The following is a 112,647-nucleotide window of genomic DNA, read 5'->3' as shown; positions in this document are numbered from 1 at the left end:
GGAGAGGCTGCGCTCCTCGCCCTTGGGCAGCCGGTAGGCGTCGGTCACCGCGGTGAACGCCGCCGCGTCGGCTTCCGCCAGGTCCAGCGCCCGCGCCCGCAGCTCGTCGGTCTCGCCGATCACGGCGTAGACGACGGCCGCGTGCTCGGCGTACTTCTCGCCGGTGGAGTAGCGGGCCACCATGCCCAGCAGCGCCGCGGCCTGCGCCGCGTGCAGGGCCGCGGTGGCGCCCCCGCCCGGCGCGGGCACCTTGCCGGCGAGCTCGGACAGGAAGGCGGCGATGGTGGTGTCACGCATGCCAGGCATTCTGCCAGCCCCGTGCCTCCGGCCGGTCAGTCGCGGCGCATCGGGCGGGTGGCGTCGTCCCCGCGCCACGGCTCACCGGCGTACGGGTCGCGCTCGGCGGCGGGCGGCGGGCCGGAAGGACCGGCGGGGCCGGAGTAGGCATGTGGACCGGGGGCGTAGTAGGGCGCCGGCGGGCCGTCCGTCCTGGGCCGCCCGCGCCACCGCGACGGGAACGCCGACGCCGCCAGCAGCAGCACGCCGAGGAGCAGCAGGAACCCCAGGTAGCCGGCGTTCATGTAGCCCCTGGCCAGGGGCAGCGGCAGCCAGTTCGTCGGCAGCAGGCGCGTGCCGCCCAGCTCCAGGATCGGCAGCAGGCCCAGCACCGTGTACTGCAGCCCGCCCAGCAGCGACGCGACGGGGGACAGCCGCGACCCCACCAGGAACGCCAGCCCGATCGCGGTGACCACCAGCACCCCGATCGCCGCCCAGGAGACGGCGAAGAACCGCTGGGCGGAGAGGGTGATCTCGCCCGTGCCGTACAGCAGGCCGACCAGAATCAACGACGGGAGGAACAGGCCGGCGACGAACCCGAGCACGTGACGAACACCGTTGGTCATGACATTCCCCGTTGTTCGGTTGGCCCCCCAAGCTACCGCGTCGATTCCCGCACGACGAGGTCGGGCTGGAACATGATCTGCTGGTGGGCGTGGGTGTCGGGGTTGTCGCACTCGTCGAGCAGCAGCTCGGTGGCCGCCCGCCCGAGCTGGTAGGTCGGCTGCCTGATCGAGCTGAGCGACACGGTCGAGGCCGAGGCGAAGTCGATGTCGTCGTACCCGATGAGCGACACCTCCTCCGGCACCCGCACCCCCGCCTGCAGCAGCCCGCGCAGCACGCCCAGCGCCAGCAGGTCGTTGGCGCAGAACAGCGCGTCCGGCAGCACGTCCTGGGCCAGCAGCTTCTCGGCGGCCTGCTGCCCGGCGGCGGCGGTCATCGCCGGCATGGCCACCTCGCGCAGGTCGCGCGGGTCGCGCCCGGCGGCGGCCAGCGCCCGCTCGGCGCCGCGCCGCCGGTCCTGGCACTGGCGCATGGCGGCCGGCCCGGTGACGTAGGCGACCCGGTCGGCGCCGCCCGCCAGCAGGTGCTCGACGGCCATGGCCCCGCCCGTCACGTCGTTGACCGCGACCGCGCACTGGTCGGGCCGCTCGGCCGGGTGGTCGACGAGCACCACGCTGATGCCGCGCTCGCGCAGCCGGTCGAGCCGGATCGGGTCCTGGTCGGAAGGGGTGATGAGCACCCCGCGCACCCGCTGCTCGGCGAAGACGAGCAGGTTGCGCTCCTCCTTGACCCGGCTGCCCGAGGAGTTGCCCAGGATGACGGCGTAGCCGCGCTCGCTGGCCAGGTCCTCGACCCCGGCGGCCACGTCGGTGAAGAACGGGTTGCCGATGTCGATCACGGACAGGCCGATGGTGCGGCTGTGGCCGGCGCGCAGCGTGGACGCCGAGCCGTGGCGGACGAAGCCCAGCTCCCTGATCGCGCTCTCCACCCGGTCGCGGGTGGCCCCGGCGACCTTCTCGGGCCGGTTGAGCACGTTGGAGACGGTGCCGGGCGACACCCCCGCCAGGGCCGCGACATCCTTGATGGACGGGCTCGGCCGGGTTGCCCCGGCCGGCGCCTCGTCCCAACCGTCGATACTCATCCGCGTTCCCGTGGTTCGTAGGTGCGCACGCCCGCGCTGCGCCGGACCAGCTCCCGCATCTCGGCCAGGCCGCCGACCAGGCCGCGCGCGCGAGCCTGCACCAGCGCGTTGCCGAGCGCGGCCGCCTCGACGGGACCGGCCACGACCGGCAGCCCGGTCGCGTCGGCGGTGAGCCGGCACAGCAGCGTGTTCAGCGACCCGCCGCCCACCAGGTGGACGACCTCGACCGGCCGGCCGCTGAGCCGGACGGCGTCGGCGATCGCCCGCTGGTAGGCGAGGGCGAGGCTCTGCAGGATGCATCGTACGACCTGCGCGCGCCCCTCCGGCGCCGGCTGCCCCGTGCGGGCGCAGTAGGCGGCGATCCTGGCCGGCATGTCGCCCGGCGGCAGGAACGACGGATCGTCCGGGTCGACGACCGTGTCCGTGCGCGCGGTCTCCGCCTCGGCCAGCAGCGGCTCCAGGGGCGGGCCGCCCCAGGCGCGCAGGCACTCCTGGAGGATCCACAGGCCCATGACGTTGCGCAGGTAGCGGGTGGTGCCGTCGATCCCGGCCTCGTTGGTGAAGTTGGCCAGGCGGCTCTCCTCGGTGAGCACGGGCGCGGGCAGCTCGACGCCGACCAGCGACCAGGTGCCGCAGGAGACGTAGGCGAAGCGGTCGGTCCCGGCGGGCACGGCCACCACGGCCGAGGCGGTGTCGTGGGAGGCGACCTTGACCACCTCCGTGCGGTAGCCGACCTCTTCCGCCACGTCCTCCCGCAGTGGGGAAGCGCTTTCCAGGAAGTCCGGGAAAATCCGCCGGGGCAGCCCCAGCTTGTCGATCAGCTCCCAGGCCCACTCCCGCCCGCTCACGTCGTACAGGGCGGTGGTGGAGGCGTTGGTCCGCTCGGCCCCGATGGTCCCGGTCAGCCAGTAGCCGAGCAGGTCCGGAATCAGCAGCATGGTCTCGGCCCGGTCGAGCGGCTCGCAGAGCAGCTGGTTGACGGTGTTGAAGGGCAGGAACTGCATCCCCGTCACCTCGTACGGGTCCACCCGCTCGGTGAAGCGGGCGGTGCGCGCGTCGCGGTAGTGCACCGGGTTGCCGATCAGCCTGCCGTCGCCGTCGAGCAGCCCGTAGTCCACCGCCCACGAGTCGACGCCGACGGACTCGGCCGGGCCGGCCTCGCGCAGCCCGTCGAGCACCCCCTGGTAGAGGGAGAGGATGTCCCAGTGCAGGGTTCCCCCCACCCGTACGGGCCGGTTGGGGAAACGGTGCACCTCCTCCAGCTCGATCCGTCCGCCGGACACGCCGGCGCTCATCACCCGCCCGCTGGAGGCGCCCAGATCAACAGCTGTGAATCGCACGACCTTGATTAAAACGTAGCAACTTCATCTGCGCCAGACATCGGCTGAAGGCATTGACGGCCACGGGTGCAGCACCTAGATTCCGGAAACATCCAGTTAAAACGTTTGTCGTCCGGAGGACGCATGAGTGGTCCCCCCGCCCTCGCGCTCGCCAACGTCAGCAAGTCGTTCGGCGCCGTGCGGGCCCTGCGCGAGGTGTCGCTGGAACTGTTCGCAGGGGAGGCGCACGCGCTCGCGGGGGAGAACGGCGCCGGCAAGTCCACCCTCGTCAAGACGCTCGCCGGGGTCCACCGCCCGGACAGCGGCCAGGTGCTGCTGAACGGCGAGCCCGTCGTCTTCCACAACCCGGCCGACGCCCAGCGGGCCGGTGTGGCCGTCATCTACCAGGAGCCGACGCTCTTCCCCGACCTGTCCGTGGCCGAGAACATCTTCATGGGCCGCCAGCCCCGCACCTCGCTGCGCCGCATCGACCGCCGCGCCATGCGGGCCCGGTCCGCTGAGCTGTTCGCCCGGCTCGGCGTCACCGTCGACCCCGAACAGCCGGCCCGCGGCCTGTCCATCGCCGACCAGCAGCTCGTCGAGATCGCCAAGGCCATCTCCAGGGACGCCCGGGTCCTGATCATGGACGAGCCGACGGCCGCGCTGTCGGGCAACGAGGTCGCCCGGCTGTTCTCGGTCGTGGAGGCGCTGCGCGGGCAGGGGTGCGCCGTCCTGTTCATCTCGCACCGGCTGGACGAGATCTTCTCCCTCTGCCAGCGGGTCACGACCCTGCGCGACGGCGCCTGGATCGCCAGCGAGCCCGTCGGCGGGCTCACCCACGACGACCTCATCCGCCGGATGGTCGGCCGCGAGCTCGGCGCCCTCTACCCCAAGCAGGACACCGAGGCGGGTGCGGTGGCGCTCCGGGTCGAGCGGCTGACCAGGGAGGGCGTCTTCACCGACGTCTCGTTCGAGGTGCGGCGCGGCGAGATCGTCGCGCTCGCCGGCCTGGTCGGGGCCGGCCGCAGCGAGGTGGCCAGGGCGGTCTTCGGCATCGACCGGTGGGATGCCGGAGCCGTGCACGTGGACGGCCGGCCGCTGCCCGCCGCCAGCCCGACCGCCGCCATGGCCGCCGGGCTCGCCCTGGTGCCGGAGGACCGGCGGCAGCAGGGCCTGGTCATGGAGCTGTCCATCGAGCGCAACATCGGCCTGACCGGGCTGCGCTCGCTGCGCCGCGGCCTCACCATCTCCCGCGCCGCCGAACGCGACCGGGCCAGGGACTGGGCGGTCCGGCTCCGGCTGAAGTTCGCCGGTCTCGGCGACGGCGTCGGCGTGCTGTCCGGCGGCAACCAGCAGAAGGTCGTGCTCGCCAAGTGGCTGGCCACCGGCCCGTCGGTGCTCATCGTCGACGAGCCCACCCGCGGCATCGACGTCGGCACCAAGGCCGAGGTGCACCGGCTGCTGTCGGAGCTGGCCGGGCAGGGCATCGCGGTGCTGATGATCTCCTCCGACCTGCCGGAGGTGCTCGGCATGGCCGACCGGGTGCTGGTCATGCACGAGGGCCGGATCACCGCCGAGATCCCGCGCGCCGAGGCCACCGAGGAGAGCGTCATGTCCGCCGCCACCGGGAGGGCCGCGTGACCGCCACCACCACCCGGCCCGAACCCGCGGCCCGCGACCGCAGCGCCCGCAACCTGGTCGACCTGGTGTTCAGGGCCCGCGAGCTGAGCCTGGTCCTCGCGCTGGCCGCGCTCGTCGGCGGCACCGCCGCCGTCAACCCGAACTTCCTGTCCGGGCAGGGCGTCGAGGACATCCTGCTCAACACCGCGATCCTGGCGCTGCTGGCCGTCGGCCAGTCGATGGTGGTCATCACCCGCAACCTCGACCTGTCCGTCGGCTCCGTGGTCGGGCTGGTCGCGTTCGTGGTGGGCGACGCGCTCGCGAGCGGCTGGGGGGTCGTGCCGGGCGTCGTGCTCGGCATCGCCATCGGCGCCGCCTGCGGCCTGCTCAACGGGCTGCTGGTCAGCTTCTGCCGGGTGCCGGCCCTGGTCGTGACGCTCGGCACGCTCTACGTCTTCCAGGGCGTGTGCCACTACGTCGCGGCCGGTCGCCAGATCAACGCGGTCAACCTGCCGCCCGCGCTGCTGTCGCTGGGCAACGGGGCCGTGCTCGGCGTGCCGTACCTGCCGCTCATCACCGTGGTGATCATGTTCGCGATCGGCTACTACCTGCGGGCCTACCCGAGCGGGCGGGAGTTCTACGCGATCGGGTCCAGCCCGGAGGCCGCCCGGCTGGCCGGCGTCCCGGTCCGCCGCCGCGTCCTGGCCGCCTACCTGGTCAGCGGCTGCCTGGCCGGGCTCGCCGGGGTGCTCTGGCTGGCCCGCTTCGGCACCGTCGTCGCCGACTCCGCCAACGGCTGGGAACTGCTGGTGATCAGCGCGGTCGTGGTCGGCGGCGTGGCCATCACCGGCGGCGTGGGGAGCGTGTACGGGGCGGCGCTCGGCGCGCTGCTGCTCACCGTGATCGGCGGCGCCCTGGTCGTGCTCCGGGTCAACCCGTTCTGGCAGCAGGCCATCACCGGCGCGCTGCTCCTGATCGCCATCAGCGTCGACCGGGTGCTGGCCCTGCGGGTCGCCCGGCTGCTCAGAAGGAGGAGCCGCCATGGCTAGAGTGCTCCGCTGGGACGTGATCATCGGGCTGCTGCTGGTCGCGGTGTTCGCGGGCGGCGCCCTCGGCTCGCCCTCGTTCGCCACCGCGGGCAACCTGTCGTTCGCGCTCGGCGACCTCGGCGAGATCGCGCTCATCGCGCTCGCCATGACCATGCTCGTGGTGGCCGCCGAGGTCGACCTGTCGGTCGCGTCCGTGCTGGGCCTGTCGAGCGCGCTGGTCGGCGCGCTGTGGGACGGCGGCATGGCGATCGAGACCATCATCCCGCTCGTGGTGCTCACCGGCGCGCTCTGCGGGCTGGTCAACGGGCTGCTCGTCACCCGGCTCGGGCTGCCGTCGCTGGCCGTCACGATCGGCACCCTCGCCCTCTACCGGGGGCTGGCGTACGTGGTGCTCGGCGACAAGGCGGTGGCCCAGTTCCCGCCCCAGTACACGGCGCTGGCCGTCGACGACGTGCCCGGCACGTTCGTCCCGTACCCGGTCGCGCTGTTCGTCCTGCTGGCCGTGGTCGTCGCGGTGGTGCTGCACGCCACCGGCTTCGGCCGGGCGCTGTTCGCGATCGGCGCGCAGGAGCAGGCCGCGTTCTTCAGCGGCATCCGGGTCAAGCGGATCAAGCTGCTGCTGTTCGTGTTCTCCGGCACGGTCGCCGCCTTCGCCGGGGTCGTCTTCACCCTGCGGTACGGGTCCGCGCGCGCCGACAACGGGCTCGGCATCGAGCTGGCGGTGATCGCGGCCGTGCTGCTGGGCGGCGTCGACTTCGACGGCGGCAAGGGCACGCTCGGCGGCGTCATCGCCGGCGTGCTGCTCATCGGGCTGCTGCGCAACCTGCTCATGCTCAACGACGTCTCGACCGAGATCCAGTCGATCGTCACCGGTCTCCTGCTCATCGTCTCGGTGCTCACCCCCCGTCTCATCTCCCTGCTCAGACCGGTCAGATCCGGCACGTCGGCACTGAAAGGAACCCCATGAGACCGATGCGCCTCGCCGCACTCACGGCAGTGCTCGCCCTCGGCGTCGCGGCCTGCGGCGGCACCACCAAGTCGAGCGTCACGTCCGCGCCCGCGCAGCCGCCCGCCTCGTCCGCGGCGGCCGCCGCCGACCCGGACGCGCCGATCAAGCAGGGCCTGAAGCTGGCCTTCCTGCCCAAGCAGATCAACAACCCCTACATGACGATCGTCGCCGAGGCGGGGGCCGAGGCCGCCGGGGAGTTCCAGGGCGAGGCCAAGGAGGTCGGCCCGTCCGACGCGTCCGCGTCCTCGCAGATCTCCTACATCAACACGCTCACGCAGCAGGGCCACGACGCCATCCTCATCTCGGCCAACGACCCCAACGCCGTGTGCGGCCCGCTCCAGCAGGCGAGGGACAAGGGCATCAAGATCGTCTCGTACGACTCGGACGCCGCGCCCGAGTGCCGTGACCTGTTCATCAACCAGGCCAGCTCCCAGGAGGTCGGCCGCAGCCAGGTCCAGCTGCTCGCCGGGATGATCGGCCACAAGGGCGAGATCGCGATCCTGTCGGCCACGGCCAACGCCACGAACCAGAACACCTGGATCGAGTTCATGAAGGACGAGCTGACCAAGGCCGAGTACAAGGACATGGAGCTGGTCAAGGTCGCCTACGGGGACGACGACGACCAGAAGTCGTTCACCGAGACGCAGGGCCTGCTGCAGGCCTACCCCGACCTGAAGGGCATCATCTCGCCCACCACCGTCGGCGTCGCGGCGGCGGCCCGCTACATCTCCGGCTCCAAGTACAAGGGCGAGGTCGTGCTCACCGGCCTCGGCACGCCGAACCAGATGCGCCAGTTCGTCAAGGACGGCACCGTCGAGAAGTTCGCCCTGTGGAACCCGAAGGACCTCGGCTACCTGGCCTCCTACGCGGCAGCCGCGCTGGTGTCCGGCCAGATCACCGGCGCCGAGGGCGAGACGTTCAAGGCGGGCAAGCTCGGCGAGCGGACCATCGGCGCGAAGGGCGAGGTCATCCTCGGCCCGCCGTTCACCTTCGAGGCGTCCAACATCGACGACTTCGACTTCTGACCCTCACGAATCGACACACAGTGCGCGCGTCCCGGGACCGGCCCGGGGCGCGCGTGCGCGGGAAGGAGAGATCTGTGGAGCGGGTGTGCTTCCTGCTGAAGGTCCGGCCGGACCGGCTCGACGAGTACCGCGAGCGGCACCGGCACGTGTGGCCGGAGATGCTCGACGCGCTGCGCGGGGCCGGATGGCGCAACTACTCGCTCTTCCTGAGCGACGACGGCCTGCTCGTCGGCTACCTGGAGACCGACGACTTCGAGGCGGCGCAGCGGGCGATGGCGGCCACCGGGGTGAGCACCCGGTGGGAGACCGACATGGCGCCGTTCTTCGAGTCGGGCCGGGCCGACCAGGGCCGGGTCCTGCTCGGAGAAGTCTTCCATCTGGATTGAATCGGGGATATGAGAATGATCAAGGAATCGCTCCGCGCCCAGCGGATCGAGACGCCGTCGTGGGCGTACGGCAACTCCGGCACGCGCTTCAAGGTGTTCGCCCAGCGGGGGGTGCCGCGCGACCCGTACGAGAAGATCGCCGACGCCGCCCAGGTGCACGCGTTCACCGGGGTGGCGCCGACGGTGGCGCTGCACATCCCGTGGGACAAGGTCGACGACTACGCCGACCTGGCAAGTCACGCCGCCGGGCTGGGGGTGGGCATCGGCGCGATCAACTCCAACGTGTTCCAGGACGACGACTACAAGCTGGGCAGCGTCACCCACCCGGACCCGAAGGTGCGGGCCAAGGCGCTGGCGCACCTGCTCGAATGCGTCGACATCATGGACGCCACCGGGTCCGACACGCTCAAGCTGTGGTTCTCCGACGGCACCAACTACCCGGGGCAGGACGACATCAGGGCCAGGCAGGACCGGCTGGCCGAGGCGCTGGCCGCCGTCTACGAGCGGCTCGGCGACGACCAGCGGTTCCTGCTGGAGTACAAGCTGTTCGAGCCCGCCTTCTACATGACCGACCTGCCCGACTGGGGCACCGCGTACGCGCACTGCGTCAAGCTCGGCCCGAAGGCGCAGGTCGTGGTCGACACCGGCCACCACGCGCCGGGCACCAACATCGAGTTCATCGTGGCGTTCCTGCTGCGCGAGGGGAAGCTCGGCGGCTTCGACTTCAACTCCCGCTTCTACGCCGACGACGACCTCATGGTGGGCGCCGCCGACCCGTTCCAGCTCTTCCGGATCATGTACGAGGTGATCGGCGGCGGCGGGTTCACCGAGCGGACCGCCTTCATGCTCGACCAGTGCCACAACATCGAGCCGAAGATCGCCGGGCAGATCCGGTCGGTGATGAACGTGCAGGAGGCCACCGCCAAGGCGCTGCTCGTGGACCGGGAGGCGCTGGCCGCGGCCCAGCGGGCCGGTGACGTGCTCGGCGCGAACGCCGTGCTGATGGACGCCTACAACACCGACGTGCGGCCGTTGCTGGCGGAGCTGCGGGAGGAGTCGGGGCTGGCGCCGGACCCGATGGCCGCGTACGCCAAGTCCGGATATTTCGAGAAAATCGCCGCCGACCGGGTGGGCGGCGCCCAGGCCGGGTGGGGCGCCTGATGACCACGCCCGACGAACTCCTGGCCCGCTCCCACCGGCTCGGCGCCGACCCCCGCAACACCAACTACGCCGGCGGCAACACCTCCGCCAAGGGCTCCGCGACCGACCCGGTCACCGGCGGCGACGTCGAGCTCATGTGGGTCAAGGGCTCCGGCGGCGACCTCGGCACGCTCAAGGCCGCCGGCCTCGCCGTGCTCCGGCTGGACCGGGTCCGCGCCCTGGTGGACGTCTACCCGGGCGTCGAGCGCGAGGACGAGATGGTCGCCGCGTTCGACTACTGCCTGCACGGCAGGGGCGGCGCCGCCCCGTCGATCGACACCGCCATGCACGCCCTGGTCGACGCCGCCCACGTGGACCACCTGCACCCCGACTCCGGCATCGCGATCGCCACCGCCGCCGACGGCCCCGAGCTGACCGAGCGGATCTTCGGCGACCGCGTGGTGTGGGTGCCGTGGCGGCGGCCCGGCTTCCAGCTCGGCCTGGACATCGCCGCCATCAAGAAGGACCACCCGCGGGCCATCGGCTGCGTGCTCGGCGGCCACGGCATCACCGCCTGGGGCGCCACCAGCGAGGAGTGCGAGCGCAACTCGCTCGACATCATCCGCACCGCCGAGGCCTACATCGCCGCGCACGGCCGTCCCGACCCGTTCGGGCCGGTGGTCCACGAGCCGCTGCCGGAGGAGGCCAGGCGCCGCCGCGCCGCCGAGCTGTTCCCCGTCGTCCGGGGCCTGGCCGGCACGGACGCCCGGCAGGTCGGCCACTACACCGCCACCCCCGAGGTGCTCGACTTCCTGTCGCGCGCCGAACACCCCCGGCTGGCGGCGCTCGGCACCTCCTGCCCGGACCACTTCCTGCGCACCAAGGTCGCCCCGCTCGTGCTGGACCTGCCGCCGGACGCCCCCTTGGCCGACGCGGTGACCCGGCTGCGCGAGCTGCACGCCCGCTACCGCGACGACTACGCCGCCTACTACCGGCGGCACGCCACCCCGGACTCGCCGCCGATGCGCGGCGCCGACCCGGCCATCGTGCTCGTGCCCGGCGTCGGCATGTTCAGTTTCGGCAAGGACAAGCAGACCGCCCGGGTGGCCGGCGAGTTCTACGTCAACGCGATCAACGTGATGCGCGGCGCGGAGGCGCTGTCCAGCTACCGGCCCATCGACGAGGCGGAGAAGTTCCGCATCGAGTACTGGGAGCTGGAGGAGGCCAAGCTCCGGCGGATGCCGAAGCCCAGACCGCTGGCCGGGCGGGTCGCCCTGGTGACCGGCGGCGGGTCCGGCATCGGCGCCGCCACCGCCCGCCGGCTGGCCGCAGAGGGCGCCTGCGTGGTGGTCGCCGACCGCGACCTGGCCGCCGCCGAGAAGGTCGCCGCCGAGCTGGGGGCCGCCGCCCACCTGCGGCGGGACGTGGCGATCGCGGCCGGCGTGGACGTGACCTCCGAAGATCAGGTCCAGGAGGCGATCCGGCAGGCCGTGCTCGCCTTCGGCGGCGTCGACCTCGTCGTCAACAACGCCGGGCTGTCGCTGTCGCGGTCGCTGCTGGAGACCACGCTCGACGACTGGGACCTCCAGCACGACGTGATGGCGCGCGGCTCGTTCCTCGTCTCCCGTGAGACCGCCCGCGTGCTGATCGACCAGGACCTGGGCGGCGACATCGTCTACATCTCCTCCAAGAACAGCGTCTTCGCCGGGCCGAACAACGTCGCCTACGGCGCCGCCAAGGCCGACCAGGCCCACCAGGTACGGCTCCTCGCCGCCGAACTGGGCGCCCACGGCATCCGGGTGAACGGCGTCAACCCCGACGGCGTGGTCCGCGGCTCCGGCATCTTCGCCTCCGGCTGGGGCGCCAACCGGGCGGCCGTGTACGGGGTCGAGGAGGAGAAGCTCGGCGAGTTCTACGCCCAGCGGACGCTGCTGAAGAAGGAGGTGCTGCCGGAGCACGTGGCCGCGGCCGTGTTCGCGCTCACCAGCGGCGACCTGTCGCACACCACCGGCCTGCACGTCCCCGTCGACGCCGGGGTGGCCGCCGCGTTCCTGCGCTGATCCGTACCGGAACCCGCCCCCGGCAGGACAGCCGGGGGCGGCGTCTTTGTCGGTGCCGTCGGGCATGATCGGCGCCATGCTGGAATGGCTTGACAAGCTCGAGACGCTCGACCGCGCCATGGACGACCTCCACATCACCGCCCACGACGAGCGGGAGCGGATCCGCGCGAAGGCGCACACCGTGCTGGAGGTGGTCCACCGCCACCTGGCGAAGGCGGACCGGGCCACCTGCCGCGAGGCCGCCGTCCGCCTCGCCCGGCTGCGGGCCGACGCATACGGCCGCGAGCTGTCGCTGGCCGTCCACCGCGGCGGGGCGTGGACCCCGGCCGAGATGACCGAGCTGTTCGCCGCCGCCAGGAAGCGCCGGCTCGACCACGGCGACGTCGGCTGGATCAGCCATCTGGCCGGCGAGAGCGCCGCGCTCCCCGCGGAGGCGCGGCACGAGCCGTGGAAGGCGGTCGAGCCGCTGTTCGACGCGATCGAGGAGTGCCCGCTCAGCCCCGACGAGCGCAAGGGCATGCAGCGCGCGCTCGCCCGGGTCAATCCCAGCCCGCTCGCCCTGCCCCTGGGCAGAGACGGCTGGGGCGCTGCCGTACGCGACCATCTGGGCGAGCCGCCCGCCCCGCACCTCGTCGCCCTCGTCGACCACCTGAGCGTGGCCGGCGGCCCGCGCCCGGCCAAGGCGTGGCGCGCCCGCTGCCTGGAGCTGCTGGCGGGCGAGGGCGCCGGCGAGCTGGTCGCGGCCGGTCTGCGCGCCTTCGACGGCGCCCGCTACGAGGGCGGCCGTCACGGGGGCCCGGCCCGCCTGCTCATGACCGACGTCAACACCGACGTCGCCCGCGGCTTCGCCTGGGCCGCGGCCCTGGCCGGGGCCGGCGGCGCGGCGCCCGCCCTCACCCGGCTGGTCCTCGCGGCGGGCGGCCACGGCAGCGGCACGGAGCCCGACCTCAAACTGGCGAGCGGCGTCGTCCACGCCCTGGCCGAGTGCGAGGGCGCCGTCGACGCGCTGCGCCGCCTCCAGCAGGACGTCAGGAGCAGATCCCTGCTCAAGCAGATCGGCGCCGCCCTGGCCACGGCCGCCGCCCGTCACGGCGTCACCGCCGCCCAGCTCGTCGAGCGCGGCGTCCCCGGCCACGGGCTGTCCGCCGACGGCAGCCGCGACTGGGCCGACGGCGCGTGGACCGTCACCGTCACCGTCGAGGACGCCAGGACGGTGCGCGTCACCGCCCGCGACGCCGGCGGGCGCACCAGGCGCGGCCTGCCCTCCGGCCTCGCCGCCGCCGGCGAGATCAAGGCCCTGGTCAAGGAGGTGCGGCACACCCTGTCGGCCGAGCGTGACCGGCTGGAGGCCCTGTTCGGCGTCGAACGGTCCTGGCCGCCGGGGGAGTGGGCCCGCCTCTACCGCGACCACCCCGTCACCGGCGCCGTCGCCCGCGCCCTCATCTGGCACGACGGCGCCCCGTTCCTGCCCGGCGACCGCGAGCCCGGAGGCGAGGTCACCCTCTGGCACCCCGCCCGCGCCCCGATGGAGGAGATCCGCGCCTGGCGCGAGACCGTCGCCGAGCGGCGGCTGCGCCAGCCGTTCAAGCAGGCCTACCGCGAGGTCTACGCGCTCACCCCGGCCGAGGAGCACGCCGCCTCCTCCGGCAGGTTCGCCGCCCGCCTCGTCGGCCACGACCGCCTCTACGCGCTCGCCAAGCAGCGCGGCTGGCAGCCCGCCTGGCTGCGCCACCACGGCGAGCCGGGCGAGGCATGGAAGGAGCTGGCCGAGGGCGCGTGGCGGGTCCGGTTCGGCTACGAGCTGACCGGCGACGCCGCGTACGCGAGCACCGGCCAGGTCCGCTTCGACCGGCGCGACGGCCGCCAGTGGCGGGAGACGCCCCTGGCCGGGGTGCCGCCGTTGGTCTTCAGCGAGGCCATGCGCGACGTCGACCTGTTCGTCGCCGGCCCCGCCCTGGACGGCGACCGCCACGCGCGCTCCGCCGAGGCGTACGAGCTGCCGGCGTCGGCGCGGGTGCGCCGCGACGCGCTGGAGCGCATCCTGCCCGGCACCGCCATCGCCGGCCGGTGCACGCTCACCGACCGCCACCTGGTCGTCCGCGGCGACCTGCGCACCTACAAGATCCACCTGGGCGGCGCGGGCGTCCTCATGGAGCCCGGCGACGTCCCCCTGTCCATCGCCGGCGCACGCAAGCCCGGCGGGCGGATCTTCCTGCCCTTCGAGGAGGACGGCACGCTCGCGCTCATCCTCGCCAAGGCGTTCCTGCTGGCCGCCGACACCGGGATCACGGACGAGAGCGCCAGATCTCTTGGGAGCGCTCCCAATCAGGGCTAGAGTGAGGGCGGACCGGTCGCGTGACGACTCTGGAGGAAGACGCCTGATGGCTGCCGTATCCCTGCCCGCGTTCCCCGCCCCGCTGCGCTGGCTGAACGAGCCCGAAGGGTGGCGCGCCGACGGCGACGACACGCTCGTCATCACCGCGGCGGCGGGCACCGACCTGTTCTCCGACCCCGGCGAGCCGAACCGCTACGCCAACGCACCCGCCCTGGTGGGACGGCTCGACGGCGACTTCACCCTCAGCGCCCGGGTCAGGCTCGACCTCCGCTCCACCTTCGACGCGGGCGTCCTGCTGCTGTACGCCGACGGCGACCGGTGGGCCAAGCTCTGCCTCGAACTCTCCCCGCAGGGCACGCCCACCGTCGTCTCGGTGGTCACCCGGGGCGTCTCCGACGACTGCAACTCCGTGCCCATGACCGGCGAGGACATCAGGCTCCGCGTCTCCCGCGTCGGCGCCGCCTTCGCCTTCCACGTCGCCGAAGGGGCCGGCGCCTGGAGCCTCATCAGATACTTCGCGCTCGACGGCGACCCCGAGGCCGGCTTCCTCGCCCAGAGCCCCACCGGACAGGGCGCCACGGTCCGCTTCGAGGACATCCGGTACGCGTCCAAACGGCTGACCGATCTGCGCAACGGGGAGTGAACAATCCTCAGAGGTCGCTGTGAAGCCCGCTCCTGGGCCTTTGCGGCGGCCCGCGGCAGGGGGATCGTGGGCCGCATGAGATCAGCGATCCTCAAGACCGCACTCTGCGCGGCGCTCGCGGGCGCGCTCCTGGCGCCGCCCGCCCAGGCGGCCGCCCCGCCCGCCACCTTCCCGCTGCCGGCGGGGTTCCAGCCGGAGGGCATCGAGATCGGCCCCGGCCCGCACGCCTACTTCGGATCGCGGGCGACCGGCGACATCTACCGCGCCGACCTGCGCACCGGCCAGGGGAAGATCATCAGCAAGGGCCCGGGCACCCAGTCGCTCGGCCTCAAGTCCGACGACCGCGGGCGGCTGTTCGTCGCCGGGGGCAACGCCGGCGACGCACGCGTCATCGACCTGCGCACCGGCGCGGTGATCAGGTCGTACCAGCTCGCCACCGGCACCGCGTTCGTCAACGACGTGCTGCTCTTCCGCGATGCCGCCTGGATCACGGACTCGGCCAACCCGGTGCTCTACAAGCTCCCGCTCGGCCGCCACGGCGGGCTCCCGCGGGAGGCGGTGACCATCCCGCTCACCGGCGCGATCCAGTTCGCCACCGGCACCAACGCCAACGGCATCGCCCCCACGCCCGACCACAGGAACCTGCTCGTCGTGCAGTCCAACACCGGCAAGCTGTTCAAGGCCGACCCGCGCAGCGGCGTCACCACCGAGGTCGACCTGGGCGGCGAGTCGCTCGCCAACGGCGACGGCCTGCTGCTGCGCGGCCGCACCCTGTACGTGGTGCAGAACCGGCTGAACACGGTGGCCGTGGTCCGCATGAGCGCCGACGGCTCGTCGGGACGGGTCGTCGACCGGCTGACCGACGACCGGTTCGACGTGCCGACCACGGTGGCGGCCTTCGGCGGGCGCCTCTACCTGCCGAACGCCCGCTTCACCACCCCGCCGGCCCCCGACACCGCCTACGACGTGGTGTCCGTCAAGGCCAGGCGCTGACCGTCAGGACGGGGGCCGGATCGAGGCCAGATACTCCTCGAACGGGACGACGTCCTCGGCCTCCGCGCCGCCGGCCCGCTTCCCGTTCCCGTTCACCGGCGGCGCGGCGTGCGGAACCCGGCGGCCCATGAGGTCGGCCAGCTCCGACGCCGCGCGGGCGATCCGGTCGGACAGCCCGTCGGTGAAGGCGTCGTCGCCGCCGCCCCAGTCCTCGGAGGCCGCGTACACGGCGGTCGGCGTCACCACGGCGCGCAGGTACGCGAAGAGCGGACGCATGGCGTGCTCCAGCACCAGCGAGTGCCGGGGCGTGCCGCCGGTGGCGGCGATCAGGACCGGCTTGCCCGCCAGCGCCTGCGGGTCGAGCACGTCGAAGAACGACTTGAACAGCCCGCTGTAGGAGGCGGTGAACACCGGGGTCACCGCGATCAGGCCGTCGGCCCCGGTGACGGCGTCGATCGCCTGCCGCAGGCGGGCGTTCGGGAAGCCGGTGACGAAGTTGTTGGCGATGTCCACCGCCAGGTCGCGCAGCTCGACGACGGTCGTCTCGGCCGCGCCGCCGAGCCGCTCGCCGGCGGCCCGCGCGAGGCGGTCGGCGAGCAGGCGGGTGGAGGACGGCTGGGTCAGCCCGGCCGTCACGACGACGAGCTTCATGCGTTGACCTCCTTGACGTTCTCGGCTTCCCGGGCGGCGACCAGAGAGGCGTGGGTGGGGGCGTCGGGGACGCCGGCCGGCCGGCCGATCGCGAACTCCCGGCGCAGCACCGGCACGACCTCCTCGCCGAGGATGTCGAGCTGCTCCAGCACCGTCTTCAGCGGCAGCCCGGCGTGGTCCATGAGGAACAGCTGCCGCTGGTAGTCGCCGAAGTACTCGCGGAACCGCAGCGTACGGTCGATGACCTGCTGCGGGCTGCCGACCGTCAGCGGCGTCTCGGCCATGAAGTCCTCCAGCGACGGCCCGTGGCCGTACACCGGGGCGTTGTCGAAGTACGGGCGGAACTCGCGGATCGCGTCCTGGGAGTTCTTGCGCATGAACACCTGCCCGCCGAGCCCGACGATGGCCTGCTCCGGCGTGCCGTGCCCGTAGTGGGCGTACCGCTGCCGGTAGAGGCTGATCAGCCGGATGAAGTGCTCCTTCGGCCAGAAGATGTTGTTGGCGAAGAACCCGTCGCCGTAGTAGGCGGCCTGCTCGGCGATCTCCGGAGTGCGGATGGAGCCGTGCCACACGAACGGCGGCACCCCGTCCAGCGGGCGCGGCGTCGAGGTGAAGCCCTGCAGCGGGGTCCGGAAGCGGCCCTCCCAGTCGACCACGTCCTCGCGCCACAGCTTGTGCAGCAGCGCGTAGTTCTCGACCGCCAGTGGGATGCCCTGCCTGATGTCCTGCCCGAACCACGGGTAGACCGGCCCGGTGTTGCCGCGCCCCATCATCAGGTCCACCCGGCCGTCGGCCAGGTGCTGCAGCATCGCGTAGTCTTCCGCGATCTTGACCGGGTCGTTCGTGGTGATCAGGGTGGTGGCGGTGGACAGCACCAGCCGCTCGGTCCTGGCGGCGATGTAGCCGAGCATGGTCGTCGGCGAGGACGGCACGAACGGCGGGTTGTGGTGCTCCCCGGTGGCGAACACGTCCAGGCCCACCTCCTCGGCCTTGAGCGCGATCCGCATGATCGCCTTGATGCGCTCGCCCTCGGTGGGGGTACGCCCCGTGGTCGGATCCGTGGTCACGTCGCCGACGCTGAAGATCCCAAACTGCATTTTAGTCACCCACCTGTACTGTTGAAGTTTCAACAGCTATGTAAGCGTCCGGGCATACCGCGTTATTCCAGGGTGTCACAGAGCGTTGATCGCGGCCGCGTCGAGAACCCGGACGGGCGCACCGTGCGCGGCCACCGCGATCATAGCCCGCCCGATCTGCTCCGTCGTGGTCACCGACGACGGGAACACCCGCCGCAGGATCGGATAGAACGGCGCCGCCACCACGTACGCCAGCCGGTAGAGCCGGGTCCTGGACGTGGCCCCGTGCAGCGGCTGGATGTATCCGGGGCGGAACACGAAGGCCTCCAGCGGCAGCGCCAGCAGCGCGTTCTCCGTCTCGCCCTTCACCCTGGCCCACATCGTGCGGCTCCGGGCGTCGGCGCCGATCCCCGACACGTACACGAACGTCGAGCCCGGGCTGAGGCCGGCCAGCGTGCCCGCCGCCGACAGCGTGAAGTCGTACGTGACGCGCCGGTACTCCCGCTCGCCCATCCCCGCCGAGGACACCCCCAGGCAGTAGAAGCAGGCGTCGTACCCGGCCAGCTCACCCGCGACGGGCGCCAGGTCCAGCAGGTCGGCGTGGCGGATCTCGCGGAGCTTGGGATGCGCAAGGCCGGTAGGGGAGCGGCCGACGGTCAGCACCGCCTCCACCCGGTCGTCGGCCAGGCACTCGCGCAGCACGCCCTGCCCGAGCATGCCGGTGGCGCCGAACATGACGACCCTCATGACCGCAGCCTAACCCCCCAGGTCGGCGGCCGCCTCGCGCAGCCTGCGGCGGACCCACGGCGGGATGTCCAGCCCTCGCGTCGAGATCGCGAGGGCCCAGCGCGGGTCCGCGGTCGCCCCCGCCACCGCGACGCCGGCGCACGCCACCTCCTCGCGGAACTGCCCGTGCTCCTCCACCACCTGGTCCTCGCGCATCCCGCCCAGCTCCGCCTCCAGCTCCTCCGGCCGGACGGGCGTCGCGGGCGTGAACCGCCGCATCCCGGTCTCGGCGAGCAGCGCCCGCCGCGCCTCCCGGGGGAGCGTCAGCATCAGCGCCTTGCCGAGCGCGGTCGCGTGCGGCGCCGCCTCCAGCCCCGTCTGCAGATCCTCCAGGTACGGCGACGCCGGCCCTTCCGCCACCCCCGCGACCACCAGCCGGCTGTCGGCCAGCCGCGCCAGATAGGCGGTGTGCCCGGTGGTCGCCGCCAGGTGGGTGAGCACCGCCCACGCCTCAGGAGGCCGGCGGAAGGCGTCCAGCATGTCGTGGAAGCGCTCGGCCACCTGAGGCCCGAGCAGGTAGTCCCCGGTGGGCCGCCGATGCAGGTAACCCTCGTAACAGAGCGTGCGCACCAGATGGTAGGACGTCGACAGATTCAGCCCGCACCGGCGCGCGATCACCTTGACCGTGAGCGGCCGGTCGGACTGGGAGACCTCCTCCAGCACGCGCAGCGCGCGGGACACGCTACGGATGAGATCGCTGGGTTCCTCGCCATTCATGCACACCAGCATCCGCCGGACCTCCGGTGTGCGCCATCTGAAAACCGGCAGGCTACCCCCGGCGACACCCCGCCGACCCCTCACCGGCCGAGTGTCAATCCAGTGATCACGGCCGCGGCCATGATCGCGAACAGCACCCCCGCTCCTGTCTTCATCGCCCTGGACCTCATCAGGAGGCCGAGGCAGAACAGCAGTATGGCCGGTGTGAGCAGGACGACGCTCATCACCGGGACGGCCCTCCACACGCCTCGGGCCCCGGTGGGGAGGGCCTGGTCTCCCTGCGGGCCGATCGCGGCCGGGAACGTCTCGCCCACCTCCACGTCCGCCACGGTTTTGATGACGATCGGCGCTCTGGCCGGGTCCTCGAACACGAACCGGGCCTCGCAGTCGTAGCGGGTGCTGCGTCTGACCCGGTACGCCCTGCAGGACAGGACGGTCGCGGTCCCGGGCGTCCCTCTTATCCCGAGCGCCGTCTGCACCTCGGGCACGGTCGAGTCGAGGATGAGGAACGGAATCCCCACCAGTGCGAAGACCAGCATGAGCACCCCCAACCCGGCGAACACTTTCGCGCTGGCCTCACCCGCCGGAGAGGAGCCGTCCGCGGTGAGCCGCTGCTCCCGCGCCCGCGCGCCGGCGGCCTTCCGCCGCTCCCGCGCTCCGGCGTAAGCTCGGGCCGCCTCCCACCGTTGCCGCCTGTTACGGCGCTCCCGCGTCCTCTTCCCCATGATCAGATCGTGGACGGCGGCACTTGAGGACTGGTTGTGATCGACTAGTGCGCCCGGGCGGCCTCCAGGATGTCGACCAGGCGTCGGGCTTCGCCGTAGGCAAAAAGAAGGACTCGTGGCCCGGCGGTCAGGTAGAAGACGAGCTCCCGGCCGCGATCCGCGCCGCTGACCCGGCGACGCATCCGCACGAGAAAAGCCCTCGGCGGAGGGCCGAGGGCTGGTGGTGGACGATACTGGGATTGAACCAGTGACCTCTTCCGTGTCAGGGAAGCGCTCTCCCGCTGAGCTAATCGTCCGCGTGGGGAAACCGAGCGGAAGACGGGATTCGAACCCGCGACCCTCACCTTGGCAAGGTGATGCTCTACCACTGAGCCACTTCCGCGCCCGCCCGGATGAACACCGGGTGACGAGAGAACCATAGCGAATACTCGCCGACTCCCCAAACCGGATTGTCCGTCAGACGGGGATCGACGTGTGCCCGCCGTTGACGGTGACGCGCTGCCCGGTCAGGTACGCGGCCTCGTCGGAGGCCACGAACGCCACCGCCGCCGCGACGTCCCTCGGCGTGCCGATCCGCCCCACCGGCACCTCCGCGACGTAGTCGCCGGCCTCCAGACCTGCGTGCCGCTCGACCGGGATCCAGCCGGGCGCGACCACGTTCACGGTGATCCCGTACGGGCCGAGCTCGCGCGCCCAGCAGCGGGTCATCGCGTGCTGCGACGCCTTGGCGGCGGTGTAGGCGGAGGTACGCGGCAGCGACCGGTCCACGATGTCGGAGCCGATCTGGATCACCCGGCCCCGGGCGCGCTCCCGCATCGCGGGCAGGCAGGCCTGGACGAGCAGCGTGGGGCTCTTGACGAAGAACGTGAGCTGGTCGAGCTGCGCCTGCCAGGTGAGCTCCTCGACGCCGACCTCAGGCTGCGGGCCGGTGGCGTTGAGCACCAGCGCCTCGACCGGCCCGAGCGCCCGCGCGACCCGGGCCACCAGGCCGGTGACGGCGGCCTCGTCCGTCACGTCCGCCTGGAACGCCTCCGCGTGCCCGCCGGCCGCCCTGATCTCACCGGCCACCACCTCGGCCCCCGCCGTGTCGGAACGGTAGTTGACCGCGACGGCCCACCCGTCGGCGCCCAGCCGGCGCGCGATCGCGGCGCCCAGGCCGCGCGATGCGCCGGTGACCAGCGCGACTCTTCCCTGCTCATGCACGTCCGCCACCCTATCGAGGCGCATGCGGCGCGCATCGCGGGGTAGCGGTGTGGGAGCCGGAAACCCGTACGAGGGGGAAGGGTCTCATGGTCACCCCGAAGTCTCACGCCGGTACCACGCGCTCGCCCGTACAGAAGGCGGCGCTGCTCGTGGGGGTGGCGTTCCTGATCGTCGGCCTGCTCGGGTTCGTGCCGGGCGTCACCACGAACTACGACACCATGCAGTTCGCCGGGCACCACTCCGACGCGCGGTTGCTCGGCCTGTTCCAGGTGTCGGTCCTGCACAACATCGTGCACCTGGTGTTCGGGGTCGCCGGTCTGCTCATGGCGCGCACGGCGGCCGCGGCCAAGGCGTTCCTCATCGGCGGCGGGGTCATCTACCTGCTGCTGTGGGTCTACGGGCTGCTCGTCGACAAGGAGAGCGCGGCCAACTTCGTGCCGCTGAACACCGCGGACGACTGGCTGCACTTCGTGCTGGGCGTCGGCATGATCGTGCTCGGCGGGCTGCTCGGCCGCCGCACCCTAGGGACCCGGCACCGGTGACGCTTCGACCAGTGTCGAAGGGTACCTGGGCTACGGTCACGGTATGGGTAACCCATCCGATGCGGACATCGCGCCGGTCGCGGCGCTCATCGCCGACCCGACCAGGGCCGCGATCCTTACGGCGCTGCTCGGCGGGCGCGCGCTGGCGGCCGGCGAGCTGGCCCGGGTGGCCGGGGTGAGCGCGGCCACCGCCAGCGCCCACCTGGCCCGGCTGCTCGACGGCGGGCTGGTCGGCGTGGTGCGGCAGGGCCGTCACCGCTACTACCGGCTGGCCGGGCACGAGGTCGCGGAGGTGCTGGAGGTGCTGGCCAGGGTGAGCGCGCGGCCGCCCGTGCGGTCGCTGCGGCAGTCGCGGCAGGCCCGGCTGCTGGAGGAGGCGCGCACCTGCTACGACCACCTGGCCGGGCGGGCCGGCGTGGCGCTGCTGGACGCGCTGCGCGGGCAGGGTTGCCTGGACGGCGAGCGGGTCACCCCGGAGGGGGAGCGGCTGCTGGCGGAGCTGGGCGTGGACGTCGCGCGGGCGCGCCGGGCCAAGCGCAGGTTCGCGCCCGAGTGCCTCGACTGGACCGAGCGCCGCGCCCACCTCGGCGGCGCGCTCGGCGCGGCCGTCACCGCGGTGCTGCTGGAGCGCGGCTGGTACCGCAGGGGCAGCCTGCCGCGCGCGGTCGTGCTCACCGGGGAGGGACGGGAGGGGCTGGCCGCGTTGTTCTCCGGTAAGGAGCTAACATCGCATTCGCCGGTTACCTAAGCGGGAGAAGCACATCATGCGCGACAACGAGGTCGTGAACGTCGGTCCCGATCCGCTCACCTTCGACGACGTCATCCGGGTGGCCAGACACGGCGCCCCCGTCCGGCTCACCGACGACGCGGTCGCCGCGGTCGCCGCCGCCCGTCAGCGGGTGGACGACCTGGCCGAGGCCCCCGTCCCCGCGTACGGGATCTCGACCGGGTTCGGCGCGCTGGCCACCCGCCACATCGACCCCGCGCTCCGCGCGCAGCTGCAGCGCTCGCTGGTGCGCTCGCACGCCGCCGGCAACGGCCCCGAGGTGGAGACCGAGGTGGTGCGCGCGCTCATGCTGCTGCGCCTGCACACGCTCGCCACCGGCCACACCGGCATCCGCCCGACCACGGCCAAGACCCTCGCCGCGCTGCTCAGCGCGGGCATCACGCCGGTGGTGCACGAGTACGGCAGTCTCGGCTGCTCGGGCGACCTCGCGCCGCTCGCGCACGTCGCCCTCACGCTCATGGGCGAGGGCGTCGTACGCGACAAAACCGGAAATGTCACCCCGGCGGCCGAGGCGCTCAAGCAGGCCGGCATCGAGCCGGTCGAGCTCGCTGCCAAGGAGGGCCTGGCCCTCATCAACGGCACCGACGGCATGCTCGGCATGCTCATCCTCGCCATCGACGACCTGACCCGCCTGGCCAGGACCGCCGACGTCAGCGCCGCGATGAGCGTCGAGGCGCTGCTCGGCACCGACCGCGTGTTCGCCCCCGAGCTCCAGGCCCTGCGCCCGCACCCCGGCCAGGCCGCGGCCGCCGCCAACATGGTCAGGATCCTGGCCGGCTCCGGCATCATGGCCAGCCACCGCGACCCCGAGGCGTGCACCCGCGTCCAGGACGCCTACTCGCTGCGCTGCGCCCCGCAGGTCGCCGGCGCCGCCCGCGACACGATCGCGCACGCCGCCACCGTCGCCGCGCGCGAGCTGGCCAGCGCCGTCGACAACCCGGCCGTGCTCGACGACGGCCGGGTCGAGTCCAACGGCAACTTCCACGGCGCGCCGCTCGCGTACGTGCTGGACTTCCTCGCCATCGTGGCCGCCGACCTGGCCTCGATGTCCGAGCGGCGCACCGACCGCTTCCTGGACGTGGCGCGTAACCACGGCCTGCCCGCGTTCCTGGCCGACGACCCCGGGGTCGACTCCGGCCACATGATCGCCCAGTACACGCAGGCCGCCATCGTCTCGGAGCTGAAGCGGCTGGCCGTGCCCGCCAGCGTCGACTCCATCCCCAGCAGCGCCATGCAGGAGGACCACGTCTCGATGGGCTGGTCGGCGGCCCGCAAGCTGCGCCGCTCCGTCGACGGCCTCACCCGGGTGCTGGCCGTCGAGGTGCTCACCGCCGCCCGCGCGCTCGACCTGCGCCGCCCGCTCACGCCCGCCCCGGCGACCGCCGCCGTGGTCGGGGCGCTGCGCGAGACCGTGCCGGGGCCGGGTCCCGACCGGTTCCTCGCCCCGGAGATCGACGCGGCGGTGCGGCTGGTGGCCGAGGGCGGCGTGGTCGCGGCGGCCGAGTCCGTCACCGGCCCGCTGGGTTAGGACGGCAGCGCGACGATCGCGTCCACCTCCAGCAGCAGCCCCGGCATGAACAGCTTCGACACCTCCACGGTCGTGCTGGCCGGGGGAGTGCCGGTGATGTACTTCCTGCGCACCTGCCCGTACTCGACACGGTCGTCCATGTCGGTCAGGTACGTGCGCAGGAACGCGATGTCGCCGAACCCCGCGCCCTGGTCGGCGAGGATCTCGCCCAGGCACCTGAAGACGTGCTCGGCCTGCTCGGTCATCGACCCCTCGCCGACCAGCCGGCCCCGCTCGTCGAAGGCCGCCTGGCCGGACACGTAGAGCATGTCGCCCACGCGCACCGCGTGCGAGTACATCCCGTTCGTGGCCGGCACCGTCGCGGGGTTGAGCGGCACCGCCCGCCGTTCTCCCGCGACCGGGTCACGCCCGCCCTCGACGTGCCCGGCGACGGCGGTCAGGTCCCGCTCGCCCAGGCCCGCCGCCTCGGCCTCCCGCAGCCGCCGGTGGGCCGCGGTCGCCAGCGTCGCCCCCGGCCACGCGGCCAGGCCCAGGTCCTTGGCCGCCAGCCCGAGCGCGTAGCGGGTCTCCCGCGCGGGCTCGCGCAACCGCTCCGCCACCGGTCCGAGCGGGGTGCCCGCCAGCACCTCCAGCAGCGCCGCACGATCCACCCCGTGCGCGGTCCCGTACGCGAGCGTCTCCGCGACCAGCACCTGGGCGGGCACGAGAGCGCTCATGACGGCGAGCTTCATGGCCGCGCCCGCGCCGAGCGGGCCGCACTCGCGCACCGTGCCGAACACCTCCAGCACCTTGCGGCAGCCGGACACGTCACCGCCGGCCAGCACCGTCAGCGCGCCCTCGGCGGCCGGGCCGACGCTCCCCAGCACCGGCGCGTCCACCAGGCGCACCTCCGGCGGCAGCAGCGAGCGCAGCACGCGCACCTCCTCCGGGCCGATCGTGGACATCTCCACCACCGTCGTCCCGGGCCGCAGCCCCGGCAGCGCCGCCGCCAGCACCTCACGCACCGCGGCCGGGTCCCGCAGCATCGTGATGACGAGGCCGGCGCCCTCGACGGCCGAGGCGGCCGTCACCCCGGTCCCGCGCCGCCACGTGGTCACCTTGTGCCCGGCGCGCTCCAGCCGCCGGGCCATGGGGACGCCCATGCGTCCCTGTCCGAGAAATGCGATCACGTCCCACAGTGAAGCCGAACGCGTGGTATTCCACCAGCGACTAGATTGCATGGCAGCCATGCCTGACACGAATGCCTTCGACACCGCCACGCTCCGCCTGTTCGACGAGGTCGCCAGGAGCGGATCGTTCACCGCCGCCGCCGAGCTGCTCGGCTACACCCAGTCCGCCGTCTCCCGCCGCGTCGCCGCGCTCGAACGCGCCGCCGGCGGGCCGCTCTTCGAACGGCTGCCCAGAGGCGTCCGGCTGACCCCCGCCGGTCACCTGCTGCACCGGCACGCCGCCGGGGTCCTCGACCGGCTCGAACGGGCGGGGGAGGAGCTGGCCGCGCTGCACCGCGGCAGCGGCGGCACGCTGCGCGTGGGCTCGTTCGCCACCGCGAACGCCGACCTGGTGCCCGCCACCCTCAAACGGTTCGCCGACCGCCGGCCGGCCGTCGACCTGCGGCTCGCCGAAGCGCTCAGCCCTCGCCTGATCGAGCGCCTGCACGCAGGGGCGCTGGACGTGGCCGTGATCAGCGACTACCTAATCACGCCGCCCGGCGGGCTCCGCCTGGTCCCGCTGCTGGAGGACCGCCTGCTGGTCGCGCTGCCCCGGGACCACCCGCTGGCCGGTCAGGACGACGTCGACCTGCGCGACCTGGCCGGGGAGTCGTGGATCGAGGCCGCCCCGCGCGGCCAGCCCACCCTGCTCCTGGCCGCCTGCGCCGCCGCCGGCTTCACCCCGCGCGGCGGGCTGCGGGTCGCCGAGTGGTCCGGCAAGTTCGGCTTCGTCGCCGCGGGGCTCGGCGTCACGCTCGTGCCGGAGCTGGCCGCCCGCGCCGTGCCGGCCTCGCTCGTCCTGCGCCGCCTGCGCGGGCAGCTGCCCGCGCGGACCGTGTACGCGGCCCTGCCCGACCCGGCGCTCCCGGCGGCGACGGAGCTCGCCGGAATGCTGGGAGAATGGAAGGCGTGTACGACGGATACGCGCACTTAGGAGATCGGTTCGCCTCCGGGCTGCGCGACGTGACGACCGACCTCGCCGCGCTCGACGGCGAGGGCTGGTGGGCCGTCGTGGTCGACTACGAGGGCAAGGTCACCTGCGCCCGCTTTGACCGGGTGCGCCGGGCCCCGCTGCCCCCGCCGCGCGGCCCCTGGCACGGCCCGCGCCCCGGCGAGTGGCACAGCTCCCTCGACCGGGCCGCCTACGAGGCCGGCGTGCGCGCCATCCGCGACCACATCGAGCAGGGCGAGGTCTACCAGGCCAACCTCTGCCGCGTCCTCACCGCCCCGCTGCCCGCCGGGTCCGACCCGCTGGCGCTGGCCGCCCGGCTCGCCGCCGGCAACCCCGCCCCGCACGCCGCCGTCATCCACCTGCCCGGCCTCGACGTGGTCTCCGCCTCGCCCGAGCTCTACCTGTCGCGCGACGGCGACGTGGTCGAGTCCCGCCCCATCAAGGGCACCGGCGTCACCGCCGGCGACCTGCTGGAGAAGGACCACGCCGAGAACGTCATGATCGTCGACCTGGTCCGCAACGACCTCGGCCGGGTCGCCGTCCCCGGCAGCGTCGAGGTGCCCGAGCTGTGCGCCGTCGAGGAGCACCCGGGCCTCGTCCACCTCGTCTCCACCGTCCGCGCCCGGCTGGAGCCGGGAGTGGGCTGGGCCGAGCTGTTCGCCGCCACGTTCCCGCCCGGCTCGGTCACCGGCGCGCCCAAATCCTCGGCCCTGCGCATCATCAATCAACTCGAACCCGAGCCGCGCGGGCCCTACTGTGGGGCCGTGGGCTGGGTCGACGCCGACCGGCGCACCGCGGCGCTGGCCGTCGGCATCCGCACGTTCTGGATCCGCGCCGGCCAGATCCGCTTCGGCACCGGAGCGGGCATCACCTGGGGCAGCGACCCCGGGCGGGAGTGGCTCGAAACCGAGCTCAAGGCGTCCAGGCTGATCACACTGGCATCCTCAGGAGGAAAGCGATGAACGTCCCGGTCTGGGTCAACGGCGAACTGCACGACCCCGCGCGGGCCACCGTCTCGGTCTTCGACCACGGCCTCATGGTCGGCGACGGCGTGTTCGAGACGATCAAGATCGTCAACGGCAGGTCCTTCGCCCTCACCCGCCACCTCGACCGGCTCAGGCTCTCGGCCCGGCGCATGGACCTGCCCGAGCCCGACCTGGATGCCATCGCCGGCGGCATCGAGCAGTGCCTGGCCGCCGCCCCCGCCTGGCCGCTCGGCCGCATCCGCGTCACCTACACCAGCGGCCCCGGCCCGCTCGGCTCCGACCGCGGCAACCAGGGCGCCACCTCGGTGGTGATCGTCGACGAGCAGAAGCCGTTCCCCGCCGCCGCGGACGTCACCGTCGTGCCCTGGCCGCGCAACGAGCGCGGCGCCCTGTCCGGCGTCAAGAGCACCTCCTACGGCGACAACGCCAAGGCCCTGGCCTACGCCAAGGCCCGCGGCGGCGGCGAGGCGATCTTCGGCAACCTGGCCGGCAACCTGTGCGAGGGCACCGGCTCCAACATCTTCATCGTCCGCGACGGGCGGCTGCTCACCCCGACGCTGGAGGCGGGCTGCCTGGCGGGCGTCACCCGCGCGCTGGTCGTCGAGTGGTCCGGGGCCGAGGAGGCCGACGTGCCGCTGTCCGCCCTCTACTCCGCGGAGGAGGCGTTCCTCACCTCCACCACCCGCGACGTCCAGCCGATCGCCCGCGTCGACGACACCGTGCTGCCCGTCGCCCCCGGCCCGATCACCGCCAAGGCCATGCGGGTGTTCGCCGAGCGCGCCGCCGCCGACCTCGACCCCTGAGCCCCGCGCCGGGCCGCCCCGCCGGGGCGGCCCGCTCAGGTCAGTAGCTCTTCTGGGTCTGGACGTTGAAGTCGTCCATCTTGACGTCCTTGGCCGGATCCGTCAGCGGGTCGTCGATCTTCAGGACGTCCAGGCCCATCTGGATGTCGGCCGAGTACACGTACCCGTTGTAGTAGTACGCCGACCACGACCCGGCGATGCCCTCCTCCGGGTACGGGCCGCGCTCGAAGAAGCCGATCTCCTTGATGGCGTTGGAGTCGGTGAAGTCGAGGAAGGACACGCCACCCTGATACCAGGCCTGGACCATGATGTCCTTGCCCGGGATCGGCAGCAGCGAGCCGTTGTGGGCGACGCAGTTCTCGGTCTCCTGCTGCTCACGCGGGATCTTGAAGTAGCCGCGCTTCTCCAGCTTGCCGCCGACGATGTCGTACACCGCGTTCGCGCCCTTGGTGGCGGGGATCTCCGAGGTGCAGGTCGGGGACGAGCCGCCGCCCAGCTCGTCGGTGAACAGCACCTTGGTCGCGTCGTTGTTGAAGGTGGCCGAGTGCCAGATCTGGAAGTTCTCCTGGTCGGTGACCTGCTGGATCAGCTTGGGGCTCACCGGGTCGGTGATGTCGAGCAGGAAGCCGTCGCCGAAGCAGGCGGCCGCGGCCAGGTTCTTCTCCGGGTAGGCGGTGATGTCGTGGCAGCCGGTGCCCTCACCCTGGTTCTCGATCGGGATCTCCGGGGTCGCCAGCACCTTCGCGGAGGCCGGGTCGTCCATCGGGATCTCCACGATCTGCAGCAGCTGGTGAGGCGGCGGGCAGGTGTCGGAGGAGGGCTCGGGCCCGGGGGAGGAGACGTAGACGAGCAGCTTGTCGTCCGTGGGCACCATCGTGTGCGTGTGCGAGCCGCACTCGGTGGCGACGGCTCCCACGTACTTCGGGTTCTTCTTGTCGCTGACGTCGAAGATGCGCAGGCCCTCCCACGCGCCCCGGTCCTCCGTCGAGTCGCAGCCCTCGCCGCTGCGCGGCGCGTCGATCGACAGGATCACCAGGTTCTCGTGCACCGACACGTCGTTCTGCTGCGCCGGGCAGGTGACCTGGCTGACGATCTTCGGGGCGGTGGGGTCGCTGATGTCGAAGATCGAGAACCCGCCGAAGTTCCCCATGTAGAGGTAGTCACCCTGGAAGGCCAGGTCGGTGTTCCAGTCCATCGGGCCGTTGAGCGGGGCGGTGCGCGGCACGTTCGCCACGTGCGTGACGTTCTCGCTCGTCATCACCTCACCCGGCGAGGCCTCGCTCTGCGACGACTGAGGCCGCTGGCTGGCGGGCGGCGCCTCCGCCTCCGGCTCTGGGCTCCCCGCGCATGCGGTGACCAGCAGAAAGGCCGCCCCCAGCGCGGCCCATCGAACCTTGGCGAAGATCACGCCTGTCCCCCTCGTCTCATAGCTCAGTATGGAAGCTATGCCAGAGAGGTCCGGAATGCGCGCGCTATTGGTCACAGTTCTGCTGACATCGTCGGCCCTCGCGGCCTGCGGTGCGGAGGCGCCGCAGCCGTCACCGGTCGGCACCGAGGCGCCGGTGATCGTGCCGCAGAGCCCCGGCGCGACGGCCCGCACCGCGACCCCCGGCGAACGGATCGGGCAGGTGCCGGCCACCCCCACGGCGGCGGACGTGCGCTTCGCCGAAGGCATGATCCCCCACCACCGGCAGGCGCTGGAGATGACCGCCCTGGCGGCGAACCGCACCACCACGGCCTCCGTGCTCGGCTTCGCCGAGCAGATCGCGCTCAGCCAGCAGCCCGAGATCACCATCATGTCGGACTGGCTGGCCGCCCTGGGCCGCCGCGTCCCGTCCGGTCACGACCATCGGGGCATGGAGGGCTACGGCATGGCGACGGAGGAGCAGCTCAAGGCGCTACGCGCGGCCGAGGGCGGCGTCTTCGACCGCATGTTCCTGCAGCTCATGATCAGGCACCACGAGGGCGCGCTCAAGATGGCGGAGGAGGAGCTGGCCGGGGGCAGGGACCAGCGGATGCGTCTCATGGCCAGGGACATGTACGCGGGCCAGGGCATCGAGATCGCCAGGATGCGCAAGATCCTGGACAAGCTGCCCGCCCGTTGACCCGCTCAGCTGGACCAGAGCATGTTGGACAGCTCGGAGTCCAGATCCATGTAGTCGGTCTCCCGCCCGGCCGGCACCTTCTCGTAGGTGCGGTGCAGGAACTCCGTCAGCGGGGCCAGCGGCACCTCGAACAGCGCCTGCCCGAAGGGGGAGGTCAGACTGATGTGCAGCGTGCGCTCGCCGTCGGCGCGCGCCGGCCACACCTGCACGTCGCCGTCGCCGACCCGCCGGACGATGCCGACGGTCAGCAGCTCACGGGCGAAGATCCACTCGACCGGCTCGTCGTTCCCCACGTGGAAGGCCATGCGGATGGCGTACGGGTCGTCGGCTGTGTAGCTGAGCCCGGCGAGAAGGGGGACGGTAGTACGGTCGGGGACCACAAGCCGAAGGCCAAGCTCGGCGGAGACGGTGGTGCTGTTCATCGTCAGCCAAACCTTTTCGTCGTAGGTCCCCTCTACGGGGCTTTCACTGCTCGGGCGTACTTCGTCCTCGTCCGAGCTATGACGGCGGAACGAAGAAACCCGTTGGAAAGATTCCGCTCCGAGGGCCTTCTGTAACGCAACTCACAGCTGGACATTTAGGCATCTACCTGGCTAAACGGGATCAGTTGGGCCGTATTTGCAAGGGTTTTGCGTGCAGTGGATCTCGTTCAGGGAGCCGCCGACGACCGTTCTCGATAGTGAGCACGTCGGGCGTCTACCCGGGACACGACGATGGTATGCCACGAGCCTGCCACGGCGGTGGGCAACCGCCGCGTTTCACCCCGAATCCTCACCCTGCCGTCTATCGTTTCGCCAGCGGGTGCCGGAGTGCGGTATGGTTTTCCCCGTCGGGCCCCACGGGGGCCAGGCGGGGCGGGCGATTAGCTCAGCGGGAGAGCGCTTCGTTCACACCGAAGAGGTCACTGGTTCGATCCCAGTATCGCCCACCACATCGCAGCAGGTCAGAGGCCGGTTCTCCAATGGAGCGACCGGCCTTTTCGCTGTCTGGACCGTCGTTGGACCGTGGCCCGGGCCGTCACCCGCCCGGGTGGACCGTCACGGGACGGCAGGTCCCGGCACCCTCGCCGCGGTCCAGACGGTTCGCGATGTTCAACTGACCGGTCGTCGCTCGGGGCCTCTATCCGTGAGCGTGGGCTATCAGCGGGGGACCCGCTCATAGGGATCTACAGCGTAAAGTAGCGGCTATACTCAACGCCAGCGAGCAAGATCAGAAACTTGGTGAAGGTGTGGAGATGGCTCGCAACCTCATCGGTAACCCGCTGTGTCTGCCCGCCCAGGTCGGCGGCTCGCGAGTCACTTCGCCCGGAATCGGGCGTTTCCGCGTCGGGCTCCTGGCCCGCTTTGCTGAGCTACTGACCGGGCCGCAGATCGGGACCTGGCGACAAGCGCCCTTGCAGGATCCGAACCTGATGACTCCGTACGTCCCCGAGTGTCGCCGACTTGGGCACTCGCCCCGGAAGCCTCGATGTGAATCGAAACTGGACTCCTGACCGCAGGCCGTACGAATGGGGCGAGGCCCTGGCGGTCGGCGGTGGGCGGGCCCGAGTGAACGCCTGAGTCGATTCTGGATTTGGAGTCCTGGCTGAGGCCGTGCACCTTGGTCCCTCTCGACCGCCACCCGTCAGTTGCTCCTCTTCGCCAAGATCGTGGCGTGAGCCGGCTGGAGGGTAGAGGCGGCTGCGTCACCAGCTTCACGGTCTGGTCGACCTGACCGGTGTCTGGGTGCTCGCCGTGTTTGGCGGCGGCCGCTTCCGCTTGGCCGACTCCCGCGACTTGAAGGCGTATGCAGGGTCGGCGCCCATCACCCGCGTCTCGGATAAGAGCGTGGGAGTCTGGATGTGTGACGATTGAGTGGTCTCGGCAGGAGGTCTTCGAAGCGGTCAGGAAGCGATGGCTGCGTCCGGGCGCTGTGACGAAGGGGTACTTCGCCGTGGCTGTCGTGGCGGAGCCCGACGCCATGTTGGTGATCTTCCGCTGGCGGCGAGACCCGAACGTCTACGCCCTCAAGGTCGAGTTTCCGGCAAGTCGGAGAGCCCGTGGACTGGCCTGCCGGCGACCTCAATCGATGGATGGGCCGCAGACGTTGAGTATCTCCTCACGGAGGAACTCGATACCGGGCTGGTCCGTCGAAGCCGCCGGACGGTCCGGGAGGGTTACGTCCTGTTGGACACCCGTGATGCTCCTGACCTCTGGCCTGCGGGGTTCTTCATCAGTGCGGTCCCCTATGGTGAGGACGTCGTGCTTCCCATCTGGCAGGTGAAGGACGACTGGGAGAGCGTCCGCGCCATCCGGAGGTCGCCGCCGGCGTCGGTTGCCCCGCATGGGTCCAAGCCGGGCCGCTGGTTGGCCGAGGCGGGTATGGATGTCACCGTTCCCCGGCGGCTGATCGTCGAGGCCAGGCTTGCCTGCTGGCTTCAGGCCTACGTCGACGACGCCCGCGGGAGACTTTTTGTCGGTCATGCAGCCGCATCCTGGCAGGACAAGCGGCACGCCATCGCCCGTCTCGACGTGGTGCACGTCCAGCCCGGCATGCCATTAGAGGTAGGCGAGGCGCTGGTGCGTGTTGCGGTCCGCGAGGTCGCCGAGGTTGGTGCCCTGTGCGTGGTCACGGCGATCGACGGTCCCGAGCTCCGCGGACTGGGGTTTCGGCCCGCGAACGATGGCGGCCTCACGCTCCACACCAGGGAGTGCTGAACCGCAGATCAGATGTCTGCGGCCATCGGGTTAGAAGCAAGATCCTTTAGTGTCGCCAGTGCCGTTGGGCGTTGGTTTGTGCCGTCTCGGCGCTTTTTGCATGTCCGGCAGTACCGAATGCTGACGGCGCGTTACGGGACGTACGAGCACGCAGCGAGCACGGCGGCATCCGGCGCCCCACCCGGCGCGACCCCGACTAGCTGTAGGCGCATTCCCGGATTCGATTAGATCGCTTGAACTGCATGAACGTAGTAGGCAGGCGCAGTGATCGCTGACTCGGCCTCGGTGGCGGAGTGTGCCCTACCCGATGCTGAAAAGGATCTTTACTTTTAGTTCTGCCTTATGTGATGATCAGCCTGTTTTGCAACATCCGTTCGAAAGGCACGAATGAACCCATTACGAACAGCGTCTGGCTTATCCCGCCGGACGCGCCGCAGCGCTGCCCTGATCGCGGCTCTGACCTTGCCGCTCTCGCTGATGAGCGCACCCGCGATCGCCCAGGTCCCCACGCCACCCCCCACCGGCACTCCCACCCCCACACCCAAGACGCCACCCACCGCCCCCGACACGCCAACCAGCAAAGCGCTGGCGCAGGCCAAGAAGGACAACCGCCGCATCGAGATCGAGTCGCTGCGCTCGGAGAACGCCACCTACTACGCCAACCCCGACGGCAAGACCCTGCGGATGGAACAGCACCAGCACCCCATCCGGGTCAAGAACGCCAAGGGCGACGGTCTCACACCCGTCGACACCACACTGGTCGAGGCCGACGGTGTCATCAAGCCGAAAGCCGTCAAGGGCGAGCTGACCCTGTCGGCCGGTGACGACGCCTTCGTGCTGAAGAGCAAGGGCAGCAAGGGCTCGGCCACCATCGGCAGCCCCGGCAAACTCCCCAAGCCCACCATCGACGGCAGCACCGCCACCTACCCCTCGGTCTACGGCAACGGGATAGACCTGGTCGTCACCGCCACGGCGGCCGGCTTCAAGCAGGAGATCGTCCTGCGGGAGCGGATCAATGCCCCGGTCAGCTTCCGCATCCCTGCAACGGTGCCCAAGAACATGGCCCTCGACAAGGACACCGCGGGCAGACCGGCGCTGCTGTCCCAGGGCAAGAAGATCGCCGATCTGCCCCCGGCGCTGCTTCTCGACTCGGTCGCGGCCGACCTCGACAGCGATATCGACGCGGGCAAGGTGGGCCAGGCCACCGTCACCCTGGACGAGGGCGCTTCGGCGTTGGTCTATACCCCCGACCCGGCCTACCTCGCCGACCCTGCGGTCGCCTACCCGGTCACGCTGGCCGCGTTCGACGACGATTGGTGGGAGCCCGAGCTGGGCAACGACACTTTCGTCAACAACGCCGACTACCCCAACGGCTACGCCAACAGCGGCCTGGACCGGATCCTGGTCGGCAAGTCCAATGACGGCGCCGTCCGCTGGCGCAGCTACATCCGCTTCGACGAGTTCCCGGCCGACCACCCCATCCGGGGAGCAACGGTCCAGAACGCCGACCTGGTCTTGTGGAACCACCTGTCCAGCGACTGCGGCGAGTTCGTCGGATCCGGCATCACCGCCTACCAGGTGACCGAACGCTGGGACGTCTCCACGTTGACGTGGTCGTCCCAGCCGCGCATCACGACCACCGGAGCTGACACCGAGTACGCCGGCTACGCCGGTGAGAACTGCTCCGGCGCCATGAGCTACCCCTGGGACCTCATCCACTCCGTGGACGACATCGTCCAGGCTTGGGCGGACGGCGAGCCGAACTACGGCTTCCAACTCACCGCTGGCAACGAGTCCGACCTCAGGAATTGGCGACGCTACCGGACCAACGAGGCCGGCGGTTGCACCACAACCCCGCGGCAAGACTGCCTGGGCACTCTCCACCCGCCCATCCTCACCGTGGACTTCGAACCGCCTCCGATGGAGACGGAAGCCGTCTACTACTCTTACGAGGGGCCGGAGCTCACCGAACCGCCCACGTACGAGGAAGCCGTGGCAATGCGGGCGCAGACACATCCTGACGGGCCAAACCCCTCACCGGTGACATATGAGGAACTCCAGACCCTCGGCGAGAATCGCAGCTCCGTACCTACATACGTGAATGCGGACCACCTCCCGGATGACAATCCGCAACCCGAACCAGACACGACAGCTCCCAGGCTGGGGACGACGACGCCACCCTCTGATGCTACGGACGTCCCTACAAACGTCCAGATAGCTGCGCACTTCACCGAAGTGGTAAGCGATGCCGCCATCACTGTTGAGGATGCGCATGGCGTTGCGGTGGCTGGAAACGCCAGTATGAACTCGGAAAATGTCAAGCTTACCTTCTCTGCGAACACACCTTTGGCCGCTGGAAGTGTCTATACTGTCGAAGTCACTGATGCCAAGGACCGTACCGGCAATGTAATGACTCCCTACACTTGGTCGTTCACAACCGGCGGTGGCACCGATATTAGCCTCCCAACTGTGACCGGGACCGTCCCGGCACGAGACGCTGTGGACGTCCCGGCAGAAACCACCGTAAGGGTAACGTTCAGCGAGGCAGTGACTGATGTGCAGCTCACCGTCAGGGACTCTACTAACACGCCCGTGCAAGGCACGGTAATCCCTCTCAATAACTACGCCGAATGGCTTTTCACACCAAATTCCGACCTCATCGCTGAGACTACGTACCAGATCGACGTCTCCAACGCCAAAGACGCAACGGGTACTTCTATGGCGCCCTATATTTGGTCGTTTACCACAGGTGCAGGCGCGCCGCCTCCGACGCCGGGACTCGTAGCGGCCTATGGCATGAACGAAGGCTCCGGCATAAGCGTGGCCGACTCCTCCAGCCAGAACAATAACGGCACAGGCAGCAGCACCAGTTGGGCGAACGGCAAGTTTGGCAAGGCCCTGTCATTCAACGGCACTTCCAGTTGGGTCACTGTTCAGGACGCCGCGTCGCTGCGGCTGACGACCGGGATGACGTTGTCGGCCTGGGTCAACCCGTCCACGGTGGCCGACTGGAGCAGTGTGGTGGGCAAGGAACTGGACGAGGGCCTCTCGTACACCCTGTACGCCGCAACGGACTTCTCGGCTCCGGGCGGCTGGGTGCAGACCTCTCCCGACGATTCCTCGTACGTCGACGCGCTCACGCCGTTGCCGGTGAACACCTGGAGCCATCTGGCACTCACCTATGACAACACTGTGCTTCGGCTGTTCGTCGATGGCCAGCAGGTCGACGAGACCCCGCTCAGTGGCAGTCTCTTCGATGACGGCAGTCCGCTGCGCATCGGCGGTAACGCCGCTTACAGCGAGTACTTCAGCGGTCTGATCGACGAGGTGCGCGTTTACAACCGCGCCCAGAGTACAGCTGAGATCCAGGCCGATATGAATACCCCCGTCGGCTCCACCACACCGGACCCCGATCCCACACCCACCCCGACGCCCACGCCGGACCCCACGCCCGACCCGGTGCCGGGGTTGGTGGCGGCCTATGGCATGGAAGACGGCTCCGGCACGACGGTGGGCGACTCTTCCGGCTACGACAACACCGGGGCTGCCCGGGACACCACTTGGGCGACAGGCAAGCACGGCAAGGCGTTGTCGTTCAACGGCTCCTCGAGTTGGGTCACCGTCCAGCATGCCGCGTCGCTGCGTCTGCGAAACGCCCTGACTCTCTCGGCCTGGGTGCGGCCCTCGGCGTTGGATGGCTGGAGGACCGTGCTCTTGAAAGAGCACAGTTGGGGCGGGTCCTACGGCTTGTACGCCTCCACCGGCACTGGCCCGGCGGGCTGGCTGGAGACCGACGACGATGCCGGCGGAAGCGCGAGCAGCAATTTGTTGCCACTCAATCAGTGGAGCCATCTTGCGGTCACGTACAACGGCAATGCGGTCCGCCTGTACGTCAACGGCACCCAAGTCTCGCAGGCACCGCTGACCGGCGAACTCATCGACGATGGTGGCAGACTCCGGATCGGAGGCAACGCCGCCTTGGGCGAGTTCTACCGAGGCCTGATCGACGAGGTGCGCGTCTACAATCGCGCCCAGACCGCCACCGAGATCCAGACCGACATGAACATCCCCATCGGCGCTGCGGCCGCGAGCACGGCAGCGCAGCGGCTGCGGCAGAGCCTCGCCCCCCAGATTCAGAAGCTCGTGGTCGACGACGGCCAACGCGTGGACGGCGTCACCTTCACCTCCGACCTCACGCCGAACTTGACCGCCTGGCTGCGCGCCGGGCGCGACGGCGAGGCGAAGGTGGAAGTGGAGGTCGCCGGCAAGCCCACCAAGTCCGTCAAGGCGGGCAAGGGGGGCAAGGCAACCACGGACAAGCGGCTGATCTGGTCAGGGGAGGTCACGGCCAAGCCTGACGATACCCGGATATCTCTACAGGTCCCCAAGGGCAAGCTCCGGGACGGCGAGAAGGTGAGATGGCGAGCCCGGGTAATTACTGGCGATGCTCATGGCGCTTGGTCTACCTGGTACAGCCTTACCGTTAGTAAGTCCCAACAAGAAGGCGAGACACGTAAGGCCACCGCTCCAGCGGCGTCCAGCGAGCCGCCGGAGTTCTCGGTCGGTCATCTCACAGCAGAGGAATGCGAAGGCGACAGAGGGCCGGGTGGCGTGTACATATGGAAAAACGTCTACCTTCCCTTCACATGGTGCTACACCCACTGGTACGGCGTCACTCTCTATGCCATGGTCTGGGACGTTGCATTACAAAAATACGTCAAAGCTCCCGTCGGCTGGGTGCAGTTCCGCGGGTCGACGGTTATCAACACGCGTATCGGCCGGCAGAACAACGATCAAGCATGGGATGATCCCAATCGCAAGAGCCGCGACATCGACGTATGGTTCAAGATCAACCATATGCGTAAAACGGGGGTAACCCAAACCGCGACGATTCGCACCTATGTCAAGCTCGCCGGGTCTCCTTCGGGCTCACAGTGTCAGCCCATCACTGGAACCGGGCGACAGGCTTCACTGCCGGAGTGGGAGGGCGACAAGTATGCACAGTTCATCATCCGGTCGAATAAGGGAAATATAGGGCCGAACTTTCTGGGAACATGTACCATCAGTCCGTATATCGAGGTCGCCACCCCGCTTGGAGATGAGGACTTCGATCAGTTTAGAGATCCGGTACGCATCGCTTGCGATACGGAACGTGCAAACTTCAACTACGAAGGTGGTTGCATCTTCCAGGAGGCGAACAGAATTCTGCAATACGAAACAACTAGCCTTGCGCATGGACCGGTCGCTCGGCATATCAAGGATGCGTTCTACAATCCAACGGCCCCAGGCACTGCACCCGTCAAAAGCGACAAAGTCGTGCCAGGCAACTATGTGGCACCTCGCGGTAGCGGCCAAGGCCTACCGCTCCACAGGACCACTGACGCAGGCTTGCGCGCCGAAACCACGACCCAAAGGCAAAAGGGCTGCAACACACTCACCTTCTTCGTGCTCCACGAATGCGACGAATATCCCTTCAATTCCACCTGGGAAGGTGGTGGCCGTAAATGGAAAATGCGGCAGCCTCTGTCAGACAACTATTCGGTCCGATACGTATATCACTCGCCGAATGAAGCCGCCGGCACTCGCCTGACGTGGTTCTATTGGCGATATCGGATTATGGATGGCTCTCCATTCTGGGTCATGATCACCACGAACGATAACGCCGTGTATAAGTAACTCGACAGGACGGGGAAGGGAGTACCGTCTCCTCCCTTCCCGTCAACCTAAGCACAAATACATAACGAGAAGGATCTGCAGTCGGTGTTCGATATTACCTGGATTGATCTAATCTGCCTCGCTGCGGTGAAAGGCCGTGATATAGAGTCGGTCCGCCAGGTCATTGGAGCGGAAAACGAGCCCAGCTCTGGCGACGACGCGCGCTTCAACAGTGTTACCCCTCCTGAAGGCGCAATGTTGTCCGAATGGGGTGACGGCGTCCTGGTCTGCCAACTCGGCTCCGGAACTCGATGCGCTAAGCCCCAGACGTTGGCGGCCCTGGCAACAGCAAGAGGTACGGTCATGGCCACCTGCTGGCATGACCGGGGCATCAGTCCCGCGTATCCCGGATGGCATAACCTCCTTGCGCTGGCCGCAAATGGCCGTCTGCTGTCCGCGCTCGACCCTTCGAACCACCAACAGCAGCGGCTCGGTTACGACACTTCGGCTCTCGACCCCTATCTCGCCGGAGCTCGCTTCGACTACGAGACTATCCCCGTGTGGAGCCCGGCGGGCGAGACGATTGGATATGGTGCTGGCGGTTCGATTGTTGTGGCCCACTGGCGGTATGCCTGCCTTCTAGCCATAGAGAGATTCATGCAGGCTGAACTTCGTGAAAGTGTAGTGAGGTCCGTCGTCCCGGGCCGCAGCTTTTTTCTAAGCGGTTCTCTGCCGGAGTCGCCGGTACCTATCCCAGAATTCCTTAACTACTCCCCGGGAGGTGATTGATAGAGTAAAGTTTTTTCGTGCGCCCAGCAGAGCAGGAGGTGAAGCCGTGACGTAGCGGTGGATCTTGTTGTTCGTAAGCTCGTCGTCGCTTGCCGGTGGAAGTCCGGCCCGGGTAGCTGCCAGGAGGCCCGGTAGCAGGCTGGCGGCTTCGTCTGGAAACGGGTAGGGGCGAAGCCCAGCGTCAAAAGCCTTGATAGGGGAGCGACGGTGCGGGCCGTAGCATGAAGCGAAGCCTGCGGCGTCGTTACTCAGCCCTCCTTCGGGGCGGGACAGGGAGAGCCGAGCCTTTTCCGCAAGCTGGGCATCACCTCCCGCCGGCAGCTCAGAGAACTGCCGCTTCCCTGATCAGACAGGCAGACGGGCTTACCCGGCGGGCGTACGCCTATGGCCAGCCAGACCAGCGCGATACCAAGGCCCATGAATCGGCCCTCCTTCCTGGCGGGCAGGGCGGGGCGGGGGCGGCGGCGAGTACGCCAACCTCCCCTGCACCGGGTCACGAGCGCCCGAAGGCGGCGAAGCCCGCCATGACGTGCCGCATCCCCCAGGCGGTCATAGTGGCCCGGAGACACATCCGGGGGAGACACCGGCTTCGCCGCCAGTCTGGATAGCCGCCGCTCACCGCGCTACCTCCTGGGCAGCGCCGATTGTCGACGGGGCTGCCCAGCGCCCGGTACAGCGCTGACCTGCCGACGCCGAACTCGCGGGCGATCTGTGTGACGGACTGGCCGCGCGCCCGGCGGGCCCGGGCGGCGGCGAGGCCGGGCCACCCGACGGATTCTTCACTATTCCCGGCCCCTTCCTGCGCTACCTCACTATCGACGGCCTCGACCGCGTAACCGACCAGCGCAAGCTCATCCGGCTCCGGGGCCGGATCCACGCCGCGGCTCGGGTCGCCGCCGAAGGATGCCACACCACCTACTACGCCACCGACTCAGCCCTCACCATCGGCATCCAGGGCCTCGACGCCCAAGAACGCATCAACCAGCTCCGCAATGCGCTTCCAAGCTCATCACCAAACATGGCTGGACTACCAGGGACGAGCCCCGCTGACCAGCGCCTCATTGGTTAGCGGAATGTCCGGCCGGATACGACAGGACCCCGTTCTGATACCTGAATCCTATATGCCCCACTGGTATAGTGGGTTTATGGTACCTTCGGTCATCATCGTCGGGGGCGGCGCGAGCGGCGCCCTGACCGCGATCCACCTGCTAAGACTCGCCCGCGCCACCGGCACCCCGGTGGCGGTCACGCTGATCGACCAAGGCGGCCGGCACGCGCTCGGCCAGGCCTATTCCACCACCGACCCGCACCACCTGCTCAACACCCGCGTCGAGCGGATGAGCGCCCTCGACGACGAACCGGATCACCTGCTGGCCTGGGCGCGCACCACGGGCGTGCACGCCTACGACTACCTGCCACGCGCGATCTACGGCCGCTACCTGCGCGAGGTGCTGGCCGTCGCCGAAGATCTACCCGCGCGCCCGCTTCACCGCGTCACCGCCGCGGCCGTCGCTCTGGACGCCGACCACGCGGTACTGCTGGCCGACGGCCGCCGCATGGCCGCCGACGCGGTCGTTCTGGCCCTCGGCAACGGCAGCCCCGCCCCGCTGCCGGGCGTGGCCGCGCACCCCCGTCACATCGCCGACCCATGGGCGCCGGGCGCCCTGACCGGCATCGACGACGGCGCACCCGTGCTGGTCCTCGGCACCGGCCTGACGATGGTGGACGTGGCCCTCACCGTGACCCGGGCGCACCCGGACACCGTGGTGTACGCGCTGTCCCGGCGTGCCCTCCTCCCTCGCCCGCACCTGGTACGCCCGGCCCTGCCCCTCCCGGTGACCATCCCCGACGGCCCGCTGCGCGTCACGGACCTGCTGGCCGCCACCCGAAAGGCCGTACGGGCGAGCGGCGACTGGCAGGGCGTGCTGGAAGGGCTGCGACCGCACGTCCAGGAGTTGTGGCAGCGGCTCGGGCCGGACGAGCGGCGGCTGTTCCTGCGCAGGGTGGCCCGCTACTGGGAGATCCACCGGCACCGCATCCCGCCCCACTCGGCGACCGCCATCGACGACCTGCGCGCCGGCGGACGGCTGCGCCTGCTGCGCGGCAGCCTGCTCACCGCCGAGCCCGCCACGGACGGGCTGCGCATCCGCGCCGACCTGGACGGAGCCATGACCGGCCTCGACGTCGGCTGGCTGGTCAACGCCACCGGGCCGGGTACCGATGTCACCACCAGCCCTTTCCTCGCGAGCCTCATCGCCACCGGAGTCGCCCGGCAGGACTCGCTCCGGCTCGGGCTCGACGCCGATCCGGATGGCGCGGTGCTGGACGCGGGCGGACGCCGGAGTGACCGCCTGTTCGCCCTGGGTCCGCTGCTGCGCGGCACCTTGTACGAGACGACCGCGGTGCCGGAGATCCGCGCCCAGGCGGCGGCCCTCGCCCCGCGCCTCCTCCAGGCTGCCGTGTCACGCTCCGCTCAGGCACAACCTGTGGCGTAAGCCGATCAGGCGGAGGGTGGACGCGACGGGCACGTACGCGACACCCTGTGACGTGCTGTTGCGCCAGTTGGAATATCCCTGGCCAAGGGAGCGGCATTTCTCCCTCGGATGACCTTCCCTCGCCGAGGCGCTCATCGACAACGGCAGGTCCCGTCTCTCGGCTGGACCCGATGTTGCCGAGGTCACTCTAGTTTTCCTAATAACCTTCCTGGACAGTAGGAATTGTTGGGATTATCGTCAGAGGCATGAGCTGCCCCCTTTCCGCGGCCTCCTGTCACCTCACCCAGCCGCACGCGACCGCCTGTCGCTGACGGCCGTTCACCGGCGACCTCGGCCGAGGCGCCGGTGTGAACCCCGGGCGCGTGCCCGTGCACGCCCCTGAGCCCCCATGCCCGGGACATCGCCGTCCCGGGAGCCACGGCATGCAACCGATCCGCCCCCACATGCGTGACGAACGCCTGGGCGGCCCCCTTCCGCCGCTCCTCCGTCCATCCTGACGCGCATGCCCGGAATCGGGCACGTCCCTTCCCAAGGAGCCGTTTCGATGTCATCATCCGCCGTCCCCTCCGGCAGCGTGCCCGCGGACATGATCCGCGGGGCTCCGCCGACATTCGTCCCCCGGCTGCTGACAGCCGTCGCCACGCGGGGCCGCCGCCTGATCGGCCTGGCCGTCCTGCTGGTCGCCTGGCAGGTCGGCGCCTCCCGCGGGCTGCTCGGCACGGCCACCCCGCCGCCCACCCAGGTGCTGGAGGCCGGCGCCGAGCTGATCCGCTCCGGTGAGCTGCCGGTGCACCTGCTGGCATCCCTGGAGCGGGTGGCCAAGGGACTGTCGCTCGGGCTCACCGTCGGCCTGGTGCTCGGCCTCGCCGCCGGACTGTTCAGGATCGCCGAGGACATCATCGACGCGCCCCTTCAGGCTCTGCGGATGCTGCCGCACCTCGCCCTCGTCCCGGTCTTCATCATCTGGTTCGGCATCGGCGAGACCGCCAAGGTCGCCCTCATCACGATCGGGCCGATCTTCCCGCTGTACATCAACGTCTTCCACGGCATCCGCAGCGTGGACGAGCGGATCGTGGAGTCCGCCCGCTCGTGCGGGGTGCGCGGGCTCGCGCTGATCCGCAAGGTGATCCTGCCCGGCGCGCTGCCGCAGATCCTGGTCGGCCTGCGGCAGTCCCTCGGCATCGGCTGGCTCAGCCTAGTGGTCGCCGAGATGACGGCCACCACCTCCGGCATCGGCTTCCTCGTCACCGACGCCAAGGAATTCCTGCGCACCGACGTGGTCTTCGTTGTGCTCGTCGTGTACGCCCTGCTCGGTCTCACCACCGACCTGGCCGTACGGGCGATCGAACGCAGGGCCTTGGCCTGGCGACGAGGACTGGTGGCGCGATGAGCATCACCGATGTCTCGAAAGTCGACAGCGGCACGGACGCCGGGCGTGGGGTGCGGGTGCGCGGCCTGAGGCGCGGCTTCGCCGGGCGGGAGATCCTGTCTGGCGCCGACCTCGACCTTGCTCCCGGCGAGTTCGTCGCGCTGCTGGGCGCCAGCGGCTCGGGGAAGAGCACGCTGCTGCGCGCCGTCGCCGGGCTGGACACGCAGGCCACGGGCGAACTCGACGTGCCCGAGCGGCGGGCCGTCGTCTTCCAGGAACATCGCCTGCTGCCCTGGACGAACGTGTGGCGGAACGTCACGCTCGGCCTCTCCGGCCGAGGGCTGCGCGCGCGGGCCCTGCAGGCTCTGGACGAGGTCGGGCTGGCGGCCCGGGCGGACGCCTGGCCGGTCACCCTGTCCGGTGGCGAGTCGCAGCGGGTGGCCCTGGCCCGGGCCCTTGTCCGCACGCCCGACCTGCTCCTGCTCGATGAGCCGTTCGGCGCGCTCGACGCGCTCACCCGGATCAAGGTGCAGGCCCTGGTCGCCCGCCTGTGGAGCCGGCACCGGCCCGCGATCCTGCTGGTCACCCACGACGTGGACGAGGCGCTGCTACTCGCCGACCGGGCGCTGGTGCTCGCCGACGGGCGCATCGCCGAGGAGTTCGTCGTCGACATCCCGCGGCCCCGGCCGGTCGACCACCCGCGGTTCGCGGCCCTGCGCCGCCGCCTGCTCTCGGCCCTCGGCGTCGATCCCGACCTGGGCGGCCCCGACCCCGAATCCGACCCCGAATCCGGACAACTCGTGGCACAACAGGAGGCACGATGAGGGACACGCTCGAACTCACCACCGATGTCCTCGTGATCGGCGGCGGGCCCGCCGCCACGTGGGCCGCGTTGAAGGCCGCACAGGCGGGGGCGGACGTCGTCCTCGCCGACAAGGGCTACTGCGGCACCAGCGGCGCGGCCGCCTCCGCCGGAACCGGCATCTGGTACGTGCAGCCGGACCCGGACGCGCGGGAGAAGGCCATGGCCTCCCGCGAGGCCATGGGCGGCTACCTGGCCGACCGCCGCTGGATGACGCGGGTGCTCGACCAGACCTACGACGGCGTCGACGAGCTGGCCACCATCGGGCGCTACCCCTTCCCGGTGGTGGACGGACAGCCGCTGCGGCGGGGTGTCCAAGGGCCCGAGTACATGCGCCGGATGCGGATCATGGTGCGGCGGGCGGGGGTGCGCATCCTCGACCACAGCCCGGTGACCGAGCTGCTGACCGACGCCGCCGGGGCGGTCGCCGGCGCGGCCGGGCACCGCCTGCAGATGGACGAGCCGTACCGGGTGCGGGCCGCGTCCGTGGTGCTCGCCACCGGCGGATGCGCGTTCCTCAGCGGAACCCTGGGCTGCCACGTCAACACCGGCGACGGCCACCTCATGGCCGCCGAGCTCGGAGCCGAGCTGTCCGGCATGGAGTTCTCCAACGCCTACGCCATCGCCCCCGAGTCCACCTCGCTCACCAAGACCGCCTACTACTCCTACGCCAGCTTCTACCGCGAGGACGGCTCGGTGCTCGAAGGCGCGGGCAGCACCCGCGGCCGCTCGGTCATCGCCCGCACGCTGCTGCACGAGAAGGTGTACTGCGTGCTGGACCGGGCCGACGCCGAGGCGCGCGCCCGGATGCGGCTCGGCCAGCCCAACTTCTTCCTCACCTTCGACCGGATGGGCATCGACCCGTTCACCCAGCGCTTCCCCGTCACGATGCTGCTGGAAGGCACGGTGCGCGGCACCGGCGGCATCCACGTCGTCGCCGACGACTGCGCCACCTCCGTCCCCGGTCTGTACGTCGCCGGTGACGCGGCCACCCGCGAGCTGATCTGCGGCGGGTTCACCGGAGGCGGCAGCCACAACGCCGCCTGGGCGATCTCATCGGGCACCTGGGCGGGACAGGGAGCGGCCCGGCACGCCGCCGAGCTGGGCCCGGCCGCCAACCGGCGGTCCGTGACCGGTGCGGGCACGGCGGGGCTGCGGCCCACCGGCACGGCGGGCCCCCCGGGGGAGCACCGCGACGTGGTGGCCGCCGTGCAGGCCGAGGTCCTCCCGTACGACAAGAACCTCCTGCGGCACGCGGACCGGCTCACCCCCGCGCTCGCCGCGCTGCACGACCTCTGGCGCGGGGTGCGCGCCGGGCTGCACGGCACGGGGGCCGAGGCCGTACGCACCCGCCAGGCGGCGGCGATGACCGTGCACGCCCGGTGGATGTACACCGCGGCGCTGGCCCGCCCGGAGACGCGCGGCATGCACAAGCGCGAGGACTACCCTGCGCAGGACCCGGCGTGGCGGCACCGGCTGCTCATCGGCGGGCTCGACGAGATCCGGACTCGTCCGGACGAGGTCGCCCCGGTCGGCCCGGAGGAGTTCGCCGCGCTCGGACCGGCGGCGGGCGCGTACCTGCGGGCGGCGTCGTGATCGAGATCGTGTCCCGGGAGCGGTGCATCACCTGCGACCGCTGCGTCGAGGTCTGCCCGAGGAACGTGTTCGACACGGGCGAGGACGGCGTGCCGGTGATCGCCCGCCAGTCGGACTGCCAGACCTGCTTCATGTGCGAGGCCTACTGCCCGGCCGACGCCCTGTTCGTCGCACCCCTCTCGCATCCCGTGCGGCCGGACTCCCCGCTGCGCGACGAGGCCCACCTCGCCGCCACCGGACTGCTGGGCAGCTACCGCAGCCAGCTCGGCTGGGGAAGCGGCCGCACCCCCGGCGCCGCCGTGGCGGTCGGCCCCGAGTTGCCGGCCGCCCAGCCACCGATCGTCAATCGTACCGACATCACCGAAAGGACATCCAGATGAGGCTCCGCCGATCTCCCGCCGCGCTTGTGGCGGCTATCGCCGCCGTGGTGATCGCGCTGACCGGGTGCGGCGCGGACTCGCAGGCCGCCGCCGGCGAACCCGGCGAGAAGTTCACGCTGCGGATCGGCGTGATCGGCAGCGGCAACCGGCTCACCGGCCCGGTCGGCTATCTCCACGACAAGAGCGCGCTGGTGCCGCTGCTGGCCGACGCCGGTGTCGGCGGCGTCGAGGTGTTCTCGTTCCCCAACGGCCCCGACCTCAACCAGGCGCTCGTCGCCGGTGAGCTCGACCTCGCCACCTACGGCGACACGCCCGCGCTCGTCGCCAGGGGAGCGGGGCAGCCCACCCGGCTCATCGCCCAGGCCGCCGTCGGGCTCGACGCGGCGATCGTCACCAAGAAGGGAGGCCCCGGCTCCCTCCAGGAGCTGGCCGGCAGGAAGATCGCCACTCAGACCGGCTCCTACATGCACCGCTACCTGCTCGGCGCGCTCACCGACGCCAAGATCGAGCCGAAGGAGATCGTGCACATCTACGCCTCCGACATCGAGGCCGCGCTGGAGCGCGGCGACGTGGACGCCGCCGCCGTCCCGGCCGCCAATGTCGAGGCGCTGCGGTACAAGAGCTATCCGGTGATCGACACGCTGGCGGTCGACCATCCCCAGTACCGCGGCACCTCGGCCACCGTGGTGACGGAGACGTTCCTCGGCGAGCACGCCGGTTTCGTCAAGACCTGGCAGGCGGCCCAGGTCGAGGCCACCCGGCAGGCCAAGGCGAGCTGGGACGAGTACCTGTCGTTCGCCGTCGACGTTGGCGGCTTCGCGTCCGACATCGTACGGAAGACCACCCTGGAGGAGCAGCTCCCCGACACGCCGTTCACCGACGAGGGCCTCACCCTGCTGGAGGGCACCAAGCGATTCCTGGTGCAGCAGGGCTTCGTCAGGAAGGACTTCGCCGTCGACGACTGGATCGCCCCCGAAGCCCGCGGTTAGCTTCCGCTCTGGTACCGAACGGGACACCGGCCCACCGCCAGGTGTCGACGGCGAAGACGACCTCGGCCAGTGTGTCGGTCCTGCGGGCGGCGTCTATGCCCGCCTCGTCGACGTACGACGGAAGCGGGCGGCCGTCGATCGTGCCGGCGGTATAGCGGGCGCGACGACTGAACCTCTCGGGACGGCCGCCCCAGACGTGGGTCGCCCGCAGCACTTCAGCCTTGGCGTCCCGTACGTCGAGCTGTTCCAGCGTGCTGGGCGGACTCATCGCCGCGAACGTCAGCACCTGGAGCAGATGGCTCTGGATCATGTCGCGCAGGGCGCCCGTCTCGTCGTAGAAGCCGGCGCGGCCCTCGAGTCCGAGCGTCTCGTCGAACACGATGTCGACCGCTTCGACGTGTTCCGCGGTGAGCAGCGGTTCGATCACCCGGTTGGCGAAGCGGACGCCCAGGATGTTGAGCACCGTAGACATGCCGAGGAAGTGGTCGACGCGGTGCACGTGGCTTTCCGGTACGAGAGCGTGCAGAAGCTCGTTCAGCGCGGCGGCGCTGGCCGCGTCGGTGCCGAAGGGCTTCTCCAGCACCATGCGGGTGCCGTCCGGTACGCCGATCCGCGTCAGCGCCCGGCAGGACTCGACCGTGACCGCCGGCGGCAGTGCGAAGTAGAGCGTGAGGCGACCACGACGGCACGCCAGCAGACGGCGCAAGTCGCCGTCGTCGGTGACGTCCGCGGCCACGTAGCACGCGTTGCGGACGACGGCGTCGGCGGCGGTCCTCTCGCCTCGCCCGTCGAGAACGTCCCGGCGACGACCGCCCGCCACTCCTCGTCGTTCCCTTCGCCCTTGTCGCTGCCTACAAGGAGAGGTCGGCGAGCGAAGACGCGACAACCAAGCCGCCCAGGCCCGGCAGGAGCAGCCGTGCTGTCAGGTCGCCCCGCGCGCCGAGGACGACCAGCGTCTGGGTCCGCTCATCCGGCGGATCCTCGCACGGCCGCATACCAAACATGACGCCACCCCTGGCGGCATGGGTGGACTGCGGCGGCCATGGTGTTCATGCGCCGCCGCGGCGCGGTTTCGTCCCAGACGAACGACGGCACATCACCCGCCGGCAGGTCCGGCCCGCGGAGACCGCCCCGCGCATCGGACCGGACCACCCCCTCACTGTGGTGCGTAAGCGACCCGGTGACGTGCTCGACTCTCACCGTTCGAATCTCGTTCGGACGCGGGCACGGCCCGCTGCCGCCCCGGCACCGGATGGGCATGGCTGAGTGGCATGATGCGAAAGTGAGCGCGCCGCGGTTGCCCACACGGTGATGCATGGCTCGGCAGCCGGCTTCTCGTCCGTCGGCTGCCAAGCGGCTCCGGACGTGTGGCCGCCGCTCCTGGAGAGAGCGCCGGTATCACACCGGCGTGGCTGGTAGCGGCTTGATCCCTTTTCAACCGCGCCGCCCCGTACCTCCCTCCCACCTCGGCGGTGATCGCGCATCGCGGGCTCGAACCGCCGGTAGGCGATCTGACGGCCGTGATCGCCTTGCTGACCCATCAGTTCGGCGATCGCGATACCCGTCAGCGGGCTCCGGAACGCTCGCTGGAGCTCGCGACCGCGGCCGACGTCATCGCGTTCGCCGGCGTCGATGTCGCCGATGCGATCGGGGCCTTCCGCACGGGAGCGCTGGACCAGCGTGTCTCGCCCGGCACACCGCCGCCCGGCCGGTCTCTGGGCTGGTCCAGACGGCTCCGGGGCAGAACTCGCCGGAAGCCCACCCGGCGTGGAGCATCCTGACGACGAGTGCTGGATCGGGACGTCGCTGGCAGGGAACATGGCACCCCTCCATCCGACCTGACGAGCTGGCAGACGAGGGGACCCTGACCCGGATACCCGGTTTCGCCCTGTCACTAACGAACCCGTCACGAAGCACATACGGGGCCCCGGTCAGCCGGACTTATCTTGGTTGACGAGCGAAATGGCTGGTCAGATGCTTTCAGGCGTGTCAGGCACGTAAGGCAGGAGTCAGGCGTGGCGGGCCATCTTGACGCTGAGATCAGCAAGACGATGGCCGGGCAGGGATGAGGACCAGGGCCGGGTGACGCCAAGCAGCCGGCGGCCGTCTCTGGTCAAGCCGCGAGCCGCAGGTACTGCCGAGCCCATTCCTCGAAGCTGGTGAGCGAGAGACCGAGGTCCCTGGCGTACTGCGGGCGGGCCGGCTGGCCGGCTATGTTCATCCACTCGTGTGAGGCGCCCATCGCCGGCATTCCGACGGCTAGTGCCTGCTCCTCGGTCATGTCCGGCGCGGACAGGTGCGTGCCGAGCGCGCGGGAGAGAACCTCGGCGATCTCCGTCATCGACAGGTAGTCACTCGCCAGCTCCAGCTCGACCCCGTGGAACCGCTCCGGCTCGGCGATGGCTGCGGCGGCTGCCCTGCCGATATCGTCCACCGCGGCGAGGGAGAGCCGGGTGTCCGGCTTCACGACGCTCACCAGACCGCCTTCAACGCCCCGCGGGAACAGGAAAGCCATGGACGGCAGGAAGTTCTCCATGAAGAAGCCCGGCTTGAGGATCGTCCAGCGGGAGAAGCCGGCCGCGCGAACCCGGTCCTGGATCGTGCTCTTGGCTCCCAGGCTGGCGTCCAGGGAGCCCCACTGGCCTGCGATCCAGCCAGGAGCCTCGGTGTGCTGACCGGCGCCGCTGGTGGACGTGTGTACGAACTGCGGCACTCCCGCAGCTTGCGCGCCCTGGATGAGGTTGACGGCCTGGGCCACCTCTCCGTCGAAATCGAAACCTTCGGCAGCCAGGGCGGGCATCTGAACAGAGAAGACGGCGCGGACACCCGTGGCGGCCCGCACCACCGCATCGCGATCGTGGAGGTCACCGGTAACCAGATCGGCGCCCAGCGCCTCGACGGCCTTGGCTCGCTCGGTGTCGGGGTAACGCACCAGAGCGCGTACGGGAACGCCTGCAGCGAGCAGGGCGCGGGCGGTGGCGCCGCCCTGCCTGCCGGTGGCGCCGGTGACCAGGACAGGTGCGGAATCTGCAGGCATAGTGCTCCCCAGGGCCATAAACGGCGGGGGTCGCCGTTTTCTGTGCGATACGATATGGCGGGCCCCGCCATTTAGCAACTCTGGAGATGACGCCCATGCCCGACCGACAGCGCGCGGACGCCCGGCGCAACTACGCGCGCATCCTCGCCGTGGCCGAGGAGGAGGTCGCCGCGTACGGGGCCGGCGCCTCCCTGGAACAGATCGCGCGCATCGCGGGGGTCGGCTCGGCCACCGTGCGCCGCCACTTCCCGACCCGCCGGGCGCTGCTGGAGGCGGTCTCCCATCAACGCATCGAGGCCCTGGCCACCCGCGCCCGTGAGCTAACAGGCAAAGGTGACAGCCGTGACGCGCTCCTGGAATGGCTCAGTGACGTCGTGGCCTACTGCGTCGCGGCCCGAGGGCTGGCGGCAGCACTGGCCTACGACGGGGCCGAGCCCGACCCCGTACACGAGAACACCTGCTCGGCGAGGATGACAGAGGCGGGGAATCCCCTGCTGCAGCGCGCCGTGCAGGACGGGACGGTGGCGGAAGGCGTCACCGTCGCCGACCTGATCGCGCTGATCGTCGGCATCGTCCTCGCGACGGAGCACCACACTGACCCGGCGGCCCGTGCGGACCGGCTGTTCCGGCTGGCCGTGGCGGGCCTGAGCCCGCGGGGCTGAGAAGCCTGCTCGAAAAGACCGTCCCTCGTCCTGCCTGCTTGATACGGGCCGTCAGGCGGCGAAGCGGCGGCGGGCGAACTCGAGACGCCTCTGAACCGTCCCGTGAACGACCGTTTCCGGGACGGCCCGTTTCGGGGACGGGCACCGCGTCGGCGGACCCGGGCGAGGCGGCCGCTGCCGTGCTGGCGCTGGCCCTGGCGGCGGTGGTCAGGCGGGTTGTCGTCGCCATCGGGCTGACCGTCGCGCTGGTCGTCGTGCCCTACCTGCTGGCGACCTCGGGTCCGGCGCCCTGGCTGCTGATGGGCACCCCGGCCGCCGGGTTCGCGATCACGCAGAGCGTCCCCACGTTCGCGCATGTGGACGTGGACCTGTCGCCGATCAGCGGCTACCACCCGCTTCCGCCATGGGCGGGTCTGGCGGTGACTTGCGGATACGCCGTTCTCGCCCTCGGCGCGGCGGCGCACCGCCCCCCTCGGGAAGGCCGGAGGAGGCGTCCGGCCACGGCACCATGACACGAGGCTGGGTCGTCGATGATGCGCCCCTGTGCCTCCGCGCCCGGTTGGGCGTGTGGCACGCTCTCGCGTCCAAGGTCAGAGCGGCCTGTGCCGAGGAGGCCGCCCGTGCGGTGGTGTGTCCGCACGCCACCCGCCGAGCGTGCACCTGTCCTGCTGGGCACGGGTCGACGCGCTCGACATCGATAGGACAGCTCGGTCGGGTGCCTGCGCGAGGACGATCTCGCCCGGTCGTCGCCGCCGGGGACTTGTCGTCATAGCCAGCGCCGTCGTTTGTGGAACTCACGCTATCTGTCGGCGATCGAAGACCAGTTACGCGCCGAGGGCGTGCTGCTGTCGTGGATGAGGACGGCGTCTCAAGCGTGAACCGTTCGCATCGCCGACGCCCGCGGGCAAGGACCTCACCACGAATGTGTGCCGTCCTCCGGCTGTCACGCACGTGCGGAATTGCGAAGACGTTAGGAGGTTCGGAACAGCGCGACGGCTCGGGTACCGATTTTGAAGGACGCCTGGGGCCGCGGCCCGCGGTCCATGGGAACCTTGCGGCCCCGCACCGTCACCGCGATCACGCTGTCGTGCGGGAGCACGGCCGATAGAGCCTCGACCATGCCGCTGACCCCTGCCGCCGCGCTGGGACCGCGCCAATGGGTCTGTTCGCCGTAGGGGACGTCGGTCATCACGATGTCGGGTGCGTGCCGGCCGAGTGTCCGCTGGAGCTGGGCAGGGTCGAACACGTCGGCTTGGCGCAAGGCCGAAGCGCTGGACCTGCGGCTGGGTGATGCGGCGATGGCGGACGAGTACGCCGCGCTGCCCGTGGCGGTCCGTGCGGGCGACCTGGAGATCCTCAGGGACGACCTGGTGGCCGGCGCTGACGGGCTGTATTCGGGGGACCCGCTCGCTGGTCTTCGGGCCGCCCGAGCGCTTTGTCCGGCACCTGGGCCTCTGCACGGCGGTCTTCGGCCTGCCCGGCCATTGCGGCGCCGAAGACGGCGGCCGGGTCCACCGCGTACCGGGCACGGCGACCGCGGTGCTCGGCACCCGCGACGGCGCCCGAGCCCGGGCGGCGCTGCACGTCGCCTCCGGGCCGCTGGCCTACGACCGCGATGACGCCGGGCAGCACAAGCGCATCGTGGCCGGGCGGTTCGCCGACGAAGGCCGGCTGGTCCGGCGCCTGCTGGAGGAGATGCGGGGGGCGAAGGACCTCTTCTTCGAGGCGAACGCCCAGGTGGAGATGCACCGCTGGTTCCCGGGCCGGGTGGTGCTGCTCGGGGACGCCGGGTACCGTGCGGCGCCGGCGTCGGGTCGCGGCGGCTCCCAGGCGTTGATCGGCGCCTACATCCTGGCCGGCGAGCTGGCCGCCGGCGGCGGCCACGCGCGGGCGTTCGCCGCCTACGAGCGGGAGACGCGCGGCTTCGTCGCCGAGCACCGGCACCTGGGGCGCGAAGGCGCCGACCAGTTCTTCCTGGGCACGCCTCCGCAGGAAGGGCTCGATCGCACGACGGCGGCCCGCCCGCACCTGATGCGGCTCAAGGACTATGTTCCCGGCTTCGCCGCGGAGCGGCCTTCACCCGGCCGGGCCGCCCGCTGACCTGGCCCTGCCGTGTCAGCGGCGGCGTCAGGGCGGCGACGGCCCGATGTCAGGCCCATTCGCGAGGGTGAACGCACGAACGCCGGATCGGAACGGAACCGGCGGACCAATCATGACGACAAGGAGACAAGGATCATGGCAATCGGCGGAAACGGCTTCTCTGAGCAAGGGCTGCGCAGGCTGCGTGAGGTGCTGGCACGGCATGTCGACTCGGGGAAGATCCCCGGCCTGGTGGCCCTGGTCAGCCGCGGCGGCCAGACCCACGTGGAGACGCTGGGCACGATGCGGCACGACGGCGGCGCGCCGATGCGCCGCGACACGATCTTCCGGATGGCCTCCACCTCCAAGCCGGTCTCGATCGCGGCGGCGATGGTGCTGCTGGACGAGTGCCGGCTGCGGCTGGACGACGTGGTCGACCCGTGGCTGCCCGAGCTGTCCGGCCGGCAGGTGCTCAAGAGCATCGACGCCGAGCTGGACGCCATCGTGCCGGCCCGCCGCCCGATCACCGTCCGCGACGTGCTGACCTCCACCTTCGGCCTGGGCATGGACATGACCGCGCTGGGCACCCCGATCCTGAACGCCATCTTCGAGCGAGGGCTGACCCCGAACCTGCCGACCGAGGTTCCGGAGCAGGACGAGTGGATGCGCCGCCTGGGCGAGCTGCCCCTGATGCACCAGCCCGGCGAGCAGTGGCAGTACCAGATCAGCAGCGACCTGGTCGGCGTGCTGGTGTCCCGGGTGACCGGCCAGAGCTTCGAGGACTTCCTGCGCGAGCGCATCTTCGAGCCCCTGGGCATGAAGGACACCGGCTTCCACGTGCCCGCCGACCAGATCGACCGGCTGCCCACCCTGTACGCCCCCGACCCCGTCACGGGCGAGTTCCTCGCGTGGGACGAACCCGAGGGCGGCAGGTGGAGCAAGCCCCCGGCGTTCCAGGGCGGCGGTGGCGGCCTGGTCTCCACCGCCGACGACTACCACGCCTACTTCCGGATGCTGCTCAACGGTGGGGTTCACGAGGGCCGGCGGATCCTGTCGCGGCCGGCGGTGGAGCTGATGACCACCAACCGGCTCACCCCGGAGCAGAACGCCGCCCGTACCAAGCTGGCCCGCAACGCCGTGCACATCTCCTTCGGCCAGGGCCAGCAGGACGGCTGGGGCCTGGGCATGGCGGTGCGCACCTACCGCGGCGACTACGCCCCGATCGGCCAGTTCGGCTGGGACGGCGGCAGCGGCACCTCCGCCTACGCCGACCCGGCCAACCAGCTCACCGGCATCCTGCTCTGCCAGCTCGGCTACAGCGTGCCCGACCCCGCCCACCTGATGAGCGACTTCTGGACCACCCTCTACCAGGCTCTCGAAGACTGATGCAAGGAGTGAGTGTCATGCGTGTCTGGTTCATTACGGGCGCGTCCAGAGGGCTGGGCAGGGCGTTCGCGGAGGCCGCGCTGAGCAGGGGAGATCGCGTCGTGGCCGCGGCCCGCGACATGGCGCCGCTGGAGGGCCTGCGGGCCCGCCATCCCGACACCCTGGCGTGCGTTCCGCTCGACGTCTCCAACCGCGCCGCGGTGCGCGAGGGTGTGGATCGGGCGGTGGCCGCGTTCGGCAGGCTCGACATCGTGGTCGACAACGCCGGCGCGATGTTGTACGGCATGGTTGAAGAGGCCACGGAGACCCAGATCCGAGCCCACTTCGACGTCAACGTCCTCGGGCCGATCTGGGTCACCCAGGCCGTGCTGCCCCACCTGCGCGCCCAGGGCTCGGGCCACATCCTCCTGGTGACGACGATGGGCACGGGCGGCGGGATGGCCTCGGCCGGCCTGTACGCGGCCGGCAAACCGGCCATCGACTCCCTCGGCCAGGCGCTGGCCATGGAGGTCGAACCCTTCGGCGTCAAGGTCACCATCGTCCAGCCGGGCGGCTACGACACCGGCCTGTTCACGATCGGCACGACGGCCACCATGCCCGACCCGGCGTACGACCCGCTGCGGGCGAAGCTGACCGAGATGTGGGGCGACGAAGCGGGTTCCGGCCCGAGCACGGCCGCGCCGGTCGTCATGCGGCTCGTGGACCTGCCCGACCCGCCCCTGCGGCTGATCGTCGGCAGCCGGTCCTTCGATCTGGTTCAGCAGATGAACCAGGCCAGGGCCGAAGAGTACCGCGCCTGGGAACACCTCAGCCGCCTGGCACCCGGCTGACAGCTCCGTCCCGATTCGCGCGTTCCGACGCGACGAACGACACGATCGAAAGGTCATAGATGGTGAAGCACCACGATGCCGCCCGGCCCGCGGAAGAAGACCTGCGAGAAGAGCGGCCGGCGGGGGACGCCGACGTGATCGTCGTGGGAGCCGGTCCGACGGGTTTCATGCTGGCCGCCGAGTTGTGCCTGGCCGGAGTGCGGCCGCTGGTGCTGGAACGACAGCCGCGTCCCCGCGACACCCCCAAGGCCGGGGGCCTGGGCGGGCAGATCCTGGAGCTGCTCCGCTACCGGGGCTTGCTGGAACGCTTCGAAGCGGCCTGCACCGGCCCTGCGCCGGCTCCCCCGTTCCCGTTCGGCGGCGTGCACCTGGATTTCACCCAGCTGCCGGATCCCCCGATGCACGCCCTGCCGCTGCCGCAGCAACTGCTCGAGCGGCTGCTCGGCGAACGAGCAGGCGAACTCGGCGTCGACCTCCGCCGAGGACACGAGGTGACCGGGGTAAGCCAGGACGACGACGCGGTCACCGTGGACGTGCGCGGCCCGGACGGCCCTTACCGGACGAGCACGCGGTACCTCGTGGGGTGCGACGGCGCGCGCAGCCGCATCCGTGGCTGGGCCGGCATTCCGTTCCCCGGCACCACCTATCCCGAGGTCAACCGCCTGGCCCAGGTCACCCTGCCCCACACGGTCACCGTTCTGGGCAACGGCGATCTCGACATCCCCGGCTTCGGCACGATCCGCGCCGGTTTCACCCGCACGAACCATGGCCTGCTCGGCGTCGGCTCCTCACCCGGCACCCAGTCCGTTTCCCTCTACACCGTCGAGGACGAGACCACCGAATACGACGACGACGTCCCCATGACCCTGGCCGAATTGCAGGACAGCGTCCACCGCGTGCTCGGCGCACACCTGCCCCTGGCCGGATCGACCCGGTTGTCCCGGTTCACCTTCAAAGCCCACCAGGCCGAGCGATACCGTGCCGGTCGCATCCTGCTCGCCGGCGACGCGGCACACCTGTTCCCCGCCACCGGAGTGGCGCTCAACGCCGGCATGCTGGACGCGGTCAACCTGGCCTGGAAGCTGGCCGCCGACCTCCACGGCACGGCCCCGGCCGGCCTGCTGGACACCTACCACACCGAACGTCACCTGGCCGGCGCCCGCACCCTGCTCCATACCCGAGCGCAGGTAGCGCTGCGGCGCGGGCACGACGCGGCCGCCGAAGCACTCCGCGACGTCTTCACCGAACTGCTCACCGACGAGCAGCCGCTACGCCGGATGGGAGCCCTCGTCGCCGGAACCGACATCCGCTACCCGATGCCCGGCTCCCACCACCACCCGCTGACCGGCACCTTCGCCCCCGACCTCACCCTGCACACCGACCAGGGCGTCACCAGCGTCGCCGACCTCCTGCACACTGCCCGGCCCGTCCTCCTCGACCTGGCCGACCGCCCAGAGCTCCGCCAGATCGCCCGGGACTGTCGGCATCTCCTCGACGTCCACACCGCCAAGACCGACGATCGGCCGGCTGACGCGCTGCTGATCCGCCCGGACGGCCACGTCGCCTGGGCCGCCGGCCTCGACGAATCCACGGACAGCGCCATGCCCCCGCTGCGCGAGGCACTCTCCGCATGGTTCGGAACGCCGTGAAACAGAGGGAATTGAGACATGACCAGTAGATTCACCGAGCTGGCCGTCGACTGCCACGATCCGGAGAGACTCGCGGCCTTCTGGTGCGCGGTCCTGGACTTCAAGGTGATCGACCGGAACGAGGGCAAGGTCGAGATAGGCTCCTGGGAGCCGACCATCGAGGAAGTCCGGGCCCGTCAGATGCCGCCCACCCTGGTGTTCATTCAGGTGCCCGAGGGCAAGACCGTGAAGAACCGGCTCCACCTCGACATCAGCCCCATTGACGGCAGCACCGACGACGAGGTGACCAGACTGCTGGGCCTCGGCGCCACCAAGAGAGACGTGGGCCAAGGCCCAGACCGAAGCTGGGTGGTCATGGCCGACCCCGAGGGCAACGAGTTCTGCGTCCTGCGCACCCTGGCGGTGACGCGCCACGGTTAGCGTCGCTGCTCCTGCCAGATGCCCGGGCCTCGTGATCATGTCTCTTCGACACAGCCGGCGGCGATGTCGTCGGGTGGAGTGGTTTACAGGCTCCGGGGCCTGGCGTGCGCTCGGCAGGGTCCCAGGTGGTGTCGTGGCCCAGGCTGATCAACGACACCAGCAGGTCCAGGCAGTACATGAAGGGATCCAGGCCGCTACTCGTCGGCCTGCACCGGGCACACGCCCGCACGTCGCGCAGGAGAAGAGGCTGTGCCAGCCAGTAGCAGGCTAGTGATCCAGGTCCCGGGCGATCTTGGCGGTGACCTCCGCCGAACGCACCCCGCGCACGGCCAGATCGAGGCAGCGCTCGATCCACTCACCGAGGCTGTCGTCGGCCCCGGCGAGGGCGTCGGGCAGGTCGACGACCTTTCGTGAAGTGATTTTGCGGCGATCCTGCCCTTGGGCCGGAACGGCCGAGCTGGGCTTCTGCGAAGGCACCAGGCCGGGTTACCTCACGGAAGAGAGGGCTCCCGAAGAGAAACGGCATGTGCGCCCGTGACTGTTGTCCGGTGGGCCAAGACGCGGACGGGTCCTTCATGATATTAATAAACCGGCAGCCGGTTTGTTAATGGAGTGGGAGGACCGAGTGGCGCGAACAGTTGATCAGGCTGCGCATGCCGGACGGCGGACGCAGTTCTTGGACGCGGCAGAGATCCTGCTGCGCACCAAGGGCTACGAACGGATGAGCGTGCAGGACGTGTGGTCCCAGGTGGGCGCCTCCAAGGGCGCCTTCTACCACTACTTCGACTCCAAGCAGGCGCTCGTCGAAGCGGTGATGGAACGCATGGCCGACCAGATCGCCGCCGCCTTGGCGCCACGGGCCACCGACCCGGACGCACCGGCGCTGCAGAAGCTGCAGAGCTTCCTCATCGGGCTGGGCCGCTGGAAGGACCAGCGGCGCGACCTGCTCGTCGCGCTGCTACGCGTCTGGCAGTCCGACGACAACGCCGTCGTCCGGCAAAAGCTGCGCCCGACCATCGCCGACCGCATCGCGCCGCTGCTGGCCGGCATCCTTGAGCAAGGCGCGCGAGAGAACACGCTCGCCGTCACGCATCCGGAGGCCACCGGCCGCGTCCTCGTCGCGCTGATCCAGGACCTCAACGACCGGCTGGCCGAGTTGGTCCTTTCCTTCGACGCCACCGGCCGGCCGGACCTGTCCGGCGCCCAGGATACGGTCGCTGCCCACACCCAGGCCCTGGAGCGGATCCTCGGCCTGGCCGAGGACTCCGTCGTGCTGGTCGAGCCCGCCGTGCTGAGCCCGTGGTTCACCGCCGCCCCCACCGGCGGCGACGACATCCCGACCTCATGAAAGGACACCGACCATGACCATCGCGCTGGGTATCGTGATCGCGCTGTTCTATCTGCAGGCATTGGCCAAGTTCGGCCTGTGGCTGTTGGTCCCCTATGACGTCCGGATCAAGCGGATCGCCGCCTACTACGCGCGCTCGCAGCGCCTCATCGGCATCTACGACACCCTCACGCTGCTGTGCGTCGTGGCCATCATCGCCCTGCAGTTCGCCGCCGGGTTGAGCGCGCTGAGCTTCGCGGCGGGGCTGGTTGCCGGCATGAACCTCATCCAGATCTTCATCCACCGCTTCAACGAGCCCCTGGCCGAGAACCGGCGCCCGCCCGCGCCGGCGGCGCCCAACATCACCATGTCGTACGCCATCCAGGCCAGGCCCGCCCTCGGCTGGCGCGAGATCGTCATCATGGCAGGGTTGTCGCTGTGGGCGCTGTACGTCGTCGTCACCGAGATCCTGGCCGGTTGAAGGTCGAGTATCGACACCTAGATAGTGATCTTGGAACGGGCACCTTCGGGAAGCTGATCATCTGGAAGTGGCGTCAGGGATGGGCATGCGCAGCAGGTGGGTGGCGACGGCGATGATCCAGCAGAAGCCGGTCAGCAGGGACAGGTGTTCGAGCAGGCCGGCGGGGGCGGGCTGCCATCGGCCGAGGGTGTCGAGCCGGTAGGCGATGCCGGCGGCGAACGCGAAGGCGATGATCAGGAGACCGGACAGGCGCGAGTAGCGCGCCCAGCCGCGGCTGTGCTCGCGCAGCCGTCGGGCCAGGACAAAGGCGGCGGCGCTGAGCCCGGCGAACAGCGCGAAGCCGGCCGCCTGGTGGATGAGGCCGCTCGTGGTGACGCCGGTGGGCTGCCCGGGCGGATAACCGAGCGCGGGGTCGGTCGGCACCAGCCCGGCCACCACCAGGCCGACCGCGGCGGTGGCGAGCAGGGTCGGCCCCCAGATGGCGCCGCGACCGGCGCGCAGCACTTGGCGCAGCCCGAGTGCGAAGGCCGCCAGAAGCAGCCCGCCGAGGGTGAAGTTGATCGTCTGCAGCCAGGCGCGCTCGCCGGTGCCGAGCTGGCTGGCGCCGTGGTGCCACAGGCTGTAGCCCGGGCGGGTGGCGCCGTCGGCCCACAGCAGCGCCGGCATCAGCACACCGGCGACGACCCCGCTGCCGAGCAGCGCGTTGAGGGTGCGGGTGGTCATGCGGGAAGTCCTCCTGTTTCTCCGCGACGGCGTCGCGGGCCGACCAGACTTCCCGGCTCACCACAGCACCCCCAGTCGGGCGCATCCTTGATCAATGCAGGTATTTTAGCTCATACTGAAATAGCTGCAAGAGAGGAGGATGCATGACCAGCCGACGGGATCAGCAGGTGGAGTGGGCGGAACGGATCGCCATGTATCTCGCGCGTGACGGCGTGCCGCCGATCGCCGGCCGAGTGCTGGGCTGGCTGATGATCTGCGATCCGGCCGAGCAGTCAGCGGGGCAGATCAGCGAGGCCATCGGCGCCAGCCGCGCCTCCCTGACCTCCAACCTGCGGCTGCTGACCAGCATGGGATTCCTCGCCTGGCGAACCCGGCCGGGTGAGCGGACCGTCTACTACCGGATGGCCGAGGACGCCTGGTCGATCGTGGTGCAACGGCAGATCGCCTCGATCGCCGCGTTCTTGGACATCACCCGGGACGGACTGGCGCTGGCCGGCCAGGAGGAGGGCCCGGAGGAGCGGTCCGCCCGGGTGCGACAGGCGCACGCCATGTTCGAGTGGATGGCCAAGGTGTTCGACGACGCCCCGCCGCCACCCTCGCAACCGGACCGTTCAGAGGGCTTGCGGAGGGATGACGCATGACACGACGGCCCGCAGCGGCGCAGACGGCGCTCGGCCCCATGGTGATCGCCGCCGTCGAGCAGTACGAGCCGCCCGGCCGGCGGCTGATCGAGGACGGGCTGGCGGCCGGGCTCCTGCCGGTGGCCGCGCGCGCTGCCGTGCGGGCGTGCCGGTGGAAGGCCGTGCGCGCGTGGATGGCCGGCGCGTCCGACCGGCGCGCGCCGGGGGTGTGGGGCGGCGTGCTGTGCCGCAAGCGGTACGCCGATGACAAGGTCGCCGAAGCCTTCGGCGCCGGGATCGAGCAGTTGGTGGTGCTCGGGGCCGGGTTGGACACCCGGGCCTGCCGGCTGACGCCGCCGGGCGGGCGGGCCTATGAGCTGGACCTGCCGGTGAACGTGGCCGGCAAGCGGCAGGGGCTGCGGGCGCTGCCCGGCGGCGTGCCGGAACGGGTGCGGCTCATCGAGGTCGACTTCGAGACCGCCGAACTGGCCGACGTACTGACCACGGCGCTGGCCGTGCACGGCTTTGAGGCCGACCGGCCGGCGGTGTTCGTGTGGGAGGCGGTCACGCAGTACCTGAGCGACGAGGCCGTGCACGCCGCCTTGGCGTTTCTGTCCCGGGCGGCCCCGGGAAGCCGTCTGCTGTTCACCTACGTGCTGGCCGACTTCCTGCACAGCGGCGGCCACGGGGCGGCGGCGCTGCATGAGGAGTTCGTGACGAAGCGGCGGGTGTGGCGGTTCGGCCTGGCTCCGGACGAGGTGGGCGCTCTGCTGGGACGCTATGGCTGGATCGAGCGGGAGCAGGTCGGCAGCGCCGAATACCGGCACCGCTACCTGGCGCCGGCCGGGGAGCTGGCCGGGCGGGAGCTGACGGTGTCGGATCTCGAGCGCTTCGTCGAGGCCGTGAAGCCGTAGCCGCCGCCCCCAGCCGGTGGTCAGGAAGTCGCGGATTCGCGCGGCGACGCGCGGGTAGTCGGGGCCGAACCAGATCATGTGGCTGTCGGCTCGGCTGTCCACCAGTTCGGCGTTCGGCATCGCCGCGACCGAGCGGTCGTTGCGGGTGGCGATGACCAGGGCGGGCTGGCCGACCTGGGCGGCGCAGTCCGGTACGGGGAGCAGGTCGGCGACGAAGCCGCTCCCGGAGCGCATCACCGTGGACAAGCCGGCCAGGGTGGCCCGCTCGGTCGCGGACAGGCCCGCCAGGACCTGGCGGGCGGGCAGGACGGACAGGTCACGCAGCAGCAGGCGCAACCCCAGGGACGGCGCGAGCTGGATCAGCGTTCGTAAGACCGCCCCCGGACCGGTTCAGTCTCGGCCGGCCGCCCCTCGATGAGCGTCGCCGATGCGGGCCTGGCTCTCTTTCATGCGCTGGGCCGCCTTCTCCGCGCGCAGCAGGCTGGCGGTCACCTCGGGCACCCCGTCGTCGGCTGGGCGCGGGGCCGCGCGGCCGGGCGGGTCATGAGAGGGATGCGAACCATCGCCCCGCCGCGTTCCAGCGTTCGACGGTGGGGAACCCGGATCGCCCGGCAAGGGTGGCGATATCGTCGATCGAGACGGTCGCCCAGGTGAACCAGTCGCCCGTACGCCCGGCCTGGCGCAGCCGTACGGTCTGGACCTTGCTCTGTGACCTCGGTGGTGAGAGCTCGGCGATCACTGTGCCTCCTGGCCTGACCAGCTCGCGCATGCGCCGGAGGAGGGCTGCCGGGTCGCCGCCGATGCCGATGTTGCCGTCGGCCAGGAGCGCCTCGGCCCACCGCCCGGTTCCTGGAAGGGGCTCGAAGACGCACGTGCGCAGCGCCAGACCGCCGGCGCGGCGGGTCAGCTCCACGGCCAACGGCGCGATGTCGATGCCCATGGCGGGAATCCCCATCCGGGTGAGCGCAACGGTCAGTCTTCCGGGTCCCGAACCGACATCGAGCGTGGGGCCGCCGCATCGGGCCAGAATGTGCTCGTCGCCCTCGTTGTACCGGAGCCAGCGCTCGGCGGAGAGCGGTCGTATCAGGCCGTCGGAATATTCGATTTCTACGTCTCCGCCTTTGAGACAGTCTTCATAGAAAGCGCCGATCACGCGGCTTTTCCCCAGTGGAGGACGACGTTCGCACGGCTACCGATGATCACGCTGCAGACACTACCCCGACGGGTCGGAGCCGATCCTTACGAGGCTGTTACGGGCACGAGGCCACGACCGTCGGGCAAAAGTGCGTCCAACATGCCCTCGGTGGAAAGCCAAAATATGACAGATTAGGACACGTCGCATGTCCTGCCAGGGCACGGGGCCCAGCGGCCCAAACCACGAGGCCGACCATGAAACTGTTTTTCCGCGGACCCGAGCCGGTCATTTCTCGGAACGACGTCATCCTTTCGTAAGAAGAACGGCGCTGTCGCCGCGTTAGCGTCGGCCCATGGAGATCGACGTGGTTCTGCCCTGTCTGAATGAGGAGGCGGCCCTGCCCTGGGTGCTCGGGCGGATGCCGCCCGGCTTCCGCCCGATCGTGGTCGACAACGGTTCGACCGACGGATCCGCGAGAGTCGCGACGGAGTTCGGCGCGATGGTGGTGGCCGAGCCCCGGCCCGGATTCGGCGCCGCGTGCCACGCGGGGCTGACGGCCGCGACGGCGGACGTGGTGTGCTTCATGGACGCCGATGCGTCCCTCGATCCTGGACAGTTGCCGCGCGTCGCCGGCCCGGTCCGGGCGGGTGAGGCCGATCTTGTCCTCGGTCGCCGCGTCCTTGGACCGGGCGCCTCCTGGCCGGTGCACGCCCGGCTCGGCAACGCCGTGCTGGCTCGCGAGCTGCGCCGCCGTACCGGCGCAGACCTGCACGACCTGGGGCCGATGCGGGCGTGCGGACGTGCCGCCCTGTCGGCCCTGGAACTGGTGGACCGGCGGTTCGGCTACCCCCTGGAGATGGTGCTGCGCGCCGGTGCGGCCGGCTGGCGGATCGCCGAGGTCGAGGTGGACTATCTGGCCCGTACGGGGAGGTCGAAGGTGACCGGTACGGTGCGCGGCACGCTACGGACGATCGGTGACATGCGCCGGGTCATGGCAGACAGGGCGGTATGACGTGAGTTCGCACCATGCCGACGGCGCGCAACTCCTGGTGATCGCCAAGGAGCCCGTACCCGGGAGAGTGAAGACCCGCCTGACCCCGCCCTGCACGCCGCGCGAGGCCGCGGCACTGGCCGGCGCCGCCCTGGAGGATACGCTGCGGACGGTCGCCCGGGTTCCGGTGGCCCGCCGCGTGATCGCTCTCGACGGGGCTCCCGGGGCGTGGCTGCCCACTGGGTTCACGGTCGTCCCGCAGCGCGGCGACGGCCTGGACGAACGGCTCGCCGCCGCGTTCGACGACGCCCACCGGCTCTCGCCCACCCCGATCGTGCTCATCGGCATGGATACCCCGCAGGTGACCGCCGGCCTGCTGGCCGACGCCGTGTCGTTGCTCGGCGCCCACGACGCGGTGTTCGGCCCCGCGACGGACGGCGGGTTCTGGTTGCTCGGGCTGCGCGCCCCCGTCCCCGATCTGCTGCTCGGTGTGCCGATGTCCGAGCCGATCACGGGAGAGATCCAGTTGAACAGACTGGCCGAGGCAGGGATGAGCGTCGCCTGCCTGCCCTGCCTGACCGACGTGGACACCATGGCGGACGCGATCGAGGTGGCGGCGCTGGCTCCCCACTCCCGCTTCGCCGCCGCGCTCGCCGGGACGGCGGTGTCGTGATGATCCCTTCTCGCGAGACGAAGGTGCTGGTCACCGGCGCGGCCGGGTTCATCGGAAGCCATGTGACGGAGGCGCTGGAAGCGGCCGGGCACGAGGTGATCCGTCTCGACCTCAGGACCGGCGACGACGTGCGCGACGGCGCCGCGCTCGACCGGTCGATGACAGGCGCCGACGTCGTCGTGCACCAGGCGGCCAAGGTCGGGCTCGGCGTGAACGTGGCCGACCTGCCGGACTACGCCTCGGTCAACGTGTACGGCACGGCCGTGCTGCTCGCCGCGATGGCCCGGCACGAGATCGGGCGGCTGGTACTGGCCTCCTCGATGGTGGTCTACGGCGAGGGCGCCTACGACTGCCCGGGTCATGGCAGGGTACGGCCCGCGCCGCGTTCCGCCGCCGCTCTGGCACGCGGGCACTTCGAACCTCGTTGCCCCCGGTGCGACTCGGAGGTGGTCCACGCCACCATCGATGAGAACGCGCCGACGGATCCCCGCAACGCGTACGCCACCAGCAAACTGGCGCAGGAGCATCTGGCCGCCAACTGGGCGCGCGAGACCGGCGGCACGGCCGTCGCGTTGCGGTACCACAACGTGTACGGGCCGCGGATGCCACGGGACACGCCGTACTCCGGGGTGGCGGCGATCTTCAGATCCGCGTTGGAGGCCGGTCGAGCACCCAGGGTGTTCGAGGACGGCGGGCAACTGCGGGATTTCGTCCACGTCCGCGATGTCGCCCGCGCGAACGTCGCCGCGCTCTCCGGCGGCCGGCCCGGCCTGCTGGACGCGTTCAACATCGCCAGCGGGGAGCCGCGCAGTATCGGCGACCTGGCGGCGGCACTGGCCGGTCAGCGTGGCGGGCCGGAGCCGGTGACGACGGGGGAGTACCGGTTGGGTGACGTCCGGCACATCGTGGCAGCTCCGCACAAGGCGGGCGCGGAGCTCGGCTTCCACGCCCGGATCGGGTTCGACGAGGGAATGAAGGAGTTCGCCACCGCACCCCTGGCCTGCCCGGCGTGATCCGCCGCACGGCGGGAACGGCCGTCCTGCTGGTCGCCCTGGCCGGGACGCTCGCGTGGGCGATCGGCCAGGACGCCGTTCCGGCGGACCGCCGCGGCCTGTTCTGGCCGTACGCGCTGGCGTGGGCGTTCTTCTACGCGGCCATATGGGCTGTGCGGGGGCTGCCGACACGCCAGGCGACGTGCCTGCTGATCGCCGGTGGGATCGCCGTGACCGCCACCGGCCTCCTGTCGCCGCCCGCCACCAGCACCGACTCCTACCGCTACGTCTGGGACGGACGGGTGCAGGCCGCGGGCGTCTCCCCCTACGATCACACACCGGCCGAGGCGGCGCTGGCGCGGCTGCGCGACCGCTGGCTCTTCCCCAGCGGCGATGGCTGCGAGGGGCCCGATCGTTACCCGATCCCCTCCGGAGACACGGTCGCGTCGTGCACGCGGATCAACCGTCCCGGCGTGCACACGATCTATCCGCCGCTGGCGGAGGCGTACTTCCTGCTGGTGCACGGGCTCTCTCCCGAAGGGGCACGGCACAAGCCGTTGCAGATCGCCGGTGCGCTCCTGGCGCTCGCGACCTCAGCCGTGTTGCTGATCGCGCTCGGCCGGCGGGCCGGCACCCGGGGTAACGCTCCGGCGTACACCGCCTGCTACGCGTGGTGTCCCGCCGTCCCGCTCGAACTGGTGAACAACGCCCACGTCGACGGGCTCGGCGTCCTGCTCACCGTCATCGCGCTGACCACGGTGAACAGGCACAGGGTCCTCGGCGGCATGCTGCTCGGCGCGGCGGCCGCGGCCAAGCTGCTGCCCGCCGTCACCGCCCCCGGAGCGCTCTCCGGGGTCCTCGCGGCAGACGGAAGGACGCCGGCGCGCCGGATGCTCGACACTCTGGCCGTCCTCGGCCCCGCCGCCCTCGTCGTGGCGCTCGCCTATCTGCCGTACGCGCTCGCCTCGCGCGGCTCGGTACTCGGATACTTCTTCGGGTACCTGACCGAGGAGGGTTACGACGACGCCGGCAGCAGGGACCGGTATGCGTTGCTGCGACTGGTCCTTCCCGACTCGTGGGCGTTGCCCGCGGCCCTGGTCATCGTCGGGATCGCGATCTTCCACGTCCTCCGCCACGGTGACGCGGACCGGCCGTGGCAGGGCGCGCTGGTGGTGACCGGGGTGGGGTTCCTCGTGTTCACACCCGGCTATTCCTGGTACGCGGTGCTGGTCGTCGCGCTGGTCGCCCTCGACGGCCGGTGGGAGTGGCTCGGCGTCCCGCTGGCGAGCGGCGCGGCGTACCTGGGCACCGGCTCGGGGACCGTCGCCTACGCCCTTGCCGCGCTGGCGGTGGCCGCAGGGGTGGTCGTACGCGTGGTCCGTCCCTCACCGGCAGCACGGCGGACGGCCTGATATTGCCGAATGGGTGCGAGGGCGTGGCATTGGAAAGACCGCTTCCGGTAAGGAGACCGGACAGTCGACGTGGGATTTCGGGGGGATCGGTGCCGGATGTGTGGCGCGGCGCGAAAGCCGGCAAGAAGGGCCGCCTGGCCGCGCGCCTCAAGGGGTGGAGCGGGCCGCCCGGGCCGTTCCGGCCGGAGTTCTGGCGCAGTCCGCTCCGCGGCCCCTGGCTGACCTCGGTGCTCGGACTGGTCCTGCTGGCCGGGATCACCCTCGTCGCGATCACCGGGCTGGTGTCGTACGCCGCGTACGAGCCCCGGCTGCCGGGCAACGACACGACCCCCGGCAGGGGACTGCTGGGCTTCTATCTGTTCGACTGGCCCACGGACCCCGTCTGGTTGTACCGGGTCACCCAGGGCGTGCACGTCGTCGGCGGGTTGACCCTGGTGCCGATCCTGCTGGCCAAGCTGTGGTCGGTGATCCCCAAGCTGTTCTCCTGGCCGCCCGCCCGCTCCGTCGCGGAGGCCGTCGAACGGGCCAGCCTGCTGCTCCTGGTCGGCGGCGCGGTCTTCCAGTTCGTGACCGGAATCCTCAACATCCAGCTCTTCTACGTCTTCCCGTTCTCCTTCTACCCGGCCCACTTCTACGGCGCATGGATCTTCCTGGCCGCCTTCGTCGTCCACGTCGTCATCAAGCTGCCCCGCGTCATCCACACCCTGCGGACGTACGGCCTGCGCGACCACCTGCGCAGCTCCGTGGCGGACACCCGCCCGGAGCCGCCGGACCCCGATGGCCTGGTCGCCGTCGACCCGGCGCCCCCCACGATGTCCAGACGCGGCCTGCTGGCCTTCGCCGGCGGTGGTTCGCTGATCATGTTCGGCCTGTCCGTCGGCCAGTGCATCGACGGGCCGCTGCGCCGTACCGCGCTGCTCGCTCCTCATGGGCGCCTCTACGGTCCTGGCCCCAACGATTTCCAGGTCAACAAGACGGCGGCGAGCCTCGGCGTGACAGCAGCTCAGACCGGCGCGTCCTGGCGGCTGGCACTCGTCGGACCACAGCGGGTGCACCTCTTCCGTGAAGACCTGCTGGCGATGCCGCTGTACACCTACGCCTTGCCGATCGCCTGTGTGGAAGGCTGGTCGACCGTCCAGACCTGGACCGGTGTACGGCTGGCCGACCTCGCCCGCCTCGCCGGGATCCGGGCCGGCTCGACAGGTGTCACCACCAGTTCTCTGCAACGCGGGGGCTATTTCGGTCGGGCCTCGCTCAGCGGCGCGCAGGTCGCCGACCCGCGCTCGCTGCTGGCGCTGCGGGTCAACGGCGCCGACCTGTCTCTCGACCACGGCTATCCGGCGCGGGTCATCGTCCCCAACGCCCCCGGCGTGCACAACACGAAGTGGGTGCGCGAGCTCGACTTCATCCAGGAGCGATCGTGAACGGCCACAGCCGGTGGGCCAGGACCTACGGCGCTCCGCCATGGCACCTGCTCGTCCTCGCCCTCTGTTTCCTGGTCGCCGGCTACGCCGCCACCCGGGTGGTCGAGGTGGGGATCTGGCGGGGCTTTCTGGTGTGGCTCGTGGGGGCCGTCATCCTCCACGATCTGGTGCTGTTCCCTCTCTACTCCGCCGCTGACCTCGCCGCACGGTCTGCCGCTGCCCGTACCCGTCGCCGTCGTACGACTGCTCGGCGCAGGCCCCGGCCGGCGGGGCGGCGGCCGGCTCCGGTCAACTACCTGCGCGTGCCGGCCGCGTTCTCCCTCCTGCTGCTGGTGGTGTGGTCCCCACTCATCCTGCGCGGCGCCGAGCCCAACTACAGGGCGGCGGTCGGTTTGAGTACCCTCCCTTACCTCCACCGATGGATCCTGGTCACCCTGGTGCTCTTCGCCGTCTCGGCACTGCTCCACGTGCTGCGACGCCTGGACGTGGGGCGGGCCGGACATTGAGTGCCCGGCCGATCGGCGACTACGCGATGCTGTCGGACTGCCGGTCCGCCGCGCTGGTCACGTCCGACGGTTCTGTCGACTGGCTGTGCCTGCCGCGTTTCGACAGTCCGGCGCTCTTCGCCCGGCTGCTGGACGAAGAGGCCGGATTCTGGACGATCCGGCCGACATGTCCGGCCGAGGTGACCCGTCGGTACGTCGAGGACACCCTTGTGCTGGAGACCACGTTCCGGACGCGCGACGGCACCTTGGTGCTCTTGGACGCGCTCGCGCTGGGTCGTGGCGAACGCGCCCACGCGCTGGGCACGTCTTCCCCTGGCCTGCTCCTCCGTCGGCTCGCCTGCACCGAAGGGCGAGTGCCGGTGGAGATCGTGTACGCGCCCCGGCCCGAGTTCGGGCTCGTCCGCCCGCTGATGCAACCGGTCCGCGGCGGCCTGATCGCCCGTGGGGGCTCCGACGTGCTCACCCTGTCCAGTCCGGTGGAGTTCCGTACCAGCGGCTCGGTCGCGGACGCCGCTCTCACCCTGCGCGCGGGACAGAACGTGGGCCTGGCCCTGCAGACCGACCGGGCCTGGGCGCCCGACCCGCCGCGCCGTACCTCCCGGGCCGTCGCGCGCCGGATCCGCGACACCGTCGCGGGATGGCGCTCCTGGTCACGCGGGCACGGCGACTACGAGGGCCCCTGGCGCCGGCAGGTCAACCACAGCGGCCGGGTTCTGCGCGCGATGACCTACGCCCCGACGGGGGCCATCGTGGCCGCGGCCACGACCTCCCTGCCGGAGAGCATCGGCGGGGAGCGCAACTGGGACTACCGCTACACCTGGGTCCGCGATGCCAGCTTCACCCTGCACGCCCTGAACACGGCCACCTGCGAGGAGGAAGAAACCGCCTTCTTCACCTTCCTGTCCCGCGCCTGCGCGACCCAGGTCGACGCGGACCCGGACCTGCAGATCATGTACGGCATCGGCGGCGAGCGTGACCTGAGCGAACGGCAGCTGTCGCATCTGCGGGGATGGCGGGACAGCGCCCCCGTACGGGTCGGCAACGACGCCTGGCGCCAGCGCCAACTCGATGTGTACGGCGAACTGCTCGATGCCGCCCACCAGACCTACCGGGACATCGGCCCGTTCGACCCCCTCACGCGCTCGCTGCTGATCGGAGTGGCCGAGACCGCCGCGCGCCGCTGGCAGGAGCCGGATCAGAGTCTGTGGGAGGTCCGTGGCCCCAGCCGGCACTTCACGCACTCCAAGCTGATGTGCTGGGTGGGACTCAACAGAGCGATCACCTTGGCCCCCGTGCTGGGGGCCGCCTCCCGGGTCGCCGACTGGACGCGCGTCCGGGACGAGATCCACGCCGCGATCCTGACCCACGGATGGAACGAGCAGGCGGGTGCCTTCACCCAGACGTTCGGTGGCACCCATGTCGACGCCGCCACCCTGATGATGCCTCTGGTCGGATTCCTGCCGCCGGACGACCCGAGAATCCGCTCCACCGTGCAGGCTGTCGCCACCCGGCTGACCGACGCGAGAGGGCTGGTGTACCGCTACCGTTCCGCCGACGGGCTGGCGGGCCAGGAGGGCCCGTTCCTGCTGTGCACCTTCTGGCTCGCCCACAAGGCGATCGGCAACTACCCTCAGGCCCTCAGCCACATCGGCCTGATCAACGCAGCCCGCGCCATCGGGGACGCCCGGCGCTCCTCGGACCGAGCGCCTTGCGGGGGCTCTTGAAGCAATACCCGGCGGCCTGCTTGTCCCAGGGCGGCCATCGCTTGCCTTGGGCGGACCGCCGGGGCCGCTTGTCGGAGGAGCGGGGTGTCTGGCAGGAGGCGTGCTGTAAGTGGGTGTTTGATCCTGGGGTTCTGCCGGCAGGGTCTCGTAGTCGCGCGCCAGGCGGCGGTGGTGCATGAGCCAGCCGAGTGTCCGCTCGGCGACCCAGCGGCGGGGCAGGACGGCGAATCCTCTGGTTGCGGGGCGGCGGTGGACGACTTCGACGTCGATGCCGAGGGCTGCGGCGCCTTCGATCACCGTGCGCGTGACCTTGACCGACGGCACCGAGGAGGAAGGTGATCTGCTGATCGGCGCGGACGGCCTGCACTCGGCCACCCGCGCCCTGCTGTTCGGCCCGGAAGAGGACTTCCTGCTCGATCTGGAGCACAAGGTCGCCGTCTACATGCTCGACAAGCGCCCTGCCTCCATCGCCACCGGCGCCACCGGCACCCTGTCCTCCGGCGGCCGCATCGCCGCGGTCATCAGCATCCCCGACAGCCGCATCGTCGCCTTCTTCGGCTACCGCGCCGACCACGCCCGCCCAGGCGAGGACGTGACCACCGAACTGCGGCCTGAGCTGCCGGGATGGGCATCGGCGCCGATGCCTTGGCCTGCATGCTCGTGGTGTCGAGGGCTGCGGCAGGAGGAGTGCTGCGGCATCGCCGCAGTGCTCCTGGCCGGCGCCGCCATGCCGTCCCAGCCGCAGCGCCGTCTGACCTCGGACGCGCTCGCCGACGCCATACGCCTGGCCGCCACCCACACCAGGATGGCGGCCGCCGCCGACGGCCCGCGCGCCGGATCCGCCGCACGAGGCCTCCCGGAGGACATCCTCAGCCTGGCCGGAGAGTCACGGAGCCGGTAGGCGAGATCGATCGGTCGCCGCCCCGCCACCGTCGCGGCGCTTCAGGGAGGAGCATGTTCACGACGGAATCCACGCGGGTGCCCAGCGGCCGGTCAGTGCCTGTTCGACCTGATTGGACAGCGAGTCGAAACGCGCCATCTCCCTCGATCCGAATCGTTGCTCGGCGGCTTGGGCGCGCAGGACCTCCAGCTGATGGGTGATTGCCGGGCGCTGGTCGGCGGAAACGTGCCAGGCGAGGTCACGCAGCAGGGAGAACATCTGGGCCAGGACGGTGGAGTCGTGAGCGCCGTAGTGGAGGGGTTGCACCAGCGTCATCGTGAGCAAGTCGGCGATGTTCGGCTGATACAGCATGACCCGTACGTCGCCCCGCTCGTCACGCAGCGGCCGTGGTCCGAGCTGACGGCCTGCCAGCTCGCACAGGACGATCGACACATGGCCCAGGGCGTGGACGGCCGTGGTGGGATCGTTGATCCCCGGCGACAGCGCCTTGACGGCCACGTCGATGAGCTGCCGCAGCCCGTACGTCACGTCTTGAGCCGCGGTGCGTTCGGGCCCCGTGCTTATCGCCCTGGAGACTTGCCGGGTGAGCCGGAGTTCGACATCGGTGTCGAACGATCCCGCGGCACGCGGCCAGCCGGCTCCCAGCGGGGTTCCTGCGACCAGCAGACTGCCCGGACAGCAGTCGATGATCAGGACGGCGTCGGCCTCCACCGCCGCGGACAGCAGTGAGCTCTCATCCATCCTCAGCACGAAACCGGAGGCCCCAGCGCGCAGGGGCAACGTGTCAGGAGGCGGCGACACGGGTGTCACATCCAGCGACGTGGAACTCCGCGGCGGAAGGCCCCGGCGGATGGTCTCGTTCGCCTCGGCGTGCACCTTGAGCAACGTCGTTTCCGCCCGCAACTCCCGGGCCAGGTGCGCGAGAAACAGCACGAGGGCGAGAACGCTGACCAGAGCCAGGACGAATCCCGTGGTCACCGCTATCTGGGGCACGAAGATGTCTCTTGACTCGCCGGGGGATCGGATCGTGCGCAACACGGTGAGGGCATAGGTGAAGGTGGCCAGGAACAGCGCCAGGGTGGACTGGACGACCCGGTCCCGGGTGAACGTGCGTAGGAGGCGCGGCGAAAACTGACTGCTCGCGAGTTGCAGGGCCACCACCGTCATGGAGAAGGTCAGCGACGTCACCGTGATGAGAGAGCCGGCGATGGCGCCCAGCACTGCCCGGGCCGCGCTGGCACCCCCGCCGAACAGGTAGGGCGCCGCCCACGAGGGGACGTCGGGTCCCAGCCTTGCATCCAGTCGGGGTAGTCCCACTCCAAGACCCAGAGCAAGACCCACGCCGAGGGAGGGCAGCAGCCAGAGCTGGGTGCGCAGCATGTCTCCCAGGACAGCCAGCCTGCCCCGAAGATCGGATGGCCCCATCGTCTATCCCGTTCCTTGGACGATCGTCCGCAGACTCCGCTTTGATCACCTGGCCGGTGTTCGCCACGCCACACATGACCGTTTTGGCGGTTGAACGGTAGCGATGTCGCGGTCGGCGAGATGGAGGAGTTCACTCCCTGACCCGAGAAGCACCCCGATCCCCGTTTCCTGTCTGACGCCGCGGCATGCCTTGAATACCCTGCGTGCGCCGTTCCTACCGTTCGCTTCCAGTGGGGCTGACCGCGTCGGGCGGGTGCCGGAACACGACGACCGGACACGGTGCGTGGTGCACGCAGTGCAGGGCCACCGATCCCAGCAGCGTGCCGATGACCGGCCCGTGCCCCCGGTTGCCCACGACGAGCAGAGAGGCGTCACGCGCGGCGTCGATCAGCACCGTGGCGGGATGGCCTTCGAACACCTGGAGGGTGACCGGTACGGACATGGAATCGCCCAGGACCTCGTCCGCCACCTGCTCCAGGAGTTTGCGCGCCGCACCGGCGAAGTCCGCATCGGAGAAGTCCACGGAGTAGCCATAGCTGGTTGGAAGGCGCCAGGCGTGGATGACGTGGAGTTCGGCTCTGGTCAGTTCGGCCTGGCGTGCCGCCCAGCGCAGAGCATCCTTGCTGGTGTCCGAGCCGTCCACTCCCACCAGGACGAAGGGTGCAGGAAGGTTCGCCATGGAGAGACCTCCTCACTGCTCTCACTCCATCATCGCTCGCTCTGTCCTGGGGACGCTGACCGGGAGGTCGGGGCGCTGATGGAGGTCGGGCGCCTGTCCACCAAAGGGGGACGGGGGGTGAATGGCCGAGAGGTGAGTGGTATCTTGGCCACATGGCCAAGTTGGTCGACCGACCAAGTTCCGCCCGCGGGGACCGCCGCCGGGAGCAGCTTGTCGACGCTGGTGTCGCGCTCCTGTGCGAAGGAGGCTGGCCGGCCGTCACCACGCGCGCCGTGGCCGAGCGGGCCATGACCAAACCGGGCCTGATTCATTACCACTTCGGGGGCCTGCCGGGATTGCGGACGGCGATCGCCCGCAGGGCCGGTGAACTGATCATCGGCCCGCTCCTGGACGAGTTGCTCGCCGCCGAGGACGACCGGCAGGCGCTCACGGTCGTCCAACGGCTCACCTCCGAGACCGCCGGTGACGAACGGATGATCCGGATGGGCGTCGAGCTCATCGCGGGGGCGATGCGCGACCCCGCGCTCGGCGAGGTGCTGCGGGACGAGCTGCGGCGGGCGCGTGAGCGGCTCGGGCGGCGGCTGGGTGAGCTGCATCCGGACTGGTCGACGGGGCGTCGCTCCGGCGCGGCCACCCTGGTCGCCGCGTTGATCGACGGACTGATGCTCCACCGCATGCTCGACCCCGGCCTGGACACCGGCGAGGCGATGGCGGCCGTCGAGGACCTGCTGAGCCCTCAATCGGAAACAGTCAGGAAGGAACAGCATGGACATCGTGGAGAGGCCTGATCCGCCGTCGGGGCTGCGGCGCACGTTGTGGCGGCTGCCCATTCACCTGTACCGGCTGGGGCTGGGCCGGCTGCTGGGGAGCAGGGTGATGCTGCTCATCCATGTCGGCCGCGTCTCGGGAAAGCCCCGCCAGGCCGTCATCGAGGTCGTGGAGCGCGACGGGCGCGGCTACGTGGCGGCCTCAGGCTTCGGCCCGCGCGCCGACTGGTACAGGAACATCACGAAGACACCGGAGGTCGTCCTCCAGGTGGGCGGCAGAACCTTCCCCGCCGTCGCCCGGCTGCTGCCTGCTGAGGAGGGTGGTGAGATCATGGCTCGGTACGCGCCACGCCATCAGGCCGCCGCCCGCCGGCTCTGCGCCATCATGGGCTTCGCAGTGGACGGCAGCGTGGAGGATTACCTCGAGGTCGGGCGGCAGATTCCCTTCGTACGCTTCGTGCCGCAGGCCATGCCCGCTGCGGCTGCGGCGGGAGCGCGAGCCGGCCAACGTCAGGCTGGTCACTGAGGCCGCCCAGCGCGTGCTGCTGCGGCCGGTGCCCCGCAGGGCGGCCGACCTCCGCAGCGGCCGAAGCCTGGATCGGGGGAGACCTGTACGAGGTCGTCACCGCCCCGCACGGGGTGCGCCTGCTCGTCGGAGACGTCCAGGGCAAGGCCTGGAGGCGGTGGCCTGGGTTCTGGGCGCCTTCCGCTAAGCCGCTCACGACGAGCCCGACCTGGCCGAGGTGGGAGACCGGCTGGAGGCGAGCCTGGCCCGGCATCTCGGCGGCCCAAGCTGTACCGCGTTCCCTTCGGGGACGGGGAGCGCATCCTGTCTTCACCGACGGCGTCGTCGAGGCCCGGGACCGCGTCGGAGCCTTCTACCCTCTCCTCGAACATGCTCCGCTGCTCCTGGCCGAGGATCCTCAGGGTGCCCGGCGGCCTCGCCTCAGGGCAAAGGTGATGTGTCACCGTCGGTTCGCGGAGCCGGGCCTCGCGCTCCTTTCGCGCGAGCGATGCGGGCGACAGCGGTGGTCACGCCGTCCTCGGCCCCGACCTGTGCGGCGAGCGCGCGGGCGGCCGAGGCCAGCACGGCCGAGGCCTCGACGGCGGCGGCAAGCTTGCCGGGCGTGAGGCGGCCGGTGACGGGAGCCGGCGCGACGCCGATGCGGTGCAGCCGATCGGCCCAGAACGGCTGGTCCCCGAGGAAGGGCCGGATCACCTGAGGGACGCCCGCGCGCAGCGCGGCGGCCACCGTGCCGATCCCGCCATGGTGCACCGCGGCGGCCACACGGGGCAGCAGCCAATCGTGCGGAGCTTCGTCGATCATCAGAACGCCGTCCGGCTCCGAGCCCTGTCGCAGGGCGCCCCAACCGGTGGCCAGGATCGCGCGGCGCCCGGTCAGCCGGACGGCCTCCAGCACCGTCGCGGTCAGCCTCTCCGCGTCGCCGCTGTATGAGCTGCCGAAGCCGACGTACACGGGCGGGTCGCCGTCTTCCAGGAACCGGGCCAGCCGTTCGGGCGGCGTCCAGCCGCCGGGAGTGGGCAGCGTCCAGAACCCGGTGGGCTGGGCGTCGGCGGGCCAGTCGGCGGGGGCAGGGAGCAGATAAGGGCTCCAGGCGTGCAGCACGCCGCCGGCCCTGACCAGGTCGGCCACCGGCCGGCACCGGCCGCGCAGACCGAGCGGCCCGGCCCGCCATTCCCGTACCGTGCCCCGATAGGGCGCCTCGACGGCGGAGGAGATGCGCCAGCTCGCCCGGTTGAGTGCGCGCGGCACGCGTACGGGAAGAATGGGGGAGGGGAAGGCGGCGGTGGGAAGGTAGAGCGGGAGCAGCAGTCCGGCGAGGGCGGGGACGCCGAGCTTCTCCGCGACGTACGGTCCGCCAAGGGATTTGGGGTGGTAGACGACCACGTCGGCCGGGCCTGCGGTGAGCGCGGCCTGGTCGTCGAGCAGGCGGCGGAGCATCGGCTTGACCGCGCCGGCGGCGGTGATCGCGGCGCGCACGCCCTGCCCTCGCACGGTGTCCTGCAGCGCGAGCATCTCGTCGGTCAACGGTGCGAACTCCACCTCGTGGGCGGCGGCGAGCGGCCCGAACCGCCGGGGCGCGGCCAGGAGCGGCCGGTGACCGGCGGCCATCAGCCCGCGGGCCAGGGCGAGGTACGGCTGGACGTCCCCGCGGCTGCCCATGGTGATCAGTAAGGGTCTCATCGCTGGTCCTTCAGCTCGTCCCACTCCTCCAGCAGGCGGGGGAAGCGGTCCATCATGAACGCGTACATGTCGCGCATGAGTTCCAGCCGCCGCCTGCGCGCCGGATCGTCGCCCACCGCCCGCAGTCCCTGCTCGGCCAGGGCGCGGAAGCTCTCGAACTCGGCCATCTTCGCGCGGAAAGCTCGGGCGAAGACGTCCTCGGCCAGCCGATAGCGATCGCGCCGCTCGCCGCGTACCCGGAACCGCTCGACCAGCCCTGCCTGCTCCAGTTGCCGCAGCGCGACGCTCATGCTGCTCTTGGCCACGGCCAGCGCCTCGGCCAGCTCCGGCGCGTCGGCGCCGGAGGTGCCGGCGGTCAGCAGCCAGCCCATCGCCCGGCCTGACGTGCGGCTCAGCCCGAGCCGCTCGTAGAAGAGCCCGGCATCCTCCACGAACTCATCGACACTCACGAGCCAAGCATATCGGTTTGTTCGGATGTTTCCGAACGGAATGTCGTCACGGGCGTCACAGTCGCTGCACAGGATCTGCTCGGCTCTGTCGCCGGGACATCGGGTGACGACTCCTGGAATGTCGTCCCCGGTCACATGAGATAGCGCAGCCACAGGTACGGGGCGACGAGAACGACGGTTGATCGGGGTGTTGTCGCGGGGGGGGGGGGGGGGGGGGGGGATGCCGAGCACCACCACGTTCGCCGCGGCGCCGCCCAGGACAGCATGCTCATGCAGCGAGCACCCGCTCCAGCATGACCTGCAGTGCCACCGCACACCTATTCAGCCCGAGCAGGGCCGAACCCGTATGCATGCTCCATGCACCCATATGGCTGTGATCTTTATTCTTTGGCGAGACCATGGTCCATCACCACGGGTGCTTCTTTCGGCTTCCCGGCCCGTTCGCTCTGCCCCGTGACTGACCGTCACCTCAGGCCACTCGCCCGGGAACCGGGTGATGCCGCTGCCTGAACAATCTGCGGGGCAATCGCGGCCAGATCGGATCGGTGGGGGACTCATCGACGTGCCGGCCCCCGCCACCGCTTACGACCTGAGCGCGGTGTCCTCGTTCCTGCTCGGCGCGATGCCCGGCTCTCTGTATGCCGGCCACCGCGGTGGCCCGCTCCGGATCGATGGTGTCACCGCCTCGGATGGGTATGCACAACAGAATCCTGGAAGGCCACGGCCACCGCATCAGTCCGGCCGGGTCGCGCGCTGCTCGGGAGGGCTCGCCGCCCACGCGATGGCGTCATCGAGTTCGTCGTATCGGAAGGGCCGCACTTCGGCTTGGACGAAGTGGTTCGCAAGGTGAGGCGCCAAGCCGGCGAGCTCGCTGTCGGATGCCAGGGCAACCTTTCTGATCTTCCGATGATGGTCGCGAACAAAGCGCACATGTCGAAGCAGGCTCGCGATGTTCTCCCAACCGGGGAACTTGCGAGCGTGGACGACGACGCCCGCCAATCCAGCGTGTGTTTCGAGCCAGCCGTCGGCTGTCAACGCCAGCGCATCGAAGTCCTGGGTTCGCAAGGGCTCCTTGACCTCGACCACGATGACCCCGGACTCGGGTACGAGACGGTGGGAGACACCGGGACCTTCAGGCAGCGAACTCAGCCAGCGCAGTGCCTCGTCGCGCTCCTGGTTACCGAAGACACGCACCGGACACGGCATCAGAAAGCCCATGAGCCGACTCGATTCGCGGATCCAGCCGATGTCGCTCACCATCGCGCAGCCCTCGAACAGCCGGATGGAGCCAAGGCCGATCTTGAGGTCTTCCCAGCCGGCCCCCGGCGTGAAGGCCTGGAAATCCGGACCGAACTCGTAAAGGAACCGGATATGGCGGCCTTCTCTCCGGGCTTCATCGACCAGCGGCTCGATCACTATCTCGTAGTCGTCCTTCGACACATGCCCGACAGCCCTGATGGCATCGACTCCAGGAGGCACGTCCGTGAGCTTCTCAAGCATCCCATGTCCCTCTTCTGTCCTGAGCGAGGTGCGGCCGACAGAAGACGGGCACTCGCCGTAGGCCGTGACCTGCCCTGGGTGCCCCGAGTAAGCAGGATCTGAGTCGCGACTTTGTTGATCGTCTGTCAGAGGTTCGCCAAGAGGACATTCAAGGTCGCATGGCATCATCGATTTCCTATGTCGCCCTCGGAACGGGGGCAGGGGACGACGGCCCTGCTGTGTGCTGGGTCCCGCCCGCCGCACAGGGATGAAAACGGCTCAGTGATCGACAAGCACGCGAAGGCGCAGATCACGTGCGGGATCCCCGCCCTCGGGCGGGACCTGTCACGCGTGCGAGGTCGACGGCGAGCACGCCCGCCTGGTCGTCGCCCACCTGGGACCATCCCCGTTCGCGCGGGGCCGACAAAACCATGACCTGGGAGCCCTATCTCCACGGTTGAGGATCGGCTTACGTACACCACTTCGCCCGACATGACCGTGACCCCTGCCCATACCCTGATCGCCTCTTCGCTAAGGAGCCGCAGCATGGATGACCCGACGCCCTTCTTCGAAGGCCCCTTCGACAGCGACGAGGCCGCCGACGCCATCGCGGAATTGGAAGAAGGCGATGACATCGCGGCGGCGATGACCGAGGTGCTCGACGAGTTCGTCCGCGACAGCGAGGACTATGCCGAGGAGGGCCAGGTGGAGGCCGCCCTGGCGATCGCCTGTCTGATCGCGGCCCGCGTCTCGGGAATCGCTCCCGATGAGGACGCTCATCACTGGCTGGACCGCAACCCCTTCACCGTCTCCGACGACCTGCGTCGCCTGGCCGCCGTGGCGTTCAATGTGGCCACCCGTGCCGACGACAACTATCTCCGCGAGGTCTGGGCCGCGGACTGGCCGGTGTTCCTGGAGCATCTGGAGCCCTACCGCAAGGCCCTGTTCGGTGAACCTCAGGAGCCGGTGGCCCCGTTCGTTGTGGACTTCTCCCGCCCCGGCAAGCACTGGCTCCAGGTGTTCTGGAGCACCACCGACCAGAGTCTGCCGCACGACAGCGCCTACGCCGATGTCGCCGGACACCTTGTCCAAGCTGTCAACCAGGCCCCGGACTGGCTCGCCTGGTGGCGTCAGGCCGGCCTGCAGGAACTGCTCGTCTTCGGGGAACTCGTGCCGGGCGCCTACAGCGAGCGGATCTCTCGTGGCCGCACCACAGCCGAGGTCTGGATCGGCTTCGGTCACTCCCCTGAAGTCTCCAGGGACTCCGCCATTCAGCAGGTCGCCGATGATGTTCGTACGGCTCTGAGCGCGGCAGGCCGTTACCTCGGCCTCGCTCCTGTTCCCTCGCTTCCCGCCCTTGACTGAGACATCCCGAAACCACCGGCTGGCAAGCGGAGCGATCGATCACGTCCGTCGCCAGAGGCGACACATCAGCGTGCGGATGCCCAAGGCGCCGGTTTCGGCCGCCCGCGCCGCCCTGCGCGACGCCTTTCTGGACATCTCCGGCATCGGCGTGGTGACCACGCACAACCCGTTCGCCGTGAACGACCGGATTCCCGCTGGACCGGATGAACCCGTACGGATCGAGCCTGGTCTACGGCTGCGCGGCCGGGGACACGGCAAGGGCTGTGGTCGTGGAGGTCGGCGACTCCTGAACACCCGCACACCGGCGTGCAAGCCACCTTGGATGGGATGGCCACTGGGGCCAAAATTCTGGCAAAGCTATTTCAAAGTCACTTCCATCGCCCACGGCTAACCTCACAAATGCGGCAATTCGCCCACAATTCCAGTTACCCTCGTTGACAGCCTCGTACAACTCCGGAACAGGAGCGCTCGCACCTTCGAAAGGTTGATCAATGAACAACGACGCCGTGTGGGTTCGGGGCGTGACAGGTATGCAGCTGCACCACTCCACGGACCTCCAGGACGCCGGCCGTTTCCTGGGCAACGCCATGATGGCGCTGCGGGCGGCCCACGTACGAACCGGCGACGACCGGTACTCCGACCTCGCCTCCCAGCTGAAGACCCTGGTGGCGGAGGCCCGCACGCTGGAGACCCAGGCTCGGACCCGCCTGGAGGGACTGCACGCGACGCACCCGGAGCAGTTCGTACGCTGCCGTGAAGGCGAAGACCCGTGGCCGGACGAGATCCAGGCGGGGTTCATTCCCCGTCACACCTGCTACGACCAGTGCCTCTACCACGACCACGGTGTCCTCGATGCCATCACGCAGTGCACCTGCGGTCGTCCGCCGTGCCGCGCATGCGCTATCGGCGGCACGCCGTGAGGTGAAGCTCGCCTCGCATCCTGGCATTCAGTCACAGCACCGACCTGATCGCCGACCTCTCGGGGTCCAAGCGACGAGCGGCGAGGCTCAGTCGGCCCCGCCGTCGTGGTCTCGGTGACGTCCCCCGCTCAACTCGTCACGGCGCACTTGCCCCGGTCCTGCTTGACGGGCCCTTCCATGTTCGGACGTACGTCGAAGTCGAAGATCTCGGTGGGCAGGTAGAGCGAGCAGCAGGCGTTGGGAATGTCGACGATCCCGCTGACACGCCCTTCGATCGGCGCCGAGCCGAGGAGCAGATAGGCCTGTTCGCCGCTGTAACCCCACCTCTTGAGATACTCGACGGCGTTGAGGCAGGCCCTGCGGTAGGCCACCGTCGCGTCAAGGTAGTAGTTGGTGTCGGTGTCGTGGTCCACCGAGATCCCGATGAACGAGAGGAACTCGGAGTATCTCGGCTCCACGTTTCCCGGCATGAACAGCGGATTGGTGGTGACACCGTACTTCTCCATGCCGCCCTTGATGAGGTCGACGTGGAAATCGATGTAGCCGCCCATCTCGATGGCGCCGCAGAAGGTGATTTCCCCGTCGCCCTGGCTGAAGTGCAGGTCGCCTCCGGAGAGTTTGGCGTCACGGACGTGGACCGGGTAGAAGACCCGGGCGCCGCGGGTGAAGTTCTTGATGTCGTGGTTACCGCCGTTCTCCCGCGCCGGCACGGTGCGTGCTCCCTCGGCGGCGATCCGCTGTGCCAGGTCGCCGTCGGCGGTGCCGGCGAGCGTGTGCTCGGGCAACGGCGGCAGGCCGAGCGGCGGAACGCGTCCCGCGTCGGTGTCGATGAGCGCCTGCTCCCGGCGGTTCCAGGAGCTGAGCAACTCGGCCGACGGCGCGGTGCCGAAGAGTCCAGGGTGGGTGATCCCGGTGAACCGGACTCCCGGCAGGTGGCGGGATGTCGCGACCTGACCGTGGAAGTCCCAGATCGCCTTGTACGAGTCGGGGAAGTAGTCGGTCAGGAATCCGCCGCCGTTCCGCTTGGCGAAGATGCCGGTGTAGCCCCAGCCCTGCCCTGGTGCGTCCCCGACCTGCTGCGGCACCGGGCCGAGGTCGAGGATGTCGACGATGAGGAGGTCTCCGGGCTCGGCTCCTTCGACCCCGATGGGCCCGCTCAGCATGTGCGCGAAGCTCAGGTCGACATCGCGCACGTCGTTCGCCGAATCGTTGTTGCCGATCTGGGCGTCCGTCCATTCGCGGCACTCGACCCGGAACTCCTCACCGGGACGTACCATTTCCACCACGGGAATATCCGGGTGCCAGCGGTTGTGGCCTGGGGTCGCCTGGTCCTTCATCGGCTTCGACTGGTCGACGCTGAATACGACTTTCGGCATGACAGCTTCCCCTCCTTTGTCGATGACTCCTTCGCGGTCAGCGTGTCGCCTCACCTCTCTTCGAGCTCGGTCACGTCCGGTGGAAGCGATGCGTGCCGGTGGTCCCCTGCGCCTCTGAGGTTTCGCCGGCCGGTTCCCCGCGTCTCGTCAGCGGCCACAGCACGGCGAACACCACCAGGCCGAACACGGCCAGAATGACCGCGAAGAGGGTGGTGGTGCGCCAGGATCCGGTGAGGATCATGAATGCCGGAATCGCCGCCGTGACCCATCCCTGGATAGCCGTGACCCAGCCCGTGTACCTGGTGATCTGCGTGCGTTTCAAGCCGAGCAGGACGAAGAAGAGCGTCCACAGGAAGGACCAGTAGAGCCAGATGACTCCGAAGCCCGGATCACCGAGGAGCTGGAAGTTGGCGTAGGAGTATCCGAGCGCCATGATGGCCACGAAGAGCGAGAAATAGCCGACACCTGTGGTGTCGAATCCGCCCAGCAGATTGATCCCCACATAGAGATAGGTGAATCCGAAGAGGTAGAGTCCCGACGCGTTCAGGAGCACGGCCGGATCGCCGGGGCTGAAGACGATCAGCAGGGTCGGTGTGACCACCTGCAAGGCTCCGACGAAGAGATTGAAGATCCCGGCTGCGCGCGGCTCGACCTTTCCCAGGAGCATCAGACCATTGAGGAAGAGCACTGCGCCCACGTACAGGAGTCCGACGGCTCCCATCCCCACACACCTCCTCACGCCCCGGACGGGCGGTGTGTTCAGGAACGCCACGAGTCCAGGCGTACGCAACGTTCGGATCGATCGTCATGTCTGCTCAAGGCCGAGGCAGGCGCGACAGCGCCGGGTGCTGCGGTGTCCGCCGCTCGGGAGTCACGTGCGTGACCACCTCGGGTGCTTCCTGACTCTGTTCGTCCCGGGCCAGCGCGGCGGACATCGCCGGGGACTGCCGGGCGAGGCTCGGCGCGGTGAAGACGCGACGAGCCGGAGACCGGCACGCCGGGCAGTCGGCAACCGCCTCAGCGGTCCCTATCGGCAGGCGCACCTCGAACGGCCCGCACTCCAGACAGCGATACGCATAAGTCGCCATGACGCCCCCGTCGAGATCCTCATCGCCTCACTGACATGCGGCGATATAGGCCTTACATCCAGCACACCTCGAGGGTTGTCGCCATGTCAAGACAAGAGTCAGGGGTGCGTGGGGCGGGGGACGACCCGTCGTACACGACATGGGCTGCACCAGGGTGGACCACCCTCGCTTTGTCAAGGGGGAGCACGCATGCTCACCACCCGGCTCGCCGTGCTGGATCGAGCTCGACCGTCCGCACCTGGAGACCGCGAAACGGTTCTACGGCGGTCTGTTCTTGGTTGCGGGGCTGCGGCGCTCAATCAGCAGGACGTTCCGCCAGACGCCGTGGTGGCGGCCGATGCGTTCCCGGGTGCCGACCACCCGGAAGCCGAGCGCCTGGTGCAGGGCCAGGCTGGCGGCGTTCTCGGCGAAGATGCCGGACTGGATCGTCCAGATCCCGGCGTCCTCGCCGGCGGCGATGAACGCCGACAGCAGCGCCCGGCCGATGCCCTGGGCCTGGCATCCCGGGTGGACGTAGACGCTGTGCTCGATCACCCCGGCGTACACAGGCCGGGCCGAGACAGAGGAGGCGGCCACCCAGCCGAGCACCTGGCCGGTGCCGGTGTCGAAGGCCACGTAGCGCAGGTGGGGGAGCCTGGCCGCGGTGAAGCCCTCCCAGCTCGGGGCGGTGGTCTCGAAACTTGCCTGGCCGGTGTCCAGTCCGGCCTGGTAGATGGCCAGCACCTGGTCGGCGTCGTCGTCGCGCATGGGCCTGATCTCCGTCCCCGGCGGGGCGGCGGGCTTGGCGGCCTGGACGATCGCCGAGTGCACGCCGTCGCCGTGGCCGGCGGTCAACGTGATGTGCACGTCCATGAACCCCGATGCGGCCAGCAGCCGCCGGTACTCCGCCACCGGCAGCGCCCCGGCCGCGCAGCCGACCCGCTCTTCGACGGCCGCCCGCCGATCGGGGTCCGGTTCGCCGTCCGTCACGACGTCGCTGACGCCGAACCGGCCGCCCGGCCGCAGCACCCGGAACGCCTCGGCCAGCACCGCGGCCTTGTCGCTGGACAGGTTGATGACGCAGTTGGAGATGACCACGTCCACCGACCGGTCCGGCAGCGGCACCCGCTCGATCGTGCCGTGCAGGAACTCCACGTTGCGCGCGCCCGCCTGCTCGGCGTTGCGGCGGGCCAGGGCCAGCATGTCGGCGCTGGCGTCCAGCCCGTAGGCCTTGCCGTGCTCGCCGACGCGACGGGCGGACAGCAACACGTCGATGCCGCCGCCCGAGCCCAGGTCGAGCACGGTCTCACCGGGCCGCAACTCGGCGACGGCCACCGGGTTGCCGCAGCCCAGACTCGCCCGTACCGCCGCTTCGGGCAGCAGGCCGAGGTCGTCGTAGCCGGCGGCGCCGAATCGGCCCTGGTCGAAGGCTTCGGGGCCGCAGTCGGCGACCGTCCGGCCGGCCGCGGCGTCGCGGGCCAGCGCGGAGTAGCGCCTGATGATCTCCTCTTGCGCCATGGCATCGCTCCTCTACTCGCAGGTGGGCGGGGCCGGGGCGGAGTTGCCCATGACCACGTCGGCGGCGGTCGGGAAACAGCTCACGCAGACCTCGTTGATCCGGTACAGGCCGGCGGTGCCCCGCCGCTCCATCAGCACGAACCGCACCTCGGCCAGAATCTTCAGATGGTGCGAGACGGTGGACTGGCCCACCCCTGAGGCAGCCACGATCTCGCCCACGCTCATCGGCGCGCGCCGCCGGGCCAGGAGCGACACGATCTGGATTCGCGTCGCGTCTGCCAGTGCCTTGAACCAGCTCGCGTACTCTTCGGCCTCCGCGCGCGGCAGCGGTCCCGTTTCCTCGCTCATCGTTAATCGACGATAATAGATCAAAGGGAAGAGCGAAAGCCCTGGGAAGCACGTTCGTCGAACTTGCGCCGGCCGCGCCATGCCGGTGGCGAGGACAAAGCGCGTGACGCATCGCCTGCATCACCCACGAACAAGGCGCGACCCTTGCGTCATGAGCGTCCCCGTGTGGCTTGAGTACGTCAACGCCGGAGGCACCGCCGTGGCTCTTCGAACTGGACGTTCTCGCCAAGCTCGCGGAGCGCCACTGAGCCGGTCACTGGTTCGCGACTTCGGCGCCCGGCCGCTGATCTCACCCGGTGCGTGCGAGCAGGAGAGCCTGGCAGGCGGCAAGAAGATCGCCAGACAGATCACCCCGTTCGCGCAGATGGTCGATCCGGGCGAGGTCGTTGATGGTGGTGAAGACCGCGTGCACGACGACCCGGGCCTCAGCTTCGATCAGCTCGGGTCGCTCGGCGGTGAGCAGGTGCACCCACTCGCTGACGTAGTCGTACTGGAGGCGCCGGATCGTGTGGCGTTGCTCGGCAGGAAGGTGGATCACCTCGGTGATCAACGTGCCGGTGAGGTGGCTGTGGCTGACTGTCAGGTCGATGTAGGAGCGCAGCAGCAGGTCGAGAGCGTCCCGGGGGCTGGTGGCGGTGGCGAAGGCGCGGGAGGCGTCGAGCTGCAGGGCGTCGGCGGCGCGGGTGAGCGCGGCCACCAGGAGGTCGGACTTGGCGGTGACGTGGTTGTAGATGCCCGCGCCGCTGATGCCCGCGGCAGCGCCGATGTCCTCCATGCTCACGGCCTGGTAGCCGCGCTCGTTGAACAGCCGGGCGGCCGCGTCCATGAGGACTTCCCGGCGGGAGGCGCGAGCCAGCCCCGGGCGCGGTTGATCGGACGGGGTCGCGCCGGCTGACGGGCCCGGCGCCTGGGGCAGGGCGACTTCGGTGAGGGTGCTGCCCATCGCGTGCAGCAGGTCTTCGAAACGGGCGCGCGGCAGGGTCACCGAGTGGTGGGACGGGCTGGCGAACGTGGCGAAGATCGCCCACACCAGCAGGTCGGCGTCGGCGGGGGAGAGGCCGGGACGGGCAGCGACGAGGGTCGTCGCCGCACGGGCCGCGATGGAGCGAAAGCGGCGGCGGAGCTGGTCGCGCTCGGGCACCGGGAGATTGCGGGACTCCCGCTGCCACAGCACACCGAGGTCGCGCCGGTCCAGCGTCAGGGCGGCCATGGCGCGCAGGAGGCCGTCGAGGCGAGCAACTCCACACAGTCGACCACCGGGATCCGGAGCCCTTCCGCGGCCGTCATGTGGTGATCGTCGGTGGCGGTAACTCCGCGGCCCAACTGCTCGCCGACATCTCCACGGTCACCACGACGACCTGGGCGACCCGGCGGCCGCCGCGCCTGCTGTCCGACGAGCTCGACGGCCGCGCGCTGTTCGAGCTGGCCACTCGCCGCCACCGCGCCGCCCTCGCGGGGGAGACCGTCCCGGGTATCGGAGACCTCGGCGACATCGTGGCAGTGCCGCCCGTGCGCGAGGCACGTGAGCGGGGCGTGCTCAAGGCCGAGCCGATGTTCACGCGCATCACCCCGAGAGGCATCGCCTGGGCCGACGGCAGCGAACTGGCCTGCGACGTCATTCTGTGGTGCACCGGGTTCCGGCCCGCGCTCGGCCATCTGGCACCGCTGCGCCTGCGCGGTCCCGACGGGCTCATCCCCACCGAGGGCACCCGCGCCGTCGGCGAGCCCCGGCTGCACCTGCTCGGCTACGGCGACTGGACCGGACCCGCCTCGGCCACCCTCATCGGCGCCGGCCGGACCGCGAGAGACACGGTCGCCCAGATCAGCCGGTGAGCTCGGTGATGAGCTTCTCCACGCGGGCGCGGATGTCGTCACGGATCGGCCGGACGGCCTCGATGCCCTGACCGGCAGGGTCGTCGAGCTTCCAGTCCTCGTACCGCTTGCCCGGGAAGATCGGGCAGGCATCCCCGCAGCCCATGGTGACCACCACGTCGGATGCCTCGACGGCCTCGGTGGTGAGGACCTTCGGCTGTGCGGCGGCGATGTCGACGCCGACCTCCCGCATCGCCTCGACGGCGATCGGGTTGATCCGGTCCGCCGGGGCCGAGCCGGCCGATCGGACCTCGATCCGGTCGCCGGCCAGGTGCGACAGCCACCCGGCGGCCATCTGGGAGCGGCCGGCGTTGTGCACGCACACGAACAGGACGCTAGGCATGAACGGTCTCCTCGCCTCGGAACAGTCGGCGGCCCCACAGGCTGACGTAGACGAGCGCGACCAGCACGGGCACCTCGATCAGCGGCCCGACCACCCCGGCCAGCGCCTGCCCGGAGGTGACACCGAAAACGCCGACCGCGACCGCGATGGCCAGCTCGAAGTTGTTGCCCGCCGCGGTGAAGGCGAGCGTGGTGGTCCGCTCGTACCCGAGGCCGATCATGCGGCCGGCGAGGAACGAGCCACCGAACATGAGGAAGAAGTACGCCAGCAGGGGAAGGGCGATACGGGCCACGTCGCCGGGCCGGGAGGTGATCGTCTCGCCCTGGAGTGCGAACAGGATCACGATGGTGAACAGCAGACCGTACAGTGCGACGGGGCCGATCCTGGGCAGGAAGCGGGACTCGTACCACTCCCGGCCCCGAGCGCGTTCGCCCAGCTTGCGGGAGAGATAGCCGGCGATCAGCGGGATGCCCAGGAAGATCAGCACGTACTGGGCGATGTCCCACATCGAGACGTCCAGCGCCGCCCGCGACAGCCCGAGCCAGCCGGGCAGAACCTGCAGATAGAACCAGCCGAGGGCGCCGAACGCGACCACCTGAAAGATCGAGTTGAGCGCGACCAGGACGGCGGCGGCTTCACGGTCGCCACAGGCCAGGTCGTTCCAGATGAGGACCATGGCGATGCACCGGGCCAGGCCGACAATGATCAGCCCGGTGCGATATTCCGGCAGGTCGGGCAGGAGGGCCCAGGCCAGGGCGAACATCAGAGCCGGGCCCGCGACCCAGTTGAGGACCAGGGAGGCCGGCAGCATCCGGCGGTCGGCGGTGACGGTGTCGAGCCGGTCGTAGCGGACCTTGGCCAGCACCGGATACATCATGAGCAGCAGGCCGAGCGCGATGGGCAGCGAGATCTCACCGATCTTGACCGCTTCCAGGGCCGCGTCGAGGCCGGGCACCGTCCGTCCGAGCAGCAGTCCGGCGCCCATCGCCAAGCCGATCCACAGTGGCAGGAACCGGTCGAGCGTGGACAGGCCGCCGATGACCGCCGGGGTTCTGGCTGTCACGTCGGTCGATGACAAAGCCGCTTTCCTTCCTCAGACGGCGGCGGGGGTGTCGAGCAGGGCCGACAGTTCGCCGAGTCGTTCGGGCACCAGGCGGTAGTAGACCCAGGAGGCGCGGCGCTCGGAGGTGAGCAGGCCGACGTCCTTGAGCACCTTCAGGTGATGGCTGATCGTCGGCTGGGACAGTTCGAACGCGTTGGTGATGTCGCACACGCACACCTCGCCGCCCTCGTGACTGGCCACGATCGACAGGATGCGCAGCCGTACGGGATCGCCCAGCGCCTTGAACACCCACGCCAGGCCGGCGGCCTGTTCGGCGTCGAGCGGTTCGCGCGCCAGGGGCGGGCTGCACTGGAGCACCTCGAGTGGTTCCATCGCGTCTCCTCGCATCTGACATGGACCACTGTCTATATTGACAGACATCTATTGAGCCTCGATACCCGAGGTTCGGCTCGCTGGAATCTCGAGGTCGGCGAGGAGCCGGCGGACCCGGTGCTCGATCTCGTCGCGGATCGGCCTGATGTCCTCGACGCTCTTGCCCGCGGGGTCGTCGAGCTCCCAGTTGAGGTAGCGCTTGCCGGGATAGACCGGGCAGGCGTCGCCGCACCCCATCGTGACCACCACGTCGGCGGCGCGGACGATCTCATCGGTCCACGGCTTGGGGAACTCGCGTGAGATGTCGATGCCGAGCTCGGCCATGGATTCCATGGCCGCCGGGTTGACCTCGACGGCGAACTCTGAGCCACCGGACCAGCCCACGGCACGATCTCCGGCCGACTGCTCGAAGAAGCCCAGTGCCATCTGCGAGCGTCCGGCGTTGTGCACGCACAGGAACAGCACGATCGGACGACCGTCGTGATGTCCTTCGGCCCGGGCCAGGGCGTGCAGGCGCTGGCGGGCGAACCGCTCGGCGAGCAAGGGCAGGTAGTGGGGCACGACCGCTTTGCCGGCGAACTGGTCGTAACTGGTGTGAAGGAACCGCTCGATGGTCTCCGCGCCGAACGTGCCGGCGAACGCCTCGGCCAGGCGACGGGCGGCGGTGGCGAGAGCAAGCCGTTGGTCGACTGCGAGATCGCCTCGCTTGTGCGTGCTGGACATCGTTCACTCCCGAATGACATCGACTAACGTCTATATTGACCGAGGTCGATGTAGCATGGGCGAACGCGAGATGAACAGTAGAGCGCTCGCGCTTCTCGCCGAGTGAGGACGCAGCTATCTCCCCTGGGGTCTTGGGCGTCGTGCGCGGCGCCGACCACGCCCCCACCGGTGTCGCGCCCTACGTATGTGTGGATGGGGCCGTCTCAGGTGAGCCGGGAAGTCTGGTCGGCGCGTCATGCTGTCGAGGCTTGAGGATGCACTGTGCGCGCCCGTGACCTGATCATCGACCTTCCCGTGATCGACCTGAACGCATCCGTCGGTGACGCGGTGCGGCTGCTCGCCGAGCGGGATCTGCCCGGACTCATCGTGGTCGGCGACGACGGATCGCCGTACATGTCCTGCCGGGCACCGAGGTTCTGCGGCTGGCCCGCGAGTACGGGCTCTCCGTCGTCACCTCACGAGAAGCTCATCTCCGCCAGGCCCTTCTCCAGCGTCACGTCAGGCGAGTAGCCCAGCTCCTTCCTGGCGGCGGTGATGTCGTAGGAACGGTCACGGCCGGTGAAGCTGACGAGCCAGTTCGTCAGCGGCGGCGCCGTCTTCCGGCGAAGCAGACGTGCCGTGCGGTCCATCATCGCCGCCATGGGCGCCGCCATCGCCAGGGGGACGCTGCGGCTCTTGGACAGATCCACGCCGCGGGTCGCCAGCAAGGGAGTCAGGAAGTCTCGGATGGGCATCGGCGTGCCGTCCGTCACGTAGTAGACCCCCTTGTGGCGGCCCCGCGTGAGCGCGAGGATCGCGGCACTGGCCAGGTTCTCGACGTGGACGAAGTCGACGATGTGCTTGCCGTCGTCGATCCAGGCGAACCGTCCGGCCTCGGCGACCTCGACCATCTCGTTGATCGTCTTCATTCCGCGGCCCCAGATGAACGGCGGGCGGAGCACCACCAGCTCGGTCTTCCCGCTGCGGGCTGCCAGGAGCGCGCGCTCGGTGGCCAGCTTGACCCGGCTGTAGGCGATGTTCGGCCGGCCCTCCGGCGTCGACTCGTCGGCGACGGGACGGCGTTGACTGCCCGTGGAGACGGACGCGGCGCTGGTGAGCACGAAGCGTCGCACCCCGGCCGCGACGCTCGCGGCGTACAGGGCGGCCGTCGGCACGTGATTGGCCTGTTCGAAGAGCGAGTCGGGCCCCAAGAACTCCATGTACGCCGCGACGTGCACGACCGCGTCGGCCTCGCGCAGCTTGGCGAGCCAGTTCGGCGCCGGGGAGCCGGGCCGGCCGAGCTCGGCGAGATCGCCGGACACGGGTTCGGCGCCGGCCGCACGTACCCGCTGGATGCTCGAGCCCGATCTGGCCAGTGCCATGACCTCATGTCCCTCGGCGAGGAGGCGGTGGACGAGAGTTCCGCCGACGAAGCCGCTGCCGCCGGTGATGAAGATCTTCATGTGTTCACTCCTTGTGATTGAGCACACATTTATCGCGCGCCCTGGGGTTCTGAATGTGGCTCCGGCCACCTCGGGTGCATCGGCATCAAATAGTTTGATATCAATGCATCTACGTCTATGTAACCTCCCGTACGATGAGGGCGTCAAGTGGGAGGTGGGCGATGCCACACGCGGACAAGGGCGTGACCGCAGCACAGGTCGCCGACGAGTTCAGCCGTACGGCGAAGGTTCTCGTACGTCACTTCAACGAGCGTCTGGGCGAGCACGGGGTGTCGACACCGAGATCCCGCCTGGTGGTGGAGGTGGCGCGGTCGCAGCCGGTTCGTCTCACCGAGCTCGCTCTCGCGGTCGGCATCGCGCAGGGGACCGCCTCGACCCTGGTCGACGCGCTCGTCCGCGACGGACTGCTCGAACGCCAGACCAGCGCGGACGACCGCCGGTCCGTACTCCTTCGAGTGACGGCGCAAGGGGCCGCACTGGCTCAGGACTGGACGGCCGGCTATGAACTGGCGGCGGAAGAGCTGTTCAGGCCGCTCACTCCCGAGCAACTGTCAACACTGGTCGACATCTTGCGGACGCTCAGCGCCGACGAGGCGCCAGCCGCCGGCGACTGAAGAAGGCCTTGCCGGCGCGTGGATCGCCGGAGCGCCTCGCCGCCGATGATCCGCGATCGCGAAGTCGTAGGTTGTCCACGTCTTCCCTGAACCTCAGGTCATCTCTTCGTTGTCTGGCTATGAGTCGGTCGCGAAGCCTCCACGCACCAGGGTGGCTACAACTTCTCGGTCGCGATCGTCGAGTGCAGAGACAACACCGCTGCGGGTGATGATCCGTAGACCCTCAGTCGAGTGACAGTCCTGCGACCGGACTCACCCGGGCGGCCCGGCGTGCGGGGAGAACGGCGGCGAGGAGTCCGGCCAGGGCGGCGATGAGGACGACGACGCCGAGCGACAGCCAAGGGACGTGCATGGTGGCGTCGCGGAGGGCCGGTTTCACGATCGTCTCGCAGGCGGCCCAGGCGAAACCGACGCCGAGCACGGTGCCGAGCACGGTGGCCACCAGCGACAGCAGGACGGCCTCGGCCGCCAGCGTCCGCCGGAGCTGCCCGCGGGTGAGCCCGAGCGCGCGCAGCATCGCGTGTTCGCGGGCACGTTCGAGCACGGAGAGCCCGAGGGTGTTCGCGATCCCGATCAGGGCGATCACGATGGCGATGCCGAGCAGGCCGAGCGCTGACCAGGTGTAGATCTGCAGCTGCTGGTCCAGCGACTCCCAGGTGCGCAAACCGTTCTCGATCGTCGCGCCGACGGGATCGGCCAGCTCGTCCAGGTCGGCGCCGAGCCGAGCCGGGTCGGCGCCGGTGGAGGCGCGGATCCAGACGGCACGCGGCTCGGGGGCGTCGGTGAGCGCCGCCAGCGTCTCGGGCGCGACCACGCCCGCCGGGCCCCAGCCGGTGCCGACGGCCACCTGCAGCTGGGCCCGCCGGTCGCCGGCGCGCACCGTGACCCGGTCACCCGGCCGCAAAGTCAGGCCCTTGCCGAAGGCGTCGGAATCAATTCTGATCTTCCCTGGCTCGACCCGTGCGAACACTCCGCCGTCGCGGGCCACCTGCCCGGCGGCGGGCGCGGTGACGACCGGGATCGGGTCGTGGAGCCCGGCCACCTGGGCCACGGCGCCATACACGGGAATCGCCCGCTCCACACCGGGAGTGCGACGTATCCGGGTGAGGAGGTCAGTGGTGAGCGGACGCGTGGGCGAGGTGAGCGCGATGTCTATGGGGTGGTCTCTGCCGATCTGCTCGTTCAAGGACGTACGCCATGTGGCCATCCCGGTGAGTACGGCGATCGTCAGGGTGACGCCGACCAGCAGGGAGGCGGTGGTGGTGGCAGTCCGGCGCGGATGGTGTGCGGCGTTCTCGGCCGCGAGCCGTACGGTGGGGCCGAGCGGCGCGCCCGCGATCCGGACCAGGCGGGGGACTAGCACCGGACCGAAGAGCAACACCCCGGCGAACACCGATCCTCCGCCTGCCAGCATGAGCGCCGTGCTGCTCCTGTCCATCGCCACCCCCAGCAGGGCCAGTCCGATGACCAGCAGGAGCACGGGCCGCGCCAGGCCGGTGCGGGTGCGCGCGTCCACCCCGGCGTCCGGGCGCAGCGCCGCCAGCGGGCTCACCCGGATCACGCGCCGGGTCGGCAACCAGGACGCGACCATGGTGACCGCCAGGCCGACGGCGAACCCTCCCAGCAGCCAGGGCACGGGCAGCTCGGCTGCGCCCATCGGCACGGCGGACGCGAGGGCGTCGATCAGGGCGATCAGCCCGTAGCCGAGACCGACGCCGACCAGTGTCCCGGTCAGCGACGCGAGCACGCCGACGACGGCCGCCTCGCGGCGTACGGAACGCACCACCTGCCGCCGGGTAGCCCCGATGCAGCGCAGCAGCGCGAAGTCGCGGAGTCGTCGCGCGAACAGGATGGAGAAGGTGTTCGCGATGACGAGGATCGAGACGAACAGGGCGATGCCGGCGAACAACAGCAACATCACCGACAGGCTGTCGACCCTGTTCTGCACGTGGGTCAGCCGCTCAGCGGTGAACGCCTCCGGCGACAGCGCCTTCGCGCCTCCAGGGAGCGGGCCCACTTCGCCACGCACCGCCACCGAGCCCAGATGGAGGTGGTCGCGCCACAGCATCAACTGGGGCCAGGTGACGTACATCGAGGCCTGGGCCGGGGGAGAGGGCGACTCCACGAGACCGACCACCTGGACGTCGGCCGCGGCGGCTCCCACCCCGATACTGATCCGGTCGCCGACCGCGAGGTCCTCGGCCAAGGCGGTATACACGTCCACCGCGGCCTCGCCCGTACGCGCAGGGAAACGGCCCGAGCTGAGCTCCTGCCAGCGCCACACCTGCGAGGTGGCGATCGGCCCTACCGTCGTCGTGTCCGAGAGCTGCCGGCCCCCGGCGTGCGCCGGAAGCGTCGCCCGGCCGATCGCGGACGCGTTCTCGCCGTGCCGCTCGGTGAAGGCGATCACGGCCTCCGGGTCCAGCTCGGACGACGGCCACCCCTCGGGGGAGACCACGTGCTCGGCATTGCGGTACGGCGCCCCCAGTCCGTCCATGAGCCCGCTTCGCGCGCCGGACGTGAGTATGCCGACCACGACGACGAAGGCGACGGCGACGGTGACCGCGACCGCCGCCGCGACGTACCTGCGGCTGTACGTGCGCAGCGACGCGAGGAAGACGGCACGCATCAGGCGATCCGCCCGTCCTGCATGGTGACCACGTGGTCGGCGTACGCCGCCGCGTCCCGCTCGTGGGTGACCATCACGACGGTCTGGCCGAGTTCGCGTGCCGAGCGGCGCAGGTGGTCCAGCACCTCCGCCGACGTGGTGCTGTCCAGGTTTCCCGTGGGCTCGTCGGCGAACAGCAGGTCCGGCTGTGTGATCAGGGCGCGCGCGATCGCGACCCGCTGCTGCTGGCCGCCGGACAGCTCCGCGGGCCGGTGCGCGAGCCTGTCGGCCACGCCGAGGATGTCGGAGAGCAGGCGGACGCGTTCCCGCGCCGCGTCGTCGATCCGGCGGCCGCCCAGTTCGAGGGGGAGCACGATGTTCTCGCCCGCGGTGAGCATCGGCAGCAGGTTGAACGACTGGAACACGAAGCCGACGTGCTCTCGGCGGAAGATCGTGAGCGCGTCGTCGTCTAGCGATCCGAGGTCGGTGCCTGCCACCGTGACGGTGCCGCCGCTGGCCTGGTCGAGTCCGGCCAGGCAGTGCATCAGCGTGGATTTACCCGATCCGCTCGGGCCCATGATCGCGGTGAACCCGCCTCGCGGGAGGTCGAGGTCGATGCCGCGCAGTGCATGGACCTGGGTTTCGCCCCGGCCGTAGGTCTTGGTCAGGTTCCGCGCGCGGGCGGCCACGGCGCCTGGGCTCGCGGCCGTCCCGGAAAGCCGCGGGGCCGGGTCATGTCGTGAGCCGGTCACTGCCGGGTCCTCGCTTCGCTGTGGGCCATGCCCGCAGTCAAGGCGGCGCGGTGTTGTCAGCACGTATGCGGTTTCCGATACGCCGGCGATACGCCCGGGCTCCTAGCATCGAGTGCATGCGTGTGTTGATCGTCGAGGACGAGCCCTACCTGGCAGAGGTCATCCGCGACGGGCTGCGCCTGGCGGCGATCGCCGCCGACATCGCCGGTGACGGCGACACCGCGACGGAGCTGCTGAGCGTCAACGCCTACGACATCGCCGTCCTCGACCGCGACATCCCCGGCCCCTCCGGCGACGAGATCGCCAAGCGCATCGTGGCCTCGGGCAGCGGCATGCCCATCCTCATGCTCACCGCCGCCGACCGGCTCGACGACAAGGCCTCCGGGTTCGGGCTCGGGGCCGACGACTACCTCACCAAGCCCTTCGATTTCCAGGAGCTCGTGCTCCGCCTCCGGGCACTCGACCGCAGGCGTGCGCACAACAGGCCGCCCGTACGCGAGATCGCCGGCCTGCGCCTGGACCCGTTCCGCCGCGAGGTCCACCGCGACGGCCGCTACGTCGCGCTCACCCGCAAACAGTTCGCCGTGCTGGAAGTCCTCGTCGCCGCCGAAGGCGGTGTCGTCAGCGCGGAAGAACTCCTGCGGCGGGCGTGGGACGAGAACGCCGACCCCTTCACCAACGCCGTCCGCATCACGGTCTCGGCGCTGCGCAAACGGCTCGGCGAGCCGTGGCTCATCGCCACCGTGCCCGGCGTCGGCTACCGCATCGACGCGGGAGACGAGGGTGGATAGGGCGCGCGGGATGAGCGTCCGGCTCAAGCTCACCCTCAGCTACGCCGGGTTCCTCATGCTCGCGGGCGCGTTGCTGCTCGCCGCCGTGTGGGTGTTCCTCCTGCGGTACGTGCCCGACGGCTGGCCCGCCCTTCTCTACGTGGCGCCCAACCGCATCCTCCTCCTGGGAGCCTTCGCCCCCGCGGCGGCCGCGGTGATGGCGTTCCTGCTGGTGTTCGGCCTGCTGGGAGGATGGATTCTCGCCGGACGCATGCTCGCCCCCCTGACCCGCATCACCGACGCCACGCGCATGGCCGCGAACGGATCGCTCTCCCACCGGATCCGGTTGCCCGGCCGCGCGGACGAGTTCCGCGAACTCGCCGACGCCTTCGACGCCATGCTCGTACGGCTCGAAGCACACGTCGCCGAGCACCAGCGATTCGCGGCCAACGCCTCACACGAACTCCGCACCCCGCTGGCGATCTCACGGACGCTTCTCGACGTGGCCCGCCGCGATCCCGACCGTGACACCGGCGAACTCGTCGAACGCCTGCACGCCGTCAACACCCGGGCGATCGACCTCACCGAGGCGCTCCTCATGCTCAGCCGCGCCGACCGGAGATCCTTCGTACGGGAACGCGTCGACCTGTCCCTGGTCGTGGAAGAGGCCGTCGAGACACTGCTCCCGCTCGCGGAGAAACGCGGTGTCACCATCGAGACCTCAGGTGAGATCACCCCGGTTGAGGGGTCGCAGGCGCTCCTGCTGCAACTGGCGACGAACCTGGTGCACAACGCGATCGTGCACAACCTGCCCGTACAGGGAACCGTGTGGATCAAGACCGGCATCGGCCCCGAGGCGCTCACCGTCGAGAACACCGGCGAGAAGCTGTCTCCAGAGGTGGTCCCGGCACTCACGGAACCGTTTCAGCGCGGCACGGGAAGAGTACGCGACGACCACGCGGGCGTCGGACTCGGCCTGGCCATCGTCAAGAGCATCACCCACGCGCACGATGGAACACTCACCATCGTCGCGCGCCCCGCGGGCGGGCTCGGCATCGCCGTTCAACTACCCGCGTGCAATCGATGAGCTGCGACTGCGGAAACCAATCGCCCGTCGATCAGCGTCGCCTGTCGATACCGGACGTGAGTACGGACTTCGGGCGGGAGGCTGTTCCCGGTGCTGCGAGCACGGCTCACGCCCCAGGCGACGAGGGCCGGCAGTGCGGTTCCGCCCAGCCCGCCGGCCCGACCGGCACCGCACGTGGCCAGACACTCGCCGGTGGCCCGCCGCTCCGGGCAACCGGTCAAGATCCGCGCGGCCGCACTGGGGTGGCGGTGCGTCAGCCGGAGCTGGTGATGACGGCGAAACGGGCACCGTGCGGATCGGACAGGGATGCCATTCGGCCCACGCCCTTCACCTCCTCCGCCGGGCTGCGGACCGTGCCGCCGAGCTCCTGGCACCGGGCCACTGCCGCGTCGCAGTCGGGCACTTCGAAGTAGGTCAGCCAGTGGGGCCGGTCGCCGGGTGCGAGCGGCGCCAGACCTGCCACAGACCAGCCGGTGCCCGGCGCGCTGCCGAACGGAGAGATCAGCTGATAGGTCACATCACCCATCCGCGCGTCCTCGAACCGCCAGCCGAAGACAGACTTGTAGAAGCCGCGGACGGCTGAAGTGTCGGACCCGTGGAGCTCGATCCAGGCCATCGAGCCAGGCTCGTTGACCAGGTCCACGCCCGGCACGTCGCCGGGCAACCAGATCGCGAACTCGGCGCCGGCCGGATCCCTGAACCGTGCCATCTGTCCCTGGGACGCCATGTCCACCGGCGGCATGAGGACGGTGCCGCCCGCCCGCTCGACCGTCTGGCTCGTGGCCTCGCAGTCCGACACCAGGAAGTAGGGGGTCCAGGCAGTGGTGACCGCCTCTCCCATAAGCGCGCCGATTCCCGCGACGTTCCTGCCGCCGAGCTGGCAGAAGGCGTATTCGGGCACCTGCTCCTCGAACTCCCAGCCGAACAGGCCGCCGTAGAACCGTTCGGCGGTCTCCAGGTGCGGGCTGTCGAGCTCGACCCAGCACGGTGAGCCGGGCACGAACCGGGTGGTGAGCATCGGTGCTCCTTCATCGCCATGTGAGGGTGGACAGCCTCGCGGAGCGGGAGGCAACTCCACTCGTGGCTCCAAGCGTGGCATGACTACCTGCGAAGACACGGGTGACACGCTTTCCCGAGAAGAGGTACGAACGATCACGTATACAGGCCGGCGCCTACGGCGGGCAGCAACGTCGGGAGCGCGGCGATGATCATTCTCATTTCTCTGGGGAGCACGTATCCGGCCTTGTGTGGCCGGCTCGAAGCAAAAGGGCGAGCCGGCTCATGCCGACCTGATCTTCAGGACGCTCCTTGTGGCGTGCAAGTCCCCCACAAGATCAATTGATCATGATGGGCCCGTAACCATAACGGGAGGACATGTCATGCGCGCTCGCGTAGGTTTGACGGCCGGAGTGCTGGCGGGACTCTGTCTCGGGGCGACAGGGATGGCCGTGGCGTCAACGCAGAACACGGACACAGGAGTGATCACCGCCTGTGTGCGGGAAGACGGGACGGTCAGGATCCCCCCGGGGGCCCTGCCGCAGTCGACAGCGCCGCAGTCGATCGCCACGGTAAGCCCCACGCCGTTTCCCACCAGCGGAGGCGTCTGCGGGGTCCGTGAGCGGGAGATCACCTGGAACCAGTCCGGCCCGGTCGGCCCCGCGGGCCCGCAGGGAGACATCGGTGCCCAAGGACCACAGGGGGATCGCGGGGCTCCCGGTCTGTCGGAGGTGGAGACGGTGATGGGGTCGACGGTGTCCATCGCCCCCGGCGGTTCCGATAACTCCACCGCGCAGTGCCCGCCGGGCAAGATCGTCATCGGGGGCCGGTACCAGCTGCTTGAGGAGACCCGTGAGCTTTACAGTGATGCCGAGGTCCGGATCCCGGACATGGGTACCGGTCCCTTCAACACGTACTGGCACGTGCGTGTGAGTAACGTGAGCGACGAGGTGGTCCGGATCCGGCCCTGGGCGACGTGCGCGAAGGTCGGCCAGTAGCCGAGCCGGCAACGGCTGTAACGCTGGGTGGTGGCCGGCGGTGTGGCCGAACAGCTCCTGGACCTCGGCCGGCGGCACCCCGGCATCGGAAGCGGCGGTGGCGGCGTCGCTCTCGCGGTGTACTGGGATTCGCGCTGCTGAGCCAGCGTGGCCCTCTTCGGCAGCCTCCTCAGCCGTGGTCATCGGGGGAACAGAGCACTGGCTTCGGCCATGTCGGCACGTATCTGTGCCATTCCTGGTCGGACAGGTCGGAGCGGGTGGCCGCGCATACCTGCCCGGCCACCCGCTCCGGATCGGTGGTCCACAGCAGGACGTCGCCGGTGACTCCGCCGGTCATCAGGCCGTTCGGGGTGTACGCGACGCCTGCGAAGCCGGTGCCCGCGCTGAGGATCGTCGTCGTCGACCGATCGGCCGTGTCCCACAACCGGACTGTCTTGTCCAGGGATGTGCTGGCCAGTTCGCGGCCGTCCGGGGAGAAGGCCAGTTTGAGGACTTCGCCGGTGTGGCCCGTCAGCGTGGCGATCAGCCTGCGGCCGGGGATGTCCCACAAGCGAACGGTCTTGTCGTCACCCGCGCTGGCCAGCAGCCTTCCGTCAGGGCTGAAGACGACGTCACGCACCACGCTGGTGTGGCCTGTCAGCGGCTCCCCGGTCGCGGTCCGAGTCGTCACGTCCCACAGGCGGACCGTCTTGTCGTTGGCGCCGGTGGCGAGGGTGCGGCCGTCAGGGCTGAACGCGATCCCGGTCACGGAGTTCGTGTGCCCGGTGAGCGGCGCCCCGGAGGGCGAGCGAGTGGTGGTGTCCCACAGCCGGACGGCCATGTCCATGCCCGCGGTGGCCACCAGGCGTGCGTCAGGGCTGAACGCCAGGCCGCGGACCCAGTCGACATGCCCGGTGAGCGGCTTGCCTATCGGTGCGCGGCTCGCGGCGTCCCACAGCCGCAGCGTTCCGTCCCAGCTGCCCGTCGCCAGGATCCCGCCTTGCGGGCTGAACGCCATCGCACGCACTTCGGCGGTGTGCCCGGTGAGGGGCGCTGCGAGGGGTGCGTGGGTGGTGGCCGCCCATAATCGCACCGTCCGGTCATCGGCCGCGGTGCCCAGGACGTGACCGTCAGGGCTCACCGCCACGGCGTAGACAGCGTCGGTGTGCGCGGGCATGAGGTTCTCCCGCAGGGGCCAGATCAGTGTCATGCCGTCCGAGTCGCCGCCCGCGAGCGCGGAGCCGTCAGGGCTGAAGGCGATGTTCAGGACACTGCTCGTCGATCCGATGAGTGCGGTGCCCCGCTGCCGTCCGCTGGTGATGTCCCAGATCCGCACCGTCTTGTCCCAGCCGCTGGAGGCCAGCGTGCGGCCGTCCGGGCTGAACGCCACGCCGTACGTGACGTTGGTGTGCCCGGTCAGCGGGCCGCCGACCGGGGTCCTGGTCGCCACCTCCCACAGGCGCACTGTCTTGTCAGCGCTGGTCGAGGCGAGAAGTTCGCCGTCCGGGCTGAACGCGACACCGTTGGTGACGTTGGTGTGCCCGGTCAGCGGGCCACCGGCCGGGGTCCGGGTCACGACGTTCCAGAGGCGCACCGTCTTGTCGTTGCTCGATGTGGCCGCCGTGACGCCGTCGGAGCTGAGCGCTATCCCGGTGATCGGACCCCTGTGACCGACCATCGGCTCGCCGACCGCGGTCCGGCGGACGGTGTCCCAGGTCCGCAGGACGCCGTCGGCGCCGCCGGTGACGAGCAGACGTCCGTCGGGGCTGAACGCTATCCCGGTGATCGGCCCCGTATGCCCGGTCATGGGCTCACCGAGCGGTGCCCGGCGGGCGACGTCCCACAGCCGTACGGTCCGGTCGTAGGAGGCGGTCGCCAGGACGGATCCGTCCGGGCTGAACGCCAGGCCGTTCACCACCGCGGTGTGACCGGTCAAGGGGGCACCGGCCTGGGTTCGGGTCGCCAAGTCCCACAGGCGCACGGTCGCGTCTCCCGCCGAGGTTGCCAGGATGCGGCCATCCGGGCTGTACACCACGTCGCGTACCTCGCCGGTGTGCCCGCGCAGCCGGGTGGGCAGCGGGTACGCCTGGGTGCTGATCAGGCTGTCACGAGTGGCCGCGACGTCCGGCGCCGTCCGCCACGCGGCGAGGCTGAGCTGGGCGGCACGCAGGGGATCGGTCTCACGCAGCGCGGTGGCCTCGGCGACCAGTTGACGCGCGACCGCCACCCGGTGCTGGTCGCGGGCGTCGGCACGCTGCTGCAGAGTGATCACGGACGCCGTGGCGAGCAACGTCACCACCGTCGCGGTGGCCACCCGCAGGTGAAGCGTGCGCCGTCTGCGGGATCGGGCCTGCGTGTCCCGCGAGTGAATCGCGGCGTCGAGAAACTCCCGTTCGCCGGCGTTGAGGCGGACCGCCCGGTGCGCCGGGCCGGCCCACGCCAGCACCTGGTCGAGCTGGGTCGCCCGGTAGAGCAGCTCAGGGTCGCGTCCGGAGGACTGCCAAGCCTGGGTCGCGTCCGTGAGCTTGCGATGGAGCAGCACACTTTCGCGGTCGTCGGTGAGCCAGCGACTCAGCCGGGGCCAGGCGCGGATCAGCGCCTCGTGCGCGACCTCGACGCTGTCGGTGCCGATGACGACGAGCCGGGCGGCGGCGAGCTTGTCCAGCACCCGGTTCACGGTGCGGGGATCGCCGACGGTGGCCAGTTCGCCGTGGCGTGCGCGGCGCCGGGTGTCGCCGATGCCATCGCCGAGCGCGGTCAGCCGCACGAAGACCTGGCAGGCCACCTCCTGTTCCGTGGCGTCGAACTCGGCGTAGAGGCGCTCGGCGGTCTGGGCGAGGGCGCCGTGCACACCGCCGCACACCTGGTAGCCCGCCTTGGTCATGGTGTTGTTGCGCCGGTGCCGATAGGTCTCCAGTAGCGCGTGCGACAGCAGCGGCAGCCCGCCGGGTTCGTCGGTGATGTCGGCGATCATGGTCGCGACGAGTTCCCGCTCGATGGTCAGCCCGGCCATCGCCGCGGGCTGGGTGATCGCGGAGCGCAGCTCGTCCCGGGTCATGGGGCCGACGAGCACCTGGGCACCTTGCCCCAGCACCTCCAGCAGGCCGGGGTGGGTCGCGCAGTGCCCGTAGAAGTCGGCGCGGACACCCAGGACGACCTTGGCCACCCGGCCAGGTCCGCGAGCGGCGTCAAGCAGGACGTCGATGAACTCGGCCCGTTCGCCCGCGTCCGGGCACAGCGTGAACAACTCCTCGAACTGGTCGACCAGCAACAGGACCCGGGTTCCGCCGGTGGGGTCGGCATGGCGCAGCGCCCGGTCGAGCCAGCCGGGTTCGCCGCGGCCGGGTTCACCGCCGCACAGCTCCGCGACGGCGCGGGTGAGCTCCCGTAGCGGCTGCCCGGTGGGCGTCAGCAGAACCCAGGACCACTCGTGCCCGGAGAACGCGGGATGCGCCCGGGTCGCGGGAACGAGACCCGCGCGGATCAGCGAGGACTTCCCGCTTCCCGACGCGCCGAACACCGCGACGACCGGCGCCTGGGCGACCTGGTGGACCAGGCGCTCGACCAGGCTGGCGCGCCCGAAGTATCGATCGGCGTCCTCGGGCTGGAACGCGGCCAGGCCGAGGTAAGGCGACGCGCCATCACCGGCCGGATCCGTCCGGTCGCGTGCCGATTCCTCGGCCAGCGCCCGGTAGCGCGTCTCCCATTCCCGGCGATCGCCGCCGCACGCCTGCACATATGCCAGCGTGACCGTCAACGACGGCAGTGTCCGCCCGCCGGCCGCCTCGGCCAACGCCGTCGCCGAGTAATGCGCACGTTTGGACAACTCCCGATAGCTGGGCTGTCCCGCTTTCGACCGTAACTGCCGCAGCTCGAACGCGAAACGCTGTAACGAATTCGCATCTGGATCAAGCGGACGCTCACGTCTGCCCATGCCCCCACTCCCCGGCGGCCCATCTTTGTTTGTTCAGCGGCACGAGCGGTCCTGAACAATCTCCCTGATGCTATGTCTGGAATCGGCAGGACGCGGCGACCCCTCGCCGTGAGAGCTCATCGCGCGGTGGAGATCACGAGTAGGTGACCTTTCCTGCCTGATCACGCAGAAAAATGTCCATGCCAAACACACAACGCCCCTCGGGGAGGGGACTGATTTCGGGGAGACGACAAGTGTCGAAAGCGAAGATCGCGGTGCTCGCCGCAGCGGTGACAGGAATGGCGGCCGGCCCCGTGCTCGCCGCGGCGGCTCCGGCCCACGCTGTTTCGTGCAGTTCTTCGGGGATTTTCACCGCGGCGGTCCGCGAACTGTCTCAGGACATCGGGTACAACGGGCCGCGGACTGTCAAGCTGCAACTGGTCAACATCAGGAGCAGTGACTACAGCTACGCCTTCCTGACGGGAGCCGGAGGCACCGGGGTGCAGCGGGGGGACTCGGTCTGGGTCGAGTGGAAGAACACCAGTACGAGTCCATGGGAGAAGTGCCCGGCGTCGACGGCGGCCACGGACGCCACGGCGGCCGTCAGATCCACCGGCGCCCACAACATCAACCACCCGATGCGGGCGTGCCTGTCGTACTGGGCTACGGCGATCTACCGCAGCACCGTGTGCACCGGATCCTTCACCGATCACCCTGAGTAATGAACCGCGGCGCCCGGCGGCGCCATCACGGACAGCGGTGCGTGCCACCGACGGAGACGGGAGAATTCAGGTGCGAACATCTCACAAAGTGATCACTGCCGTGTCAACGGCGTTGCTGGTCGTCGTGGGCGTCGGCGCGAGCAACGCCGTCGCGGAGGCGGTCCCTTCCGCCACCGCCGGTGTGGCGGCCGTGGGCTCCCGGCTGATCAACGGCGACGGAGACACTTCCGGAACCTGCCTCGAGATCGAGTACGGCGGTACGGGCACAGGAGTCCGCATGGCCGGCTGCCACGTCAACGCCCACCAGAGCTGGCGCTTCACCACCCACACCGGGGGCTACGTCGCCATCCGCAGCCATGACCCCGACCAGGCGGGCAACTGTCTCAGCGCCGGAAGCGTCGTGTCGGAGTCGCCGTTCATGAGGGACTGCACGGACGGGGTCGACGCGGACATGGCCTGGACCCAGATCCACCGCTCGAACGGGTGGTTCCAGCTGCACAGCAAGGCCTACCAAGGCCTGTGCCTCGCAGTGATCGACATCGGCGCGAGAGATCTGGTGACGATGCATCAGTGTGGTGGCGCGACCCAGGGCAACCAACTCTGGCACTGGGCCTCAGTCGGCTGACCCACGGACGGCGCTGATCGCGGAGATCGGCGTACGGCAGGACGGGAGCGGGCCTGCGCTCGCCGAGAACTTCGTCCGTGCGGGCCAAGCCGTATGTGAGTACTCGTGGAGTACGGCGACGACGCGCTGGTCCTCGCGGTCGACGTGGAAGATCCACTATGCCGACCTGCCGGTCATGCCGACCCGGACACGATCGGGACGGGTGGCCGGCAGTGGTCGTCCGCGGACAGGTGGATCTTGGTTGTGCAGCCGTTACGGGAGCGGCCCAAGCACGTTCCAGTCTGATTACCTCCACCAGCCGGACGGCCAGCGTGGCCAGCACCGGATCGCCCCGGTTTGTCCCGCCGTGAATCCCCACAACCTTCCCAGAATATGATGGTAAGAGGAGAAACAAGCGGGGCTGTATGGGAGTATTGGCCGGTGCGTTCGCTGATGGGACTGGCAAAGCGAAGTAGGGTCTCCCTTGTGGGAGCAATCTCGGCTCTCTGCTTATCTATGGCCCTCGCGGCCTGCTCTTGGGAGAAGGAGCTCGCAGTCGATGGTCGAGCGATAGGCGAAGTCCAGAAGATTGGAACGGTGCTAGCGGAAGCGGAGTCGAGATTCAATGAGTCGAATTCCGTCGTCGTAACACACTACGTAATCGTAGATATGGGGTCGTCTGATCCTCGGGCCGCCCTTGAGCAGGCGATAGGAAACTTGCGGGAAGCTCGCTGGCGGGTCGAAACTGACCGCGCGCCGGCATGGGTGCAAATGATGTCTCATCGATGGAAAAATGTCCTGCTAACGGTGGAGACAGCGGATTCATATTTGGCTGGAGGTTCTATGTCTAAGGCTTCAGTATGGCTGAAATTGCAACCTGATGCTGAAGATCGCAACACTCTGCTCGTCCTTTACCTGCGTCGCATGGACACTTAGGAGTATTTGCTAAGCATTGTCAGTTTGTTCAGTGGGCGCGTCTATTCGGTGCCACCGAACCTTGAGCGCGTGCCGGCGAAGGCCGAGCGGGTCCAGGACGGCCAAGCATCAGTCCCACGAGTTGAAGAGCGTCGCGCCAAGGGTCTGCGGCTTCCAGTGCTTGATCTGGCTCCACTCCGCAGTGGACAGAGCAGCAGTGTCCGCCTCTGCCAGGGGTGCCATGAGCAGCGACGCGCTCAAGACGGTAAAGCCGCAGTCGTTGAGGGAGGCTGCCCAGGCGGGTGGATCCTGGAACCCGTCGGCGTACCAGTAGCGCAGGTCGTCCACGAAGGCGATCAGTGGATACTGAGCGTGGAACAGCGCAACGTGCACTCCATCTCGATCGTTGATCGTTGCGCTGTGAAAGTTCTGCGGATACTGCTGTTCCGCGAAAGTCCCGACCTGCCCGCAGGCGGCCCGGGCTGCGGCGTACCAGACGGTACGACACGCCCGGGGATCAGTCTCTGGCAGCGGCGAGTCTCTGGAGTGACGGAACCCCGTTGAGCCCCGCTCCAGCCGGAAGGCGACCTGTGGGCTGTCCGCCTTCAACCCCCCTCGGTCCTCTTCGCCGTCATAGGACAGTTGGCAACTACTGAAACACACTTCCGCAGCTCAGAGTACGGTGATCGTGTGATCGTGGGCCAGGCACTGATCCGACCAGCGGTCACAGTGATCCCTGATTGAGAGTCGACCTGAATGAATGCCCAATGCCGGGGATGCCAGCGCCCCGAGTGAGTGTCAAGCTGCGCTACCGCCGACTCACGCACTGTCCAAGGGCTCTTCCCCTGATCAGGCGGTGACCTGAACCGAGGCTCAGCGACGGGCCGTGAAAGTATCACGGCACTTCGGGCAAGAACGGACGACCATCGTTCACTTGACCCAGCGGAGACGCCTGTATGGCCGTTCCACCTGACCTGGCCGACCCACCCGATCTACGGGTGGACTTCGAGCAGATCTTCAATGCGCACTTCACCGAGATCCACCGCTACATCGCCAGGCGGTTGTCCGACGACGTCGCCGACGACCTGGCCGCCGAGGTGTTCCTGGCGGCCTATCGGGGCGGCTACGACGCCTCGCGCGGTGGGGTGCGTCCGTGGCTGTACGGGATCGCCACCCACCTCATCGCACGGCATCGCCGTACCGAGATCCGCAGATGGAAGGCGCTCAGCCGGACGGCCGAGCGCGACGCGCACAGTCCCGAGGACGCTGCTCTGGCCCGCGTGGCCGCGGGTCAGCTGACCGGCAAGCTGGCGGGGGCGCTGGCCGGACTCAACCGCGGGGACCGCGACGTCGTGCTGCTGAGCATGTTGGGCGAGCTCAGCCACGCCGAGGTCGCCGCAGCCCTGCAGATCCCGGCGGGTACGGTCGCCTCCCGGCTCAACAGGGCCCGCAGGCAGCTCCGCAAGGCACTCGGCGACGTCAACCCTTTGGAGGACACCCATGGATGAGCTGAGCCTCCTGGCGAGAGCACTGCCTGACGCTCCGCCACCATCGGCGGAGGTGGTCGAGAAGGCCCGCGCCCGGCTGGCCGCCGCCCAGCACAAGCCGGTACGGTCAGGCAGAGCGGATCGGCGTGGCCTCGCCTGGGGATGGGCCTTGGGAGCGGCCACGGCCACGGTCGCCGTCGTCATGGCCGTCGTCACGCTGGCGTCGAACGGGACCGCCGTCCCCCCGCCGGTGCTCGTGCCCGCAGGCGCCAACGATGCCCTGCTCCGGCTGGCGGACCAGGTCGCGAAACTGCCGGACGAGGACGGCGACTACTGGCGCAGGCCCTTGCTCAACAACGGGCTGATGAGGGTCCGGGCGGGCGGAGAGACGTTCAACGTCCTCTCCTCGTCACGGATCGACCTCTGGCAGCCGCGCGACCCCGGCGACCCCGTCCAGGTGGAGCAGCGGCAGCAGTTCGTCCGCCCCGCCACCGAGGCTGACGAGCGCGCCTGGCAGGCGGCGGGTTCTCCGCGCACGGTCCAGCGAGTGTGCGCGCCGGGCACCCGGGCAGGCGACTGCGCGAAGGTCCGGCTGCGGGCCAAGCCCTCACAGTGCATGTACACGCGCGCGGCCGAGCCGGGCGGCGTGCTCGGTGATTCACGACTGGCTGAACTCACGCTCGCTGACCTCGCGGCCCTGCCCGGCGACGCCGAACAACTCCGGGAGAAACTGCGAACCTACTGGAAGGCCCGTCAGGACGGCCCGTCCAAGGACAGCTTCGAAGAGTTCCTCTCCACCTCCTCCGCCCTTCTGGAGCTTCCGGTCCAGCCCTCGGTCAGGGCAGCCGCCCTGCGTCTCCTCGCCGGACTGCCGACGACCAAGGTGCTCGGCTCGATCACCGACCCTCTGGGACGACCGGGAATCGAGGTCACCTTCATGAAGAGCGAGGGTTTCGTCCGGCAGTTCGGCACCGGCGACGAGGTGGCGGAGCGGTACTCCACCATCCTCGACCCGCGGACCGGCACCGTCCTGACGGCCAACGCCGCGATCGCGGTCGAGAGCTCGGCGGGGCTCGCCAAGGGGACATTCATCAACTATCAGGCATGGGCCCCTGAGTCCGGCTGGACCGGCGAACGCCCCGAGCGGCCACACGGCTGCCGGCCCAGCGACCGCCCGCTCCCGTGACAGGCCGCCCTGGGCAGCCGCGCTCACCACCTTCCTTGTGAACGTTTCTCCGGAGACCCGGGAGTGGCGTGCCGGGGCCAAGTCACTTCGCCGATGGCCGGAGAATGTCGGACAGCACTGAGAACACGTATGCGTCGTGGCAAGCGGCTTCTGCCCGGACCCTGAAACGCTATACCCAGAAACGGATTTACGGGCTCGGGAAAAACTAGCGGCCGTCGGTGGGCGCGCCTGCGCCCACCCTGGTCACCACGTGACTCTTGGATCGATCCTTCCTCGATGAATGGTGACCTGCGAAAGCACGTCCCCGGCGACAGGCCCGTCAGGCAGCCCCCGTATCACCCGGATTTCCCCTGGACAGGAAGTTCGGCATGACAAACACTTCCTCTGGTCGTCGGATCGACGGGATGAGCGGAACATCAACGGGGAGAACAGTGTCTGGAATTACGCGTGTCAGCCGTGTCCTCACTTCCTTAGCCATGCTCGTTGCGCTTTTGGCGGCTCCTCTGGGTGAGCGGCCGGCGATGGCGCAGGCCGAGCGACCTCTGAAAATCATGAATTACAACCTGTGCGGCGCCGTGTGCAACCACGGCGAGACCGGCGTCGTGGACATGGTCCACAGCAAGATCCAGGCCGAGCAGCCCGACGTCGTCACCCTGCAGGAGACGTGCCGCAGCCAGGCGGAGAGGCTCCAGGAGCTGCTCGGCGACGCCGGCTACAAGTCGTACTTCTCCAGCTCCCGATTCTGGCCTCCGGCGGAGTGGGAATGGTGGCCCCCCGATCTCACGCCGACGTGTGACACCGTAGCCCCGTACAGCGCGGGCAACGCCATTTTCGTGCGAGCGGACATCAGCGACGCCGACGACCTGCAGTTCTCGACGGGCCGCGGCATCGGGTGCGTGACGGCGGCCTTCGAGATCAGGACGCGAGTGTGCACCCTGCACGGCACTCCCGACGACCCGACCGCCGCCAAGGAGATCGAGGAACTCGCCACCGACCTGTTCCCGCCGCACCTCAGGCGGATGCCCTTCATCCTGACCGGGGACGTGAACGTGGCCCCGGACTGGCCCTCACCCGAGAATCCGGCCGTCGGCCGGTTGTACGCGCCGGAGGCAGGGGGCACCGGAGACTACTGGGAGGTGGACCAGTTCGCCGGATGCCCGGGCTGCCCGCCCAAGCCGGGCGGCGCCAAGACCCACCCCAGCGAGGGGAAGATCGACTACATCTTCGTCAGCAAGGCGCACTTCGACCGTGACGTGTCCGCCCGCGTGGAGAACGAGGGCGACTGCGTGGTCACCGGGGAAGACCCGAAGCCCGACGACGGGCGCTGCTCGGATCACGACATCCTGTGGGGAGAGGTGACGCTCCGCGTCAACGAGCCGGTCCGGGTCTTCCAGTTCAACGTCTGCGGTGCCAAGCAGATACCCCAGCCGTCCTGCGCGAACAGCGCGGTGAGCGGGGCGGTTCCGGCCATCGCCTCCTCGATCCTGGACTTCCGCCCCGATCTGGTCACGTTGAACGAGGTGTGCCGCGACCAGTACGACAAGCTGCTGGAGACCGTACGCGCCAACGGCTACGACCTGCACGGCGAGTTCGCGATCACCCGGAGTCCAGCGTCGAAGTGCGGCGGCTCCCAGGAGCTGGGCAACGCGCTGCTCAGCCACACACCGCTGACGAATCCGGCCGTTACGCCGCTGCCCCAGGGCGGGGAGCCCGAGACGTACAACCTGACCTGCGCCGACACCACGCTGCGGGAGCAGACGGTACGGGGGTGCGTCACGCAGCTGAGCGCCGAGGCCGGCCTCCGCACGGAGCAGGCAGAGGCGGTCGCCGCCCAGGTGGACGCCGGCGTGCCGGTGATCCTCGGCGGCGACTTCCAGGACCGGCCCTGGGAGGCGGCGCTGACCCCGTTGTACGCCCACCACGGCGGCACCGGTGTCCTGCACGAGGTGGACGAGACCGACACCGCGTACTTCGCCAGTCCCGAGCACAGTTGCCCGGTCACCGATCGGACATGCCGGACAGGCGAGGGTACGGTTCCGCTGCCGGTCGCCCTGCAGCACAAGCGGGACTACATCTTCGTCAGCGATCACTTCGCGGCACTCGACGGCGATGCCACGCGCACGTCGGTCTCCAGCCACGTCCCGCTGCGCGGCTGGGCGACCCTGATGACCGGCGACGGAGGAGTAGGTGGCGGGGGGCCATCCGATCCGCCGCCGGGGCAGAACCTGCCGCCCACCGTCTCTGCCGGTCCGGACGTCTCCGGCACCGAGGGGCAACGGCTGCGGCTGCACGGGTCCGTCGGAGACCCGGATTCCACACCTACGATCACCTGGAGCTACACGGCGGGCGAGGCGGACCCGGGCACGACGTGCTCCTTCGGCGACGCCCACGCCCCGTCCACGACGATCTCCTGCACGGACGACGGCACGTTCACCGTCACGCTCACCGCGAGCGACGGGGTCAACGCGCCGGTGAGCGACTCGGCGCGGGTCCGGCTGCGCAACGCGCCGCCGCGGCCGTCCATCACCGGTCCCGCGCCGTGGTCGGTCCATCGCGCGGGCACGCAGGTCAGCCTCACGGCGCCCTTCACCGATCCGGGCGCCAACGACACCCACACCTGCGCGATCGTCTGGGACGACGGTCGTACGGACTCCTTCGCAGCGACGAGCGGCGGCTGCGATCGCGCCCACACCTTCACCGACGCCGGCATGTACACGGTCACGGTGAAGGTGACGGACGACGACGGCGGCGAGGGCACCGCCAGTGTCATGGTCATCGTGTACGACCCGGAGGCGGGATTCGTCACGGCCGGCACGCATCTTGAGTCGCCGGCCGGGGCGCTGACCTCGGATCCGTCGGCGACGGGCCGGGCGCACTTCCAGTTCAACCCGAAGTACCACAAGTCAGACACAGGCCCGGTGCCGAGCGGCGGCAAGGTGAGCGCCCGCCTCACCGGCACCGATTTCGACCTCGACGCCACCGGACTCGAGTGGCTGGTGATCACGCCGGACGGCAAGGCGGCGGTCAAGGGCAAGGCGACCGTGGCCGGTCGGAGCGGGTACGGCTTCGTCCTGTACGGCCATGACGAGCCGGACAGACTGCGCCTGGTCGTGTGGCCGCTCAGCCAGGCACCGTACCCGGGCGGCCCGCCGGCGTACGACAACCGGCGGGTCGACGAGTTCGACATCGACCGCTTCGATCCTCAGGCCGTCACCGGAGGGAACATCACGGTGCACCACTGAGCTACGCCCGCCCTGTCATGCGCGAGCGTGACAGGGCGCAGCCGTCACTCCGGGCACGTCCGGGGGCCGACGCTCTGCCCGGCACCGACGACGGTGACCTGGAGGAGCTTCTCCGGCGACGTGGCGCCGGCCGTGCACACGATCTGGTCGACGGCCAGCGGGGACAGTTCGCCGGCAGGAGTGGACAGGGTCACCGTCACGTGGCCGACCGGCTCGGCGGTCACCGAGAACGGGCCGGCCTCGGACGGGACGTCGGTGGTGAATCCGCGCGCCCGCTCCCTCGCGGTGGGTCCGGCCGCGAGCAGCGCGAGCGTGTCCGCTTCGAGCAGTGGACGACCACCCGGTCCGGGCCGCGTCACCGCCAGGAGCCGGCCGTTCCTCACCAGGTAGAGAGTGATCGTGGTGGTGGGCGCGACGCCTCCGCTCGGAGGGTCGCCGGCGGGGATGACGTCGCTGGGCCGCACACCGCAGCCGGCCACGGCGAGCGCTACGAGACCCGCGGCGAGCACGCGGCGGGCCGGCCCGGTCCTCACGCGGAGCCTCCGTCCGGATCGTGGGTCCGGCAGGGCAGGCGCAGCGTGAACACGGCGCCGCCGTCCGGGGCGTTGACGACAGTGAGGTCACCTCGGTGCAGGCGCGCGTTCTCCCGCGCGATGGCGAGGCCGAGGCCGCTGCCTTCCGACCTGGCCCTGGCCGCGCTGGCCTTGTAGAACCGGTCGAACACGTGCGGCAGCACCGCTTCGTCCAGCCCCGGTCCGTGGTCGCGGACCTCGAGAGCGACCCACCGCGGATCGGCGGAAAGCCGTACCGACACCGGCGGCTCGCCGTGCCGCAGGGCGTTGCCGACCAGGTTCGCGAGGATGACGTCCACTCGGCGCGGGTCCAGGCGCGCCGTCACCCCGGGGGGAAGCTCGGTGTGCACGGACTCCGACCAGCCCCGGGCACGCAGGGTCGCGCGCACCAGCTCGGCCACGTCGACCTCGTTCAGCGCGAGGGTCGCGACGCCCGAGTCGAACCGGCTGATCTCGATGAGGTCGTTCACCAGCCCGGTGAGGTTGAGCGTCTCCTGGCTGACCAGCCTGGCGGCCCTGCCGGCGTGCTCGGGCAGCCCGGCCGCCTCCTCGTCGAGGACGTCGGCGACCGCGGCGAGCGCGGCCAGCGGGGTGCGCAGCTCGTGGGACACGTCGGCCACGAACCGGCGCGAGTCGGCCTCCATCTCACGGAGTTGCTCGACGTGCCGTTCCAGCTCCGCGGCGGTGTCGTTGAACGTGCGCGCCACGTCGGCCAGCTCGTCGGAGCCTCGGACCGCGACCCTGGCCCGCAGGTCGCCCTCGCCCAGCAGGCGCGCCGCCCGGCCGAGCTCGCGCACCGGGCGCAGCACGCCACGAGTGGCCAGCGACGCCAGGACGACCGCGAACACCAGGGCCGCCCCGCCGGTGAGCCAGGCCCAGGCGGCGAGCCCGTCGATGCTGCGCTGTTCGGGAACCAGGCTGTGGGCGGTGTAGACCTCGATGCCCGACACCCGCGTCGTCCGGTCCGGCTCGGTGATCACCAGAGGCGCGCCGATGATCAGGAAGGGCTCGCCCTGCCACACCACGCGTTGCCACGCCATGCCGCCCTCGGCCACCGTCCGCCGCAGCTCGGGTGAGATCGTTCCGGGAGCCAGGCCCGGCGCACGCGGCGGACGGCCCGGCACCGCCTGTCCCGGCGGCGGGCCGGCCGGTGACTGCGCACCCTGGTAGAAGGCGACCGCGGAGCTGTTCCGGTCGGTCATGGCACGGGCGATCTCGCCGAGCTCGGCCGGGCCCGGCGTCGCGCTCCGCAAGGGGTAGAGCGCCTCCAGCCGGCTCCGCATCGCCTCCACCGCGGCATCCTGGGTCCGCTGCAGGATGTCGTTGCGAGCATGGACGTAGATCCCGCCGGCCACCCCTGCCGCGGTGACCACACACAGCAGGGCGAACGCGGACAACAGCCGGGCACGCAACCCCAGGCTCGGCCATCGTGCCACCGGCGGCTCACACCGGCCCGAATCGGTACCCGAACCCACGCACCGTCTGAACGTAGACGGGCGCCGCCGAGTCGTCCTCGATCTTCGCGCGTAACCGCTGCACGCACGCGTCCACGAGACGCGAGTCGCCGAAGTACCCGTGCTCCCACACCGACTCCAGCAGCTGCTGGCGGCTGTGCACCCGGCCGGGCGTGCCGGAGAGTTCGAGCAGCAGGCGCAACTCGGTCGGGGCTAGGCTGACAGGCGCGCCGCGCTTGGCGACCACCAGCCCGGCGCGATCGATGGTCAGGTCCCCGTACCGCTCCAGCTCCGCCTGGTCCCGCCCGATCCGCCGGAGAACCGCGCGAATGCGTGCCTCCAGCACCCTGGGCTGCACCGGCTTGACCACGTAGTCGTCGGCGCCCGCCTCCAGCCCGGCCACCACGTCCATGTCGTCGCCGCGCGCGGTCAGCATGATGATCGGCACCTCCCGGGCGGCCCGGATGCGGCGGCAGACCTCGAACCCGTCGATGCCAGGCAACATGAGATCGAGCACGACGACGTCGGGAAGGTCCACGCGCAGCCGGTCCAGCCCCTCCTCGCCGGACTCCACCGCCCGCACCCGGTGTCCATGCCGGGTCAGGGCCAGCTCCAGGCCCTCCCGTACGGCCGGGTCATCTTCGATCAGCAACACTCGCGACACGCCGCCGAGTTTCACAGCACGCTCCGTACCTCGCCCGCCGGTCAATCCCTCCACTGTCGGCCAGCCGTGTCCCCGCCTCGTCAGCACCGTGTCATGGTTGTATCACGGTCGCACCCGGCGCCGGCCGCCGTCGACGAACGGTGACATGCGGCGGACGGCGCGCGCGCATTCGGCGCCGATCGTTGTTCGTCATGAACGAACCGCGAACCATCCCCCTCCGGCCCCGTGACCGGCTGTTCGCCGCGGTCACGCTGGTGCTCGCCGTGCTCCTGCTGCCCGTGGGGTTCGTCCGCCGTCCCGGCCACGCCCGCGAACTGGCCTGCC

General features: G+C 70.1%; 107 protein-coding genes, 3 tRNA genes and 2 pseudogenes (2 of these 112 only partly in view). 65 read left to right on the top strand and 47 right to left on the bottom strand.

Annotation, left to right across the window (positions count from 1 at the left end):
• The 4 genes in view from ABD999_RS12530 to ABD999_RS12515 are tightly spaced (at most 35 nt apart) and all read right to left on the bottom strand, a layout consistent with a single transcriptional unit that may run on beyond the window.
• Window positions 1-297: the 5' end (the start) of a cyclodeaminase/cyclohydrolase family protein gene (locus ABD999_RS12530; protein ID WP_271279361.1), read on the bottom strand. 309 nt of this gene lie to the left of the window's left edge; the window shows 297 of its 606 coding nt (coding positions 1-297); its start codon is at window positions 295-297; the stop codon falls past the left edge of the window.
• Between the two features lie 35 nt (window positions 298-332).
• Complete coding sequence (locus ABD999_RS12525) at window positions 333-902, bottom strand: hypothetical protein (RefSeq protein ID WP_271279360.1); 570 nt, start codon at window positions 900-902, stop codon at window positions 333-335.
• Between the two features lie 32 nt (window positions 903-934).
• The gene (locus ABD999_RS12520; protein ID WP_219548214.1) at window positions 935-1,981 is read right to left on the bottom strand and encodes a LacI family DNA-binding transcriptional regulator; all 1,047 of its coding nucleotides are present in this window, start codon (window positions 1,979-1,981) and stop codon (window positions 935-937) included.
• Window positions 1,978-3,276: a rhamnulokinase gene (locus ABD999_RS12515; RefSeq protein WP_271279368.1), complete on the bottom strand. Its 1,299-nt coding sequence runs from the start codon at window positions 3,274-3,276 to the stop codon at window positions 1,978-1,980. The genes ABD999_RS12520 and ABD999_RS12515 overlap by 4 nt, the downstream gene beginning before the upstream one ends.
• A 168-nt stretch (window positions 3,277-3,444) precedes the next feature.
• Here ABD999_RS12515 and ABD999_RS12510 point away from each other — a divergent pair, with 168 nt between their 5' ends.
• The 10 genes from ABD999_RS12510 (at window position 3,445) to ABD999_RS12465 (ending at window position 15,560) form a co-directional block, all read left to right on the top strand.
• The gene (locus ABD999_RS12510; RefSeq protein WP_271279359.1) at window positions 3,445-4,941 is read left to right on the top strand and encodes a sugar ABC transporter ATP-binding protein; all 1,497 of its coding nucleotides are present in this window, start codon (window positions 3,445-3,447) and stop codon (window positions 4,939-4,941) included.
• On the top strand, window positions 4,938-5,969 hold the full coding sequence (locus ABD999_RS12505; RefSeq protein WP_271279358.1) for an ABC transporter permease: 1,032 nt from the start codon (window positions 4,938-4,940) through the stop codon (window positions 5,967-5,969). Before ABD999_RS12510 ends, ABD999_RS12505 begins: the two co-directional genes overlap by 4 nt.
• Entirely contained in the window at window positions 5,962-6,936 is a 975-nt protein-coding gene (locus ABD999_RS12500; protein ID WP_148030753.1) for an ABC transporter permease, read from the top strand. Before ABD999_RS12505 ends, ABD999_RS12500 begins: the two co-directional genes overlap by 8 nt.
• A complete protein-coding gene (rhaS, locus tag ABD999_RS12495; protein ID WP_271279357.1) occupies window positions 6,933-8,003 on the top strand; it encodes a rhamnose ABC transporter substrate-binding protein in 1,071 nt (356 codons plus the stop codon). The genes ABD999_RS12500 and rhaS overlap by 4 nt, the downstream gene beginning before the upstream one ends.
• 74 nt (window positions 8,004-8,077) lie before the next feature.
• Window positions 8,078-8,389, top strand: coding sequence for an L-rhamnose mutarotase (locus tag ABD999_RS12490; RefSeq protein ID WP_148030755.1), 312 nt, complete (start codon window positions 8,078-8,080; stop codon window positions 8,387-8,389).
• Window positions 8,390-8,398: 9 nt separating this feature from the next.
• Complete coding sequence (gene rhaI / locus ABD999_RS12485; protein ID WP_271279356.1) at window positions 8,399-9,550, top strand: L-rhamnose isomerase; 1,152 nt, start codon at window positions 8,399-8,401, stop codon at window positions 9,548-9,550.
• A complete protein-coding gene (locus ABD999_RS12480) occupies window positions 9,550-11,589 on the top strand; it encodes a bifunctional aldolase/short-chain dehydrogenase (protein ID WP_271279355.1) in 2,040 nt (679 codons plus the stop codon). Before rhaI ends, ABD999_RS12480 begins: the two co-directional genes overlap by 1 nt.
• 76 nt (window positions 11,590-11,665) lie before the next feature.
• Window positions 11,666-13,924 carry a DUF4132 domain-containing protein gene (locus ABD999_RS12475; RefSeq protein ID WP_345482691.1) on the top strand — a complete coding sequence of 753 codons (2,259 nt, stop codon included), beginning with the start codon at window positions 11,666-11,668 and terminating at the stop codon, window positions 13,922-13,924.
• A 46-nt stretch (window positions 13,925-13,970) separates the two neighbouring features.
• Window positions 13,971-14,567, top strand: a complete 597-nt coding sequence (locus ABD999_RS12470; protein WP_271278674.1) for a DUF1349 domain-containing protein — start codon at window positions 13,971-13,973, stop codon at window positions 14,565-14,567.
• A 75-nt stretch (window positions 14,568-14,642) separates the two neighbouring features.
• A complete protein-coding gene (locus ABD999_RS12465) occupies window positions 14,643-15,560 on the top strand; it encodes an SMP-30/gluconolactonase/LRE family protein (protein WP_271278675.1) in 918 nt (305 codons plus the stop codon).
• 3 nt (window positions 15,561-15,563) lie between these two features.
• Here the strand turns inward: ABD999_RS12465 and ABD999_RS12460 are convergent, their stop codons facing one another.
• The 8 genes from ABD999_RS12460 to ABD999_RS12425 form a co-directional block, all read right to left on the bottom strand.
• Window positions 15,564-16,211, bottom strand: a complete 648-nt coding sequence (locus ABD999_RS12460; protein WP_345482690.1) for an FMN reductase — start codon at window positions 16,209-16,211, stop codon at window positions 15,564-15,566.
• Window positions 16,208-17,308, bottom strand: coding sequence for an LLM class flavin-dependent oxidoreductase (locus tag ABD999_RS12455; RefSeq protein ID WP_271278677.1), 1,101 nt, complete (start codon window positions 17,306-17,308; stop codon window positions 16,208-16,210). Before ABD999_RS12455 ends, ABD999_RS12460 begins: the two co-directional genes overlap by 4 nt.
• A gap of 75 nt (window positions 17,309-17,383) precedes the next feature.
• On the bottom strand, window positions 17,384-18,034 hold the full coding sequence (locus ABD999_RS12450; RefSeq protein ID WP_271278678.1) for a Rossmann-fold NAD(P)-binding domain-containing protein: 651 nt from the start codon (window positions 18,032-18,034) through the stop codon (window positions 17,384-17,386).
• 9 nt (window positions 18,035-18,043) lie between these two features.
• Window positions 18,044-18,754 carry an IclR family transcriptional regulator gene (locus ABD999_RS12445; protein ID WP_271278679.1) on the bottom strand — a complete coding sequence of 237 codons (711 nt, stop codon included), beginning with the start codon at window positions 18,752-18,754 and terminating at the stop codon, window positions 18,044-18,046.
• 116 nt (window positions 18,755-18,870) lie between these two features.
• Window positions 18,871-19,515 (bottom strand): hypothetical protein, encoded by a 645-nt coding sequence (locus tag ABD999_RS12440; protein ID WP_271278680.1) that lies wholly within the window; start codon window positions 19,513-19,515, stop codon window positions 18,871-18,873.
• A 221-nt stretch (window positions 19,516-19,736) separates the two neighbouring features.
• Window positions 19,737-19,811: transfer RNA gene (locus tag ABD999_RS12435), tRNA-Val, on the bottom strand.
• A 14-nt stretch (window positions 19,812-19,825) separates the two neighbouring features.
• Window positions 19,826-19,897 (bottom strand) — tRNA-Gly (locus ABD999_RS12430).
• A 74-nt stretch (window positions 19,898-19,971) separates the two neighbouring features.
• On the bottom strand, window positions 19,972-20,718 hold the full coding sequence (locus tag ABD999_RS12425; protein WP_345482689.1) for an SDR family oxidoreductase: 747 nt from the start codon (window positions 20,716-20,718) through the stop codon (window positions 19,972-19,974).
• Between the two features lie 86 nt (window positions 20,719-20,804).
• On the opposite strand from ABD999_RS12425, the gene ABD999_RS12420 reads away from it, so the two are divergent.
• Genes ABD999_RS12420 through hutH form a run of 3 tightly spaced genes read left to right on the top strand, consistent with a single transcriptional unit; the run spans window position 20,805 to window position 23,575 of the window.
• Window positions 20,805-21,260, top strand: coding sequence for a DUF4383 domain-containing protein (locus ABD999_RS12420; RefSeq protein ID WP_271278682.1), 456 nt, complete (start codon window positions 20,805-20,807; stop codon window positions 21,258-21,260).
• 43 nt (window positions 21,261-21,303) lie between these two features.
• Window positions 21,304-22,008, top strand: a complete 705-nt coding sequence (locus ABD999_RS12415; RefSeq protein ID WP_148030771.1) for an ArsR/SmtB family transcription factor — start codon at window positions 21,304-21,306, stop codon at window positions 22,006-22,008.
• A gap of 16 nt (window positions 22,009-22,024) precedes the next feature.
• Window positions 22,025-23,575 carry a histidine ammonia-lyase gene (gene hutH, locus ABD999_RS12410; RefSeq protein ID WP_271278683.1) on the top strand — a complete coding sequence of 517 codons (1,551 nt, stop codon included), beginning with the start codon at window positions 22,025-22,027 and terminating at the stop codon, window positions 23,573-23,575.
• On the opposite strand, the gene ABD999_RS12405 is transcribed toward hutH, so the two are convergent.
• Complete coding sequence (locus tag ABD999_RS12405) at window positions 23,572-24,744, bottom strand: Rid family hydrolase (RefSeq protein WP_271278684.1); 1,173 nt, start codon at window positions 24,742-24,744, stop codon at window positions 23,572-23,574. The two genes, hutH and ABD999_RS12405, sit on opposite strands and share 4 nt — an antisense overlap.
• A gap of 58 nt (window positions 24,745-24,802) precedes the next feature.
• On the opposite strand from ABD999_RS12405, the gene ABD999_RS12400 reads away from it, so the two are divergent.
• The 3 genes from ABD999_RS12400 to ABD999_RS12390 are packed head-to-tail and all read left to right on the top strand — an operon-like array spanning window position 24,803 to window position 27,524.
• On the top strand, window positions 24,803-25,717 hold the full coding sequence (locus tag ABD999_RS12400) for a LysR family transcriptional regulator (protein WP_271278685.1): 915 nt from the start codon (window positions 24,803-24,805) through the stop codon (window positions 25,715-25,717).
• The gene (locus ABD999_RS12395) at window positions 25,693-26,697 is read left to right on the top strand and encodes a chorismate-binding protein (protein ID WP_372452499.1); all 1,005 of its coding nucleotides are present in this window, start codon (window positions 25,693-25,695) and stop codon (window positions 26,695-26,697) included. The genes ABD999_RS12400 and ABD999_RS12395 overlap by 25 nt, the downstream gene beginning before the upstream one ends.
• Window positions 26,694-27,524, top strand: coding sequence for an aminotransferase class IV (locus tag ABD999_RS12390; protein ID WP_148030776.1), 831 nt, complete (start codon window positions 26,694-26,696; stop codon window positions 27,522-27,524). The genes ABD999_RS12395 and ABD999_RS12390 overlap by 4 nt, the downstream gene beginning before the upstream one ends.
• Before the next feature lie 40 nt (window positions 27,525-27,564).
• Here the strand turns inward: ABD999_RS12390 and ABD999_RS12385 are convergent, their stop codons facing one another.
• Window positions 27,565-28,932, bottom strand: coding sequence for an LVIVD repeat-containing protein (locus tag ABD999_RS12385; RefSeq protein ID WP_148030777.1), 1,368 nt, complete (start codon window positions 28,930-28,932; stop codon window positions 27,565-27,567).
• 55 nt (window positions 28,933-28,987) lie between these two features.
• On the opposite strand from ABD999_RS12385, the gene ABD999_RS12380 reads away from it, so the two are divergent.
• The gene (locus tag ABD999_RS12380) at window positions 28,988-29,629 is read left to right on the top strand and encodes a DUF305 domain-containing protein (protein WP_271277076.1); all 642 of its coding nucleotides are present in this window, start codon (window positions 28,988-28,990) and stop codon (window positions 29,627-29,629) included.
• Window positions 29,630-29,634: 5 nt separating this feature from the next.
• Here ABD999_RS12380 and ABD999_RS12375 read toward each other — a convergent pair whose 3' ends face one another.
• Window positions 29,635-30,051, bottom strand: coding sequence for an SsgA family sporulation/cell division regulator (locus ABD999_RS12375; RefSeq protein WP_148030778.1), 417 nt, complete (start codon window positions 30,049-30,051; stop codon window positions 29,635-29,637).
• Window positions 30,052-30,485: 434 nt separating this feature from the next.
• Between ABD999_RS12375 and ABD999_RS12370 the strand changes: the two genes are divergently transcribed.
• From ABD999_RS12370 to ABD999_RS12355, 4 genes are all read left to right on the top strand, one after another.
• Window positions 30,486-30,560, top strand: a tRNA-Val gene (locus ABD999_RS12370).
• A gap of 1,234 nt (window positions 30,561-31,794) precedes the next feature.
• Window positions 31,795-32,325 (top strand): hypothetical protein, encoded by a 531-nt coding sequence (locus ABD999_RS12365; RefSeq protein WP_271277075.1) that lies wholly within the window; start codon window positions 31,795-31,797, stop codon window positions 32,323-32,325.
• 477 nt (window positions 32,326-32,802) lie between these two features.
• The gene (locus ABD999_RS12360; protein WP_271277074.1) at window positions 32,803-38,001 is read left to right on the top strand and encodes a LamG-like jellyroll fold domain-containing protein; all 5,199 of its coding nucleotides are present in this window, start codon (window positions 32,803-32,805) and stop codon (window positions 37,999-38,001) included.
• Window positions 38,002-38,085: 84 nt separating this feature from the next.
• A complete protein-coding gene (locus ABD999_RS12355) occupies window positions 38,086-38,769 on the top strand; it encodes a hypothetical protein (protein ID WP_271277073.1) in 684 nt (227 codons plus the stop codon).
• Window positions 38,770-39,262: 493 nt separating this feature from the next.
• Here ABD999_RS12355 and ABD999_RS43910 read toward each other — a convergent pair whose 3' ends face one another.
• Complete coding sequence (locus tag ABD999_RS43910) at window positions 39,263-39,646, bottom strand: helix-turn-helix domain-containing protein (protein WP_364235754.1); 384 nt, start codon at window positions 39,644-39,646, stop codon at window positions 39,263-39,265.
• Window positions 39,647-39,914: 268 nt separating this feature from the next.
• On the opposite strand from ABD999_RS43910, the gene ABD999_RS12350 reads away from it, so the two are divergent.
• The 6 genes from ABD999_RS12350 (at window position 39,915) to ABD999_RS12325 (ending at window position 46,460) form a co-directional block, all read left to right on the top strand.
• Window positions 39,915-41,264 carry an FAD/NAD(P)-binding protein gene (locus tag ABD999_RS12350; protein WP_271277072.1) on the top strand — a complete coding sequence of 450 codons (1,350 nt, stop codon included), beginning with the start codon at window positions 39,915-39,917 and terminating at the stop codon, window positions 41,262-41,264.
• Between the two features lie 544 nt (window positions 41,265-41,808).
• Window positions 41,809-42,654, top strand: coding sequence for an ABC transporter permease (locus tag ABD999_RS12345; protein ID WP_271277071.1), 846 nt, complete (start codon window positions 41,809-41,811; stop codon window positions 42,652-42,654).
• Window positions 42,651-43,457, top strand: coding sequence for an ABC transporter ATP-binding protein (locus ABD999_RS12340; protein WP_271277070.1), 807 nt, complete (start codon window positions 42,651-42,653; stop codon window positions 43,455-43,457). Before ABD999_RS12345 ends, ABD999_RS12340 begins: the two co-directional genes overlap by 4 nt.
• Complete coding sequence (locus ABD999_RS12335; RefSeq protein ID WP_271277069.1) at window positions 43,454-45,091, top strand: FAD-dependent oxidoreductase; 1,638 nt, start codon at window positions 43,454-43,456, stop codon at window positions 45,089-45,091. Before ABD999_RS12340 ends, ABD999_RS12335 begins: the two co-directional genes overlap by 4 nt.
• Window positions 45,088-45,471: a 4Fe-4S dicluster domain-containing protein gene (locus ABD999_RS12330; RefSeq protein ID WP_271277068.1), complete on the top strand. Its 384-nt coding sequence runs from the start codon at window positions 45,088-45,090 to the stop codon at window positions 45,469-45,471. Before ABD999_RS12335 ends, ABD999_RS12330 begins: the two co-directional genes overlap by 4 nt.
• A complete protein-coding gene (locus ABD999_RS12325) occupies window positions 45,468-46,460 on the top strand; it encodes an ABC transporter substrate-binding protein (RefSeq protein ID WP_271277067.1) in 993 nt (330 codons plus the stop codon). Before ABD999_RS12330 ends, ABD999_RS12325 begins: the two co-directional genes overlap by 4 nt.
• Here the strand turns inward: ABD999_RS12325 and ABD999_RS12320 are convergent.
• A complete protein-coding gene (locus ABD999_RS12320) occupies window positions 46,408-47,196 on the bottom strand; it encodes a hypothetical protein (protein ID WP_271277066.1) in 789 nt (262 codons plus the stop codon). The genes ABD999_RS12325 and ABD999_RS12320 overlap by 53 nt on opposite strands.
• A 736-nt stretch (window positions 47,197-47,932) precedes the next feature.
• Here ABD999_RS12320 and ABD999_RS12315 point away from each other — a divergent pair.
• A complete protein-coding gene (locus ABD999_RS12315) occupies window positions 47,933-48,241 on the top strand; it encodes a hypothetical protein (protein WP_271277065.1) in 309 nt (102 codons plus the stop codon).
• 332 nt (window positions 48,242-48,573) lie between these two features.
• Here ABD999_RS12315 and ABD999_RS12310 read toward each other — a convergent pair whose 3' ends face one another.
• A complete protein-coding gene (locus ABD999_RS12310; protein WP_271277064.1) occupies window positions 48,574-49,497 on the bottom strand; it encodes an NmrA family NAD(P)-binding protein in 924 nt (307 codons plus the stop codon).
• Window positions 49,498-49,592: 95 nt separating this feature from the next.
• Here ABD999_RS12310 and ABD999_RS12305 point away from each other — a divergent pair, with 95 nt between their 5' ends.
• Together ABD999_RS12305 and ABD999_RS12300 are read left to right on the top strand one after the other, a co-directional pair.
• Window positions 49,593-50,159, top strand: a complete 567-nt coding sequence (locus tag ABD999_RS12305; protein WP_148030807.1) for a TetR/AcrR family transcriptional regulator — start codon at window positions 49,593-49,595, stop codon at window positions 50,157-50,159.
• A gap of 179 nt (window positions 50,160-50,338) precedes the next feature.
• Window positions 50,339-50,671 carry a hypothetical protein gene (locus ABD999_RS12300; protein ID WP_271277063.1) on the top strand — a complete coding sequence of 111 codons (333 nt, stop codon included), beginning with the start codon at window positions 50,339-50,341 and terminating at the stop codon, window positions 50,669-50,671.
• 458 nt (window positions 50,672-51,129) lie between these two features.
• On the opposite strand, the gene ABD999_RS12295 is transcribed toward ABD999_RS12300, so the two are convergent.
• Window positions 51,130-51,459 carry a hypothetical protein gene (locus ABD999_RS12295; RefSeq protein WP_271277078.1) on the bottom strand — a complete coding sequence of 110 codons (330 nt, stop codon included), beginning with the start codon at window positions 51,457-51,459 and terminating at the stop codon, window positions 51,130-51,132.
• Window positions 51,460-51,494: 35 nt separating this feature from the next.
• Between ABD999_RS12295 and ABD999_RS12290 the strand changes: the two genes are divergently transcribed.
• The 5 genes from ABD999_RS12290 (at window position 51,495) to ABD999_RS12270 (ending at window position 56,523) form a co-directional block, all read left to right on the top strand.
• Window positions 51,495-52,259, top strand: a complete 765-nt coding sequence (locus ABD999_RS12290) for a Rossmann-fold NAD(P)-binding domain-containing protein (RefSeq protein WP_271277062.1) — start codon at window positions 51,495-51,497, stop codon at window positions 52,257-52,259.
• A 135-nt stretch (window positions 52,260-52,394) separates the two neighbouring features.
• Window positions 52,395-53,624, top strand: coding sequence for a serine hydrolase domain-containing protein (locus tag ABD999_RS12285; RefSeq protein ID WP_271277061.1), 1,230 nt, complete (start codon window positions 52,395-52,397; stop codon window positions 53,622-53,624).
• Window positions 53,625-53,641: 17 nt separating this feature from the next.
• The gene (locus ABD999_RS12280) at window positions 53,642-54,454 is read left to right on the top strand and encodes an SDR family NAD(P)-dependent oxidoreductase (RefSeq protein WP_271277060.1); all 813 of its coding nucleotides are present in this window, start codon (window positions 53,642-53,644) and stop codon (window positions 54,452-54,454) included.
• 59 nt (window positions 54,455-54,513) lie between these two features.
• Window positions 54,514-56,103 carry an FAD-dependent monooxygenase gene (locus ABD999_RS12275; protein WP_271277059.1) on the top strand — a complete coding sequence of 530 codons (1,590 nt, stop codon included), beginning with the start codon at window positions 54,514-54,516 and terminating at the stop codon, window positions 56,101-56,103.
• Window positions 56,104-56,121: 18 nt separating this feature from the next.
• A complete protein-coding gene (locus tag ABD999_RS12270) occupies window positions 56,122-56,523 on the top strand; it encodes a VOC family protein (protein ID WP_148030814.1) in 402 nt (133 codons plus the stop codon).
• 267 nt (window positions 56,524-56,790) lie between these two features.
• On the opposite strand, the gene ABD999_RS12265 is transcribed toward ABD999_RS12270, so the two are convergent.
• A complete protein-coding gene (locus ABD999_RS12265) occupies window positions 56,791-57,000 on the bottom strand; it encodes a hypothetical protein (RefSeq protein ID WP_271277058.1) in 210 nt (69 codons plus the stop codon).
• A 199-nt stretch (window positions 57,001-57,199) separates the two neighbouring features.
• On the opposite strand from ABD999_RS12265, the gene ABD999_RS12260 reads away from it, so the two are divergent.
• Complete coding sequence (locus tag ABD999_RS12260) at window positions 57,200-57,871, top strand: TetR/AcrR family transcriptional regulator (protein ID WP_271277057.1); 672 nt, start codon at window positions 57,200-57,202, stop codon at window positions 57,869-57,871.
• Window positions 57,872-57,884: 13 nt separating this feature from the next.
• Window positions 57,885-58,331: a hypothetical protein gene (locus tag ABD999_RS12255; protein WP_148030817.1), complete on the top strand. Its 447-nt coding sequence runs from the start codon at window positions 57,885-57,887 to the stop codon at window positions 58,329-58,331.
• 57 nt (window positions 58,332-58,388) lie between these two features.
• On the opposite strand, the gene ABD999_RS12250 is transcribed toward ABD999_RS12255, so the two are convergent.
• Window positions 58,389-59,054, bottom strand: a complete 666-nt coding sequence (locus ABD999_RS12250) for a DUF998 domain-containing protein (RefSeq protein WP_271277056.1) — start codon at window positions 59,052-59,054, stop codon at window positions 58,389-58,391.
• Between the two features lie 143 nt (window positions 59,055-59,197).
• Here ABD999_RS12250 and ABD999_RS12245 point away from each other — a divergent pair, with 143 nt between their 5' ends.
• From ABD999_RS12245 to ABD999_RS12235, 3 genes are all read left to right on the top strand, one after another.
• A complete protein-coding gene (locus ABD999_RS12245) occupies window positions 59,198-59,695 on the top strand; it encodes a GbsR/MarR family transcriptional regulator (protein ID WP_219551633.1) in 498 nt (165 codons plus the stop codon).
• Window positions 59,692-60,588, top strand: coding sequence for an SAM-dependent methyltransferase (locus tag ABD999_RS12240; RefSeq protein WP_271277055.1), 897 nt, complete (start codon window positions 59,692-59,694; stop codon window positions 60,586-60,588). Before ABD999_RS12245 ends, ABD999_RS12240 begins: the two co-directional genes overlap by 4 nt.
• Window positions 60,589-60,664: 76 nt before the next feature.
• A complete protein-coding gene (locus ABD999_RS12235; protein ID WP_271277054.1) occupies window positions 60,665-61,006 on the top strand; it encodes a hypothetical protein in 342 nt (113 codons plus the stop codon).
• A gap of 123 nt (window positions 61,007-61,129) precedes the next feature.
• On the opposite strand, the gene ABD999_RS12230 is transcribed toward ABD999_RS12235, so the two are convergent.
• A complete protein-coding gene (locus ABD999_RS12230; protein WP_271277053.1) occupies window positions 61,130-61,741 on the bottom strand; it encodes a methyltransferase domain-containing protein in 612 nt (203 codons plus the stop codon).
• A gap of 334 nt (window positions 61,742-62,075) precedes the next feature.
• Between ABD999_RS12230 and ABD999_RS12225 the strand changes: the two genes are divergently transcribed.
• The 7 genes from ABD999_RS12225 to ABD999_RS12195 all read left to right on the top strand — a co-directional run bounded on the left by ABD999_RS12225 (window position 62,076) and on the right by ABD999_RS12195 (window position 69,445).
• Window positions 62,076-62,735 (top strand): glycosyltransferase family 2 protein, encoded by a 660-nt coding sequence (locus tag ABD999_RS12225; RefSeq protein WP_148030822.1) that lies wholly within the window; start codon window positions 62,076-62,078, stop codon window positions 62,733-62,735.
• A gap of 1 nt (window position 62,736) precedes the next feature.
• The gene (locus ABD999_RS12220; protein ID WP_271277052.1) at window positions 62,737-63,387 is read left to right on the top strand and encodes a TIGR04282 family arsenosugar biosynthesis glycosyltransferase; all 651 of its coding nucleotides are present in this window, start codon (window positions 62,737-62,739) and stop codon (window positions 63,385-63,387) included.
• The gene (locus ABD999_RS12215; RefSeq protein WP_271277051.1) at window positions 63,387-64,400 is read left to right on the top strand and encodes an NAD-dependent epimerase/dehydratase family protein; all 1,014 of its coding nucleotides are present in this window, start codon (window positions 63,387-63,389) and stop codon (window positions 64,398-64,400) included. The genes ABD999_RS12220 and ABD999_RS12215 overlap by 1 nt, the downstream gene beginning before the upstream one ends.
• Window positions 64,397-65,791, top strand: coding sequence for a glycosyltransferase 87 family protein (locus ABD999_RS12210; RefSeq protein ID WP_271277050.1), 1,395 nt, complete (start codon window positions 64,397-64,399; stop codon window positions 65,789-65,791). The genes ABD999_RS12215 and ABD999_RS12210 overlap by 4 nt, the downstream gene beginning before the upstream one ends.
• A gap of 89 nt (window positions 65,792-65,880) precedes the next feature.
• Window positions 65,881-67,215, top strand: a complete 1,335-nt coding sequence (locus ABD999_RS12205; RefSeq protein WP_261808471.1) for a molybdopterin-dependent oxidoreductase — start codon at window positions 65,881-65,883, stop codon at window positions 67,213-67,215.
• Window positions 67,212-67,721 carry a hypothetical protein gene (locus tag ABD999_RS12200; protein WP_148030826.1) on the top strand — a complete coding sequence of 170 codons (510 nt, stop codon included), beginning with the start codon at window positions 67,212-67,214 and terminating at the stop codon, window positions 67,719-67,721. The genes ABD999_RS12205 and ABD999_RS12200 overlap by 4 nt, the downstream gene beginning before the upstream one ends.
• Entirely contained in the window at window positions 67,718-69,445 is a 1,728-nt protein-coding gene (locus ABD999_RS12195; RefSeq protein WP_271277049.1) for a glycoside hydrolase family 15 protein, read from the top strand. The genes ABD999_RS12200 and ABD999_RS12195 overlap by 4 nt, the downstream gene beginning before the upstream one ends.
• A 138-nt stretch (window positions 69,446-69,583) precedes the next feature.
• Here the strand turns inward: ABD999_RS12195 and ABD999_RS12190 are convergent.
• A pseudogene (locus tag ABD999_RS12190) lies at window positions 69,584-69,742 on the bottom strand (IS5/IS1182 family transposase); the annotation flags it as partial.
• 7 nt (window positions 69,743-69,749) lie between these two features.
• On the opposite strand from ABD999_RS12190, the gene ABD999_RS12185 reads away from it, so the two are divergent.
• On the top strand, window positions 69,750-70,346 hold the full coding sequence (locus ABD999_RS12185) for a Rossmann-fold NAD(P)-binding domain-containing protein (RefSeq protein WP_271277048.1): 597 nt from the start codon (window positions 69,750-69,752) through the stop codon (window positions 70,344-70,346).
• Window positions 70,347-70,403: 57 nt separating this feature from the next.
• Here ABD999_RS12185 and ABD999_RS12180 read toward each other — a convergent pair whose 3' ends face one another.
• Both ABD999_RS12180 and ABD999_RS12175 read right to left on the bottom strand, forming a co-directional pair.
• Window positions 70,404-71,726 (bottom strand): DUF2254 domain-containing protein, encoded by a 1,323-nt coding sequence (locus ABD999_RS12180; RefSeq protein WP_271277047.1) that lies wholly within the window; start codon window positions 71,724-71,726, stop codon window positions 70,404-70,406.
• A gap of 259 nt (window positions 71,727-71,985) precedes the next feature.
• Window positions 71,986-72,450, bottom strand: a complete 465-nt coding sequence (locus ABD999_RS12175) for a universal stress protein (protein ID WP_271277046.1) — start codon at window positions 72,448-72,450, stop codon at window positions 71,986-71,988.
• Between the two features lie 152 nt (window positions 72,451-72,602).
• On the opposite strand from ABD999_RS12175, the gene ABD999_RS12170 reads away from it, so the two are divergent.
• Together ABD999_RS12170 and ABD999_RS12165 are read left to right on the top strand one after the other, a co-directional pair.
• Window positions 72,603-73,238 (top strand): TetR/AcrR family transcriptional regulator, encoded by a 636-nt coding sequence (locus tag ABD999_RS12170; RefSeq protein ID WP_271277045.1) that lies wholly within the window; start codon window positions 72,603-72,605, stop codon window positions 73,236-73,238.
• The gene (locus ABD999_RS12165; protein ID WP_271277044.1) at window positions 73,216-73,743 is read left to right on the top strand and encodes a nitroreductase family deazaflavin-dependent oxidoreductase; all 528 of its coding nucleotides are present in this window, start codon (window positions 73,216-73,218) and stop codon (window positions 73,741-73,743) included. The genes ABD999_RS12170 and ABD999_RS12165 overlap by 23 nt, the downstream gene beginning before the upstream one ends.
• Window positions 73,744-74,163: 420 nt before the next feature.
• Here the strand turns inward: ABD999_RS12165 and ABD999_RS12160 are convergent, their stop codons facing one another.
• The 3 genes from ABD999_RS12160 to ABD999_RS12150 all read right to left on the bottom strand — a co-directional run bounded on the left by ABD999_RS12160 (window position 74,164) and on the right by ABD999_RS12150 (window position 77,372).
• Entirely contained in the window at window positions 74,164-75,423 is a 1,260-nt protein-coding gene (locus tag ABD999_RS12160; RefSeq protein ID WP_271277043.1) for a glycosyltransferase, read from the bottom strand.
• Window positions 75,420-75,872 (bottom strand): GbsR/MarR family transcriptional regulator, encoded by a 453-nt coding sequence (locus tag ABD999_RS12155; protein WP_187281085.1) that lies wholly within the window; start codon window positions 75,870-75,872, stop codon window positions 75,420-75,422. Before ABD999_RS12155 ends, ABD999_RS12160 begins: the two co-directional genes overlap by 4 nt.
• 732 nt (window positions 75,873-76,604) lie before the next feature.
• The gene (locus tag ABD999_RS12150) at window positions 76,605-77,372 is read right to left on the bottom strand and encodes a SpoIIAA family protein (RefSeq protein WP_271275042.1); all 768 of its coding nucleotides are present in this window, start codon (window positions 77,370-77,372) and stop codon (window positions 76,605-76,607) included.
• Window positions 77,373-77,897: 525 nt separating this feature from the next.
• On the opposite strand from ABD999_RS12150, the gene ABD999_RS12145 reads away from it, so the two are divergent.
• The 3 genes from ABD999_RS12145 to ABD999_RS12135 all read left to right on the top strand — a co-directional run bounded on the left by ABD999_RS12145 (window position 77,898) and on the right by ABD999_RS12135 (window position 79,636).
• On the top strand, window positions 77,898-78,716 hold the full coding sequence (locus tag ABD999_RS12145; RefSeq protein WP_271275043.1) for a DUF4259 domain-containing protein: 819 nt from the start codon (window positions 77,898-77,900) through the stop codon (window positions 78,714-78,716).
• Window positions 78,717-78,792: 76 nt separating this feature from the next.
• Window positions 78,793-79,107, top strand: coding sequence for a hypothetical protein (locus ABD999_RS12140; RefSeq protein ID WP_271275044.1), 315 nt, complete (start codon window positions 78,793-78,795; stop codon window positions 79,105-79,107).
• A 100-nt stretch (window positions 79,108-79,207) separates the two neighbouring features.
• Window positions 79,208-79,636, top strand: a complete 429-nt coding sequence (locus tag ABD999_RS12135; RefSeq protein WP_148030836.1) for a hypothetical protein — start codon at window positions 79,208-79,210, stop codon at window positions 79,634-79,636.
• 128 nt (window positions 79,637-79,764) lie between these two features.
• On the opposite strand, the gene fmdA is transcribed toward ABD999_RS12135, so the two are convergent.
• The 6 genes from fmdA to ABD999_RS12110 form a co-directional block, all read right to left on the bottom strand.
• Entirely contained in the window at window positions 79,765-81,012 is a 1,248-nt protein-coding gene (gene fmdA, locus ABD999_RS12130) for a formamidase (RefSeq protein WP_271275045.1), read from the bottom strand.
• Window positions 81,013-81,082: 70 nt separating this feature from the next.
• Window positions 81,083-81,733 carry an AmiS/UreI family transporter gene (locus tag ABD999_RS12125; protein WP_271275046.1) on the bottom strand — a complete coding sequence of 217 codons (651 nt, stop codon included), beginning with the start codon at window positions 81,731-81,733 and terminating at the stop codon, window positions 81,083-81,085.
• 94 nt (window positions 81,734-81,827) lie between these two features.
• A complete protein-coding gene (locus ABD999_RS43905) occupies window positions 81,828-82,100 on the bottom strand; it encodes an FmdB family zinc ribbon protein (protein WP_364235698.1) in 273 nt (90 codons plus the stop codon).
• 258 nt (window positions 82,101-82,358) lie between these two features.
• Window positions 82,359-83,597, bottom strand: a complete 1,239-nt coding sequence (locus tag ABD999_RS12120; protein WP_271275047.1) for a GNAT family N-acetyltransferase — start codon at window positions 83,595-83,597, stop codon at window positions 82,359-82,361.
• Window positions 83,598-83,609: 12 nt separating this feature from the next.
• Window positions 83,610-83,945, bottom strand: coding sequence for an ArsR/SmtB family transcription factor (locus tag ABD999_RS12115; RefSeq protein ID WP_271275048.1), 336 nt, complete (start codon window positions 83,943-83,945; stop codon window positions 83,610-83,612).
• Between the two features lie 289 nt (window positions 83,946-84,234).
• The gene (locus tag ABD999_RS12110; RefSeq protein WP_271275049.1) at window positions 84,235-85,155 is read right to left on the bottom strand and encodes a TetR/AcrR family transcriptional regulator; all 921 of its coding nucleotides are present in this window, start codon (window positions 85,153-85,155) and stop codon (window positions 84,235-84,237) included.
• A gap of 20 nt (window positions 85,156-85,175) precedes the next feature.
• Here ABD999_RS12110 and ABD999_RS12105 point away from each other — a divergent pair.
• A pseudogene (locus ABD999_RS12105) lies at window positions 85,176-85,778 on the top strand (pyridine nucleotide-disulfide oxidoreductase); the annotation flags it as partial.
• Here the strand turns inward: ABD999_RS12105 and ABD999_RS12100 are convergent.
• Genes ABD999_RS12100 through ABD999_RS12085 form a run of 4 tightly spaced genes read right to left on the bottom strand, consistent with a single transcriptional unit; the run spans window position 85,768 to window position 88,318 of the window.
• Window positions 85,768-86,160 carry an arsenate reductase ArsC gene (locus ABD999_RS12100; RefSeq protein ID WP_219547287.1) on the bottom strand — a complete coding sequence of 131 codons (393 nt, stop codon included), beginning with the start codon at window positions 86,158-86,160 and terminating at the stop codon, window positions 85,768-85,770. The pseudogene ABD999_RS12105 and the gene ABD999_RS12100 sit on opposite strands and share 11 nt — an antisense overlap.
• Window positions 86,153-87,223, bottom strand: coding sequence for an ACR3 family arsenite efflux transporter (gene arsB, locus ABD999_RS12095; RefSeq protein ID WP_271275050.1), 1,071 nt, complete (start codon window positions 87,221-87,223; stop codon window positions 86,153-86,155). The genes ABD999_RS12100 and arsB overlap by 8 nt, the downstream gene beginning before the upstream one ends.
• Window positions 87,224-87,253: 30 nt before the next feature.
• Window positions 87,254-87,595, bottom strand: coding sequence for an ArsR/SmtB family transcription factor (locus ABD999_RS12090; protein WP_271275051.1), 342 nt, complete (start codon window positions 87,593-87,595; stop codon window positions 87,254-87,256).
• 48 nt (window positions 87,596-87,643) lie between these two features.
• Window positions 87,644-88,318, bottom strand: coding sequence for an arsenate reductase ArsC (locus ABD999_RS12085; protein WP_333485684.1), 675 nt, complete (start codon window positions 88,316-88,318; stop codon window positions 87,644-87,646).
• 261 nt (window positions 88,319-88,579) lie between these two features.
• Here ABD999_RS12085 and ABD999_RS12080 point away from each other — a divergent pair, with 261 nt between their 5' ends.
• On the top strand, window positions 88,580-88,828 hold the full coding sequence (locus ABD999_RS12080) for a CBS domain-containing protein (RefSeq protein WP_271275052.1): 249 nt from the start codon (window positions 88,580-88,582) through the stop codon (window positions 88,826-88,828).
• Here the strand turns inward: ABD999_RS12080 and ABD999_RS12075 are convergent.
• Window positions 88,774-89,760: an NAD-dependent epimerase/dehydratase family protein gene (locus tag ABD999_RS12075; protein WP_271275053.1), complete on the bottom strand. Its 987-nt coding sequence runs from the start codon at window positions 89,758-89,760 to the stop codon at window positions 88,774-88,776. The two genes, ABD999_RS12080 and ABD999_RS12075, sit on opposite strands and share 55 nt — an antisense overlap.
• A gap of 182 nt (window positions 89,761-89,942) precedes the next feature.
• Here ABD999_RS12075 and ABD999_RS12070 point away from each other — a divergent pair, with 182 nt between their 5' ends.
• Window positions 89,943-90,374 (top strand): MarR family winged helix-turn-helix transcriptional regulator, encoded by a 432-nt coding sequence (locus ABD999_RS12070; protein ID WP_271275054.1) that lies wholly within the window; start codon window positions 89,943-89,945, stop codon window positions 90,372-90,374.
• A 223-nt stretch (window positions 90,375-90,597) separates the two neighbouring features.
• Here the strand turns inward: ABD999_RS12070 and ABD999_RS12065 are convergent, their stop codons facing one another.
• Both ABD999_RS12065 and ABD999_RS12060 read right to left on the bottom strand, forming a co-directional pair.
• Window positions 90,598-93,003, bottom strand: a complete 2,406-nt coding sequence (locus ABD999_RS12065) for an ABC transporter permease (RefSeq protein ID WP_271275055.1) — start codon at window positions 93,001-93,003, stop codon at window positions 90,598-90,600.
• Window positions 93,003-93,734, bottom strand: a complete 732-nt coding sequence (locus ABD999_RS12060; protein WP_378525290.1) for an ABC transporter ATP-binding protein — start codon at window positions 93,732-93,734, stop codon at window positions 93,003-93,005. The genes ABD999_RS12065 and ABD999_RS12060 overlap by 1 nt, the downstream gene beginning before the upstream one ends.
• A gap of 116 nt (window positions 93,735-93,850) precedes the next feature.
• Between ABD999_RS12060 and ABD999_RS12055 the strand changes: the two genes are divergently transcribed.
• Together ABD999_RS12055 and ABD999_RS12050 are read left to right on the top strand one after the other, a co-directional pair.
• Entirely contained in the window at window positions 93,851-94,525 is a 675-nt protein-coding gene (locus tag ABD999_RS12055; RefSeq protein WP_271275056.1) for a response regulator transcription factor, read from the top strand.
• Window positions 94,518-95,591, top strand: coding sequence for a sensor histidine kinase (locus tag ABD999_RS12050; RefSeq protein WP_271275057.1), 1,074 nt, complete (start codon window positions 94,518-94,520; stop codon window positions 95,589-95,591). The genes ABD999_RS12055 and ABD999_RS12050 overlap by 8 nt, the downstream gene beginning before the upstream one ends.
• Window positions 95,592-95,844: 253 nt before the next feature.
• On the opposite strand, the gene ABD999_RS12045 is transcribed toward ABD999_RS12050, so the two are convergent.
• Window positions 95,845-96,609: a VOC family protein gene (locus ABD999_RS12045; protein ID WP_271275058.1), complete on the bottom strand. Its 765-nt coding sequence runs from the start codon at window positions 96,607-96,609 to the stop codon at window positions 95,845-95,847.
• Window positions 96,610-97,069: 460 nt separating this feature from the next.
• Between ABD999_RS12045 and ABD999_RS12040 the strand changes: the two genes are divergently transcribed.
• The gene (locus ABD999_RS12040) at window positions 97,070-97,585 is read left to right on the top strand and encodes a hypothetical protein (RefSeq protein WP_271275059.1); all 516 of its coding nucleotides are present in this window, start codon (window positions 97,070-97,072) and stop codon (window positions 97,583-97,585) included.
• Between the two features lie 169 nt (window positions 97,586-97,754).
• Here the strand turns inward: ABD999_RS12040 and ABD999_RS12035 are convergent, their stop codons facing one another.
• Window positions 97,755-101,321, bottom strand: a complete 3,567-nt coding sequence (locus ABD999_RS12035) for an nSTAND1 domain-containing NTPase (protein ID WP_271275060.1) — start codon at window positions 101,319-101,321, stop codon at window positions 97,755-97,757.
• 410 nt (window positions 101,322-101,731) lie between these two features.
• Between ABD999_RS12035 and ABD999_RS12030 the strand changes: the two genes are divergently transcribed.
• Window positions 101,732-102,199 carry a hypothetical protein gene (locus tag ABD999_RS12030; RefSeq protein ID WP_271275061.1) on the top strand — a complete coding sequence of 156 codons (468 nt, stop codon included), beginning with the start codon at window positions 101,732-101,734 and terminating at the stop codon, window positions 102,197-102,199.
• Between the two features lie 88 nt (window positions 102,200-102,287).
• Window positions 102,288-102,824 (top strand): RICIN domain-containing protein, encoded by a 537-nt coding sequence (locus tag ABD999_RS12025; RefSeq protein WP_271275062.1) that lies wholly within the window; start codon window positions 102,288-102,290, stop codon window positions 102,822-102,824.
• Window positions 102,825-103,847: 1,023 nt separating this feature from the next.
• Here ABD999_RS12025 and ABD999_RS12020 read toward each other — a convergent pair.
• Window positions 103,848-104,327, bottom strand: coding sequence for a hypothetical protein (locus ABD999_RS12020; RefSeq protein WP_271275063.1), 480 nt, complete (start codon window positions 104,325-104,327; stop codon window positions 103,848-103,850).
• A gap of 347 nt (window positions 104,328-104,674) precedes the next feature.
• Here ABD999_RS12020 and ABD999_RS12015 point away from each other — a divergent pair, with 347 nt between their 5' ends.
• From ABD999_RS12015 to ABD999_RS12005, 3 genes are all read left to right on the top strand, one after another.
• Window positions 104,675-105,226: an RNA polymerase sigma factor gene (locus ABD999_RS12015; RefSeq protein ID WP_271275064.1), complete on the top strand. Its 552-nt coding sequence runs from the start codon at window positions 104,675-104,677 to the stop codon at window positions 105,224-105,226.
• On the top strand, window positions 105,219-106,391 hold the full coding sequence (locus ABD999_RS12010; protein ID WP_271275065.1) for a CU044_5270 family protein: 1,173 nt from the start codon (window positions 105,219-105,221) through the stop codon (window positions 106,389-106,391). The genes ABD999_RS12015 and ABD999_RS12010 overlap by 8 nt, the downstream gene beginning before the upstream one ends.
• Window positions 106,392-106,942: 551 nt before the next feature.
• A complete protein-coding gene (locus tag ABD999_RS12005; protein WP_271275066.1) occupies window positions 106,943-109,633 on the top strand; it encodes an endonuclease/exonuclease/phosphatase family protein in 2,691 nt (896 codons plus the stop codon).
• Window positions 109,634-109,677: 44 nt separating this feature from the next.
• Here ABD999_RS12005 and ABD999_RS12000 read toward each other — a convergent pair whose 3' ends face one another.
• From ABD999_RS12000 to ABD999_RS11990, 3 genes are read right to left on the bottom strand one after another with little or no spacing between them, the layout of a single operon-like run.
• Window positions 109,678-110,166 carry a hypothetical protein gene (locus ABD999_RS12000; protein WP_271275067.1) on the bottom strand — a complete coding sequence of 163 codons (489 nt, stop codon included), beginning with the start codon at window positions 110,164-110,166 and terminating at the stop codon, window positions 109,678-109,680.
• Window positions 110,163-111,641: a sensor histidine kinase gene (locus tag ABD999_RS11995; RefSeq protein WP_148030870.1), complete on the bottom strand. Its 1,479-nt coding sequence runs from the start codon at window positions 111,639-111,641 to the stop codon at window positions 110,163-110,165. Before ABD999_RS11995 ends, ABD999_RS12000 begins: the two co-directional genes overlap by 4 nt.
• A 7-nt stretch (window positions 111,642-111,648) precedes the next feature.
• Window positions 111,649-112,323: a response regulator transcription factor gene (locus ABD999_RS11990; RefSeq protein ID WP_187281087.1), complete on the bottom strand. Its 675-nt coding sequence runs from the start codon at window positions 112,321-112,323 to the stop codon at window positions 111,649-111,651.
• A 191-nt stretch (window positions 112,324-112,514) separates the two neighbouring features.
• On the opposite strand from ABD999_RS11990, the gene vanY-N reads away from it, so the two are divergent.
• Window positions 112,515-112,647: the beginning of a D,D-peptidase/D,D-carboxypeptidase VanY-N gene (vanY-N, locus tag ABD999_RS11985; protein WP_271275068.1), read on the top strand. Its footprint extends 440 nt past the window's final position; 133 of the gene's 573 nt are visible here — the first part of the coding sequence; the start codon lies at window positions 112,515-112,517; the stop codon falls past the right edge of the window.

The sequence above is a fragment of the Nonomuraea ferruginea genome (genome assembly GCF_039540635.1).
Taxonomy (GTDB): Bacteria; Actinomycetota; Actinomycetes; order Streptosporangiales; family Streptosporangiaceae; genus Nonomuraea; species Nonomuraea ferruginea.
Note: the sequence above shows the minus strand (reverse complement) of the source record. Positions and strands in the feature narration are given on the sequence as shown.

What these genes read in the sequence shown, in the direction of transcription:
- fmdA (WP_271275045.1), bottom strand. Translation starts at nt 81,012, where the DNA reads ATGCCGAAAGTCGTATTCAGCGTCGACCAGTCGAAGCCGATGAAGGAC.
- ABD999_RS12480 (WP_271279355.1), top strand. Translation starts at nt 9,550, where the DNA reads ATGACCACGCCCGACGAACTCCTGGCCCGCTCCCACCGGCTCGGCGCC.
- ABD999_RS12115 (WP_271275048.1), bottom strand. Translation starts at nt 83,945, where the DNA reads ATGAGCGAGGAAACGGGACCGCTGCCGCGCGCGGAGGCCGAAGAGTAC.
- ABD999_RS12240 (WP_271277055.1), top strand. Translation starts at nt 59,692, where the DNA reads ATGACACGACGGCCCGCAGCGGCGCAGACGGCGCTCGGCCCCATGGTG.
- ABD999_RS12100 (WP_219547287.1), bottom strand. Translation starts at nt 86,160, where the DNA reads ATGCCTAGCGTCCTGTTCGTGTGCGTGCACAACGCCGGCCGCTCCCAG.
- ABD999_RS12075 (WP_271275053.1), bottom strand. Translation starts at nt 89,760, where the DNA reads ATGAAGATCTTCATCACCGGCGGCAGCGGCTTCGTCGGCGGAACTCTC.
- ABD999_RS12245 (WP_219551633.1), top strand. Translation starts at nt 59,198, where the DNA reads ATGACCAGCCGACGGGATCAGCAGGTGGAGTGGGCGGAACGGATCGCC.
- ABD999_RS12525 (WP_271279360.1), bottom strand. Translation starts at nt 902, where the DNA reads ATGACCAACGGTGTTCGTCACGTGCTCGGGTTCGTCGCCGGCCTGTTC.
- ABD999_RS12085 (WP_333485684.1), bottom strand. Translation starts at nt 88,318, where the DNA reads ATGTCCAGCACGCACAAGCGAGGCGATCTCGCAGTCGACCAACGGCTT.
- ABD999_RS12045 (WP_271275058.1), bottom strand. Translation starts at nt 96,609, where the DNA reads ATGCTCACCACCCGGTTCGTGCCCGGCTCACCGTGCTGGGTCGAGCTC.
- ABD999_RS12145 (WP_271275043.1), top strand. Translation starts at nt 77,898, where the DNA reads ATGGATGACCCGACGCCCTTCTTCGAAGGCCCCTTCGACAGCGACGAG.
- ABD999_RS12455 (WP_271278677.1), bottom strand. Translation starts at nt 17,308, where the DNA reads ATGCAGTTTGGGATCTTCAGCGTCGGCGACGTGACCACGGATCCGACC.
- ABD999_RS12470 (WP_271278674.1), top strand. Translation starts at nt 13,971, where the DNA reads ATGGCTGCCGTATCCCTGCCCGCGTTCCCCGCCCCGCTGCGCTGGCTG.
- ABD999_RS12520 (WP_219548214.1), bottom strand. Translation starts at nt 1,981, where the DNA reads ATGAGTATCGACGGTTGGGACGAGGCGCCGGCCGGGGCAACCCGGCCG.
- hutH (WP_271278683.1), top strand. Translation starts at nt 22,025, where the DNA reads ATGCGCGACAACGAGGTCGTGAACGTCGGTCCCGATCCGCTCACCTTC.
- ABD999_RS12135 (WP_148030836.1), top strand. Translation starts at nt 79,208, where the DNA reads ATGAACAACGACGCCGTGTGGGTTCGGGGCGTGACAGGTATGCAGCTG.
- ABD999_RS12250 (WP_271277056.1), bottom strand. Translation starts at nt 59,054, where the DNA reads ATGACCACCCGCACCCTCAACGCGCTGCTCGGCAGCGGGGTCGTCGCC.
- ABD999_RS12175 (WP_271277046.1), bottom strand. Translation starts at nt 72,450, where the DNA reads ATGGCGAACCTTCCTGCACCCTTCGTCCTGGTGGGAGTGGACGGCTCG.
- ABD999_RS12180 (WP_271277047.1), bottom strand. Translation starts at nt 71,726, where the DNA reads ATGCTGCGCACCCAGCTCTGGCTGCTGCCCTCCCTCGGCGTGGGTCTT.
- ABD999_RS12420 (WP_271278682.1), top strand. Translation starts at nt 20,805, where the DNA reads ATGGTCACCCCGAAGTCTCACGCCGGTACCACGCGCTCGCCCGTACAG.
- ABD999_RS12235 (WP_271277054.1), top strand. Translation starts at nt 60,665, where the DNA reads ATGTGGCTGTCGGCTCGGCTGTCCACCAGTTCGGCGTTCGGCATCGCC.
- ABD999_RS12275 (WP_271277059.1), top strand. Translation starts at nt 54,514, where the DNA reads ATGGTGAAGCACCACGATGCCGCCCGGCCCGCGGAAGAAGACCTGCGA.
- ABD999_RS12340 (WP_271277070.1), top strand. Translation starts at nt 42,651, where the DNA reads ATGAGCATCACCGATGTCTCGAAAGTCGACAGCGGCACGGACGCCGGG.
- ABD999_RS12350 (WP_271277072.1), top strand. Translation starts at nt 39,915, where the DNA reads ATGGTACCTTCGGTCATCATCGTCGGGGGCGGCGCGAGCGGCGCCCTG.
- ABD999_RS12150 (WP_271275042.1), bottom strand. Translation starts at nt 77,372, where the DNA reads ATGCTTGAGAAGCTCACGGACGTGCCTCCTGGAGTCGATGCCATCAGG.
- ABD999_RS12165 (WP_271277044.1), top strand. Translation starts at nt 73,216, where the DNA reads ATGGACATCGTGGAGAGGCCTGATCCGCCGTCGGGGCTGCGGCGCACG.
- ABD999_RS12510 (WP_271279359.1), top strand. Translation starts at nt 3,445, where the DNA reads ATGAGTGGTCCCCCCGCCCTCGCGCTCGCCAACGTCAGCAAGTCGTTC.
- ABD999_RS12160 (WP_271277043.1), bottom strand. Translation starts at nt 75,423, where the DNA reads ATGAGACCCTTACTGATCACCATGGGCAGCCGCGGGGACGTCCAGCCG.
- ABD999_RS12010 (WP_271275065.1), top strand. Translation starts at nt 105,219, where the DNA reads ATGGATGAGCTGAGCCTCCTGGCGAGAGCACTGCCTGACGCTCCGCCA.
- ABD999_RS12390 (WP_148030776.1), top strand. Translation starts at nt 26,694, where the DNA reads ATGAACGTCCCGGTCTGGGTCAACGGCGAACTGCACGACCCCGCGCGG.
- ABD999_RS12335 (WP_271277069.1), top strand. Translation starts at nt 43,454, where the DNA reads ATGAGGGACACGCTCGAACTCACCACCGATGTCCTCGTGATCGGCGGC.
- ABD999_RS12110 (WP_271275049.1), bottom strand. Translation starts at nt 85,155, where the DNA reads ATGGCCGCCCTGACGCTGGACCGGCGCGACCTCGGTGTGCTGTGGCAG.
- ABD999_RS12280 (WP_271277060.1), top strand. Translation starts at nt 53,642, where the DNA reads ATGCGTGTCTGGTTCATTACGGGCGCGTCCAGAGGGCTGGGCAGGGCG.
- ABD999_RS12005 (WP_271275066.1), top strand. Translation starts at nt 106,943, where the DNA reads ATGAATTACAACCTGTGCGGCGCCGTGTGCAACCACGGCGAGACCGGC.
- ABD999_RS12345 (WP_271277071.1), top strand. Translation starts at nt 41,809, where the DNA reads ATGTCATCATCCGCCGTCCCCTCCGGCAGCGTGCCCGCGGACATGATC.
- rhaS (WP_271279357.1), top strand. Translation starts at nt 6,933, where the DNA reads ATGAGACCGATGCGCCTCGCCGCACTCACGGCAGTGCTCGCCCTCGGC.
- ABD999_RS12500 (WP_148030753.1), top strand. Translation starts at nt 5,962, where the DNA reads ATGGCTAGAGTGCTCCGCTGGGACGTGATCATCGGGCTGCTGCTGGTC.
- ABD999_RS12090 (WP_271275051.1), bottom strand. Translation starts at nt 87,595, where the DNA reads ATGGAACCACTCGAGGTGCTCCAGTGCAGCCCGCCCCTGGCGCGCGAA.
- ABD999_RS12465 (WP_271278675.1), top strand. Translation starts at nt 14,643, where the DNA reads ATGAGATCAGCGATCCTCAAGACCGCACTCTGCGCGGCGCTCGCGGGC.
- ABD999_RS12360 (WP_271277074.1), top strand. Translation starts at nt 32,803, where the DNA reads ATGAGCGCACCCGCGATCGCCCAGGTCCCCACGCCACCCCCCACCGGC.
- ABD999_RS12515 (WP_271279368.1), bottom strand. Translation starts at nt 3,276, where the DNA reads ATGAGCGCCGGCGTGTCCGGCGGACGGATCGAGCTGGAGGAGGTGCAC.
- ABD999_RS12380 (WP_271277076.1), top strand. Translation starts at nt 28,988, where the DNA reads ATGCGCGCGCTATTGGTCACAGTTCTGCTGACATCGTCGGCCCTCGCG.
- ABD999_RS12140 (WP_271275044.1), top strand. Translation starts at nt 78,793, where the DNA reads ATGCCCAAGGCGCCGGTTTCGGCCGCCCGCGCCGCCCTGCGCGACGCC.
- rhaI (WP_271279356.1), top strand. Translation starts at nt 8,399, where the DNA reads ATGAGAATGATCAAGGAATCGCTCCGCGCCCAGCGGATCGAGACGCCG.
- ABD999_RS12305 (WP_148030807.1), top strand. Translation starts at nt 49,593, where the DNA reads ATGCCCGACCGACAGCGCGCGGACGCCCGGCGCAACTACGCGCGCATC.
- ABD999_RS12400 (WP_271278685.1), top strand. Translation starts at nt 24,803, where the DNA reads ATGCCTGACACGAATGCCTTCGACACCGCCACGCTCCGCCTGTTCGAC.
- ABD999_RS12065 (WP_271275055.1), bottom strand. Translation starts at nt 93,003, where the DNA reads ATGCGTGCCGTCTTCCTCGCGTCGCTGCGCACGTACAGCCGCAGGTAC.
- ABD999_RS12055 (WP_271275056.1), top strand. Translation starts at nt 93,851, where the DNA reads ATGCGTGTGTTGATCGTCGAGGACGAGCCCTACCTGGCAGAGGTCATC.
- ABD999_RS12415 (WP_148030771.1), top strand. Translation starts at nt 21,304, where the DNA reads ATGGGTAACCCATCCGATGCGGACATCGCGCCGGTCGCGGCGCTCATC.
- ABD999_RS12310 (WP_271277064.1), bottom strand. Translation starts at nt 49,497, where the DNA reads ATGCCTGCAGATTCCGCACCTGTCCTGGTCACCGGCGCCACCGGCAGG.
- ABD999_RS12120 (WP_271275047.1), bottom strand. Translation starts at nt 83,597, where the DNA reads ATGGCGCAAGAGGAGATCATCAGGCGCTACTCCGCGCTGGCCCGCGAC.
- ABD999_RS12475 (WP_345482691.1), top strand. Translation starts at nt 11,666, where the DNA reads ATGCTGGAATGGCTTGACAAGCTCGAGACGCTCGACCGCGCCATGGAC.
- ABD999_RS12225 (WP_148030822.1), top strand. Translation starts at nt 62,076, where the DNA reads ATGGAGATCGACGTGGTTCTGCCCTGTCTGAATGAGGAGGCGGCCCTG.
- ABD999_RS12450 (WP_271278678.1), bottom strand. Translation starts at nt 18,034, where the DNA reads ATGAGGGTCGTCATGTTCGGCGCCACCGGCATGCTCGGGCAGGGCGTG.
- ABD999_RS12460 (WP_345482690.1), bottom strand. Translation starts at nt 16,211, where the DNA reads ATGAAGCTCGTCGTCGTGACGGCCGGGCTGACCCAGCCGTCCTCCACC.
- ABD999_RS12015 (WP_271275064.1), top strand. Translation starts at nt 104,675, where the DNA reads ATGGCCGTTCCACCTGACCTGGCCGACCCACCCGATCTACGGGTGGAC.
- ABD999_RS12170 (WP_271277045.1), top strand. Translation starts at nt 72,603, where the DNA reads ATGGCCAAGTTGGTCGACCGACCAAGTTCCGCCCGCGGGGACCGCCGC.
- ABD999_RS12440 (WP_271278680.1), bottom strand. Translation starts at nt 19,515, where the DNA reads ATGGGGAAGAGGACGCGGGAGCGCCGTAACAGGCGGCAACGGTGGGAG.
- ABD999_RS12285 (WP_271277061.1), top strand. Translation starts at nt 52,395, where the DNA reads ATGGCAATCGGCGGAAACGGCTTCTCTGAGCAAGGGCTGCGCAGGCTG.
- ABD999_RS12125 (WP_271275046.1), bottom strand. Translation starts at nt 81,733, where the DNA reads ATGGGAGCCGTCGGACTCCTGTACGTGGGCGCAGTGCTCTTCCTCAAT.
- ABD999_RS43905 (WP_364235698.1), bottom strand. Translation starts at nt 82,100, where the DNA reads ATGGCGACTTATGCGTATCGCTGTCTGGAGTGCGGGCCGTTCGAGGTG.
- ABD999_RS12215 (WP_271277051.1), top strand. Translation starts at nt 63,387, where the DNA reads ATGATCCCTTCTCGCGAGACGAAGGTGCTGGTCACCGGCGCGGCCGGG.
- ABD999_RS12255 (WP_148030817.1), top strand. Translation starts at nt 57,885, where the DNA reads ATGACCATCGCGCTGGGTATCGTGATCGCGCTGTTCTATCTGCAGGCA.
- ABD999_RS12325 (WP_271277067.1), top strand. Translation starts at nt 45,468, where the DNA reads ATGAGGCTCCGCCGATCTCCCGCCGCGCTTGTGGCGGCTATCGCCGCC.
- ABD999_RS12270 (WP_148030814.1), top strand. Translation starts at nt 56,122, where the DNA reads ATGACCAGTAGATTCACCGAGCTGGCCGTCGACTGCCACGATCCGGAG.
- ABD999_RS12375 (WP_148030778.1), bottom strand. Translation starts at nt 30,051, where the DNA reads ATGAACAGCACCACCGTCTCCGCCGAGCTTGGCCTTCGGCTTGTGGTC.